Source organism: Collinsella sp. MSK.8.10 (assembly GCF_019041915.1).
Taxonomy (GTDB): Bacteria; Actinomycetota; Coriobacteriia; order Coriobacteriales; family Coriobacteriaceae; genus Collinsella.
Genome location: NZ_JAHPYF010000001.1, coordinates 1 through 115,343, shown reverse-complemented (window position 1 = coordinate 115,343; position 115,343 = coordinate 1). Strand labels below are relative to the sequence as shown.

The 115,343-nt window shown below is 59.6% G+C and carries 95 protein-coding genes, 1 tRNA gene, 1 pseudogene and 1 riboswitch (1 of these 98 running past the window's edge); of the genes and pseudogenes, 59 read left to right on the top strand and 38 right to left on the bottom strand.

Annotated elements, in window-relative coordinates; translation table 11 throughout:
* On the top strand, positions 1-2,075 hold the 3' portion of the coding sequence (locus KTF55_RS00485; protein ID WP_217107651.1) for an excinuclease ABC subunit UvrA. 418 nt of this gene lie to the left of the window's left edge; the window shows 2,075 of its 2,493 coding nt (coding positions 419-2,493); the start codon falls outside the window, past its left edge; its stop codon occupies positions 2,073-2,075.
* A 40-nt stretch (positions 2,076-2,115) separates the two neighbouring features.
* On the opposite strand, the gene KTF55_RS00480 is transcribed toward KTF55_RS00485, so the two are convergent.
* Positions 2,116-3,216 carry an AAA family ATPase gene (locus KTF55_RS00480; RefSeq protein WP_217107652.1) on the bottom strand — a complete coding sequence of 367 codons (1,101 nt, stop codon included), beginning with the start codon at positions 3,214-3,216 and terminating at the stop codon, positions 2,116-2,118.
* Positions 3,217-3,453: 237 nt separating this feature from the next.
* Between KTF55_RS00480 and KTF55_RS00475 the strand changes: the two genes are divergently transcribed.
* The 5 genes and pseudogenes from KTF55_RS00475 to KTF55_RS00455 all read left to right on the top strand — a co-directional run.
* Positions 3,454-4,056 (top strand): recombinase family protein, encoded by a 603-nt coding sequence (locus KTF55_RS00475; RefSeq protein ID WP_117848231.1) that lies wholly within the window; start codon positions 3,454-3,456, stop codon positions 4,054-4,056.
* Between the two features lie 195 nt (positions 4,057-4,251).
* Positions 4,252-5,064: an FxLYD domain-containing protein gene (locus tag KTF55_RS00470; RefSeq protein ID WP_217107653.1), complete on the top strand. Its 813-nt coding sequence runs from the start codon at positions 4,252-4,254 to the stop codon at positions 5,062-5,064.
* A gap of 87 nt (positions 5,065-5,151) precedes the next feature.
* Positions 5,152-5,853, top strand: coding sequence for a DUF4230 domain-containing protein (locus tag KTF55_RS00465; protein WP_217108516.1), 702 nt, complete (start codon positions 5,152-5,154; stop codon positions 5,851-5,853).
* 11 nt (positions 5,854-5,864) lie between these two features.
* Entirely contained in the window at positions 5,865-7,277 is a 1,413-nt protein-coding gene (locus KTF55_RS00460; protein WP_217107655.1) for an EcsC family protein, read from the top strand.
* Between the two features lie 122 nt (positions 7,278-7,399).
* A pseudogene (locus KTF55_RS00455) lies at positions 7,400-7,579 on the top strand (hypothetical protein); the annotation flags it as partial.
* A gap of 29 nt (positions 7,580-7,608) precedes the next feature.
* Here KTF55_RS00455 and KTF55_RS00450 read toward each other — a convergent pair.
* The 6 genes from KTF55_RS00450 to KTF55_RS00425 form a co-directional block, all read right to left on the bottom strand.
* Entirely contained in the window at positions 7,609-8,208 is a 600-nt protein-coding gene (locus tag KTF55_RS00450) for a tRNA (cytidine(34)-2'-O)-methyltransferase (RefSeq protein ID WP_217107657.1), read from the bottom strand.
* 95 nt (positions 8,209-8,303) lie between these two features.
* Positions 8,304-9,434, bottom strand: coding sequence for a GTP-binding protein (locus KTF55_RS00445; protein ID WP_217107658.1), 1,131 nt, complete (start codon positions 9,432-9,434; stop codon positions 8,304-8,306).
* Positions 9,435-9,520: 86 nt separating this feature from the next.
* A complete protein-coding gene (locus KTF55_RS00440; RefSeq protein WP_217107659.1) occupies positions 9,521-9,859 on the bottom strand; it encodes an arsenate reductase family protein in 339 nt (112 codons plus the stop codon).
* 14 nt (positions 9,860-9,873) lie between these two features.
* A complete protein-coding gene (locus KTF55_RS00435) occupies positions 9,874-10,497 on the bottom strand; it encodes a flavodoxin family protein (protein ID WP_217107660.1) in 624 nt (207 codons plus the stop codon).
* A gap of 76 nt (positions 10,498-10,573) precedes the next feature.
* Positions 10,574-12,103 (bottom strand): diguanylate cyclase domain-containing protein, encoded by a 1,530-nt coding sequence (locus KTF55_RS00430; protein WP_217107661.1) that lies wholly within the window; start codon positions 12,101-12,103, stop codon positions 10,574-10,576.
* A 127-nt stretch (positions 12,104-12,230) separates the two neighbouring features.
* Positions 12,231-14,948: an EAL domain-containing protein gene (locus tag KTF55_RS00425; protein WP_217107662.1), complete on the bottom strand. Its 2,718-nt coding sequence runs from the start codon at positions 14,946-14,948 to the stop codon at positions 12,231-12,233.
* Between the two features lie 324 nt (positions 14,949-15,272).
* Here KTF55_RS00425 and KTF55_RS00420 point away from each other — a divergent pair, with 324 nt between their 5' ends.
* Positions 15,273-16,142 (top strand): patatin family protein, encoded by an 870-nt coding sequence (locus tag KTF55_RS00420; protein WP_217107663.1) that lies wholly within the window; start codon positions 15,273-15,275, stop codon positions 16,140-16,142.
* Between the two features lie 236 nt (positions 16,143-16,378).
* On the opposite strand, the gene KTF55_RS00415 is transcribed toward KTF55_RS00420, so the two are convergent.
* Genes KTF55_RS00415 through thiM form a run of 3 tightly spaced genes read right to left on the bottom strand, consistent with a single transcriptional unit; the run spans position 16,379 to position 18,256 of the window.
* Entirely contained in the window at positions 16,379-17,074 is a 696-nt protein-coding gene (locus tag KTF55_RS00415; RefSeq protein ID WP_217107664.1) for a thiamine phosphate synthase, read from the bottom strand.
* Complete coding sequence (locus tag KTF55_RS00410) at positions 17,071-17,412, bottom strand: thiamine-binding protein (protein WP_226790410.1); 342 nt, start codon at positions 17,410-17,412, stop codon at positions 17,071-17,073. The genes KTF55_RS00415 and KTF55_RS00410 overlap by 4 nt, the downstream gene beginning before the upstream one ends.
* A 4-nt stretch (positions 17,413-17,416) precedes the next feature.
* A complete protein-coding gene (thiM, locus tag KTF55_RS00405; RefSeq protein WP_156063350.1) occupies positions 17,417-18,256 on the bottom strand; it encodes a hydroxyethylthiazole kinase in 840 nt (279 codons plus the stop codon).
* 51 nt (positions 18,257-18,307) lie between these two features.
* Positions 18,308-18,418: riboswitch (TPP riboswitch) on the bottom strand.
* A 160-nt stretch (positions 18,419-18,578) separates the two neighbouring features.
* Between thiM and KTF55_RS00400 the strand changes: the two genes are divergently transcribed.
* The 4 genes from KTF55_RS00400 to KTF55_RS00385 all read left to right on the top strand — a co-directional run bounded on the left by KTF55_RS00400 (position 18,579) and on the right by KTF55_RS00385 (position 23,140).
* A complete protein-coding gene (locus KTF55_RS00400) occupies positions 18,579-19,487 on the top strand; it encodes an HAD-IIB family hydrolase (protein WP_217107665.1) in 909 nt (302 codons plus the stop codon).
* A gap of 10 nt (positions 19,488-19,497) precedes the next feature.
* Positions 19,498-20,394, top strand: coding sequence for a LysR family transcriptional regulator (locus tag KTF55_RS00395; RefSeq protein WP_152079012.1), 897 nt, complete (start codon positions 19,498-19,500; stop codon positions 20,392-20,394).
* A 155-nt stretch (positions 20,395-20,549) separates the two neighbouring features.
* Positions 20,550-21,683, top strand: coding sequence for a 5-methyltetrahydropteroyltriglutamate--homocysteine S-methyltransferase (locus tag KTF55_RS00390; RefSeq protein ID WP_226790408.1), 1,134 nt, complete (start codon positions 20,550-20,552; stop codon positions 21,681-21,683).
* A 122-nt stretch (positions 21,684-21,805) separates the two neighbouring features.
* Positions 21,806-23,140 carry a uracil-xanthine permease family protein gene (locus KTF55_RS00385; protein ID WP_217107667.1) on the top strand — a complete coding sequence of 445 codons (1,335 nt, stop codon included), beginning with the start codon at positions 21,806-21,808 and terminating at the stop codon, positions 23,138-23,140.
* Positions 23,141-23,201: 61 nt separating this feature from the next.
* Here KTF55_RS00385 and KTF55_RS00380 read toward each other — a convergent pair whose 3' ends face one another.
* From KTF55_RS00380 to KTF55_RS00370, 3 genes are all read right to left on the bottom strand, one after another.
* Positions 23,202-23,867, bottom strand: coding sequence for an alpha/beta hydrolase (locus KTF55_RS00380; RefSeq protein ID WP_217107668.1), 666 nt, complete (start codon positions 23,865-23,867; stop codon positions 23,202-23,204).
* A 207-nt stretch (positions 23,868-24,074) separates the two neighbouring features.
* Positions 24,075-25,856: a hypothetical protein gene (locus tag KTF55_RS00375; RefSeq protein WP_217107669.1), complete on the bottom strand. Its 1,782-nt coding sequence runs from the start codon at positions 25,854-25,856 to the stop codon at positions 24,075-24,077.
* A 207-nt stretch (positions 25,857-26,063) separates the two neighbouring features.
* Positions 26,064-27,377, bottom strand: a complete 1,314-nt coding sequence (locus KTF55_RS00370) for an NCS2 family permease (protein WP_217107670.1) — start codon at positions 27,375-27,377, stop codon at positions 26,064-26,066.
* 193 nt (positions 27,378-27,570) lie between these two features.
* Here KTF55_RS00370 and KTF55_RS00365 point away from each other — a divergent pair, with 193 nt between their 5' ends.
* Together KTF55_RS00365 and bsh are read left to right on the top strand one after the other, a co-directional pair.
* Positions 27,571-27,990, top strand: coding sequence for a peptide deformylase (locus KTF55_RS00365; RefSeq protein WP_217107671.1), 420 nt, complete (start codon positions 27,571-27,573; stop codon positions 27,988-27,990).
* Between the two features lie 135 nt (positions 27,991-28,125).
* On the top strand, positions 28,126-29,091 hold the full coding sequence (gene bsh, locus KTF55_RS00360; RefSeq protein ID WP_055310022.1) for a choloylglycine hydrolase: 966 nt from the start codon (positions 28,126-28,128) through the stop codon (positions 29,089-29,091).
* A 79-nt stretch (positions 29,092-29,170) separates the two neighbouring features.
* Here bsh and KTF55_RS00355 read toward each other — a convergent pair whose 3' ends face one another.
* Positions 29,171-31,420: a KUP/HAK/KT family potassium transporter gene (locus KTF55_RS00355; RefSeq protein ID WP_217107672.1), complete on the bottom strand. Its 2,250-nt coding sequence runs from the start codon at positions 31,418-31,420 to the stop codon at positions 29,171-29,173.
* A 138-nt stretch (positions 31,421-31,558) separates the two neighbouring features.
* Positions 31,559-32,470, bottom strand: a complete 912-nt coding sequence (locus tag KTF55_RS00350; RefSeq protein WP_217107673.1) for a DMT family transporter — start codon at positions 32,468-32,470, stop codon at positions 31,559-31,561.
* A gap of 118 nt (positions 32,471-32,588) precedes the next feature.
* On the opposite strand from KTF55_RS00350, the gene KTF55_RS00345 reads away from it, so the two are divergent.
* The 6 genes from KTF55_RS00345 (at position 32,589) to KTF55_RS00320 (ending at position 40,437) form a co-directional block, all read left to right on the top strand.
* Positions 32,589-33,446 carry a LysR family transcriptional regulator gene (locus tag KTF55_RS00345; protein ID WP_226790406.1) on the top strand — a complete coding sequence of 286 codons (858 nt, stop codon included), beginning with the start codon at positions 32,589-32,591 and terminating at the stop codon, positions 33,444-33,446.
* Positions 33,447-33,647: 201 nt separating this feature from the next.
* Entirely contained in the window at positions 33,648-35,129 is a 1,482-nt protein-coding gene (locus KTF55_RS00340; protein ID WP_117637011.1) for an aminotransferase class I/II-fold pyridoxal phosphate-dependent enzyme, read from the top strand.
* A gap of 226 nt (positions 35,130-35,355) precedes the next feature.
* Positions 35,356-36,390 carry an amidohydrolase family protein gene (locus KTF55_RS00335; protein WP_217107675.1) on the top strand — a complete coding sequence of 345 codons (1,035 nt, stop codon included), beginning with the start codon at positions 35,356-35,358 and terminating at the stop codon, positions 36,388-36,390.
* Positions 36,391-36,416: 26 nt separating this feature from the next.
* Positions 36,417-37,664 carry a hypothetical protein gene (locus tag KTF55_RS00330; protein ID WP_217107676.1) on the top strand — a complete coding sequence of 416 codons (1,248 nt, stop codon included), beginning with the start codon at positions 36,417-36,419 and terminating at the stop codon, positions 37,662-37,664.
* Between the two features lie 18 nt (positions 37,665-37,682).
* Positions 37,683-38,801: a neutral/alkaline non-lysosomal ceramidase N-terminal domain-containing protein gene (locus tag KTF55_RS00325; RefSeq protein WP_217107677.1), complete on the top strand. Its 1,119-nt coding sequence runs from the start codon at positions 37,683-37,685 to the stop codon at positions 38,799-38,801.
* A 193-nt stretch (positions 38,802-38,994) separates the two neighbouring features.
* Complete coding sequence (locus tag KTF55_RS00320) at positions 38,995-40,437, top strand: PTS transporter subunit EIIC (RefSeq protein ID WP_217107678.1); 1,443 nt, start codon at positions 38,995-38,997, stop codon at positions 40,435-40,437.
* Positions 40,438-40,560: 123 nt separating this feature from the next.
* Here the strand turns inward: KTF55_RS00320 and KTF55_RS00315 are convergent, their stop codons facing one another.
* Together KTF55_RS00315 and KTF55_RS00310 are read right to left on the bottom strand one after the other, a co-directional pair.
* The gene (locus KTF55_RS00315; protein WP_161144997.1) at positions 40,561-41,484 is read right to left on the bottom strand and encodes a LysR family transcriptional regulator; all 924 of its coding nucleotides are present in this window, start codon (positions 41,482-41,484) and stop codon (positions 40,561-40,563) included.
* A 36-nt stretch (positions 41,485-41,520) separates the two neighbouring features.
* Entirely contained in the window at positions 41,521-41,931 is a 411-nt protein-coding gene (locus KTF55_RS00310; protein WP_217107679.1) for a peptide deformylase, read from the bottom strand.
* A gap of 205 nt (positions 41,932-42,136) precedes the next feature.
* Here KTF55_RS00310 and KTF55_RS00305 point away from each other — a divergent pair, with 205 nt between their 5' ends.
* Both KTF55_RS00305 and KTF55_RS00300 read left to right on the top strand, forming a co-directional pair.
* On the top strand, positions 42,137-43,549 hold the full coding sequence (locus KTF55_RS00305) for an MFS transporter (RefSeq protein WP_217107680.1): 1,413 nt from the start codon (positions 42,137-42,139) through the stop codon (positions 43,547-43,549).
* A 152-nt stretch (positions 43,550-43,701) separates the two neighbouring features.
* Positions 43,702-44,622 (top strand): hypothetical protein, encoded by a 921-nt coding sequence (locus KTF55_RS00300; RefSeq protein WP_217107681.1) that lies wholly within the window; start codon positions 43,702-43,704, stop codon positions 44,620-44,622.
* Positions 44,623-45,044: 422 nt separating this feature from the next.
* On the opposite strand, the gene KTF55_RS00295 is transcribed toward KTF55_RS00300, so the two are convergent.
* The 3 genes from KTF55_RS00295 to pdxS all read right to left on the bottom strand — a co-directional run bounded on the left by KTF55_RS00295 (position 45,045) and on the right by pdxS (position 47,968).
* Entirely contained in the window at positions 45,045-46,139 is a 1,095-nt protein-coding gene (locus KTF55_RS00295) for an IS110 family transposase (protein WP_217107682.1), read from the bottom strand.
* A 330-nt stretch (positions 46,140-46,469) separates the two neighbouring features.
* Positions 46,470-47,057, bottom strand: coding sequence for a pyridoxal 5'-phosphate synthase glutaminase subunit PdxT (gene pdxT, locus KTF55_RS00290; protein ID WP_217107683.1), 588 nt, complete (start codon positions 47,055-47,057; stop codon positions 46,470-46,472).
* Between the two features lie 20 nt (positions 47,058-47,077).
* Positions 47,078-47,968: a pyridoxal 5'-phosphate synthase lyase subunit PdxS gene (gene pdxS / locus KTF55_RS00285; protein WP_035137036.1), complete on the bottom strand. Its 891-nt coding sequence runs from the start codon at positions 47,966-47,968 to the stop codon at positions 47,078-47,080.
* 145 nt (positions 47,969-48,113) lie between these two features.
* Here pdxS and KTF55_RS00280 point away from each other — a divergent pair, with 145 nt between their 5' ends.
* A complete protein-coding gene (locus KTF55_RS00280; RefSeq protein ID WP_217107684.1) occupies positions 48,114-49,550 on the top strand; it encodes a PLP-dependent aminotransferase family protein in 1,437 nt (478 codons plus the stop codon).
* Between the two features lie 566 nt (positions 49,551-50,116).
* Positions 50,117-50,974, top strand: a complete 858-nt coding sequence (locus tag KTF55_RS00275) for a hypothetical protein (RefSeq protein WP_217107685.1) — start codon at positions 50,117-50,119, stop codon at positions 50,972-50,974.
* A 241-nt stretch (positions 50,975-51,215) separates the two neighbouring features.
* On the opposite strand, the gene KTF55_RS00270 is transcribed toward KTF55_RS00275, so the two are convergent.
* The gene (locus KTF55_RS00270) at positions 51,216-51,779 is read right to left on the bottom strand and encodes a ferritin family protein (RefSeq protein WP_070097113.1); all 564 of its coding nucleotides are present in this window, start codon (positions 51,777-51,779) and stop codon (positions 51,216-51,218) included.
* A gap of 253 nt (positions 51,780-52,032) precedes the next feature.
* Between KTF55_RS00270 and KTF55_RS00265 the strand changes: the two genes are divergently transcribed.
* The 6 genes from KTF55_RS00265 (at position 52,033) to KTF55_RS00240 (ending at position 58,099) form a co-directional block, all read left to right on the top strand.
* Positions 52,033-53,253 carry an iron-containing alcohol dehydrogenase gene (locus tag KTF55_RS00265; RefSeq protein WP_217107686.1) on the top strand — a complete coding sequence of 407 codons (1,221 nt, stop codon included), beginning with the start codon at positions 52,033-52,035 and terminating at the stop codon, positions 53,251-53,253.
* An 8-nt stretch (positions 53,254-53,261) separates the two neighbouring features.
* Positions 53,262-54,641 carry an aldehyde dehydrogenase gene (locus tag KTF55_RS00260; protein WP_217107687.1) on the top strand — a complete coding sequence of 460 codons (1,380 nt, stop codon included), beginning with the start codon at positions 53,262-53,264 and terminating at the stop codon, positions 54,639-54,641.
* A gap of 425 nt (positions 54,642-55,066) precedes the next feature.
* Positions 55,067-55,393 (top strand): HIRAN domain-containing protein, encoded by a 327-nt coding sequence (locus KTF55_RS00255; protein ID WP_035137041.1) that lies wholly within the window; start codon positions 55,067-55,069, stop codon positions 55,391-55,393.
* Between the two features lie 18 nt (positions 55,394-55,411).
* Positions 55,412-55,591: a hypothetical protein gene (locus tag KTF55_RS00250; RefSeq protein WP_035137042.1), complete on the top strand. Its 180-nt coding sequence runs from the start codon at positions 55,412-55,414 to the stop codon at positions 55,589-55,591.
* 66 nt (positions 55,592-55,657) lie between these two features.
* Positions 55,658-56,203 (top strand): metallophosphoesterase, encoded by a 546-nt coding sequence (locus tag KTF55_RS00245; protein WP_138340675.1) that lies wholly within the window; start codon positions 55,658-55,660, stop codon positions 56,201-56,203.
* Between the two features lie 138 nt (positions 56,204-56,341).
* Positions 56,342-58,099, top strand: coding sequence for a DUF2130 domain-containing protein (locus tag KTF55_RS00240; protein WP_217107688.1), 1,758 nt, complete (start codon positions 56,342-56,344; stop codon positions 58,097-58,099).
* 74 nt (positions 58,100-58,173) lie between these two features.
* Here the strand turns inward: KTF55_RS00240 and KTF55_RS00235 are convergent, their stop codons facing one another.
* The 3 genes from KTF55_RS00235 to KTF55_RS00225 form a co-directional block, all read right to left on the bottom strand.
* Positions 58,174-60,855 (bottom strand): RNA helicase, encoded by a 2,682-nt coding sequence (locus KTF55_RS00235; RefSeq protein WP_217107689.1) that lies wholly within the window; start codon positions 60,853-60,855, stop codon positions 58,174-58,176.
* Positions 60,856-61,164: 309 nt separating this feature from the next.
* A complete protein-coding gene (locus KTF55_RS00230; RefSeq protein WP_217107690.1) occupies positions 61,165-62,004 on the bottom strand; it encodes a tRNA (guanosine(46)-N(7))-methyltransferase TrmB in 840 nt (279 codons plus the stop codon).
* A gap of 118 nt (positions 62,005-62,122) precedes the next feature.
* On the bottom strand, positions 62,123-62,995 hold the full coding sequence (locus tag KTF55_RS00225; protein ID WP_217107691.1) for a class I SAM-dependent methyltransferase: 873 nt from the start codon (positions 62,993-62,995) through the stop codon (positions 62,123-62,125).
* A 267-nt stretch (positions 62,996-63,262) separates the two neighbouring features.
* Between KTF55_RS00225 and KTF55_RS00220 the strand changes: the two genes are divergently transcribed.
* From KTF55_RS00220 to KTF55_RS00205, 4 genes are all read left to right on the top strand, one after another.
* Positions 63,263-63,985 (top strand): helix-turn-helix domain-containing protein, encoded by a 723-nt coding sequence (locus KTF55_RS00220; protein WP_217107692.1) that lies wholly within the window; start codon positions 63,263-63,265, stop codon positions 63,983-63,985.
* Positions 63,982-64,881 carry a DUF4097 family beta strand repeat-containing protein gene (locus tag KTF55_RS00215; RefSeq protein WP_217108515.1) on the top strand — a complete coding sequence of 300 codons (900 nt, stop codon included), beginning with the start codon at positions 63,982-63,984 and terminating at the stop codon, positions 64,879-64,881. Before KTF55_RS00220 ends, KTF55_RS00215 begins: the two co-directional genes overlap by 4 nt.
* A 99-nt stretch (positions 64,882-64,980) precedes the next feature.
* Entirely contained in the window at positions 64,981-66,885 is a 1,905-nt protein-coding gene (locus tag KTF55_RS00210) for an elongator complex protein 3 (protein WP_217107694.1), read from the top strand.
* Positions 66,886-67,764, top strand: coding sequence for a spermidine synthase (locus KTF55_RS00205; RefSeq protein WP_217107695.1), 879 nt, complete (start codon positions 66,886-66,888; stop codon positions 67,762-67,764).
* A 26-nt stretch (positions 67,765-67,790) separates the two neighbouring features.
* Here KTF55_RS00205 and KTF55_RS00200 read toward each other — a convergent pair whose 3' ends face one another.
* The 5 genes from KTF55_RS00200 to KTF55_RS00180 form a co-directional block, all read right to left on the bottom strand.
* The gene (locus KTF55_RS00200; RefSeq protein WP_217107696.1) at positions 67,791-70,235 is read right to left on the bottom strand and encodes a DEAD/DEAH box helicase; all 2,445 of its coding nucleotides are present in this window, start codon (positions 70,233-70,235) and stop codon (positions 67,791-67,793) included.
* 116 nt (positions 70,236-70,351) lie between these two features.
* Complete coding sequence (locus tag KTF55_RS00195) at positions 70,352-71,656, bottom strand: ATP-binding protein (RefSeq protein WP_161115338.1); 1,305 nt, start codon at positions 71,654-71,656, stop codon at positions 70,352-70,354.
* Entirely contained in the window at positions 71,649-73,409 is a 1,761-nt protein-coding gene (locus tag KTF55_RS00190) for a TerB N-terminal domain-containing protein (RefSeq protein WP_226790404.1), read from the bottom strand. The genes KTF55_RS00195 and KTF55_RS00190 overlap by 8 nt, the downstream gene beginning before the upstream one ends.
* Positions 73,410-73,496: 87 nt before the next feature.
* Complete coding sequence (locus KTF55_RS00185; RefSeq protein WP_226802960.1) at positions 73,497-74,282, bottom strand: DUF554 domain-containing protein; 786 nt, start codon at positions 74,280-74,282, stop codon at positions 73,497-73,499.
* Positions 74,283-74,331: 49 nt separating this feature from the next.
* The gene (locus KTF55_RS00180; protein ID WP_217107697.1) at positions 74,332-75,762 is read right to left on the bottom strand and encodes a hypothetical protein; all 1,431 of its coding nucleotides are present in this window, start codon (positions 75,760-75,762) and stop codon (positions 74,332-74,334) included.
* Positions 75,763-75,801: 39 nt separating this feature from the next.
* Here KTF55_RS00180 and KTF55_RS00175 point away from each other — a divergent pair, with 39 nt between their 5' ends.
* A complete protein-coding gene (locus KTF55_RS00175; protein WP_217107698.1) occupies positions 75,802-76,014 on the top strand; it encodes a hypothetical protein in 213 nt (70 codons plus the stop codon).
* A 31-nt stretch (positions 76,015-76,045) separates the two neighbouring features.
* Here the strand turns inward: KTF55_RS00175 and KTF55_RS00170 are convergent, their stop codons facing one another.
* The 3 genes from KTF55_RS00170 to KTF55_RS00160 form a co-directional block, all read right to left on the bottom strand.
* A complete protein-coding gene (locus tag KTF55_RS00170) occupies positions 76,046-76,645 on the bottom strand; it encodes a hypothetical protein (RefSeq protein ID WP_195568625.1) in 600 nt (199 codons plus the stop codon).
* An 89-nt stretch (positions 76,646-76,734) separates the two neighbouring features.
* Positions 76,735-77,244, bottom strand: coding sequence for a hypothetical protein (locus KTF55_RS00165; RefSeq protein WP_055310535.1), 510 nt, complete (start codon positions 77,242-77,244; stop codon positions 76,735-76,737).
* Positions 77,241-77,537 (bottom strand): hypothetical protein, encoded by a 297-nt coding sequence (locus tag KTF55_RS00160; RefSeq protein ID WP_035137058.1) that lies wholly within the window; start codon positions 77,535-77,537, stop codon positions 77,241-77,243. The genes KTF55_RS00165 and KTF55_RS00160 overlap by 4 nt, the downstream gene beginning before the upstream one ends.
* A 345-nt stretch (positions 77,538-77,882) precedes the next feature.
* Between KTF55_RS00160 and KTF55_RS10100 the strand changes: the two genes are divergently transcribed.
* The 3 genes from KTF55_RS10100 to KTF55_RS00145 are packed head-to-tail and all read left to right on the top strand — an operon-like array spanning position 77,883 to position 81,508.
* Positions 77,883-79,484, top strand: coding sequence for an FAD-binding oxidoreductase (locus tag KTF55_RS10100; protein ID WP_226790400.1), 1,602 nt, complete (start codon positions 77,883-77,885; stop codon positions 79,482-79,484).
* A gap of 2 nt (positions 79,485-79,486) precedes the next feature.
* The gene (locus tag KTF55_RS00150; RefSeq protein ID WP_196032209.1) at positions 79,487-80,302 is read left to right on the top strand and encodes an electron transfer flavoprotein subunit beta/FixA family protein; all 816 of its coding nucleotides are present in this window, start codon (positions 79,487-79,489) and stop codon (positions 80,300-80,302) included.
* A complete protein-coding gene (locus tag KTF55_RS00145) occupies positions 80,303-81,508 on the top strand; it encodes an electron transfer flavoprotein subunit alpha (protein WP_217107699.1) in 1,206 nt (401 codons plus the stop codon).
* On the opposite strand, the gene KTF55_RS00140 is transcribed toward KTF55_RS00145, so the two are convergent.
* Entirely contained in the window at positions 81,505-82,317 is an 813-nt protein-coding gene (locus tag KTF55_RS00140; protein WP_217107700.1) for an HD domain-containing protein, read from the bottom strand. The two genes, KTF55_RS00145 and KTF55_RS00140, sit on opposite strands and share 4 nt — an antisense overlap.
* A gap of 126 nt (positions 82,318-82,443) precedes the next feature.
* Between KTF55_RS00140 and KTF55_RS00135 the strand changes: the two genes are divergently transcribed.
* The 4 genes from KTF55_RS00135 to KTF55_RS10095 all read left to right on the top strand — a co-directional run bounded on the left by KTF55_RS00135 (position 82,444) and on the right by KTF55_RS10095 (position 85,954).
* Positions 82,444-83,136 carry an AzlC family ABC transporter permease gene (locus KTF55_RS00135; RefSeq protein ID WP_217107701.1) on the top strand — a complete coding sequence of 231 codons (693 nt, stop codon included), beginning with the start codon at positions 82,444-82,446 and terminating at the stop codon, positions 83,134-83,136.
* Positions 83,126-83,449, top strand: a complete 324-nt coding sequence (locus KTF55_RS00130) for an AzlD domain-containing protein (protein WP_035137063.1) — start codon at positions 83,126-83,128, stop codon at positions 83,447-83,449. The genes KTF55_RS00135 and KTF55_RS00130 overlap by 11 nt, the downstream gene beginning before the upstream one ends.
* A gap of 150 nt (positions 83,450-83,599) precedes the next feature.
* On the top strand, positions 83,600-84,622 hold the full coding sequence (locus tag KTF55_RS00125; protein WP_195544283.1) for a 2-keto-3-deoxygluconate permease: 1,023 nt from the start codon (positions 83,600-83,602) through the stop codon (positions 84,620-84,622).
* 189 nt (positions 84,623-84,811) lie between these two features.
* Entirely contained in the window at positions 84,812-85,954 is a 1,143-nt protein-coding gene (locus KTF55_RS10095) for a GGDEF domain-containing protein (protein ID WP_217107702.1), read from the top strand.
* Between the two features lie 190 nt (positions 85,955-86,144).
* Here KTF55_RS10095 and KTF55_RS00115 read toward each other — a convergent pair whose 3' ends face one another.
* Positions 86,145-87,080 carry a DMT family transporter gene (locus KTF55_RS00115; RefSeq protein WP_217107703.1) on the bottom strand — a complete coding sequence of 312 codons (936 nt, stop codon included), beginning with the start codon at positions 87,078-87,080 and terminating at the stop codon, positions 86,145-86,147.
* A 99-nt stretch (positions 87,081-87,179) separates the two neighbouring features.
* Positions 87,180-90,926, bottom strand: coding sequence for a phosphoribosylformylglycinamidine synthase (locus KTF55_RS00110; RefSeq protein WP_217107704.1), 3,747 nt, complete (start codon positions 90,924-90,926; stop codon positions 87,180-87,182).
* Between the two features lie 184 nt (positions 90,927-91,110).
* Here KTF55_RS00110 and KTF55_RS00105 point away from each other — a divergent pair, with 184 nt between their 5' ends.
* The gene (locus tag KTF55_RS00105) at positions 91,111-92,673 is read left to right on the top strand and encodes a cation:proton antiporter (RefSeq protein WP_006234446.1); all 1,563 of its coding nucleotides are present in this window, start codon (positions 91,111-91,113) and stop codon (positions 92,671-92,673) included.
* A gap of 345 nt (positions 92,674-93,018) precedes the next feature.
* Here the strand turns inward: KTF55_RS00105 and KTF55_RS00100 are convergent, their stop codons facing one another.
* Both KTF55_RS00100 and KTF55_RS00095 read right to left on the bottom strand, forming a co-directional pair.
* On the bottom strand, positions 93,019-93,768 hold the full coding sequence (locus KTF55_RS00100; RefSeq protein ID WP_138340724.1) for an SDR family NAD(P)-dependent oxidoreductase: 750 nt from the start codon (positions 93,766-93,768) through the stop codon (positions 93,019-93,021).
* A gap of 214 nt (positions 93,769-93,982) precedes the next feature.
* Complete coding sequence (locus KTF55_RS00095) at positions 93,983-95,326, bottom strand: homoserine dehydrogenase (RefSeq protein ID WP_161155124.1); 1,344 nt, start codon at positions 95,324-95,326, stop codon at positions 93,983-93,985.
* Positions 95,327-95,510: 184 nt separating this feature from the next.
* Here KTF55_RS00095 and KTF55_RS00090 point away from each other — a divergent pair, with 184 nt between their 5' ends.
* From KTF55_RS00090 to KTF55_RS00055, 8 genes are all read left to right on the top strand, one after another.
* Positions 95,511-95,864: a hypothetical protein gene (locus KTF55_RS00090; protein WP_226790394.1), complete on the top strand. Its 354-nt coding sequence runs from the start codon at positions 95,511-95,513 to the stop codon at positions 95,862-95,864.
* Positions 95,865-96,133: 269 nt separating this feature from the next.
* The gene (locus tag KTF55_RS00085) at positions 96,134-97,321 is read left to right on the top strand and encodes an ABC transporter substrate-binding protein (RefSeq protein ID WP_161155122.1); all 1,188 of its coding nucleotides are present in this window, start codon (positions 96,134-96,136) and stop codon (positions 97,319-97,321) included.
* Positions 97,322-97,460: 139 nt separating this feature from the next.
* Positions 97,461-98,342, top strand: coding sequence for a branched-chain amino acid ABC transporter permease (locus KTF55_RS00080; RefSeq protein ID WP_022095035.1), 882 nt, complete (start codon positions 97,461-97,463; stop codon positions 98,340-98,342).
* 9 nt (positions 98,343-98,351) lie between these two features.
* A complete protein-coding gene (locus KTF55_RS00075; RefSeq protein WP_217107705.1) occupies positions 98,352-99,431 on the top strand; it encodes a branched-chain amino acid ABC transporter permease in 1,080 nt (359 codons plus the stop codon).
* Positions 99,421-100,281 (top strand): ABC transporter ATP-binding protein, encoded by an 861-nt coding sequence (locus KTF55_RS00070; RefSeq protein WP_055287178.1) that lies wholly within the window; start codon positions 99,421-99,423, stop codon positions 100,279-100,281. Before KTF55_RS00075 ends, KTF55_RS00070 begins: the two co-directional genes overlap by 11 nt.
* 12 nt (positions 100,282-100,293) lie before the next feature.
* Complete coding sequence (locus KTF55_RS00065; protein ID WP_035137222.1) at positions 100,294-100,995, top strand: ABC transporter ATP-binding protein; 702 nt, start codon at positions 100,294-100,296, stop codon at positions 100,993-100,995.
* A gap of 175 nt (positions 100,996-101,170) precedes the next feature.
* Positions 101,171-101,848 (top strand): copper homeostasis protein CutC, encoded by a 678-nt coding sequence (locus KTF55_RS00060; protein ID WP_217107706.1) that lies wholly within the window; start codon positions 101,171-101,173, stop codon positions 101,846-101,848.
* 3 nt (positions 101,849-101,851) lie between these two features.
* On the top strand, positions 101,852-102,652 hold the full coding sequence (locus KTF55_RS00055; protein WP_217107707.1) for a DUF4931 domain-containing protein: 801 nt from the start codon (positions 101,852-101,854) through the stop codon (positions 102,650-102,652).
* Positions 102,653-102,679: 27 nt separating this feature from the next.
* Here KTF55_RS00055 and KTF55_RS00050 read toward each other — a convergent pair whose 3' ends face one another.
* Complete coding sequence (locus KTF55_RS00050) at positions 102,680-103,678, bottom strand: bile acid:sodium symporter family protein (RefSeq protein WP_217107708.1); 999 nt, start codon at positions 103,676-103,678, stop codon at positions 102,680-102,682.
* 276 nt (positions 103,679-103,954) lie between these two features.
* Here KTF55_RS00050 and recJ point away from each other — a divergent pair, with 276 nt between their 5' ends.
* The 9 genes from recJ (at position 103,955) to rplT (ending at position 114,994) form a co-directional block, all read left to right on the top strand.
* Complete coding sequence (gene recJ, locus KTF55_RS00045) at positions 103,955-107,242, top strand: single-stranded-DNA-specific exonuclease RecJ (protein ID WP_217107709.1); 3,288 nt, start codon at positions 103,955-103,957, stop codon at positions 107,240-107,242.
* Positions 107,243-107,257: 15 nt separating this feature from the next.
* On the top strand, positions 107,258-109,618 hold the full coding sequence (locus KTF55_RS00040) for a bifunctional (p)ppGpp synthetase/guanosine-3',5'-bis(diphosphate) 3'-pyrophosphohydrolase (protein WP_217107710.1): 2,361 nt from the start codon (positions 107,258-107,260) through the stop codon (positions 109,616-109,618).
* A gap of 88 nt (positions 109,619-109,706) precedes the next feature.
* Entirely contained in the window at positions 109,707-110,390 is a 684-nt protein-coding gene (locus tag KTF55_RS00035; protein ID WP_306794045.1) for an MBL fold metallo-hydrolase, read from the top strand.
* Positions 110,391-110,584: 194 nt separating this feature from the next.
* The gene (gene fba, locus KTF55_RS00030; RefSeq protein ID WP_217107712.1) at positions 110,585-111,451 is read left to right on the top strand and encodes a class II fructose-1,6-bisphosphate aldolase; all 867 of its coding nucleotides are present in this window, start codon (positions 110,585-110,587) and stop codon (positions 111,449-111,451) included.
* 352 nt (positions 111,452-111,803) lie between these two features.
* Positions 111,804-113,237, top strand: a complete 1,434-nt coding sequence (locus KTF55_RS00025; protein WP_117769792.1) for a transglutaminase-like domain-containing protein — start codon at positions 111,804-111,806, stop codon at positions 113,235-113,237.
* 39 nt (positions 113,238-113,276) lie between these two features.
* Positions 113,277-113,363, top strand: a tRNA-Leu gene (locus KTF55_RS00020).
* Positions 113,364-113,794: 431 nt separating this feature from the next.
* Complete coding sequence (gene infC / locus KTF55_RS00015; RefSeq protein ID WP_006234423.1) at positions 113,795-114,364, top strand: translation initiation factor IF-3; 570 nt, start codon at positions 113,795-113,797, stop codon at positions 114,362-114,364.
* A 32-nt stretch (positions 114,365-114,396) separates the two neighbouring features.
* Positions 114,397-114,588 carry a 50S ribosomal protein L35 gene (gene rpmI / locus KTF55_RS00010; protein WP_006234422.1) on the top strand — a complete coding sequence of 64 codons (192 nt, stop codon included), beginning with the start codon at positions 114,397-114,399 and terminating at the stop codon, positions 114,586-114,588.
* 46 nt (positions 114,589-114,634) lie between these two features.
* A complete protein-coding gene (rplT, locus tag KTF55_RS00005) occupies positions 114,635-114,994 on the top strand; it encodes a 50S ribosomal protein L20 (RefSeq protein WP_006234421.1) in 360 nt (119 codons plus the stop codon).
* Positions 114,995-115,343 lie beyond the last annotated feature (349 nt).

Genomic DNA, 115,343 nt, shown 5'->3' with positions numbered 1-115,343 from the left:
CTGCGGGCCTGTCGCTCACGTGTCCGACATGCGGCCGCGAGTTCTACGCGCCGAGTGCCGAGGATTTGGCTTTCAATAGCGGCGGTGCGTGCCCTACCTGCGGCGGCACCGGTGTCATGCGCGAGGTAGACGAGGCGAGCCTGGTGCCCGACGAGTCAAAGACCATCAACGAGGGTGCGGTGCTTCCCTGGGGCACGCTCATGTGGGACCTGATGAAGCAGGTGGCCGGCGAGATGGGCGTGCGCACCGACGTGCCGTTTAACCAGCTCACGCCTCAAGAGCGCGACATCGTGTTTCACGGCCCGGCGGTTAAGAAGCACATTCTCTACGTTCCCAAAAACGGCGAGGGCGCCACGCCGCTCGACTTCACCTATTACAACGCCGTCTATACCGTTGAGAATGCGCTCGCCAAGGTTAAGGACGATAAGGGGCTTAAGCGTGTGGCTCGCTTTTTGCGCGAGGGACCATGCCGTGACTGCGCCGGCACGCGTCTCTCCGAGGCTGCGCGCCAGCCCCAGGTGCGCGGTATCAATCTGGCTCAGGCCGCGGCCATGACGCTTGGTGATGCGATCGAGTGGGTGCGCGGGGTGCCCGCATCCTTGCCGGCCGAGATGCGGCCTATGGCGACGGATATCTGCGATTCGTTTTTGAGCACGGCTCGTCGTCTGGTCGACCTGGGTCTCGATTACCTTTCGCTCGATCGCGCCGGTGCCACGCTCTCCACGGGTGAGCGCCAGCGCGTGCAACTCGCCCGCGTGGTGCGCAACCGATCGACAGGCGTGCTCTATGTGCTGGACGAGCCCTCAATTGGCTTGCATCCTGCCAATGTCGACGGCTTGGTGGGCGTAATGCGCGACCTGGTGGATGACGGCAATACCGTGGTTGTTGTCGACCACGATACACGTGTGCTGGTGGAGGCTGATTATCTGGTCGAGATGGGCCCCGTTGCCGGAGCAGGCGGCGGCAGTGTAATCGCCGCGGGCACGGTGGACGAGGTCGAGCAATCGCAGGACAGCCGTATCGCGCCGTTTTTGCGCGCCGAGCCCAAGCGCTTGCGTCCGCAGGTGACTGACGACGAAATGTTCGACCAGGGCCATATCCGCATGGCGACCGATACCATCCATACCGTCAAGCCGCTCGAAGTCGATATTCCGCGCGGTCGCTTGGTCGCGGTTACGGGTGTTTCGGGTTCGGGCAAGACGACGTTGGTGCTCGAGACGCTCATCCCGGCGCTTAAGGCGCAGGCAGCTGGCGAGCGCTTGCCGGGGCACGTGTGTTGGGTCGATGCCGAGGGCATTGGCCGCGCAAACCTGATTGACGCCACGCCCATCGGCGCCAATGTTCGCTCGACGGTAGCGACCTATGCCGACATCCATGACGAGCTGCGTCGCGCCTTCGCCCGTACGCTCGAGGCCAAGGCGGCCGGCTACAAGGCGGGTGCCTTTAGCTACAATACCGGCGCCTTGCGCTGCCCTACGTGTGATGGCACGGGATCGATATCGCTCGACGTGCAGTTTTTGCCCGATGTCGAGATCGTCTGCCCGGCATGTCGCGGCTCACGTTATGCAGACGCAGCTTCGCATATCCATCGCGAGGGCAAGGACGGGAGCTTGCTTACGTTGCCGCAGCTCATGGACATGAGCGTGGACGAGGCCCTCGACGCCACGGTGGGACTCAAGAAAGTCCAGGCGCGCTTGCAGACCTTGCACGACCTGGGCCTGGGTTATCTTACGCTTGGCGAGCCCACACCGGCGCTTTCGGGCGGTGAGGCACAGCGCCTTAAGCTCGCGAGCGAGATGGGCCGCGTGCAGGATGATGCCGTATTCGTATTTGACGAGCCCACGATCGGCCTGCATCCGCTCGATGTTCAGGTGCTGTTGAACGTGTTTGACGGCCTCGTTGCCAAGGGCGCCACGGTTATCGTGATCGAGCACGACCTCGACCTTATCCGTAACGCCGATTACGTGATCGACATGGGCCCGGGCGGTGGCGATGCGGGCGGGCAAATCGTCTGCGCCGGCACGCCGGGCGACATCGCTGCCTGCTCCAAGAGCATTACCGGTCGCTACCTATAGACAATGTGACAAAGGGGCTGCCCCTTTGTCACATTGATTTCTATTTCACGCATTGAGCGGCGAGATAGTCGCGGAAGAATGGCAATTCAAAAGCGACGAGCCCTCGTCCTCGCTCCCCGATGATGCCGGCGTCTATCATGCGGCGTCGGTAGCGGGAGACCTGCTGCGGCGAACGCTTAAGGCGCTCGACAAGGTCTGCGGTGGTGGACTCTTCCTCGTCATCGAGCATGGCGATGAGGAATCGCTTGTCCTCTGCCGTGAGTTCCCGATAGGTTGCCGCGAGGATTCGGTCGTCCATCTCGTCGCGCGCGATTTTGATTCCCAGGCCAAAGTCGCGTGACGAGATTTCCTTCGAATCGCTTGTGAGGTCCCAAGCACGGTAGCCTACGAGTTGCAATAGGAAGGGAAAACCAGAGATCGAGCGAACGGCTCGATCGATTCCCTCAGCATCTGCCAGGCGATCGTTTTCCTGGATTGTGCGAATCAAGGCCTCGCGCACGTCATAGTCGGCAATGCGACCCAGATGATATTGTTGGGCGCGGCGAAGGAACGAGACCGTCTTGTGGTTCAGCAACGTCGAGACGTTGTTGGGAAGTCCCGCCATGAGCAGGGCGACGCGTTTCCCATCGGTCACAAAGTGCTGATACGTCGCTGCAAGCTGAATCATCTCGTCGAGTGTCGGGTCCACCTCGTCAACCGTGACGAGCAGACCGGTGCCCGCCTCGTTGAGCTGGTCGATGATGTCGCTCATGCGATAACGCCAGGTTGAGGCATCGTGAACGCGATTGACCTCGATGCTGCCGAGCGGTGCAATTCCGAGGCCGGTGACTTCGAAGTGGGTGGACGAGTCGAAGAGATGGGCTGCGGCACGTTTCGTCCCGAGCTCGATTTCCTCAAGCATTCCCGGGAGCGCGGTCGTCTTTACGGCTATCCAGCCGTGGGTTTCCGCCCTTGTCGCGAGCGACGACATGAGAGCGGTTTTACCGGTTCCACGCGCGCCTGAGAAAATCGAGGTCAATTCTGGGCGCCTGCGCTGGCTCAAGAAGGCACGGTCCAAATCCCGAATAATCTGTTGTCTGCCAGCGAGATGGGCAGGAACCTCGCCAAAGCTAGGGGTAAACGGGTTTTCGAGGTATTCCACAATGCCCTCCTTTAGCGTCTCGGGTTAATTTCATTTTATTCTAATTAATCTCAATTAAAAACGATTAATTTCATTTCAAAGCATAAGGTTGGCGTCGTGCGTTATCGAAGCGGTGCTTGAATAGCTTACGTTGGAGCCCGAAAATGGGTTCAACCCATTCGCGAAATTTGCACGCCCTATTGTGAGTGGGCTCTCAGATGAGCTGAAGCTGCCATCGTGCGGCTGATAGGGGCAATCATGAAAAACAGAATCTATGGGTATGCTCGAGTTTCGTCAGCAGATCAGAACCTGGATCGCCAACTGGATGCGCTGGAGCGGTTTCCGGTCCAAACGAATTTGATCTATGCTGACAAAGCGAGTGGAAAGGACTTCAGGCGTCCTCAGTACCGGCGTCTTCTTCGTCGTCTGCGCGAAGGGGACGTTTTGGTGATTAAGAGTATCGATCGATTGGGTCGCGACTACCGTGAAGTTCTCGATGAATGGCGTCGCCTAACGACGGACAAACGCGTTGCCATCGTGGTGCTCGATATGCCATTGCTTGATACACGCGAACAACCCAATGGAATTACGGGGACTTTTATTGCCGATCTGGTGCTTCAGGTTTTGAGCTACGTGGCTCAGGTGGAGCGCGAAAACATAAAGCAGCGCCAGGCGGAGGGTATCGCGTCGGCGCGTCTGCGGGGTGTGAGATTTGGGAGACCGACGCTCGAACGTCCGGATAGCTACCGCGATGTCATCAAATCATTCGAAGGAGGTGAAGTTACGAGGCGAGAGGCCGCAATGCTCCTGAACGTCAGCGCATCGACGTTCGATCGTTGGAGACGGGCGGATACGAACTGATATGACCGTTCGCCGTCTGTCCGTCCTCTTTAACTAGACATTTTGACGAGGGGAGTTTATTGCACGGAGTCCACTCCTTCCCTCGATGTTTATCCAGTTCACGCCCCGGAACCAAATAGTGCCACCGCGTTGCCAATTCGTCTGCTTTTTGACGAGGGGGCTAGATATCGTGTTTTGTATTTAAAGGAGGACAAGATGAAAAGGCATTATGGGATGGCTGCGGCGATCTCGCTATTTGCGACGGTGCTCTGTGGGGCACTTCTGCTGAGCGGCTGTTCACAGGTTGAGAAGAAAAACGATGGGCCTGATTATGCCGATGAACGTGCAATGGCCGTGATTGCTCAAGGCTATCAAAAGCGGTCGGATTACCTTGAATCACTGGGAGAGGATGCTGATCTGGGCTCTAATAAAGTTCGAAAAGAGGCAATTAAAACCGAGATCGATAACGACAAAGAACTCAAAAAGGCGTCATTTAAAGACACTAAGATGCAAGAAGACGTCATTGCCTATCTCAATCTGCTTGATAATCAGCTTGATGTTGTCAAGAAGTATGCGGAATCGGATCCCAAGTATTACGACGAATGGGAAAAGGCCTATGACGCACGATCTGCACAGCTTAAGAAACTGGTTGATCGGTATGACTTGACGGTCGATGATGAGTATCAAGATGCGTTTGACGAGCTGATCAAGAACGGTAGGACCGTGGAGGAGAAGACGCATAATGATGAGGTTATCAACGGCCTGCTCTCATCGGCGACCTTTGAGAAAAGTGACGACGGCTACGGCCTCTATACGTACACCGCAATCGTCGAAAACACCTCTGACATATCGTTCGAAAACGTTTTTCTAAATGTTGCTCTTTACGATGCCGATGGTGTAAGGGCGGAAGAATGCTACGCAGATACATCCGCCTGGGCGCCTGGCGAGAAGGTGAAGTTTGAGGTAATGAGTGAGGTAGACGCTTCGAGGGTCGCGCCGACAGTATCGAATTACAGCATCAAGGAATAATTCGCGGGAATTGGAAAGAATGCGCGACCGTTTTCTCCGAACGGTCGCGTTTTGCATTAAGCCGTTGACAGAATGATTCGTGCCGTCATGTACACGATGAAAGATGATGGAGAAGTCGGGCCCATAAAAGAAAGGCGAAGCAGGATGACAAGAACAAATTTGTTTACAACAATAACGCAAAAGCTAATCTTTGGCGGTTTGCTGGCTGTTACGGCCGTGGCGACTGCTGGGTGTATCTGGTTGTATTTGACACGTAATCCTACAACGATCACCGATGATTCGATTCGCGAGGAGATCGCGCCGGTCGTAAAGCTTGTGACGTACGAATATAACTTTACGCAGCTGCTCTCAATCGATGAAGCGGGGAATCCGCTTGGGTGGGAAAACCCCTTTACGTCTAAGCGATATGTCGCAACGATTGACGGCAAGGCTGATATCGGGATCGATGCCGATAAAATGAAGATTGAAATCAAGCGGGTTGATATGAACGACGAGAACTCAGAGGTCAAGAGCGTAAAGGTTACATTGCCTCACTCGGAAATTACCTCTTTCTCAACAGACCCCAATACACTGAAGAAATATGTTGAGGACAATGGTTTTCTGAACTGGAATCAAGTAAGTACGGACGATCTGAACGGTTTGTTGAAACAGGCGAAGAAAGAGCAGACCAAGAAGGTCGAAGAGAGCGATATGCTCAAAGAATCTGATGATAGAGCCGGCGGATTGATCGAAAAACAGGTCAAAGCCCTATGCGGCGACGATGTCGATATTAACGTTACGTTTAAGTAAGGGTGAATGGTGTGTCCGATAAACGACAACAGTTTGGTGAGGCGGAGCCCGAAAAGCAGCGGAAGCCCGGTGTCGGTTCTTCTTCGCTGGAGAACATAATGTTTGGAGCATTAAATGGCGCGCAAAACGCCATTATGGGTGTGGTCAAGGAGACCCAAAAGAAATCGAGTGAATTGGCGGACGCCGCTAGCCCGTTGGCGGATAATGCGCTTAAAGGTATTACTGACTTTGCAAATGGGATTGCTTCTGCAACTGCAGCCGCGGCGAATGAACGCTACAGCGCAAAGCGACAAGAGCAACTCGGCCTGCCATCGACGCTCGTTGACGATAACGGTGATTGGGTGTTGCCCGATCCGTTGCTGACCAATCAAGAGCTTGCCGAGCTTGAGGTATTGACCGAGCAATACGAAAAGATGGTAGCGCCTTCAAAGCTCAAGCAGCTGACCGATATGGCTGGGCTAAAGATACCGGAGAATCTTCGCACTGCCGTTGGAGATGCGGTCGATGAGCTTACAAGTGAGATTCAGCAACAAGAGCTATATGCACAGGTTATGAAGCAGGTCGTCGATGGTTTCAAAGCTATCGAGGAGCAAGCTGCCAAGTACAGCGTTACTGAGGCGCAGATTGTTGAGGCCGCAAATACTACGCTTGAAGGCGTTACTATCCGTTCGATTGACGAGTTATTCATGCTTCGCAGTTTTGACGTCGCGAGGATTGCGGCAGGTGAGAACGGTAGACACTTGCTGCTTGCGGCGACCGAGGGTGCGGTGACGGGTGCTCCTGGGTTTGCCGGTTTGCCCTTCAATATCGTATTCAGCATGTTTCTCTATTATCGCGCGGTGCAGTCGGTTGCCATGATGTACGGATTTAACGTTAAAGAGGATCCGGCTGAAATGGTCATTGCGGGCGATGTGTTTTCAAACGCGATGGCTCCGTCGGCAGGCTCTGCTGATGGCATGGCTGTCACAATCGGTAAAGTGATGCTTGTAGCCGAGATGGAGGGTGTGAAGCAGACGGTCAAGAAAGGCTGGACGGCAATGGCGGCACGGGGTGGCGCGGCTATGCTTGTCACGCAGATTCGCGCCCTTGCTAATGCCGCTGCACGTAAGGCACTCGAGAATGCTGGCAAGAAGTCGCTCGAGAATAGTGTTTTCAAAAACGTACTCGAACAAATTGGCAGGAATATCACTCAAAAATCCCTCGGCAAGGCCATTCCCGTGTTTGGCGGCGTTGTCGGCGCCTTGTTTGATGTCTCGCAGATGAATCGTGTTTTGCAATATGCCAACATCTTCTACCATAAGCGGTTCATCATTGAAAAACAGGAGCGTATTGCAATACTTGTCGGTATGGAGACTGTCTCTGTGGGCGGTGAGGTTGAGATTTGCTCCGCAGAAGGATGGTCGGCCGCATTCTTTGGTGACTGAGAGCCTAGGCGGCGTTTGGTGTAAATCGGTGTAGGTCGGGGCGCGGATGTCATTGAACGTTGCGACCACACTCGGGGTTGGGCGAGTGCCTTCGCGATCGCGTGCTGTGGCACGAATGTGGCCTTGTTGCCAAGGGCGCCACGGTTATCGTGATCGAACACGATCTCGACCTTATCCGCAATGCCGATTACGTGATCGACATGGGCCCGGGCGGTGGCGACGCGGGCGGGCAAATCGTCTGCGCCGGTACGCCGGGCGACATCGCAGCCTGCTCCGCAAGCATTACCGGTCGCTACCTATAACCGAATGTGACAAAGGGACAGTTCCTTTGTCACATTCCCGGAAAGCCTGTTTGGCGCAGGGCTTCGTAGAGGACGATGGCGGCGCTGTTGGAGAGGTTGAGGGCGCTGATGCGGTAGTCGTCCGGGTTGATGAAGTTGCCGCAGATGTCCTGTTGAAGGATGGCCTCGTGGCTGTCCTCGGTATGTCCGAGCGATTCCTCGTGGGCTTCCCAAGCCTCGGCGTTATCGAGCGAGTCGCAATCGCGCAGCATAGGGATGCGCTCGCAGCGCTCGGGCGCCGCGGCGAGCAGTGGCTCGGGAATGCCCGAGCTCTCGCTGCCAAAGACCAAGTAGTCGCCGTCGTGGTAGGTACTCTGCGCATAGGTGCGGCGTGCCTTTTTGGTCAGCAGATGTAGGCGCTCGTCGGCAGGGGAGAGACCGTTGCGTGCAAGGAAATCCTCCCAGCCGGCATAGGTCGTCACGTCCAAGTTTTGCCAGTAGCCCAGGCCGGCGCGACGTACCGTTTTGTCGTCGAGCGAGAAGCCCAGCGGCTCCACCAGATGCAGGCGGGCGCCGGTGACCACGCAGGTACGGCCGATATTGCCCGTATTGGCCGGAATCTCGGGCGCATACAGCACAATGTTGAACATGAATCTCCTTGGCTCAGAACGAAAAACCACCACGAAGAGCACCTTCGTGGTGGTTTGGCGGTTACATAGGCGGAAAAATGCCCGCTTGGATAAACCTAGGCGCGGTGCCAGTCGGTCAGGCAGGCATCGAGGGAGGCGATGAGCGCATCCTTGTCCATGTGACGGCCGATGATGCATAGGCTCGTCATGCGGTCGCCCGTCTCGTCGTCCCAAATCTGCATGATTTCGGGGTTCTCGTCGATGATCTTCTGCTTCTCGCCCTCGGGCGCCGAATCGACAAACAGGCCGTTCTCCATCAGGCGCATCTGGTGGCCGGCCTGCTCAAACATGTAGCACATGTCCGGATCGCCGGTCTGCCACAGCGGACCCTTGACGCGGATGACCTCGTCGGGCCACTCCTGCTCAACAAAATTGGTGAACTTCTGCAGGTCAAACGGCTTGCGGCGCGAGTACACAAAGGTCTCGATGTCGTACTCGAGCACCTCGGGGTCGTCGTGCTCCTCGGGATGCTCCATGGCCTCGATCCAGGCGGCGGAGTTGTAGGCGCGCATAAAGTCGAAGCGGTCGGTGTCGAGCAGCTCCTCCATGGGGACCTCGCCGTTTTGGGCCTCGACAATCACGGCGTCCTTCTGCAGGCTGCGCACGATGGCCTTGAGCTCGGCGATCTGCTCAGGGCTCACGGTATCGGTCTTGTTGAGGATCAGCGTGGAGCAGAACTCGATTTGCTGGATGAGCAGGCTTTCGATGTCGTCCTCGTCGATATCCTCGGCCAGCAGGTCGCGACCGCCGTTGAACTCGTCGTACATGCGGGCGCAGTCGACCACGGCCACGATGTTGTCGAGCGCGAGCTTGGGCTCGCCGCCTGCCTTGGCCTCGTCGCAGAAGCTCGAGATGGTGTAGGCGATGGGGATAGGCTCGCAAATGCCCGATGCCTCGATGATGATGTAGTCGAAGTTGCCCGAATCGGCGATGCCCTGCAGCTGGTTGGCCAGGTCATCCGAAAGCGTGCAGCAGATGCAGCCGTTGGTGAGCGGGATGAGGTCATCGGTCTCGGAAAGGCCGCCGTCGGCGATAAGGCTGGCGTCGACGTTGATCTCGCCGATATCGTTGACGATCACGGCGGCGCGGATGCCGCCGTCGTTAGCGAGGATGTGGTTGAGCAGCGTGGTCTTGCCGGCACCGAGGTATCCGGTAAGCATGATGATCTTCACGGGTTTGTTGGGCATGTGCCCTCCTTTGTTAGACATGGCTTACAGTTGAATCTTATGCCAAACGCCTGCTCTTATACCCACGCGCCGGCAAATAACACAAGCTACTCCCAGGCTCCCCATACATCGGGGCAATAACCGACGGTGGCCTTTTTGCCGTTGCGCACGATGGGCTCAGCTAGAACCTGCTGGTTCTCGAGCAGCTTGTCGAAGCGCTGACTAGGGGTGAGGTGCTGGATGAGCGCGAGCGTCTCCTCGTCCCTGGCCTTGGGGTTGAGCAGCTTGTCGATGCCGCCGACCGCCTGCATCACGCTCGTGAGCTCGCCCTTGCTCATCTCCTTTTCCTTAAGGTCGATAAACTGCACCTTAATGCGGCGCTCCTTAAAATAGCGCTGCGCCTTCTTGGTATCGAAGGATTTTTTGGTGCCGAAGATTTGAATCATTTTGTTCCGCCGTTCTAACGAATGAAGTTGGTGCGTTCGCGATCGGCCTCGGGTGCGTCGATGCCGGCGGCCTGTCCTGCCTCGATACAATGCAGGAGCCAGGCCATGTTCTTGCCGATGTTGCGCATGGTGGCCAGGCCCTCAGCGTCCTGGGTAGCTTCACCCGGCATGGCGCCAAACACGTTGTTCCAGTACGTGGAGGCGACCACGGGCATCTGGTTGATGGTGAAGTACTTGTTGAGCACGTCGAAAGTCGTCGACGTACCGCCGCGACGGGCGACGGCGATGGCAGCGCCCGGCTTGTGTGCAAAGGCTTTGCCTCCGGCATAGAAGGCGCGATCGAGGGCCGAAAGGATGCGTCCGCTGGGGTGCGCATAGTAGACGGGTGAGCCAAAGACAAAGCCATCTGCCTGCTCGGCGGCAGCGATGAGCTCGTTCACCACGTCGTCGTCAAAGGTACAGCGATCGCCAAGCTTGCCGCACTGGCCGCAACCGATGCAATCGCGAATGGGCTTGGCGCCCAGCTGAAACACCTCGGTATCAATGCCTTCTGCATTAAGTTGCTCGGCGACCTCGGCGAGTGCGCGGGCGGTGTTGCCGTTTGCCTTGGGGCTGCCATTGACTAAAAGAACCTTCATCACAAACTCCCTCTGCTTTTGGTGACTCCTGCAGAGGATTATCGCACGATGAGGGGGGGGCGGTGCGGGTGCGGTGCTAGTCCAGTTTGGTACCTGGCACCTGCACGGCTTTCCCGAGCAACGCTTTGAGCTCGTTCAAAATGGAAACGGGCTGACGGTCGACGCCGTCCAGATGGAGCGTGGCCACGCGAATGGGTGGCTGATATTCAAGCGAGCCGATGAGCACGGGAGAACCCAGGAACCGTTCGATTTCGTCTGCGATCGCGTCGGTCTCTTCGGGATCAAAGTCGTCGAAAAGCGCCACGAATGTCGGCCCCGTTGAGCGGAACAGGCGGCCCTTGCCGCGTGAGCATTCCATAAGGCAGGCGGCGCTTTCGGCGAGCACGCGGTCGCCTGCATCGAATCCAAAGCGGGCATTGACCTCGGCGATATCGTCGACCTTAATGGCAATAAAGCCTGCCTCGCGCGCCACGCGACGCATTTCGCCAATGGCGTTGACCAGGGCATGGACATCGCCCAGGCCCGTTACCGAGTCGGTCGTATCAGCTAGGCTTCGGTTGACGATAATGCCCACATACATGCTGGGCTCGGTATCGGTGCCGTCCAAGCGGTAGCCCGTGCAGTCGCAAAGCACGTATTTTCCGGTGGCATCCATCACGCGGTACTGCATGTAGTGGAAGTGCCATGTGCCGTTTATCACCATATCGAGCTCGGCGCGTACGTTGTCGCGGTCCTCGGGATGAACGCGGGCAAGCCACATATCGACCGAGTTAAAAGGGTGCTGGGAAGGCAGGTCAAAATCGCGCACGGCGTTGACCGACCATTGCGATTCGCCCGTATCGAGATTGAGGATAAACGGATAGCGCGTCTCGGAGCTCATAGAGATTGCTTGGAACACCCGGTCGTTGCAGGGGAGCTGATCGACGATTGGGCGTTGCGGCGCGTCATTGTCTTTCGGTTGCTGCACGCGATGCATAAGCTTATAGCGATACATCTTGCGATCGGCATCCATCGTCATCTGGCGACGCGTGTCGCCGGCAAGTGGATCGACGCGCGAGCAGCCAAAGCTAAAGCTGGCGATCATGGGCGCCTTGCCACCTGAGCTCGCCTCGATCAGCCCGGCACGTACCTGCTCCAAGTGCTGCTCGAGTTCAGTCTCGTTTGCGGAGAGCGAGATAAGCACAAACTCGTCTCCACCGATACGGAACAGCATCTCATCGTGCTCCATGGTTTCGGAGAGCGTGCGGCAGATGCTCAGAATATAGCGATTGCCTTCGGCATGGCCAAACCTATCATTGCAATGCTTGAGATGGTCGATGTCAATATAGGCGCAGGTGAAGGGGTCGCCTTTGCGCCAGAGCTGCTCGACGTGACGGTCGAGTCCGCTGCGGTTACCCAAGTTGGTGAGCGGGTCGATATAGGCGTTGCGCTCAAGCAGCTGGCGCTCTTGTTGCAGGATGGCATGCGTCTTTTGCAGTTGCTCACCAACGGCGCGTAGCTCAGCAGGCAGCGCGGCAACATCGAGTTCGGCGGTCGAGATGCCATTCGCAAGTCGCTGAAGATAGGCAATAATCGATTGCTCGCCCAGGCGGTACGACTCGTTCATGATGGATAACCTCCTTGGGCAGAACAACGGTTTGTATCATATCCCCAATTCGGCTTGGATTGGGGATATAAGTTAGCTAATGGAGACAAATGCTCCCTTCGGCGGTGGCGTTTTGCGCGTGAGCGTATCAGTTGTCATTGTCACCATCGAGCAATGCCTCAAAATCCTTCGCCGGCATGGGGCGGTAGTAGAGGAAGCCCTGAGCGTAGCGGGCGCCCATTTGTCGTAGCATGTTCGCCTGCTCATTTGTCTCGACGCCTTCGACCACGACGGGCAGATGAAGCGACTGCGCCATTTCGAGCATCGATGAAATGATTTGCGTGCTGCGGCCTTGATCACGGTCGGTGGGTACAAAGGTGCGGTCGAGCTTGATGACGTCGACGTTGACGTTCTTGAGCATCGCGAGCGTGGACTGGCCGGTGCCAAAATCGTCCATATAGGTCGAGAAGCCGCGGGTGTGCAGATCTGCGGTCAGCTTATCCACGGCCTCGGATTCTCCCGTATAAGCCGTCTCGGTGATCTCGATACGCATGAGCTCGGGCGGTAGGTTGTATTGGGCGGCGAGCGCCCCCATATGTTCGGCAACGTCGCAGGCAAGGATATCCACGCGCGACACATTAAGCGAGACCGGAACCACGCGAAGACCGCGATCGAGACGCTCGCGAAGCCATATGGCGACACCCTGCCAAATGTACTTGTCGAGCGTCACTACAAAGCCGCTTTCCTCGAGTGCGGGGATAAACGTTGCGGGCGAAATGAGAGAGCCGTCCTTGTCAATCCAGCGTGTAAGTGCCTCGGCGCCAATGATCTTGCCGGTTTCCATATCGACCTGGGGCTGAAGGTAGTACGTGATGCGGCCGTTTGAGAGCGCGTACTGGAACTCGGTCAGCGTACGGTGGAACGCGACTTCGCGCTCGTACTCCGCGGGGCAGAAAATGGCGATGCGCTCCTTAAAGTCGTTTTTTGCGCGCCGATTGGTAAACATGGCCTTTGCCTGCGCATCGATGGTGATTTCCTCACTGGAGTCGATGGGGTAAACGCCCATGGACGGCCAAAAACCTACGCCGTCGTCATGCCTGGCTACTGCCTCGCGAACGCGGTTGTAGATTTGATGGACGGTGGTGTGCTTAAAGGGGATGAGTACGCAAAAGTCATCTTGGCCCCAGTACCCTGCGACGCCCATATCGGCATTCTCGATGTCCTTGAGGACCGTGCCCACATCGGCGAGTACGCGGTCGCCCTCGGCCTGGCCGTGCCATTCATTAAACAGGCGCATATGGCCCATGTCGACCGTGGCGATGCACCAGGTGCCGTCGCGCCTTGCCTCGAGAAATGCGTTGGCGCGCCGCATAAATTCACTGGGTCGATAGAGGCCCGTGAGCGAGTCGATACGTTCGGCTATGGCGCTTTTGCGCTCCGCCTCGGGTATGGGGAGGCTGTCGTTGGGAACAAGCCCGCCGGCCGTGCGAAGGCGACGGTCGAGTTCGCCTAAAACGGCGGTCGCTTGATGGGTTAAGTGCTCGTAAAAGGTCGGGACGACAAGGCAGACGGGAGTAATGGTGTCGCCTGCGATTCGAACAGGAGCGAAAACAGCCTCTTTAAGGTGGTGGGTCAGTTGCTCGAATGCCTCGTGGTCCAGGTCGTTGCTGAGCACGACGAACTGGACGCTACGTGAACGGTAGACCCTGCTCCTGCCGCGGGTGATCGACAGCATGCGGCCTGCGTATTCGGCGAGCATGTTGTCGACAGCCTCGGCTCCGTAGAGCTCGTTGAGCTTTGTCGTGCCACGAACGCGCACCGCTATAAGGCCCGTCTCGCAACGGTCGCAACGACAGGCGTCGATGGCATTGACCAACATGCGCTGGGTGCCGAGGCCTGTCGCGGCGTCGACGGTTTCGGCAAGTGAGTGGTTGACGAGCTCGCCGACATAGAGCGAGGGGACATTTTCGTCGCCGTCGATGCGAAACCCGCGAGCACGGCAGAGGACGTAGTCGCCGACGGCATTGCGCACACGATACTGCATGACGCGACGGTGCTTGGTGCCGTTATAGACCTGGTCGATGTCGTTGATGTAGGCCTCAAGGTCATCGGGATGCACGCGCGTTTTCCAGTAATCGCGACAGTTGTCTATGTGCTCCGAGGGAAGGCCAAGATCGCGCAAGGCGCCTTGCGACCAAAGGGTGCGATGTTTGTCCAAGTTCTCGATAAAGAAATAGCGGCCCTCGTTGAGCATCGAAAAGGCGTCGAAAATGCGATCGCTTATTTCGAAGTCGTCGGTGTGGACTTGCGAGATATTGCGCCGATCAAGGTGTACGGCATGACGTAGCTTGTAGTCGTACATGCGATGGTCGGCATCGAGTGTCATGCGATTGGGGGCCTCGCCCAGGGCGGGGTCGGCATGTGACACTCCGTAGCTAAACGAGTGAGGCATCTCGGAATCGTTGTTTTTGAGCAGGACCGTTCGGCAGTGTTCCAGACGTTCGGCGAGGTCGTCCTCGGTCGCAACCGTAGACAGGATGGCAAACTCGTCGCCGCCTATGCGAAACGCCGCCTCGTCCACCTTCATATACAGCTTGAGATAGAGGCTTACCTGCAAGATATAGCGGTTGCCCTCGTCATGCCCAAAGATGTCGTTGCAGTGCTTAAGGTTATCGATGTCGATAAACGCCATGGTCACGGGCAGTTCCTGCTCCCAGATTTCCTCTAAGGAGCGAGCAAAGCCGCCGCGGTTGCCAAGTCCGGTAAGCTGGTCGGTAAAGGCGGTCCTAATCAGATCATCCTGACGCTCGAGAAGGTCGCGAACGGTCTTTTCGAGCGTTTCGGTGTAATTGCTGACAGTTTCCATGTTCTAAGCGACTTTCTGAGGTCGGGGCGGATTGCGTCGGGCGAGCTCGTTGTGTACACGCGTCGTTGCTCGGCGTTTTGCGTGTATCCAGGCCCCCGCCTTGCTGCGTTGTTGAGTTAATTTGCCGGCTAATGTTCGCTGTTGATAACAGCTGAGTAGTGTAAACAACGGTGCACAATTATATATGGGTGCACATGCTGTGGGCGGCTATTATTCGACAAGCGGCAGCGCGACGATGCGATGTTCGATAAAAATGCGACTGGGACGATATATGTTGACGGGTATACTTGTCCCGTTTTAAAACGCAGGAACGGAGATGGTCGCATGGCACAGTCAAATACGACGCGCACGGTGGGGCTGGCGCTCGAGGGAGGCGGCTACCGCGGTATGTATACAGCGGGCGTGCTCGATGTATGGATGGAGCACGGTTTGACCTGCGACCATATGGTGGGCGTCTCGGCGGGCGCGGCGTTTGGCTACAACTTTAAATCGCGCCAGATCGGCCGCGCCATTCGCTATAACAAGGCCTATTGCGCCGACAAGCGCTATGCGAGCGTGACCAGCTGGCTGCGAACCGGCGATATGTACAATGCCGACTTTGCCTATCACGAGGTGCCTATCGAGCGCGATCCCATCGACCTGGAAGCATATCGCGCCTGCCCCATGCGATTTACGTGCGTGTGTACCGATATCGAGACGGGCAAGGCCGTCTATCACGACCTGCCCTATGGCGATGAGCGCGATATCGAGTGGATCCGGGCGTCGTCGGCGATTCCCGTGGCGACGCGTCCCGTTGCTATTGACGGGCATAAGTATCTGGATGGTGGCGTGGCCGATTCTATTCCCAGTGCATGGCTGTTTGCGCAGGGGTATGACCGCAATATCGTGGTGCTCACGCAGCCGGCGGGCTTTGTGAAGCAGCCCAACAGCGTGATGCCCATGCTGCGGCGCGTGTTCCGTCACTACCCGGAATTTGTCGCAGCGCTTGAGCACCGGCATGAGGTCTACAATGCCACGCTCGATGACCTGGCACGTCGCGAGGCTGCCGGCGAGATCTTTGTGGTGCGTCCGAGCGAATCGGTGAAGGTGCCGTCGCTCTGCCGCGAGCCCGATGAACTCGAGCGCATCTATCAGATCGGTCGCCGCGATGCGGAGGCGACTTTGCCGGCGCTGGAGACATATCTGGCAGGGTAGAGGCTGCCGCCGCTACCTCGGCGGAAAGCGCATCCCGGAATGAGCGTTTGGAATGGGATGCGGTTTCCGCGAGAGGCCCGTGGCGGAAAGTTCATCCCGGAATATGTGTTCAGACTGGGATGCAGTTTCCCACTGCCCCTCTATACGGAAAGCGCATCCCGGAATGGAGGTCCAAACTGGGATGCGCTTTCCGCTATTGAAGATATGAGGCTGCGAATCAGCTGCTCGGCTTATGTCTATGCCTGCTGCCAGGTATCGACGAGTTCCTTGGCGGCGGCGTTAGGGTCGTCGGCGCTGCAGACGGCGCTCACCACAAAGAAGCCATCGACGCCGGTGGCCTTGAGCTGCGGCAGGTCGGCCGTCTTGACGCCGCCGCCCACCACGATGGGCACGGGGCTTGCCGCATGGAGTGCGGCCAGATCCTCAAAACTTTTGGTGATGATAGAGCCGTCGGCCGCGCGTCCGCAGTCGCGCTTGGTCTCGGTCTCGTGCAGTGGGCCTACGCCTAGGTAGTCGACCAGGCTCATGTCGGCGGTCTTGACGTACTCGAGCATCTCCTCGCAGCGGGCCGAAAGACCCACAATGGCATCGGGGCCCAAAAGTTTGCGGCAGACCTCGACGGGAATATCGCTCTGGCCCACGTGCACGCCGTCGACAGCGATGCCCTGCTCGCGCGCGGCGAGCACGCAGTCAAGGCGGTCGTCGATCAGTAGGGCGACCTGACCGGTCTTGCCGGCCTGCGCGATTGCCTGCGCGGCGTCGCCTGTCAGAGCAATGATCTCGCGGGCGCTTGCAACCTTGGAGCGCACCTGGATGCAGGTAAAGCCGGCGTCGAGCGCCTGCGCCACCACATCGCCCACGGGGCGCCCGAGTGTGTTTTCGGGGCCGAGTACCAGATAGGCCGAGATATCAAGGTTGTCGCGGATGCTCATCGTGCTTCCTCCTGCTTTTTGATCTGTGCTTCCATGCGCTCGAGTTTGCCGGTCATGGTGTCGGTAAATCCGGGTCGAATATCGGCTTTGAGTACGACTTCGGTTCGGATGCCCTTACTCGCCAACACAAAGGTCGCATCGCGTACGACCTGCATGACCTCGTCCCAGTCGCCCTCGATCTCGGTGAACATCGAGGTGGTGCGGTTGGGAAGGCCGCTCTCGCGAATGACGCGCACGACTTCGGCGACCTCGGCGGAGAGCTCGTCGCCCGTACCGCACGGGGCGATGGCCACGGCGACCAAGGTGTTCATGCCGGTATTGGCTGCGGCCTCGGACATGGGCTTATGCCTCCTCGAGCTCGAGTCGGTTGTCGGCAATGTCCTGGGCGGTCGCGCGGTAGAGCTCATCGATAAAGGCGACCTTAAAGCTTGCCGGGGCATCGGCGACAGCGGCGGCACGCGTGCCGGCAACGTTGTAGACCGCGGTGCCGCAGATGGCTGCCGTAAACGGGTCGCCGGCGCAGGCATACACGGCTAGCACGCCGCCCTGCGAGCAGCCGCAGCCGGTGATCTTGGACATGAGCGGGCTGCCGCCATGGGACTTGGCCACAGTCGTGCCGTCGGTGATCAGGTCAACCTCGCCCGAGACAACTACGGCGCCACCAGTGTAGCGAGCGAGCGCCACAGCGGCATCGCGGGCGGCATCAACGGTGTCGGTGGTGTCGACACCGCGGGCGCGGCTGAGGTCGGCTGCCTCACCCTCAAGGTTCCATAGGGCGGCAAGCGCGATGATCTCGGAGGCGTTGCCGCGCACGATGGCAGGCTTGTACTGCTTGAGCTCGTTTACCAGCTGGGTGCGCAGGCTACCGATGCCCAGGCCCACCGGGTCGAGCACCCAGGGCTTGCCGGCGTCATGCGCCGCCTTGGCTGCGCGGGGAATCGTCTGCTCGTAGATGGGGAAGAGCGTGCCCATATTGAGATAGATGGCGCCGCCGCCGGCAACGAGCGCCTCGCCCTCGTCGGGCAGGTAGACCATGGCGGCCGATCCACCCACGGCGAGCTGTGCGTTGGCGACAAAATCAATCGTCACCGTATTGGTGATGGAGCCGGCCATCGGATTGGTGGCGCGAATCTCCTCCGCGGCCTTGACTACGTTTTGCTTGAGCTGTTCCGAATTGATCACTGCACATGCCTCCTTGGCATAGAAGAGGGGCGCTGTGCATAGACAGCGCCCCTGTAAAGGCGGCATGCTCCCTACGCCAGCATTAACTGACAGGTTCAAAGGATTGGGCCCCATGCCCTCTCAGCCTTGTGGTTTGCACCGCCGGCACTCCCGCATCGAATCTGTTGCTCCCTATACTAGCGCACCTGCCAAAAAGGGACAGGTTTATTTTGGCAGGTGGCAACTGGGGTGCGGTATTTTCCCAGATAAAACCTGCCAAAATAAACCTGTCCCTTATTGGTAGGTCGTTACAATGGTTACGGTGAAAATGACGGGGGACCTTATGATTAAACTTGTGCTGACCGATATGGACGATACGCTGATTCCGGCCGGGCATGACGGCGCCAGCGACTACGCCATCGAGGGCATTCATGCCATGCAGGCGGCGGGTCTGCACTTTGGCCCGGTTTCGGGTCGCCAACCGTCCGCGATGGGCTGGATGTTCAAAAATTGTTCCGAGTGCTTTTCGACCGGTGCGTTCTGCAACGGCCAGGTCATGTTTGTGGACGGCGAGGTGGTGGCCTCGCATGCGACCGACAACGCCGCCCTGATGCGCTTGGCTGGCTACTTGGAGCAAGAGACCGACGATACGTATCTGAAAGTCTACAGCCTGGGCGATGACTTTTGGAATAACGATGCCTATTGTGTGACGAGTGATCCCGAGCGTGTGGGTCGCGCCATGGAGTCGGGTGGCAACGCATGGCTCAAAGGCGAGGAGGCCCCGTGCCGTCCTGTTGTCGATGATGCCCCGGTATACAAGGCGAATATCTGGAGTGCCCGTTCGCGTGAGGAGCTCGCTGAGCTACGCGAGCGCGTTGCCGCTGAGGTGCCGGAACTCTCGCTCGTGTTTCCCAACAATCGTGTGCGCCTATTCGACATTCTTCCAGCAGATTGGGACAAGGGTTGCGCTGCGCTGGAGCTGGCGCGCGCTTTGGGCCTGACGCTCGACGAGGTGGCCGTATTCGGCGATTCCGATAACGATCTGCCCATGATCGATGCCGTTCCCAACTCCGTCGCAGTCGCCAATGCCAACGAGGCCGTCACGGCTGCCGCGCGCTGGCATATCGGCGCTGCGGCAGATGATACGGTCGCCGGGGCTCTGCATCAGATTGCCGCCTGCGCCGCGACGGGGGAGATGCCGTCGTTTATGCGTCAGATGGACACAGCGGGTTTTGGCGTTACGAACGTCTAGGGAGAAAGTCATGAAGCTTCAACAACTCAGGTATGTTGTTAAGGTTGCCGAATGCGGCAGTATCACCGAGGCCTCGCGCCGGCTCTTTGTGTCGCAGCCTTCGATTACCGCGTCGATCCGCGATCTCGAAAACGAGATGGGCGTGCACATCTTCGAGCGCACCAACAAGGGCGTCATTGTGTCCGAGGAAGGCGAGACCTTCTTGGGCTACGCGCGCCAGGTGCTCGACCAGGCCGACCTGCTCGAGGGCAAGTACAAAGGCACGTCCGAGCAGGTGCCGCACTTTAGTGTGAGCTGTCAGCATTATTCCTTTGCCGTTAACGCGTTTGTCGACGTGATCCGCGAGTTCGATGCCGCGCGCTACGACTTTACCCTGCGCGAGGAGCAGACTCACGAGATTATCGAGGACGTCGCGCATATGAAAAGCGAACTGGGCATCCTGTACTTATCCGAGCATAACCGCGAGGTTATCGAGCGCATGCTCGCCGCCAACGAACTCGTATTCGAGGGGCTCTTCTGCGCTGCGCCTCATGTCTTTGTATGCGCCGACCATCCATTGGCGGACCACGCCAGCGTGACACTCGAAGATCTCGAGGACTACCCATTCCTGTCCTATGAGCAGGGCAGCTATAACTCGTTTTATTATTCTGAGGAGCTGACCTCGACGTTTGAGCGCCGCAAGAATATCCGTGTGCGTGACCGTGCGACGCTGTTCAACCTAGTTATGGGCCTTAACGGTTACACGGTGTGTTCGGGCGTGATCAGCCATGAACTTAACGGTCCCGGTATTATCTCAATTCCGCTCGATGTGGACGAGTACATGGAGATCGGTATTATCACACGCAAGAACACGACGCTCACGCGCTACGGCCAAGCCTATATCGACGCGATCCGTCAGCACATCTAGACTGCTGCGTCCTGCATGGGTCAAATCTCTTTATGGCAGTCCAGACTGATATAGGAAGCATCTATATCAAACTGTTATAAACGTATATTTTACGATGGCCATATGAACGCTCATACTGTGTCCCAGTAAAGCAACCAATGCAAAGGGAGATATCTATGAGCACTTCGATTCAACCGAACGCGCCGTTTCGCGCCGATATCGTCGGCAGCTTTCTTCGTCCGCAGACCGTAAAGGACGCCCGCGCTGCCTATGCAGCAGGCACGCTTGATGCCGAGGGGCTTAAGGCCGTCGAGGACGAGGCCATTCGCGATTTGGTGGCTAAGCAAAAGGCCGCCGGCCTGCAGGTGATCACCGATGGCGAGTTCCGCCGCAGCTATTGGCATCTCGACTTTATGTGGGGGCTTAACGGCGTCGAGCATCGTGCCTCTCGTACGGGCTATATGTTCCACGATGAGGAGACTACCGCCGACACCGCTGTTGTAACCGGTCCCATCAGCGGCGAGAACCATCCGTTCGTCGAGCACTTCAAGTTTGTCAAGGCGCTTGAGGGGGAGGGCCAGGTCGCGCGTCAGACCATTCCGGCGCCGATTCAGACGTTCTCCGAAGTCACGCTCGACCGCTGCGATGGTCAGCAGGAGAGTCTGCGCGCCGTCTACAAGACCGACGAAGAGCTCGCCGATGCCATCGCCGCGGCATATCGCACCGTGATTGCCGACCTGTATGCCGCAGGCTGCCGCAACATCCAATTTGATGACTGCACCTGGGGCATCTATTGCGATAGCGACTTTGTGTCCAAGACCGGCATGAGCCCGGTTGACCTGCAAAAGGTGAGCGAGCTGGGCGTGGCACTCAACAATGCCGCTATCGCGGGCAAGCCCGACGATCTGGTCATCAACACGCACGTGTGCCGCGGCAACTATCACTCCACGTATGCCTTCGAGGGTGGTTACGATCCCATTGCGCCGTACCTGTTTGCGCGCGAGGATGTCGACGCGTTCTATCTTGAGTTTGATACGCCGCGCGCCGGTGGCTTTGAGCCGCTCAAGTACGTCGCTCCCGGCAAGAAGGTCGTGCTGGGCCTGGTGACCACCAAGGCGCCAGAGCTCGAGGACGAGGATGCCATCGTCGAGCGCATCCACGAAGCGGCAAAGTACGTACCGCTCGAGAACCTGTACCTGTCGCCCCAGTGCGGCTTTGCCAGCTGCGAGATCGGCAACAAACTGACCGAGGATGAACAGTGGGCAAAGATCGCGCTGGTCAAGCGCATTGCCGAGCGCGTTTGGAAATAGCGCTAGTGTTTGCAGGTGGCGGCGCGTGCGAGGCATAGTGTATCGCGTACAATGGTTCGGATCGTATCGTTCGGGCAGGTTATCCGATATGCCTGATCGCCCTTCCATTCGAAAGGACATCCATGTCCCAGTCCTCGACGCCCGCCGTCAGCGATGCCATCTACGACGCATCGTCGCTCGGCCGCCCGCGCATGTTCCTGCTCGGCCTACAGCACCTGTTTGCCATGTTTGGCGCCACCGTGCTGGTGCCCGTGCTCACCGGCCTCTCGGTATCGGCAACGCTTTTGTTTGCCGGCTTGGGCACGCTGCTGTTCCACTTCCTGTCGCGCGGTAAGGTGCCGGCATTTTTGGGCTCATCGTTTGCCTTTATTGCCGGTTATGCCGCAATCGCGCCCAACGGCGAGACCGAGCTTTTGCCCTACGCCTGCCTGGGCGTAGCCTGCGCCGGTCTGCTCTATCCGGTGCTGGCGGCCCTGTTCCGCGCCTTTGGCGCCAAGCGCGTCATGCGCTTCTTTCCGCCGGTGGTGACGGGCCCCATCGTCATTTCCATCGGCTTGATTCTGGCGAGCTCCGCCATTGCCAACTGCCAGACCAATTGGCTTGTGGCTGTTATTGCCGTTGCCGTTATCGTGATCTGCAACATTTGGGGTCGCGGCATGGTCAAGATCGTGCCGATTTTGCTGGGCGTTGTGGTGAGCTATGCCGTTGCGGCTGCGCTCGGCGAGGTTGATTTCTCGGGCGTTGCCGCCGCTCCGTGGGTCGGTCTGCCCATCGTGTGGGACAACACCGTGTTTGCGCTCTTTGGGCCGCAGTTCGATAGCGGTCTTGCCACGACGGCCATCATCACCATCATGCCGCTGGCCTTTGCGACCATGATCGAGCATATCGGTGATATCTCCGCTATCGGCTCCACTTGCGAGCGTAACTACATCGCCGACCCCGGCCTGCACCGCACACTGCTCGGTGATGGTCTTGCCACGATTCTGGCTTCGCTCTTTGGCGCTCCGGCCAACACTACGTATGGTGAGAACACTGGCGTGCTCGCCCTGACGCGCGTGTTCGACCCGCGTGTGATTCGCATCGCCGCGTGCTGCGCCATTGTGCTTTCGTTCTGCCCCAAGTTCGCCGCGGTCATCGCCGCCATACCGGCGTGTGTAATCGGCGGAGTGTCGCTCGTGCTCTACGGCATGATCAGCGCCGTGGGCGTTCGCAACCTCATCGAGAACCAGGTCGATTTCCAAAACAACCGCAACGTGTTGGTTGCGGCTTTGGTGCTCGTGCTTTCGCTCGGCATTGCGTACAGCACCGCCGGTGCCATCGTGCTGGAGTTGGGTGGCGTGACGATTTCGCTTTCCGGCCTTGCCGTGGGCTCGCTGGTGGGCATCGTGCTCAACGCCATCCTGCCGGGTAACGACTTTGAGTTTGATGTCTCCGAGCTTGAGGAGGCTGCTGAGTAGCAGCTGCGTTCAGCTAAAACAAGATATGGTGCCCATGCGTATATGCGTGTGGGCACCATTTTTAATGTGTCAGTATCCAGTGTATGCCGCGGGCCATGCGCAAGTCGGTTTGGGCAAAGTGATTGCCGGGGTTGAGCTCCAGCGTTGTTGGAATGCCGCGCTCGACGAGCAACGCTTCCATCGCGCGTGTGTCGTCGAGTACATGCCGCATCATGCGGTTGGGCGTCTTGGTTTCCTTTTTGCCGAGTGACAGGTAGACGGCTTGCGGGCTGCTGGCAAAAGGGGCCGTGCTGGCACGGTCGACAAAGTCGGGAAACCATAGCGACCCCGATGCGCTCGCGGCGCGGTCAAAGGCGTCGGTTTGCCAGAGGGACCAGAGTGCGAAGAGGCCCGCGAGCGAGTAACCGGCAATGCCGCGCCAGGTGGGCGGCTGAGGAAGCGACGACTCGACCTGGGGGATTATCTGATTCAGCAGCTCATCAAGAAAATCGGCAGCTTGGCCGCCGAAAGGCTCGGCATCGCGTACGGTTCCGTCGCATGCCCAGGGGCTCAGCTCGCGATTCCAATCGAGCCCGCCAATGGTGACGAGGGCGAATGGCGGACAGTCGAGCTCTCGGCAACACTTATAAACCTCGCTGCCGTCGCCCACGACCACAGGAAGGTAGATGACAGGCGCGCTTTCCGTATGATTCGAATAAACGGTTATCTGCTTTTGATGCGCTTCCATGACGGGCTTCTCTCAGTGTTGTGATATCGGCAGCCCCAATTGTCGCACGCCAGCGTATGCCGGTTGGGCTAGACCAAAGACAATCTCGTGCATCCCCTGCGGACGCATATGGAAAACGCCACCGCCGGAGGGGAGCTCGGCGGTGGCGTTGTTAAACGGTGCTGGGGCTCGGGGCCTTCGCGGGAGCTGCCGTGTGCGCAGAGGCGTCTAAGAACGCTTGCGGCTCACCACGGCGCCTGCGGCGATGGCGGCTGTTCCCGCAAGGGCGGCTGCCACGATGGCTGCGCTCGAGGCGTCGCCGGTTGCCGCGAGCTTGCCGGTAGTCTTGGCTTTCGTGGTTGAAGCCGCAACGGCCTTGGTCGGCTTTGAGCCCTCAGGCTTGGGGTTCTGCTTGGACTCCGCGGGCTGGCTTTCTGCGGGCTTGGTCTCGTCGGGCTTGGGGTCTTCCGGCTTGGCTACCTCGGGAGGTGCGATGGTCGTACTTTTGGCGACTGCTTTGATATAGAGGGAGTCGACCGTGACGTCGCCCGTGCCGATGGCTTGGCCTGCCTCGTAGATGCCGTCACGGAGCTTGCGATAGTCAATGACCTTGCCGCCTTCGGGCGTCTGGATGGCGGCGTTCTCAATCTTGATGGTGCCGATTGTCTTGCCGTCAGCGCTCATGGCACGGGCAAAGATTGCCGCTGTATCTCCTTCGGCCGTTACCTTGCTGCGGATGATCGAGATGACTGCGGGTGTGACGCCCTCGCTGGTCTGGGCGATGATGCCGATGTTCTCGCCTTGGGGTTCGCGCCTCGTCTCGCCATCTTGGTTTTCGCTGTAGGGGATGGGGCCGTCGCCGTTCTCGACATAGCGGGCTATGGCCTTGACAACGGAGTCGCTGATGTAGATGTGGCCGCCCTTCTCGTTGGGTCGATTGTTTCTGGTGGAGAATGCAGCCGAAACCTCGCCTTCCGCAAACGCGTCCACGGTGGAGCCGTTCTTGATGTCGATGTCGCCCCCGTCAGTGATGAGGGCGATGGCCTGGCCGCCGTTCGCGCTGGTACGGACCGTCACGGTCGCGTGATCGAGCGTAATGCCCTTGTGGGCATAGACGCCATATTCAACACCGCTTGCGTCAAGGGAGGCGTTCGTGACCGCGAGACTGCCCTCAGTGTCGACGGCATGATATCCCTCGGAGCTTGCCTTGACCTGGCTGCCGTCCGAGATGTTGATATTGCCGCCGCTCCAAAGGGCCTCACCATCGGCTGAGCTTGCCTCGACCGTCCCGCCACCCTTGATGGTGAGGTTCTTGTCGGCTCCAATACCCTTGTCCTTGGTAGCCCTGGCGGTGACGGCTCCGCTGTCGTCAATCGTGATATTGCCGTTTGCCCTGATGCCATCCGATGTACCCGTGGCGTTGACGTTGCCCGAACCTTTGATAGCGAGATCACCTCCGGCATTGATGGCATCAAACCCAGTGCTCGTGGCGTTGACGGATCCGGCTCCGTCGATGTTGATATTACCCGTGGAGAGGATAGCGTCCTCAGTAGATGTCACGCTGAGCGTGCCGCCCTCGTCGCCTTGGATATTGAGCTCGGCATTCTCGTTAGTGCCATGAGAAACGTTGATGCTTTCGATCCATTCGGCAGTGACGATGTTGGTTCCCGAGTAATTCACGTTGAGCTTGCCTGCGGCCTGGATCTCGCCGCCGTTATAGTTGTTGAGCTTCAAGTCGTCGGCGCCGTCCCACGACCACGTACCGGCCTCGTCGCTCGCCGCGGTGTTGTACTTGTTGCCGCCGACCTTGACCCATTCCGCTGCGAGCGAGACGCTCGGCATGAGCAGCGAGCTTGCCGTGAGCGCGCACACGGCGCCCACGACGATGCGGCGTGTCACGCGGCGCCAGCTGCCGTGTGCGAGCAGCGTGCGACGGCGCACGTCGGGCTCGACAAAATGGGCTCCAGAGGTTTTGTCATTGCGCTTGGGGGTCGTGAACAAGGCGGCCATGGTTACTCCCATCCTCATAGGGCCTATGCGACTACGCCCAGCATATCTGCAGGATGTAGCCGGCGGTAGTGCCGTTTGGAGGGCAAAATGTCCAAAACTCGGGAAGCAATACATCGCGCGTCCGTGCGTTGCCTGGCTTTAAAAGAAAAGCGCGGAGCCGCTCGATGCGATTCCGCGCTTTGGTGTTCTGCTTTGGCAGCTTTGCCGCTACGCTACAAAGAAGTAGACGAGGAAGGCGAGGGCTGCGATCCACATGAGCGGCTTGATCTTGGAGGCCTCGCCCTTAAAGAGCGCGACGATCACGTAGGCGATAAAGCCTAGGCCAATGCCGGCAGAGATGGAGTAGGTAAAGGGCACGCCGGCGACAATCATGAACGCCGGGAAACCCTGCGACACATCGGACCAGTCGATCTCGGAGGCCTCGCTCATCATGAGGTAGCCGACGTAGACCAGAGCACCGCAGGTGGCGGCACTGGAGACGATGGTGACGATGGGGGAGAAGAACGCGGCGAGAATGAACAGCACGCCGGTGGTGACGGAGGTGAGGCCCGTGCGGCCACCGTCGGCAGCGCCAGAGGTAGACTCGACGAAGGTGGTAATGGAGGAGACGCCCATAAAGCCACCGGCAGCAGCAGCCACGGAGTCGACGACCAGGATGGGACGGATGTCCTCGACATTGCCGTCCTCGGTCAGGAACTCGCCCTGCTTGGCGACGGCCATCGCGGTGCCCATGGTGTCGAAGAAGTCACTCATGAGCAGCGAGAAGGCGACGACGAGCAGCATCGGGTCGGTCAGAACCTTCACGATGGCCATGTTGCCATCGGCGGTGCTGGCAAACGGGGCGCCAAAGGTCGAGAAGTTGAGCGGGGCGATAAGGCCCTCGGGCGCATGGGTGACGCCCAGCGGGATACCGGCGATAACGGCGACGATGATGCCGATGAGCAGCGAGCCCGGCACGTTGCGGGAAGCCAGGGCAACCGTCACGACGATGGAGATGATGCCGACGATAAAGGTGGGGGAGGCGATGTCGCCCAGGCCGACGAGCGTACCGGCGCCAGCGGTGATGATGCCGGCGTCGCACAGGCCGATCATGGCGATGAACAGACCCAAGCCAACCGAGATGGCGTGGCGCAGGACCACAGGGATGGCATCCATGATGGCCTCGCGCAGGCCGCAAAGGACGAGCAGCAAGATGACGATACCCTCGAGGAAGATAACGCTCATGGCTACGTGCCAGTCACCGCCGCACATGGTGGTGGCGATGCCCGCGATCATGGCGTTGATGCCCAGGCCCGACGCGCAGGCGAGCGGGCGGTTGGCGAAGACGCCCATGCAGATGGTCATGATGCCGGCGCCCAGGCAAGTGGCGCAGGCGAGCGCTCCCGCATCGATGCCGGCGCCCGAGAGCACCGCGGGGTTGACGGCAATGATGTAGGCCATCGCCAGGAACGTTGTCAGTCCAGCGCGAAGTTCAGTCCCGATTGTGGACTTGCGCTCGCTGACGTGAAATAGTTCGTCCATGTATACCCTTTCCTTGTTCGGCCCCGAGTTTAGGCCGATTGACACGAACTCACTCACTATATCGCCTTTACAACCTTGCTGTTCCTCACATGTTGATGTTCGGCGCTTTGTAGCGGACGGGCGGTATTTTCCGTATGAAAATGTGTAGGTACCGTATACTTAAGCAGTTACAACGACCCCTATGGAGGAACGTATGATTAAAGAGCTCTGCCACGACGAGGCTATTCTGTCTCAGCGTTGCGAGGTCGCGACCGTCGAGGACGAGTCGGTGGCACAGGACCTGATCGATACCATCAAGTCGCTCGACGATGCCGGCTGCCTTGCCGCTAACCAGATTGGCGTTACCAAGAAGGTCTGCGTCTATCTGGACGACGCCGGCGAGCCCCACGTGCTCTACAACCCCCGTCTGGTGTTTGGCCTGGGCGCCAGCAAGATGGAGGAGAGCTGCCTGACGCACGAGGAGATCACCAAGTCCACGCGCTACATCAAGTGCAAGGTTGCCTTTGACGTGATCGTCGACGGCAAGATGCGCGAGCGCAAGCAGGACTTTGTGGGCTTCGAGGCTCAAATGATTCAACACATGATTGATCACTGCTTAGGCAAACTCGTCTAGAGCGGTTCAATTGGGGACCGAATTTGCGGTCTTTGAGCCCGGGTATGACGTTGTTGTCATGTCCGGGCTTTTGTGTTTAGCGCCTTTTTGTTTGGAGACAATAACCTTAGCAGGAACGTAAAGCTGGGAGGCGCTATGTGTACGAGCATTCGATTTACCGATAATTCTGGTCACATGTATCTGGGCCGCAACCTCGACTGGAGCTTTGACTACGGCCAACAGGTTCGCGTGATGCCGCGCGGGTTCCACATTCCGTATTCGTTTATCGACGACGCGACAGCGGCACACGCGGTGATCGGTATGTGCATCGATTACAAGAACTACCCTATGTTCTTCGATTGCGGCAACGATGCGGGCCTCGCCGTGGCGGGCCTCAATTTCCCGGGTTATGCCGAGTATGCCGAGGGACCGGTTGATGGAAAGACCAATATCGCGGCCTATGAGTTTCCCCTGTGGGTGGCAGCGACGTTCTCGACGGTCGACGAGGTCGAGGCTGCGCTGCGCGATACGGTGATTGTCGCCAAATCTGCCGGAGAGGGGCTGGGCGTGTCGCTGCTCCATTGGATTATCGGCGACAGCCAGCGTAGCATCGTGGTCGAGATGATGGCTGACGGCCTGCATGTATACGACGATCCGGTCGACACCCTTGCCAATCAGCCCACCTTCCCGTGGCACATGGAAAACCTGCGCACCTATATCACGGCCACAAGCGATTTTCCGCAGACGGCGACATGGCGTGGCGCCGAGCTCAAGCCCTATGGCGCGGGTGCCGGCATGCGCGGTATTCCGGGTGACTGCTATTCGCCGAGCCGTTTTGTAAAGGCGGCGTACCTCAATGCCAATTACCCGCAAAAGGAGAGCGAGACCGAAAACGTCGTCCGCATGTTCCGTTCACTCGAGGGCGTGGTGATGATTGAGGGGGCGTCCAGGATGGGCGATGGCAAGTTCGAGAAGACTATCTATACCGGATGCTTTAGCGCGCGCACGGGGAATTATTACTACGCGATGTATGGGGATCCGTCGATTCGCTACGTGAGCCTGATGGATGCCGAGGGCGCGAGCCCCGATAGGCTCGTGGTTCCCGAGCCGCGTCGTTCGTAGCCGTTAGCTTTACTGCAATGCAAAGCGGCCCTGCGTCTCCCGTGAGATGCAGGGCCGCTGTCGTCGATTTGTGACGTCGCTAGAAGTTGGCGTCGTTGAGTTGTTCGCTCTCGAGGCCGTCGAGCTGTTGCTGTTCGGGCGTATCGGCGACGCTCTCGAGCAGCTCGGTGGGATCGACGTTCATACTCTTACCGGCTTCGTTGCCGTTGACCAGGTCGTCCGAGAAGATGTCGACTTCCATTTCCTCGGCCTCTTCGATCAGGATCTCGAGCGGCACCTGGGTGCGAATGAGTTTGACTGCCGGACGCATGCGGGCAAAAAGCGGTACGTACTCAATGATGATGGCCGAGTTCTCGAGACCATACCAACGTGCCGGGCTTCCGCAGGCGCGGCGGACGGCGTACTTGATGGCCATCACACGGTGGTCGTTGCGGTTGATGTCCGTTTCGGGGGCAAGCATCTTGCGCAGCATACAAAAACGGAAGTCGCCCACGTTGCCGCGTGTCTCGTAGATAGAGTAGGTGTGATGCTGCGGCGGCAACTCACCCGATGCCATCAGGTCGCCAACGATCTGGCGCAGGTAGGCGTTGATGCGCTGATTGACCTTAAAGCCCAGGTCCAAGCGCACCCGGAACAGGAAGTCTGTGCCAAAGGTCTCAACGGAATATTCGTGCGTATAGGGCTCGTCGGTAACGTGCACGTTGATGAACCAATATGCCTTGGCGCGCTTGGGGTGCTTGTCCAGGATGGAATAGAGCACGTCGCGGTCGAGCGTGAGCGGGTCGGGGCTGTTGGTGAGAAATACCAGATTGTCAGCGAGCACGGGATAGGTCTCGTCGTTGCGCAGGCGGTTGAGCTGATCGATGTACTTGGAGACGGGCAGCAGGATCGTTTGCGTGCGCTCGATGGCGGTGCCGCGGCGCCACACATACATAAGGCCAAACAGCAGCGCGGCCAGGAAGATCATGACGTAGCCGCCGTCAAAGAACATGGTGAGGCACGAAGCGAAGAAGCACAGCTCAATGGCACCAAAGAGCAGGGCGAAGACGCAAGCACCCAGCTTGTGCTTGAGGATGCCGGCGATATAGCTCGTCAGCAGTGTGGTGGTCATGAGCATGGTCACGGTGATGGCGAGGCCATAGGCGCTTTCCATGCGCTCAGAGTTCTGGAATAGCAGCACGATGAAGATGCAGCCGACCCACATGATGTTGTTGACGAGCGGAATATAGAGCTGGCCCTTGGTGTCGCTGGGGTAGTGAATGCGCAGATGCGGCATAAGGTTGAGACGCGTTGCCTCGGATACCAGCGAGAACGAGCCGGTGATGAGCGCCTGCGAGGCGATGATGGCCGCCACGGCTGAAAGCACGATGGCAAAGGGGCGCAGGGGCTCGGGAAGCATCATGTAGAACGGGTTGACGATGTCCATCGCGAGCATCTGGGGATTGGAGTTGCTGGCGAGCAGCCAAGCGCCCTGACCCAGATAGTTAAGGATGAGCGCTGCCTTTACGAACGGCCAGGATGCGTAAATGTTAGCCTTGCCCACGTGACCCATGTCCGAATAGAGCGCCTCGGCGCCGGTCGTCGACAGAAAGACAAAGCCGAGCACCATGATGCCCGAGTGGTTGATGGGCGAGAACAGGAACATGATGCCGCGGATGGGGTTGAGTGCGCGCAAGATGGACAGGTTGCCGAGCATGTTGAACAGACCGGCGCCCGCCAGGAACAGGAACCATAGCGTCATAAGCGGGCCGAACAGTTTGCCGATTGACGAGGTGCCGGCGCGCTGCATGGCAAACAGACCGCAGATAATGATGATGGTAATGATGATGACGTTGGTTTGGCCGTCGCCCAGCAGCGCATGGCCCCATTCTATGGTGCGCAGACCCTCGATGGCTGTGGTGACCGTGACGGCGGGGGTGAGGATGCCGTCGGCAAGCAGTGCCGCGCCGCCGATCATGGCGGGGAGAATCAGCCATGGCGCCACCTTGCGCACGAGACTGAACAGGGCGAAGATGCCGCCTTCGTTGTGGTTGTCGGCCTTCATGGCGATTACCACGTACTTGACCGTGGTCACGAGCGTCATGGTCCAGATGACGAGCGAAAGCGCGCCCAGGATCATGTCCTCGCTGACGGTACCGATGCCGCCGTTGTTGGCGACGATTGATTTCATGGTGTACATGGGGCTCGTGCCGATGTCGCCATAGACGACGCCGAGCGTTACGAGCAGCATGCCAGCGGAGAGGGGGATGGCTCCGTGCCCGCCTTGCCCGCGCTGGTCTTGGAGGTTTGCCTCCAGTTTGTTGTGTGCCACGAGGACTCCCTTAGGCATCCGGTTATCTGTCTAGGACAAAAAACTTTATGCCGTCTTTATACATACAAGAGCAGTTTGGCACATCGGGTTATTTTAGACAATAATCCTCCGCTGGGGATTATTTATCTATGCAGGTAGCATTTCAAAGCAGGGCTTTTAAGCACGTGCTGTCTGGGCGATGCCAGCCTTGGCGTTTGCGCGTTTGCCGGCGAGTTCGCAAAAAATCGCGCCGCCGATGATAAGCGCGGCGCCCATCAGGCGGACCGGTGTTATGGCTTCACCCAAAAGGGCGGCCGAGAACACGACCGCCGAAAGCGGCTCGAGGTAGCCGACGACAGCGACGGTCTGGACGGGCAGCTTGGCGACGGCGCTAAAGTAGAGCAGGCAACCGATGCCGGTGTTGACGACGCCGAGCATAGCGACGGCGCGCCAATCAATACTGGCGGCGATACCGGCGGACAGGAATGAGGGAGCGCCCTGCGTGATGAGCGTGAGGACCAGTGCGGTCACAAAGGCGGCGCACACCTGGAGCGTGGAGTTCTCGAGGCCCTCGATGTGCGGCGCACCCTTGCTAGCGATGACCATCAATGCATAGCAGAAGGCCGAGGCGATTCCACAGACGATGCCCGCAATGGGCATATTGCCGCCTAGACCTTGCGCTGCAATAAGAAAAGCACCGCAGGCGACGGCGACAAAGCCGGCGATTTTGCCGCCGGTCAGCTTTTCGCCAAAGATGAGCGGGGAGAGCGCCATGACAATGATGGGGCCGCAGTAGTACAGCAGCGAGGATACGCCGACGCCGATCGTCTGGTAGGCGCGGAACAGAAAAATCCAGCTGGCGCCCAGCGCAGCTCCCGAGAGGAGGAGGGCCGCGGCTTCGCGGGGACGAGATGGCGCCTGCAACTTATGGTGTTGGGTAGTGGCGAGGATGGTTAAAAGCGAGAGGGCTCCCAGAAAAGTGCGCAGCAGCACGATATCGGAGCTCGGCAGTGCGATAGCTGCGGCGATGATGCCGTTAGAGCCAAACAACAGTAATGCTGCTAAGTATGTAAACAGTCCGTTGTTCATGCGCTGACATCCCCTCTATATCCGAACATGTTCACTATGGGTGAACTGGCTTTAGAAGAAAAGCGAATATAATGCATGGAAAACATGACAAAAACTCATGCAAGGGTGGGGACGTGCCGTGGAGACCAATATCCAAAAGATGCAGGTGCTGCTGGAGACGGTGCGCGCCGGAAGCTTTACGCGTGCTGCCGAGCGCCTGAGCTATTCGCAGTCGGGCGTGAGCCGTATGGTGGCCGATCTTGAGGCCGACTGGGGTTTTAAGGTGCTCGACCGCAGTCGCGAGGGCGTGGCTCTTTCTGCCGACGGGCGGCAGGTCATGCCGGCTGTCGAGGCGCTCTGCGAGGAATTCACTCGCTTGCAGCGACGGGTGGATGAGATGCGTGGACTCATGCGCGGCAAAATCTGCATCGGTACGTTTTCGAGTGTGGCGACCCACGTGCTGCCGCCGGTGATTGCGCGCTTTCGCGCCGATCATCCGGACGTCGATTATGAGTTGCTGATGGGCGATTACTCAGAGATTGAACAATGGGTGGCGGAAGGTCGCTGCGACCTGGGCTTTATTCCGCGCGAGCCACGCGGCGCCGGCATGGCGTCGCGACCGTTGGTGCAAGACGAGCTGATGGCCGTGGTGCCAGCGGACTCCTCGCTTGCCACCGCGGAGGTCGTTTCCCTTGCCGATTTGGCCAACGAGCAGTTTATCCTGCTGGAACGCGGTAGCGACGACGAGATTACGCCGCTGTTTCGCCGCGCGGGCCTGGCGGTGCGCTCTAAGCTGTCGACCTGGGATGACTATGCGATTATGGCTATGGTCGAGGACGGCCTGGGCGTTAGCATTCTTCCCGCGCTCATCTTGCGTCGCTGTCAGTTCGATGTTGCCGTGCGTCCGCTCGAGGGACATCCTCATCGGCAGATCAATGCGATATATCGAACGGCCGATGTTTCGCTTGCCGCCGCCCGTTTCCTCGAATACCTCTAAACGTGTGCGCGTCATTGCCCACTTTGGGCAAATCTCAGAGTCTGGTGCATTTTCTTATGAAATTGAACTTTCGAATGAGGTGCCGCGTTATACTGCTGCCTAAATTGAACCTTGGTTCAATTCGTATTCTATAAATTGAACTTTGCCAGCAAGGAGGTTCTAGTGGCCCAAGAGACGTTTAGCGATCGCCTGCGACAGACTATGTCCGATCGCGACGTTCGCCAGTCGGACGTAATCCGCGCATCGGAGATGCTCGGCAAAAAACTCGGCAAGAGTCAGATGAGCCAATATGTGAGCGGCAAGACGATCCCGCGGCGCGATGTGGCTGAGCTGCTCGCCCGTATTTTGGAGGTCGATGTTACCTGGCTGCTTGCCGGCGACGCCGATCAAGGCGAGGCATCATCACCCCGCAACGATTCCAAGCCCGAACCCCATCCCTCAGCTCAAATTGCAAGGAGCACCACCATGCGTACTTTTTCTAAATCCACCAAGCTCGATAACGTCCTGTATGACGTGCGCGGTCCCGTCGTCGACGAGGCTGCCCGTATGGAGGACGAGGGCGAGCGCATCCTCAAGCTCAATATCGGCAACCCGGCGCCCTTCGGTTTCCGCACGCCCGACGAGGTCATCAAGGACATGCGCCAGCAGCTGCCCGACTGCGAAGGCTATTCCAACTCGCGCGGCTTGTTCTCCGCGCGCAAGGCGATCATGCAGTATTCGCAGATCAAGGGCCTGCCCAACGTTCAGATGGAGCATATCTACACGGGCAACGGCGTGTCCGAGCTCATTCAGCTTTCGATGAACGCGCTGCTCGACAATGGCGACGAGATTCTGATCCCCAGCCCTGACTATCCGCTCTGGACGGCGTGCGCAACCCTTGCCGGCGGTCATCCCGTACATTATTTGTGTGATGAGCAGGCGGATTGGTATCCCGACCTGGAGGATATGGAGTCCAAGATCACGAGCGCGACCAAAGCCCTCGTCATCATCAACCCTAACAACCCCACGGGTTCCGTCTATCCGCGTGAGGTGCTCGAGGGCATCGTTGAGGTTGCGCGCAGGCACCAGCTCATGATTTTTGCAGACGAGATTTACGACCGCCTGTGCATGGACGGCTATGAGCACGTCTCGATTGCCTCGCTCGCTCCCGATCTGCCCTGTGTCACCTTTAGCGGCCTTTCCAAGTCGCACATGATTGCGGGCTATCGTATTGGCTGGATGGTGCTTTCGGGCAACCAGCGCTGCATGAGCGACTTCATCATGGGTATCAACATGCTCTCCAACATGCGCCTGTGCTCCAACGTGCCGGCTCAGTCGATCGTTCAGACGGCACTCGGTGGTCATCAGTCCGTTAACGACTACATCCGTCCTGGCGGCCGTGTCTACGAGCAGCGCAACTTTGTGTATGAGGCGCTTAACAAGATTGACGGCATCTCGGTGGTTAAGCCGCGCGCGGCGTTCTACATCTTCCCCAAGATGGATGTGAAGAAGTTCAACATCACCGATGACGAGCAGTTCGCCCTTGACCTGCTGCACGAGAAGAAGATCCTGATCACGCGCGGCGGCGGCTTCAACTGGGCTGAGCCCGACCACTTCCGTATCGTGTACCTGCCGCGCATGGAAGTACTCAAAGAGTCCCTCGAAGACCTCGCCGACTTCTTTGACCATTACCGCCAGGCGTAACGGCAAAGGTAGCCTGTAATGAAACGGTCGGCCCGCAACGGATGCGGGCCGACCGTTTTCTGTCTAAGCCCGTGCTGTTAGCGCTTGTCTCGTTGAGCGGGCGAGGTTCGCGCGTGAGCGGCTAGTTCTATTCCAAAATGGAATACAATGGGCTTAAGCTGGAATTGATGTCCGGGTATCTGCTTTTCTAGAATGTTTTCAACAAGATGAAAGGCGGTTCCAACCAATGATTATCGATGCAAATTCCTACTGGTTCGACGAGCGCATCTTTCATGACGAGACGCTCTGCGAACAGTTTTTGGCCGAGGTACCCCGCGCCTATGACACCGAAGGCTATCTGACCATGAATTCCGCCGGCAAACGACAGATCGTGATCGAGATGCCCGCCGGTTCTCCGGGTCTTAACTACATTGAGGGCGACTACACCCTCGAGAAGCGCTTGGCCGATATGGATGAGGCGGGGGTCGACAAGGCGATCCTCAAGCTCCCCGGCTGTCACGAGTGGATGTCGCTCGAGATGTGCCGGCGTTTCAACGACGGTATGGCTGCTGACGCGAAGGCGTCAAGTGGCCGTCTGATTCCGCTTGTCGCTGTGCCGCCCTTTGGCACCAAAGCGAATTTGGAGGAGCTCGACCGCAGGCTCGACGATGGTTTTGCGGGTGTGCAGCTCTGCGCTCACTACGGCAAGCGCTATCTCGACGACCAGGTCTTCTCGAGCTTTTTCGAGCACCTGAACGAACGCCATGTCACCGTTTACGTGCACCATGTTCCCGTGCCGGTCGAGAACGAGTCGCTTCTCGCGTACGACAACCTTCGCCGCTCTTATGGCCGCTGCGTCGACCAAACTACGGCGATCGGCCGAGAGATCTTTGGTGATTTCTTTGAGCGCTACCCCAATATCAAGATGGTCCACTCCATGCTCGGCGGCGCATACTTTGCGTTCAAGGAGATGCTGCTGCCTCATGGCCCCAAGCGCCCTGATGCTTCTGGCCGTTTTCAGGTCGATACCGAGACCGTTTCCAGGCACCTCGAGAACAACATCTATTTCGACATGTCCCATGCTCAGCCTTGGGGCAAGACACTCCTCGCCTGTGCGGTTGACGTGCTGGGTGCAGACCATATTGTTTTTGGCACGAGCTATCCCGTTAAACGCGAGTGGCTCACCGAGGGTGTCGCCTGCGTTCGCGCTGCAAATCTGAGCGATACAGACAGCGACCTTGTGCTTGGCGGTACAGCGCAGCAACTGTACGGTGTCGAGTGAGCGGCAATCAGAGGGGAGTATCTGCCATGGACGAAGGAGAGATGAGGGCTGGGGCCGCTCGTGTGGCCATCGATCTTGGGGACGTGTTGCCGTTCGACGGTTTCGACGAACTCCGTCATGAGGTCTTCGCCCGTGCCCTTATCATCGAGGGAACGGGGCGACGCGCCTGCGTCCTTTCGCTTGAGGTCACCTCGATCGCTCCGGCTCTACTCGCCGATCTGCGTGAGATTGTTGAGGATGCCGCCAATTGCAGCGGTGCTTATTCTTGGGTGGTTCCTACCCACACGTTTTCCATGCCTCACGTCCGCACTCCCGGGCATCTTGCCGACGATGCTACCCGCAATCGCAACGAGCGCTATCGCGCAGCACTCGTCGCTGCCGCCCGCACGGCTGTCGAGCGCGCTGTTGCGGGCATTCGCTCCGTCACTCTCGCCACTGTGGAGGGCGAATGCCCCGTGAACGTTAATCGCGACATCGAGACGCCTGCCGGCTGGTGGTTGGGCTCGAATCCCAGGGGGTTTGCCGACCACACGATGCCCGTACTCGCCATAAGGGATGCCGGGGGCGAGTATGTTGCCGTGCTCGCGACGGCGGACGTTCAGTCCTCCGTGCTCGACGGGTCGCGCGACTCCGAGGGGAGGCGCATGGCGAGCGGAGACCTCTTTGGTTTTGCCGCCATGTCACTCGAGCGCGAGCTGGGCGGCGTTGCCCTGTTGCTGCCAGGCGCCGCGGGCGACCAAAGTCCGGCGGAGCGCGCCATGAACGTCATGTTCGATGCGGCCGGCGTTAAGCAGACGGTCGATGCCCATGAGGACGGATACCGCATGCTGCACCAGCAGGGGCAGGCCTTGGGCGATGCTTTAATCGAGACCGCTCGCATGGCGCGTGAGGATGACGCTACCGGCATCGATGCCCGCACGGTCGACGTTCTCCTGCCCGCTCAGACACGCGCCGATTTTCACTCTTTGGCTCCGCACCGAACGTATGAGTTTCATGCCGCTGGCGAGCAGCGCACGAGGGTCTATCTGCTCCGACTGGGAAACGTCGAGCTTGTCGGCGTACAACCCGAGGTCTCGAGTGCATTCGGCGCCACTGTGCGCGCCGCTCGGTCCGGCTCTGTGTTCTTTGCCACGCTCGTCAACGGCGGACAGAAGTACCTACCGGCTCCCGACGCGTACGAAAAGATCACCTATGAGGCCATGAACTCCGGTTTTGCCGCCGGATCCCATGAGCGCCTCGTCGAAATCATCATTGCCGCCTTGAATGCGGCGTGACACAGAAGGAGAACGTGCATGAACATTGGACACGCGCGCCGCAAAATCACCCCACAGGGCGACATCTACCTGATTGGCTACCGCAATCTTCCCAACCGTCTTGAACCTGCGACGGGCGTCCATGACGACGTCTTCGCCAACGCCATTCTCTTCCAGCAAGGCGAACGTGAAGTGTTTCTCTTTAATGCCGATGTCCTCGAGTTCGAGGAAAGCATGGCCGAGGAAGTCAAGACAATGCTCGCCGAGCGCTACGGCATTGACCGTGATTGCGTCCTGCTCTCGGCGACGCACGACCATACTTCAATCGTCGCTTACCACCGCAGCTGGTGGACGGGAAAGTTCGACGAGAACTACTACCGCTGGTTCCTCGATACCATTTGCCAATGCTTTGAGGAGTGCCGCGCCAACGCACAGCCCGCGATTTGTCGCTTGGGCAAGCGGGTCATCACCGGTTTCTACGACAACCGCATCATCCCAGGTGAACTCGCCGACAATGAGGTCATTGTCGTATCGTTCTTCGATACCGAAGGCAAGCCATTTGCGGGCTTTGTGAACTGGGCGGTGCATTCCGCTTGCGTCGGACCCGACTGCACGGAGCTCACGAGCGAACTCGCCGGTCTCACCGGCAAAAAGCTCGCTCAGAGTCTTGGTTACTATCCGGCCATGGTCGTCGGTGCTGCTGGCGACTGTAGCGACCGCAATTTTCGCCAGGGACGCGGCATTCCCGAGGTCGAGCGCGTTTCGACCGGTCTTGCCGAGGCGATTTCCCAGATCAAGCTCGATCGCGAGGTCGTTCTCGACCGCATCGAGCCTCAGACGTTCTATCACACCGTTGCCCATGACGACTTTTCGCTCACGCTTAAGTGTGCCGTCATCAGTTTGGGCGGCCTGCATCTCTTTGTGTTCCCGAGTGAGCTCGGCAGCGACTTGGGTATTCGCATGAAGCGCGAATGCCCGGTCGAGGGAATAGTTTGCGGTTACACCAACGGCTATTTCGAGTATTTCCTTCCGGCACGCGAGTACGGCCTCTCCTTTGAGACCGAGCGTACTCAGATTCCCCAGGGCGAACCGGAACGTCTGTGTGACAAGTTCTGCCAGACGACGAGACTTCTCGGCGCAGCAGATTCGCGTTTGTAGACCTGATTGCGTGACATGGGCCAATGAGGCTCGCCGCCATGTGATCGGCATCTTCCATCTTCTCTGCCGTTTCGCATCCCGGGCGTACGTGCGTCCGCGGATTTCAAAGGGGGAAGTGGGTTCCTTGCCCTCCCACGTCGACTACGGAGGCATGAAATCGATGCTATACCCCGCTCAGAAAAAGGAGAATTCCATGAAATACCAGAAGCTTTGCGATGAAATCATCACAAAGGTCGGTGGTCGAGACAATGTGTTAGACGTGAGCCACTGCATTACGCGTCTCCGCTTCCACCTCAAGGATGAATCGCTCGCCCAGACCAATGAGCTTAAGGCGACGAAGGGCGTCGTTGACGTCATCCAGGCCGGCGGACAGTATCAGGTCGTGATTGGTGCCACTGTCGAGGCCGTCTACAACGACCTTGTTCAGATTGGCGGGTTCGACTCCAAACCCGCACTCGATATCGATGAAGGCGACGACGTCAAAAAGGGCGATCCATTCTCGCGTCTGCTGGCCATCATCTCCGAGATTCTGCAACCGGTTCTTGGCGTGCTTATGGCCGGTGGCTTTATCAAGTCGATGCTCGCGCTCTGCACGGTTGCCGGTTGGCTTGCCAAGGACAGCGATACGTATGTGACGCTCTCGGCAATCGGAGATTCGGTCTTCTATTACTTTCCGCTAATCATTGGCTGGACGTCGGCCAAGAAGTTCGGACTTAAGCCCGTTATGGGAATGGCGCTCGGCGGTATCCTCGTCTATCCGACGCTCGTTGCCCTTATGGGCGGAGATCCGCTCTACACGCTCGGCGCCGGTACGGTCTTCGAGTCCAATGTCTACGGTGATATTTTTGGCATCCCGCTGATCATGCAGAATTACTCATCGACGATTCTGCCTGCGATCTTTATCGTCTGGATTGCCTCCAAGGTGCACAAGGCCCTTTCTAACGCGCTGCCCGCGCTTGTGAGCTCGTTCTTCTCCAACATCCTGACGCTCCTCATTTGCGGCATCCTTGGCCTGCTTGTGGTCGGTCCGGTCATGACGGTCCTCTCCAACATCGTTGCCCAGATCATTCTGATGCTCATCAACTTCCAACTCGCCATCGCCGGCTTCGTCATCGGCACGTTCTGGAGCCTGCTCGTCATGTTCGGCCTGCACTGGGGCATCATCCCGCTGTGGTTCCTCGATGTCGCAACCTACGGCTATGACCTCATTAACCCGCTCGTGTATGCAGGCGGTTGTGCCATCGCCGGCGCTGTGCTTGGCATGATCATCCGAACCAAGGACTCCGAGGAAAATGCTGCCGTCAACATTCCCGCCCTTGTCTCTTCGATTTTCGGTGTCAACGAGCCTGCGCTTTACGCCATCTTGCTGCCGCGTAAGCGCCTTATGTGGGCAACCTTTATTTCCGCTGGTGTAGGCGGCGCCATTGCCGGCCTCATGGGTGCCAAGCTCTATGCCTTCGGCGCCTCCGGCCCGCTCGGTTTCCCGAGCTTTATTAACCCTGCCGGCATCGACACGGGCTTTATCGGCCTTGTCATCTCCGGTGTGGTCGCTTTCGTTCTGGCTCTTGTCGCCGCTATGGCGATCGGTACCAAGAAGGACGAGGGCGGTAAGGCACTCAACATCTCGGTGGACTAGTCTTTCTGCGCACTTTAACTAAATATGCCTCGGACGGCGACGTGCCGCCCGAGGCATATTTGTATTATGTGCCGTTGTCAGCGTGTTTGCGGACACAGGGCTGCGGTTGTGGAGCAGCGGGGATTATGACGGTCGTGCCGCGGTGGAAGATGTACGGTCGCCCTGCAGGAGCTGACGGTAGGGGAGGAAGCCGATGAACGAGACGACCGCCTGCGAGTGCGCGGCGTTCCGCTTGAGGTAGAGCCTGACCTCGGAGGTCGTCGCGGGCTCAAGCGGCACCAGGGCTACCTTTCCGCTGGCAAGCGATTCCGCCGGCTTGCGCATGAGGAATGAGACGCCGGCGCCGCGCGCGACAAGGGAGATGATGTTCTCGGCTCGTTTGCCGGTGAACGTAACACGTGGGCCAAATTCAGCTTCGCGACAAAGGGAAAGGACGAGCTCGCTTACGAACGAGCCTTGGGGAAGCATGAGGAAATTCTCGTCGATAAGGTCGTCTATCTCAACGGCGTCACGTTCGGCGAGCGGATGGTCGAGCGGAAGGACGGCCACGAGCCGGTCGGTCGTAAAGGGAATCTTTTTGAACTCCGGCTCGATGGCGCCGCCGTCACGGATGAAGGCCAGGTCAATGTCCTCGTGCAGGAGCATGCGCTTGAGTGTGTCGCCCTCGCCCTCGATGAGCTCGACAGAATATGAGGGGTTCGCCTGCTGAAAATCGATGACGGCGTCCGTGATCCCATAAGGGGCCATAATGGGGATAGAACCGACGGTGAGGTGCTCGAGCGGCTCACCTGCGCCTATTTGAATGGCGGCAAGATAGCGGTGCTGAAGCGTCGCAATTTTTTGCGCATAGGGGAGGAGCGCTTCACCTTGCGCGGTGAGTGTTACGTGGCGCTGGCTTCGATCGATGAGCTTGCAGCCGAGTTCGTGCTCCATTGCCATGATGTGCTTGGAGAGGGTTGATTGCGACATGAAAAGCAGTTCCGCCGCATCAAGAAACGTGCGTGACTGCGCTAAGATGGCGAATTCGCCAAAGCGGCTGATATCCATAGGGAGGCCTCCGGTACCCTCATTTTGGCAGGTGGCCTAAACCACGACGCCATTGCAGTGGTCGATTTCGTGCTGGATGATCTCGGCGGTGTAGCCCGAGAAGTTTTTGATGCGGTGGACGAAGTTCTCGTCCAAATACTCCACCTTAATGCGGCGATAGCGGGTACAGGGACGCTCGCCGATCAGCGAGAGGCATCCTTCGCTCGTCTGATAGGCATTGACCTGCTCAAGAATTTGCGGGTTGTACATCAGGAGTGTCCTGTTGCCGTCCTTTACGCAGATGATGCGTTTGCGCACGCCGATCATGTTGGCGGCGAGGCCCACGCACTCGTGCTCATGCTCGTGGAGCGTATCCAGGAGGTCCTGCCCGGTCGCGGCATCGTCGGGTCCCGCGTCTTCGGAAGGCAGGCGCAAAAAGAACTCGGATTTCATGATGGGCTTAATCATGGCGGGCTCCTCATGTCTTATGCTTTCGTGGACTTTTAATAATAGCGCGGAAGGAAAGCTGCGCGTCCGCGTTACAATTTTTCGATGTTGGACCATGTTGCCAGACTCGTCGTGTACGGCGTCTGGCGTAAGTCTAGGGCTCATTTTTCGCCCTGGACTGTTCCTCTGGGGCGATGCGACTGTCGTTTCAAGAGGAAGGAAATGCATGGGGACCAAATCCCAAAAGCAAACTCAATCACCGTCGACAACCTCGGCAATTCTCGTCGTAATGTATGTTGCAGCTTTTGTTGCTGCGTTTAACGAGAACATCATTAACGTGGCGTTGCACGACATTATGGCGGCCTTTTCGGTGAGTGCCACCACGGCGCAGTGGCTCGTTTCGGGCTACATGATCGTGACGTCGATCTTTACGGCCATCATGGCCTTTCTGTCCGGCCATTTCTCGACGCGCAAGCTGCTGTTTTTCGCATGCGGATGCATGGTCGCCGGCGAAGTCCTGTGCCTGGTCGCTCCGTCGTTTAGCGTTTTGCTGCCAAGCCGTATCCTGCAGGCTGCGGGATCGGGCATCTTGTTTCCGCTCATGATGAACGTGGTACTGTCTTGCGCCCCGCGCGAGAAGCTCGGTTTGTATCTGAGCCTGGGCGGTGCCTGCATTACGCTGGGGCCGGCGTTTGGGCCCGTGATCAGCGGTCTTATGTGCACGTTGTTTGGCTGGAGGACGGTATTCGTAGTGCCGCTGGTGGGCGGCATTGTGGTCGCTGCGGCGGGCGTAAAGCTTGTTCAGAATGTCGGAGAGCGTTCGAACGCCACGCTTGATATTCTGTCGGTTGTTTTGCTCGCTGCCGGTATTACGGCATTTGTGTATTCCGTAGGCGAGTTCTCGACCAATCTGATTGCCGGCATCGCGACGCTCTTCGCCGCCATTGTGCTGCTCGGCCTGTTTGCGGCCCGCCAGCTCAAGCTCGAGCATCCGGTGCTTAACGTGCGTCCCATGGCGAGCGTTCGTTTTTGGCCTGCGTGCCTGCTTGTGGTGGTGTCGATGATGACGACGTTCTCGATGAGCGTTTTGTTGCCGCTCTATTTTGAGGGCGCATACGGCATGACCGCCCTTGTTGCGGGCTTGCTCATTTTGCCGGCGATTGCCTGCAATGCCGTGACCTCGATTGTGGGCGGACGCGTGATGGACGCCCGTGGCGCATGGCCGCTGCTGCCGGTCGGCTTTGCCCTGATCGCCGTGGGGCAGACTGTCATCTCGATGACGGCCGCAAGCATGAACATCGGCGTCGTCGTGGCGCTGACCGTTGTGGTGTATGCCGGAGTCGGTTTGGTGCTGAGCCCCTCGCAAACGGCCGGCTTGGAGACGCTGCCTGTCGCCGAGCATCCTCACGGAACGGCATTGCTCAACACGTGGAACATGATTGCCGCATCGTTTGGCCCGTCGCTGTTTATCGGCCTGCTCTCGAGTTCTGCGGCGACTGCCGGCGCCGCTGGCGTTGCGACCGACGTTGCCCAGGCGATTGGATTTGCGGCAGCCGTGCGTGTGGCGGCTGTAATTGCCGTGGTCGGATTTGTGGTATCGGTTGTGTACGCTCGCCGCGAGTCGCACATGTCGCATTAATGTGTGCACATAGATTCTGCAGCTAGATTAGCGGGCGACACCATAAACTAATGGACGTTTTGCCGAGAGGCATGAATGTTTAAAGCGCAAAGAGTGCGCGACGGGCCCCGCGAATGGGGCGATGATGCCCGAGAGGGCCAAGAAGGAGTCTCATGTCTGAGAACGAAGAGATCATGAACGAGACCGAGAACGAGACCATGGCTGCCGAGGTTGAGGCAGTCGAGACCGTGGAGACCGAAGCCGCCGAGGTTGAGGCTGCTGACGAGGTTTCCGCCGAGGAGGAGGCCGAGGTTGTCGAGGCCGCCGTTGATTACGATGACGAAGAGCTGATGGACAAGATGCAGAAGGCCGCCCGCCTGCTGCGTAGCCGTCGCTTTGCTATTTCCAAGGAGGAGGAGGCCAAGGCCGAGCGCATGGCGAACATCGAGCGCGCCATCAAGCTTCTTGACCTCAAGCCCAAGATGGAGCAGAAGGAAATGTCCGACCTGCTGGGCATGCGCCTTCGTGAGCTCGATGGCCTGATGGCCGAGGCCGAGGCTGCCGATCTGGTCGGCCGCATCGACGACGCCGAGGGCGATATGCGCAAGATCGTTGTCTTCGCTGCCGAGGATGCCGCTGAGGGCCTGGTTGAGCTTGCCAACAAGAAGGAGAAGCTCCTGCCCGAGCTTTCTTATGAGGAGGCCACCGAGCTGATGGCCGCTCTCGATAAGGTTATCGCCCCGCTCGTCGCCATGGGCCTGGACGAGGACCGCGGTCCTCGCGGCGGCCGTGACGACCGTGGCGGCCGTGGCGGCGACCGTGGCGGCCGTGGCGGCGACCGTGGCGGTCGCGGCGGCTTTGGCGATCGCGGTGGCCGTGGCGGTGACCGTGGCGGTCGCGGTGGCCGTGGCGGCTTTGGTGACCGTGGCGGCGACCGTGGCGGTCGCGGCGGCTTTGGCGGCAACCGTGGTGGCTATGGCGATCGCGGTGGCAACCGTGGCGGCTTCGGCGGCAACCGTGGTAACGACCGTGGCGGTCGCGGTGGCGACCGTGGCGGCCGCAACGGTGGCGGCTTCCGCGGCAATCGCTTCTAGGGGTTACGCGGTTCTACGAACCGCGTAACTAGTTGACGCTGCAAACCCGTCAGAGCGGCAATCTGCCTTTCAGCTTCGGCGGCATGACCAGAAGGTCAATGCCGCCTCGCTTCAAGGCACCTTGCTCGCTCTGGCGGGTTTTCGCTCATATGACCCAATCCGCTGTCAAGAGCCACAATGGCCCCGCCGACCGCTTGCAATCGGTCGGCGGGGCCTGCCGTTAACCCGTCCCGGTCCGCCCCGGCATGTCGTCGACGCCTTCGGCTCAGTCTCATATCCGCGGATACCGTTCTGTCGGCCCGCACTCCATTCCTTCGGTGGGGTCCCCAAGTCTGTCGAGGCGCATGCGGAGGGCTCCGCGCGCACAGCGAAATAGGGGGTATCCCCGAAGGCCGCCCGGCTCGCCGGGACGGGGGCTATGTCTATTCCGCGCCCTCCCGGCACATCATGCCGAGGGCCCAGAGCCACCTCACGAGCTCGGCCGCGGTGGCCGCGTTGGCCTTCGCCGCGGGCATGCCGCGGGCGAGCATCTCCTCGCGCCGCCGCAGGAGCCGCTCGGACCCCTTCCTCCCGTGCATCCTTATCTCGAGGGGCACGCCCGTGTCCCTCGGCATGAGCTTCGGCTGGTGCCGTGCCGCGGCGTAGCACCATGAGCCCTCAACGGCCAGCTTCCTCACGAGCGCGTTGCCCGCACCGCTGATGCCTCCGAGCCGCACGGAGTCGCCACTCGACCTCTGACTCGGCGCGAGGCCGAAATAGGCCGTGACCTGCCTTCCGGAGCGGAACCTCGTGAAGTCGCCGACCTCGGCCGAGAAGGCTGCGGCCAGCGCGAAGGCGCATCCCTTGATCGACTGGAGGGAGGCCACCTCCGCGGCGATCGGGCTGGCATCCACGGCTGCCCTGTACTCGGAGAGCAGGTCCGCCCGGGCCTCCGCCGCGGCCTCGACCTCGTTCCTCAGGGCGGCGAGCGTCCGAACCCCGCCATCGTCCTCAGGCCTGACCTTGTCGAGCCACCTCAGGAAGTCGTAGGTCCAGTACTTCCTCGGGTTGCCGGCGGGCGTGGTGCCGCCGTAGGCGAACCCTCGCTTTGCGAGGAAGGCGAGCAGCCGCTGCTTGGCGGTCGCCAGGCGCGCGGTCGCCCCGTCGTAGGCGCCGGCGAGGTCCCTGATGCCTTCGACCTCGGGGGAGGGGACCCATACGGGGGAGATGTCGTGGGCGAGTATCGCCTTGGCCATCCTGGCGGCGTCGTTCCTGTCGTTCTTGGAGGCCGAGTCGGCGGCCGACCTGGGGATCTTCGAGACCGCGGCGACGGCGCACTCGACGCCGAGCCCGGCGAGCTCCCTTTGCGGGGCGAAGCCGAGGTAGCCGCTCTCGTAGGCCGCGAGCGACGGCCCGGGGAACCCGTCCATCCACCCGGCGATCTCGCCCCAGGGGTTGCCGGGGAACCTCCTCGTCACGGCCTCGCCGGTGTCCGCGTCGAGGGCGCAGACGGTGGTCGACCTCAGGTGGACGTCCATCCCGAACGCGGTAGAATACTATGGCATGGGAGCCTCCCAACCTCGTTGCGGCGCGGCTGCGCCTATGGCACTTCAACATCATTGTCGCAGCCCCGACCCGCGGTCACGAGCGGGGGCTCCTGTCTTTTTAGTGCCCTCGGATTGGGTCATAGTGTCTGTCGGAACCAAAACATCGGTGTTGTCGAAGTAGTCATTGGGGACGTTCTTAAATGACTACATAGCATGAGAGTGGATAATCTCCCGGTTTGAGCCTGCATTCAAGCTCAAAGTGGGAGATTATCCACTCTCATTTGCTATGCGTCCGAAAATCCACGCTCGTTTGTTTTCTGCCTACATTTGTAGGAACAGTTCGTGGAGGCGGGTGTCTTCGTCGAGTTCGGGGTGGAAGGTTACGCCGAGCTGGTTGCCCTGGCGCGCGGCGACGATGCGCCCGTCGACTTTCGCTAAGGCCTTGGCGTCGCCGTGGACCTCGACGATGCGGGGCGCGCGGATAAACGTCAGCGGCACTTCACCGTCGATGCCGGCTACCTGTCCCTTGGTTCGAAAGCTGCCGAGCTGCCTGCCGTAGGCATTGCGCTCGACAAGTACATCCATGGTTGCCAAACGCGGCGTGCCCTTATCGTCATGGGCGGCAAGATCGTGAGCCAGCAGAATCAGGCCGGCGCAGGTGCCCAGGACAGGCATGCCTTCAACGATACGGGCACGAAGCTCCTCGAGCATGCCCAACTCATCAAGCAGCTTCCCTTGAACGGTGGACTCGCCGCCGGGAAGTACCAGACGGTCAAAGTCCTGCTTCAAATCGGCCGCCTGCCTCAGCTCAATACAACGTGCGCCCAGCTCGGATAGCCTTGCCTCGTGCTCGGCAAAAGCACCTTGGACCGCCAACACGGCGACCGTTTGGTCTGCATAATCGCTCATGTGCGATCCTTTCTGCTGGACTAGCGCCCGCGCTCCTCCATGATAATCTCGATCTCGTCGGCGTTGATGCCCACCATGGCCTCGCCCAGGTCCTCCGAAAGCTCGGCAATGAGCTTGGCATCGGTGAAGTTTGCCACGGCCTTGACGATGGCGGCTGCGCGCTTGGCGGGGTCGCCGCTCTTAAAGATGCCCGAGCCGACAAACACGCCTTCGGCGCCCAGCTGCATCATCAGCGCGGCGTCGGCGGGGGTCGCTACGCCGCCGGCGGCAAAGTTCACGACGGGAAGCTTACCCGTGGCATGGACCTCGCGCACCAGCTCGACCGGAACCTGCAGTTGCTTGGCTGCCTCAAAGAGCTCGTCGTTGCGCAGGGCAACAACGTCACGGATCTGCTTTTGGATCTTGCGCATGTGACGCACGGCCTGAACGACGTCGCCCGTACCCGGCTCACCCTTGGTGCGAATCATCGTGGCGCCTTCGGCAACACGGCGCAGCGCCTCGCCCAGATCACGGGCGCCGCAGACAAACGGCACGTCAAACTGGGTCTTGTCGATGTGATAGACGTCATCGGCAGGGGAGAGAACCTCGGACTCATCGATGTAGTCGATCTCGATGGCCTGCAGGACCTGCGCCTCGACGATGTGACCGATGCGGCACTTGGCCATGACGGGGATGGAGACGGCCTCCTGGATGCCCTTGATCATCTTGGGGTCGCTCATGCGCGAGACGCCGCCTGCGGCACGGATGTCGGCCGGGATGCGCTCGAGGGCCATGACGGCGCAGGCGCCTGCCTCCTCGGCGATGCGTGCCTGCTCGGGCGTGGTAACGTCCATGATGACGCCGCCCTTGAGCATCTGCGCGAGCTCGCGATTGAGTTTGACGCGGTCGGCCTTGCTGTTCTGTTCTGCCATGGTTGCTCCCTTGGTTGGCATGTGCATTGCTTGACGGAACATCCTATCGGGGAGCTGGGTATGACAAAATACTCAGTTTTCGAGATAATTACAAGGTCAGACTAATACCAGATTGAATGACTTAATAAGGTCAGGTGATAGGCTCATGCTTGACTACAATTTGGAAAAACGCGGCGAAGCATCGCTCTATGAGTATGTTTACCAGCAAATTCGAGATGATATCGTAGCTGGACGCATTGTGGCGGGGGAGCATTTGCCGTCTAAGCGCGCCTTTGCCAGTCATCTGGGAATCAGTGTTATTACCATCGAGAATGCATATAGCCAGTTACTCGCTGAGGGCTATATTTGCTCAATACCACGTCGTGGCTACTACGCTTGCGAGCTTCCGGATGCACCGGTTTTGGCTTCGGCTGCGGAGGGCATCGACCGAGATGCCGTCTCTGTGGGCCCCAGCGTGCATGATGTCAACGGACAGGTCGAGCGATTCGATGCGCTTTCTCCTTCTGCTTTGGAGGCGGCGCGGCTTTGGCAAAGCGCGCTACGGGCGACGCTGGCATCCGAAGACGAGCGCGAAATCTTTTCGCCCGCACCGGCGCAGGGCACTGCTCGGCTGCGACGCGCAATTGCTCACCATCTGCACGGGACAAGGGGTATGAATGTCGACCCCAACAACATCGTTATCGGTGCGGGCGCCCAGCTGCTCGATACCATGTTGGTTCAGTTGCTTGGCGCGGACAAGGTGTATGCGGTTGAGGATCCGGGCTATTTGCGTCTGACGCGTATCTATCAGGCTATGGGCTGCAAAGTTCGACATATCCCGTTGGATGATGAGGGCGTGGACTTGAGCACTCTGCAGAAAAGCGGGACCGATGTCCTTCACCTGATGCCGTCCCATCAGTATCCGACCGGCCTTGTGACGAGCATTGCGCGTCGCTATGCGCTTCTGAGCTGGGCCGCCGAGCGACCAGGTCGGTATCTCATCGAAGATGACTTTGATTGTGAGTTTCGCCTTGCCGGGAAGCCGATTCCCGCGCTCGCGTCGATCGATGCCGCCCAGTCGGTTATATACACCAACACGTTTTCGAAGAGCCTGTCTTCGGCGTTGCGCCTAGCGTACATGGTGTTGCCCGACGAGCTGATGGAGCGGTTTAGGCGCGACCTTGGTTTTTACGCCTCGTCGGTTAGCTCCATAGATCAAGTTGCATTGGCTCGCTTGCTGGAATCGGGTGATTACGAGCGTCATGTGAACCGCGTGCGCGTTCGTGCCCGCGAGGCGCGTGATGGCCTAGTGGCGCTTGTACGGAAGGCATTTCCGGCAGGGGAAGTCTCGATCGAGCATGCAGACGCGGGCCTTTACTGTATCGTGGTTGCGGAGCGTAGAACGGGCGGAAGCACTTTTGCACGGGCCCTCACGCGCTCGAGCATCCCTTTTATCGATATCGGTGACTGTTTTTGGTGTGCCGATGGCGCATCTGTCCCTGAAAACACAACTCAAATTCTTGTTCAGTATGACGATCTGAGTCCAAAAGTACTAACAACCTTGGAATTGCAGCTAATGGGGGGCACTCTGCAACCTAAGTGAGTAGACTTTTAGCACTTTGGCGACCAGGCAGTTTTGTAGCAAGCTATTTACCTGCGGTTTTGAAAAGCAGGATGACCGGCCTGCTCGGGATGTTCAAAAAAGTCTACTCACTTGCCGCGCAAAGCTCCTGCATGAGAAAAAAATGGGGTTTTCAACAGGGCTTCGTCCAGCTCTCGGCAAGCTTTTGGCCAGTTGGGGAGTGCTGTTGAAAACTTGGCAGTCCGTTCGGCGCCATTTTTGGTGCGTTCGCGCCAATGCGTGACTGACTGGGTTGAAATTCGTGTTTTCCTGTGCCTATGAAGGATTTACTTTGTGACATATCGGCTTTTAGGTACTGGCGTTTGCCTCCTCAAGTCCGCGCTTTGTGTCCGCCGCTTCCACGACCGGAAGAAGACCGGCAGCGATATGATCTCGCCCGCAACCCGACGGCTGCGGTCGCGCTCGGTTTTCCGTTGTATACATTGGTTCGGACGAGAAACAAACGGACTTGTCCAGCCAGCATTAGGCAGCGGCTGTTTCTTGGTGAGCTTCCCAGGGAATCCGTGCTGGAAACGGAGCATGGGTTTTTGATTACGTCTCCTCTACTGACGGCATTCATCATGTCGCGGCACCTGACGGATCTCCAGCTTCTTTTGGTATTGGCGGAGATGTGTGGCTTGTTTGCGGTGTGCGCTCTGCCGGCGGCACTTGAGGCGGAGCTTTCGCGTGCAATTGATTCGGGCGCGATTTCGACAACGTTCGGTTGGGTGCGCTGCCCGTCCGAGGACGGCACCGCCTCAAATTTATGGCGTCGAGACGCTTTGGTTTTGGGCGGAGACCTTGACCGTTTTTGTTCAGATGTTTGCGGGATGCGTTACGGCAATAGATTTATGGCGGTATCGCAACTCGTTCCATTGGGTGCCGCGTCGCCTTTTGAGGTCGAGGCGTATTTGCTACTTGCACTGCCGCGATCCCTGGGAGGCGAAGGTTTTTGCGACATAGAGCTTAATGTTGAAGTGATGCTAGGCACAAGTGCTCGAGCGATTGTGGGAAAGTCCCGTATATATATCGACCTACTTCTTTCTTCACCGGACGGTAGGCGACAGGTGGCCATTGAATGTCAGGGAAAGGCCTCGCACGGACGCGCAGGGGATGGCTTGCGTGACGCTGACCGCATGACGGCCCTTCAGGCCATGGGCTACGATGTGCTTCTCCTGACACACAGACAGATATCGGATGAGGATAGATTCCGCGCGATCGTTAAGGCCATATGCAGGATGCTCGATGCTGAATATCGTGATAAAAGCTCGGATGAGCAAAGGGCTGAGATATTACTCCGGTCTGAACTATTCATTGACTGGACAAAATTGGGAGTAATCGACGGAAAGATGCCCGTTAGACACAAAATGGCTCGATCGTGGACGGCTGCGAATCTAAGTGAGTAGACTTTTGTCACTTTGGCGACTAGGTCGTTTTGCAACAAGGCATTTACCTGCGGCTTTATAAAGTGATATGGATGGTCTGCTCGGCAAGTTCCAAAAAGTCTACTCACTTAGTTTTGACGAGAAGCCGATGCCGAAGACGGTCCTATTTCAGGGCGTTAACAAGTTCGTGAGGCACGAAAAAGGCCCGAACCAATACGGTCCGGGCCTCATCGAGCTTGAGGTTATGTCTCAGGCGGTTGGCTTAGCCAAAGTAGCGCTTGAGCAGGCCGGCGAAAGCCTTGCCGTGGCGGGCCTCGTCGCGAGCCATCTCGTGCACGGTGTCGTGGATGGCATCGAGGCCGGCGGCCTTGGCACGCTTGGCAAGATCGGTCTTGCCGGCGGTGGCGCCGTTCTCGGCCTCAACGCGCATCTCGAGGTTCTTCTTGGTGGAGTCGGTCACGACCTCGCCCAGGAGCTCGGCGAACTTGGCGGCATGCTCGGCCTCCTCGTGGGCAGCCTTCTCCCAGTACAGGCCGATCTCGGGATAGCCCTCGCGATGAGCGACGCGAGCCATGGCCAGGTACATACCGACCTCGGAGCACTCGCCCTCAAAGTTGGCGCGCAGGTCGGCAACGATGTCCTCGGAGACGCCCTCCATCTTGGCGACGCCCACGACGTGCTCGGCAGCCCACTCGAGCTGACCCTCCTCCTGCTTCAGGAAGCGAGAACCGGGAACGCCGCACTGGGGGCACTTGAAGTCCTCGGGCAGCTGGTCGCCGTCGAACTCTTCCACATAACCGCAAACGGGGCAAACAAACTTCATGATTCGATCCTTTCGATCGATGGCGATTGTGCGCTCGTCCGGTCCCGTAAGGGCCCTCTCCGGACGTGCGTCTTGACGAGTCCTATTATCCATAAATGCAACCAAATGTGAAGCCTATTAGGAATGATTTTTAATAAAACAATTTTGAGATATGAAGATGTTGATTGATTAACGATTGGCAGGCCGTCTTTGACCGCCGCTGAGTACAATCGGTCGAGCAAATGTTGACCTATCAACAAATGAAGGAGTTTCCTTTATGCATCTAGCCCGTCGTGCCTGGTGCCGAACATATCAGACGGTTTTTCGCATTGCATTGCCGATCCTGCCCTATACCGAGCCGCGCATTTTAGAGCATGCCGAGGATGTGCCCGCGGTGCTTCAAAAGCGCTCGATCCAGAAGGTCCTTATCGTGACGGATCCCGGCATTGCCCGTCTGGGGCTCACGGCACCGCTCGAGACGGCGCTCGCATGCAGGGGGATTGGCGTTACGGTCTATGCCGAAACGCGTGCAAACCCCACGGTTTCAAACGTGGAAGAAGCGGCGTCCCTGTATCGAGAGAGCGCCTGCCAGGCCATTATCGGCTTTGGCGGTGGCTCGGCCATGGACTGTGCCAAGGGCGTGGGCGCACGCATTGCGCAGCCAAACAAGCCCATCAACAAGATGCGCGGCCTGCTGCGGATTCATCGTCGCCTGCCGCTGCTCATCGCCGTTCCCACTACCGCCGGTACGGGAAGCGAAGTCACGCTTGCGGCGGTAATTACCGATGACGGGACGCACTACAAATACCCCATTAACGACTTTGTGCTCATCCCGCGTTTTGCAGTCCACGACCCCGAGTTTACGTGCGGCTTGCCCGCTTCCATTACGGGGCAGACGGGCATGGACGCCCTGACGCATGCCGTTGAGGCCTTTATCGGGCGAAGCACCACGCCCTATACGCGCAAGATGGCGCGACAGGCGGTGCAGCTTATCCACGACAATTTGCTCGAGGCCTATGAGCATGGTGACGACATGTGCGCTCGTCGCAATATGCTTTTGGCGGCGTATAAGGCGGGCGTTGCGTTTACCCGCTCCTATGTCGGATATGTGCATGCCATCGCGCACAGTTTGGGCGGCCGATACGGAATTCCGCACGGTTTGGCCAACGCGATCATCCTGCCGCACATGCTTCGCGCTTATGGTGACGCCGCCGCCCCCAAGCTTGCCGATCTTGCTCACATGGCGGGCATTGCGCCGGCTACCGCGCAGGATAGTCTTGCGGCCGAGGCCTTTATCGATTGGGTCGACCGCATGAACGAGGCCCTGGGAATCCCCAAATATGTCTCGGGCATTCGCCGCTCTGACATTCCCGAGATGGCGGCGCATGCCGATGCCGAGGCCAATCCGCTATACCCCGTTCCGCTTCTAATGGACCGCTTGGAGCTCGAGCATATGTACGAAGTCGTTGCAGGTGGTATGTTTGAGGACGAGAATTAGGAGGGTCCATGAACACCGAGGAAATTGCGCGCATCGTCGGCGATCAGCGCGCCTACTTTAAGACGCACGCCACGTTTGATGTCGATGTTCGACGTCGCGCGCTCGTGAGTTTACGCGATGCGGTGCGGGCCCACGAGGCCGATATCGCCCATGCGCTCAAGACCGATTTGGGGAAGTCGCATGACGAGGCCTATATGTGCGAGATTGGTACGTCGCTTTCCGAGATTCGACATCAGATCGCTCACGTGGCTCGGTGGAGTCGTCCGCGCCTGCGTCCGTGCGATCTCGCTAACGCCGTGAGCGTGTGCAAAACGCAAGCCGTGCCCTATGGCGTCACACTCATCATGGCTCCGTGGAACTACCCGTTTTTGCTAACACTCGAGCCGCTCGCCGGCGCCCTTGCCGCGGGCAATACCGTGGTCATCAAGCCGAGTGCCTATGCTCCGGCATCGAGCGCGGTGCTCAAGCAAATCTGTGAAGAGGCATTTGATCCGTGCCTGGTGACGGTCGTCGAGGGCGGGCGCGCCGAAAACGAAGCGCTGCTCGATGAGTGCTGGGACAAGATCTTCTTTACCGGTAGCGTTCCAGTCGGCAAACTCGTCATGGAGCACGCAAGTAAAAACCTTACGCCCGTGACGCTCGAGCTGGGCGGAAAGAGCCCCTGCATCGTGGATGCAACGGCAAACTTGAAGGTTGCGGCACGGCGTATCGCCTTTGGTAAATGGCTCAACGTGGGGCAGACCTGCGTGGCGCCCGACTACCTGCTGGTCGATACGCGCGTGCACGACGAGCTGCTGGGCCTCATCAAGGAGGAGGTCAGTCGTATGTTTGGCGAGCATCCGCTCGATAACGAGGACTACGGGCATATCGTCAATGCTAAGCATTTTGCGCGCGTGCGCGGGCTGATCGATCCCGATAAGGTCGTGCTTGGAGGTGCCGCGCGCGAGGCTTCGCTCAAGATTGAGCCGACAATTTTGGACGGCGTGGCCCCCGATGACGCCGTGATGCAGGAGGAGATCTTCGGTCCCATCTTGCCGGTGCTGACGTTTGAGAGCCTAGACGAGGCCGAAGCGTTTATTACGGATCGTCCGACGCCGCTGGCCCTGTATATCTTTAGCCAGGATCGTGCGGTTCAGCAACGCTTTGTGCGTTACGTGCCCTTTGGCGGCGGCTGCGTCAACGACACGATTATGCACTTGGCTACGAGCCATATGGGCTTTGGTGGCATGGGTGCGAGCGGTATGGGGCGGTACCATGGACGCGAGAGCTTCGATACGTTTAGCCACAAGAAGAGCATCGTGAACAAGGCAACGTGGCTGGACGTGCCATTCCGCTATGCTCCTTACGCAAGCTGGAAGCACAAGTTCGTGCGCATGTTTGTGCATTAGAAAAGGGCGCAGGTAATACGAACAAGTGTTCCTATTACCTGCATTTTGCGTTAGACTACTGTTATGGAGCACGGATGGGCCAACTCCCTTTAGAAGGGATTTGGTATGAACGTAAGCGATGTTATTTCGTTATTGGCGTTGTTGATTGCGGCTATCGAACTCGGTCTGTTTATCGGCCGAATGAAATAGCCGCCCCCGCGTAAGCGAAGACGGCCACTTCTCACGATGAAAACGTGTATCGGAGTTGGCAAGACCCGCGGCAACGGGTGCCATCCGTGTTCCTATCTTATCTGCAAGCGTTCTGTCGCGCAAGCGTTGAGGCAAACGATTGAAGGACGCAGACAGGATGTATTTGTGTCCGCACGGGACCGTAGACTTCTCAATAAGGTTACACACCGGTTTATCCGGCCGTTAGAGGAGCTGCTATGTACGAGCCTTCGCGTGTTCTTCTGTCATTTCACATTGCAGGATTTCAGTATGCCGATGGCGCTTTGGTCCTAGGCGATCTTAAAGCGGGCGATAAACTGACGCTGTGTGCCGAGCGCGATAATCCCCATGACCCCGAGGCAGTTGCGATCTACTATGGCAAGACCAAACTTGGCTACGTTCCGGGAAACGAGGTCGGCCCACTGTCCTTGATGATGTATTACGGCCACGAGGACGTATTTGAGGCCCGTGTGCAACAGGTTGCCCCCGAGCGCAGCCCGTGGCATCAGGTGCGCGTTGGGCTCTACGTGGTGGATGCTCGCTAGTCGGCAATGGAGGCTGCCATGTTTGATGACGATGACCTGTTTGATCTGGCAGATGATCCGTTTGAGTGGGATGTGCTACTCGATGACGATGAGCTGGAACAGGACCGTAAGATGCGGCAGGACAAGAAAACTCAGGGTGACGCTTCGAAAAAGCAAGACAAGCGCCGCCGCGGACTGTTCGGCGGGCTCTTTGGATAACCGCCGCATCGCTACGTCTGTATACTTAGCACGAGTTGGATGCATTGCGAAATGAGGGCATAGACGATGATGTGGTTTACCGCCGACCTGCACCTGGGCGATACGAATATCTTGCACGACATGGATCGACCGTTTGATTCGGTCGAGGAGATGAACCGCAAGGTCATCGATGCCATCAATGAGTGCGTGGCTGCGGACGACCGCCTCTATATCCTGGGAGACTTTACGTATCGCTTGCCCATGGCGGAGGCGGTGCGCCTGCGCGAGCGTATCGAATGCAAGAATGCGACGCTCATCCGCGGTAACCATGACGGCGACTGGGAAGATTCCGACGCCCCGCAAATTTGGGAAGACGTGCGCGATTACCTGGAGATTGCTCCCGGCTATGCCAAGGGCCATCGTCTGGTTATGAGCCACTACCCCATGCTCAGCTGGAACGGCAAGGCACGTGGCGCCATTATGCTGCATGGGCATATCCACAGCAGGGGTGACCGCACCAACGCACGCAACCGCGATCGCGAGCGCCCGATCCTGCGCTATGACGTTGGCCTTGATGCCAACGACTACAGACCCGTAAGCCGCGATCAAATCCTGGGCTTCTTTGGACTGTAATGCTCGAACCACCACAAAGGGGACAGGCACCTTTGTGGTGGTTCTGGCGCCGTTGCCATTATGGCGGCGGCGCCTTTTTTGTCCGCGTGGCGCGGTAGAGTGTAGGCGGTTGAAATTTGCGTCCATCGAGGAGCTGCTATGAACGAGATCAAGTGCCCGCATTGCGGCGAAGTTTTTAAGGTCGATGCGTCCGGCTATGCGGATATCGTCAAGCAAGTGCGCGATGCCGTGTTCTCGCGCGATCTTGATGAGCGCGTAGCGGCGGCTCGACGCGAGGGCGAGCAGGCGCTGGAGCTTGAGCGTTCGCGTTCGGCGTCTGCCCTGCAGGAGGCGGAGTCTCAACGCGACGCTCAGCTTGTCGAGCAGAAGAACACTGCGGATCAGAAACTGGCGCAAGAGGTTGCCAAGCGCGATGCTGAGCTTGCCGAGCTGCGCGCTAAGCTCGAGGGCGCTGCCGCAGAGCGCGAGAGTGCAAGCCAGCGCGCGGCGGTTGAGGCACGAGCCAATGCTCAAAAAGAGAATGCCGAACTCCAGCGTGAGATTGATAGCCTGCGTGCGCAGCTTGGGCGCAAAGATGACGAAGCAAAGCTTGCCGAGTCGGCGGCGCGCAACGCTGCTCAAAACGATTTAGCTGCACGCGACGCTCAGATTGCCGAGCTGCAGGCCAGGCTTGCCGCGGCGGACAAGGCCCAGGAGATGGCGCTTGCCGCTGCCGCGGCAGAGTCGCAGCGTGAGCTCGATGCCGCTCGCAGCGAGGCCGAGCGCGCGCTTGCTGACTATCGCGCGAAGGTGCAAGAGAAGTTTTCCGCCGCAAAGGCTCAGTCCGAGCAAGAGGCCGAGGGCCTGCGTGCCCAGCTGCGCGAGCAGGAACTGATGGCAAAAATGAACCTGTCAGAGGCGGTCGCCGCGGCGGAGCGAGAGCGCGATGAGGCGCGTGCCAAACTGACGAGCGAGCTGGCGGTGCGCGATTCTCACGAGGAACAGGTCAAGGCGGCACACGAGCTCGAGCTTGCGCAGGCCAAGCGCGCGAGCGATGACCTGATTCGCTACAAGGACGAAGAGATTGAGCGCCTTAAGGACATGAAGGTCCGCCTGTCCACCAAGATGGTGGGCGAGTCGCTCGAGCAGCACTGCGAGACCGAGTTTAACCGTCTGCGCATGACGGCGTTTCCTAACGCGTACTTCGAGAAGGATAACGATGCGTCCGAGGGCACCAAGGGCGACTTTATCTTCCGCGAGTGCGACGCAAGCGGTAACGAGGTCATTTCGATTATGTTCGAGATGAAAAACGAGAACGACGAGACCGCGACCAAGCACAAAAACGAGGACTTCTTTAAGAAACTCGATCACGATCGTCGCCAGAAAGGCTGTGAGTACGCGGTGCTCTGCACACTGCTCGAGCCCGAAAGCGAGCTCTATAACGCAGGGATAGTCGACGTGAGTTACCGCTATGAGAAGATGTACGTGATCCGCCCGCAGTTCTTCATTCCCATGATCACGCTGCTGCGCAACGCCGCCATGGGTTCGCTGCGCTATAAGCAGGAGCTGGCGGAGTACAAGCAACAGAACATCGACGTCACGAACTTCGAGGCCAAGATGGAGAAGTTCAAGAACGACTTCGGCCGCAACTATGAGCTTGCGAGCCGTAAGTTCCAGACGGCGATCGAGGAGATTGACAAGACGATTAGCCATCTGCAGAAAACCAAGGAGGCATTGCTGTCCTCCGAGAACAATTTACGTCTAGCCAACAAGAAGGCCGACGATCTTACCATTCGCAAGCTCACCTGGGGCAACAAGACCATGAAGGCGGCGTTTGACGAGGCGCGCGGGGCTGCGACAGGGGCAAACGATGAGCCCGCCGAGGCGGATTCGTATGAGGTCGAGGATGCCGAGTAGGGGATAGCGTATAGTGCAAAAGCGGGGCCGCTGGCGATATTGCCAACGGCCCCGCTTCGTTCCAGTATGTACGGCTAGTCCTCGAGCAGGTCCTCGATAAAGCCGACGCGGTAGTTTTTGAAGATGACCTCGCCGCCGTCTTGCGTGGCATCCAGGTCGACATCGCCCATGATGCCAAAGTCGTGGTCGCCATCCTCGTCGGCAAAAATCTGGTGCACGTGCCACACGTGATCGGTCTTCTCGTCGCTCCCGTCGATGGTAAACATCGCGGCGCTGCGGGCATCTCCGTCGGTGAGGATTTCCTCGTGCTGCTCATGGTAGGCATCAAGCGCCTTTTGCCAGCGGACCTCGCTCATGCCCCAGTCCTCGTCGAGTTCGCCCAGGTCGCGAACGTGCTCGCGGGCGGCAAGGGTCACGCGGCGGAAGAGTGCGTTGCGCACCAGCAGCGTGCAGCCGCGACGGTCCGCAACGACCTCGTCGATGCCCTGCGGCGGCGCGGCGTCGAGGGCCGCCGGGTTGCCGGCGTTCTCCCACTCGTCCACCAGGCTCGAGTCGACCGAGCGCACCACAAAGCCGAGCCACGAAATGATGTCGCGCAAGCGCTCATCGCGCTTCTCAATGGGCACGGTGCGATCGAGGGAGCGGTAGGCCTCGGCTAGGTAGCGCAGCAGAATGCCCTCGGAGCGGGCGATGCCGAGCTTTTGGATATAGCCCTTAAAGTCGCTCGCGCTCTCCAACATGTCGCGCAGGACGCTCTTGGGCGAGAGCTGGTAGTCGTTGGCCCAAGGTACTTCCTGGCAGTACTTGTCGAAGGCGGCATCGAGCAAATCCTCGAGCGGCTTTTCGTAGGTGACATCCTGGATGCGCTCCAAGCGTTCCTCATATTCGACGCCGTCGGCTTTCATCTCGGCCATAGCGCGGTCGCGCGCGGCGCGCTCCTGCGCGCGCAGCACCTGCTTGGGATCCTCGAGCGTAGCCTCGACCATTGAGATCAGATCCATGGTATAGGTCTCACTCTCGGGGTCGAGCAGCTCCAGCGCGGCAAGCAAAAACGGCGAGAGCGGCTGGTCGAGCGCAAAGTCCTCGGGCAGATCGACCGTCAGTGCATAGTCGATGTCTGGCGCGGCGTCAGTCGGGGCGTCGGGCGCGGGCGGCACCTCGGTGCGAACGACGACGCCGGAATCGATGAGCGTGGCGAAGATTTCGTCGGCGCGAACCTCGAGCTTGGCCTTTTCCTCGGGGGTCTGCAAGCTCGTCTCGATGAGGTCGTGTACGCGGACTCGGGCATCGCCGCCCTGCTCGACCACGCTAATCACCACGGAGTGCGTGATGCGAAGGCGCGGCTTGAGCGTCTCGGGCTGCGTCTCGATCAGGCGCTCAAAGGTCTGCTTGTTCCAGGTGACAAAGCCCTCGGGGGCCTTCTTCTTTTTAATCTTGCGGAGCTTCTTGGGGTCGTCGCCCGCCTTGGCCATGAGTTTGGCGTTCTCGATCTCGTGCTCCGGGGCCTCGGCGATGACCATGCCCTCGGTATCGAAGCCCGAGCGGCCGGCGCGACCGGCAATCTGATGGAACTCGCGGGCGCGCAGGCGACGCATCTTGTAGCCGTCGAACTTGGTGAGCGCGGTGAGTACCACGGTGTGGATGGGTACGTTGATGCCGACGCCGAGCGTATCGGTGCCGCAGATGACGGGCAGCAGGCCCTGCTGCGCCAGGCGCTCCACCAGCAGGCGATAGCGCGGCAACATGCCGGCATGGTGCACGCCGACGCCGCATCCAAGCAGGCGTTTGAGAATCTTACCAAAGGCCGTGGAGAAGCTCGTCCCCTTTGCCGCTTCTTTGATGGCCTCGCGCTGCTCCTTGCTGGCGATGCCAAAATTGGCGAGCGACTGTGCCGTTGCAAGGGCGGCATCCTGGCTAAAGTGCACGATATAGAGCGGGGCCTCGCCGCGGCGCATGGCGAGCTCGACCGTGCCCTCGAGGGAGGTCGTCACATAGTCGTAGCTCAACGGAACAGGACGCGGGGCGTCGACAACCAAGTCGCAGGTAGCGCCGGTGTGTTCCTCGAGCGAGGCGGCAATCGCGGTGACATCGCCGAGCGTGGCGCTCATGAGCATGAATTGCGTGTGGGGCAGGGTGAGCAGCGGCACCTGCCAGGCCCAACCACGATCGGGGTCGGCAAAGTAGTGGAACTCGTCCATGGCGACACAGCCCACGTCGGCATCTTCGCCCTCGCGCAGTGCGTCGTTAGCAAGGATCTCTGCCGTGCAGCAGATGACGGGCGCCTTGGTGTTGATATGCGTGTCGCCGGTAATCATACCGACGTTATCGCGGCCGAGTACCTGTACTAAGTCGAAGAACTTTTCGCTGACCAGAGCCTTGATGGGGGCCGTGTAATAGCAGCGTTTGCCCTGTGCCATGCCCATAAAGAGCATGCCCAGCGCGACGAGCGATTTACCCGATCCGGTCGGTGTGCCTAAAATGACGTGATCGCCGGCAGCCAGGTCCATGAGGGCCTCTTCCTGGTGGTCCCACAGCTCAATACCGCGATTGCTCGTCCATTCAAAGAAGCGCTCGAAGGCCTGGTCGGGCGTGAGCCACGGTTCGGGCTCGCTGCCGTCCTCGGGCTCCCACCAGGTGGGGGAGAGCGCACCGAGTGAGCCGAATTCGGCTTCGGTTCCCGTGCCGCCCGAGAATGAACTGGCGGCTCCGGCGCCGGAGACGGTGCTGGCGGCGATATCTGTCGTGGTCTGTGCCATGTGTTTGCTTTCTCTCGCGATTGTCCGCCAACTATTATGGCGTAGCGGCGGCGCGGGGTGCCAGCGCGAAAGAAAATGCAGGAAATGGGCGTCCTGCTCAGCCGTTTGGTGCGGCCGCGAGCTAAGTGAGTAGACTTTTTGCGATTTCGCCAGCACATGGCTTTTGCGTAAGGGATTTACCTGCGGTTTTACTTGTTCCTATGCGGGTTGTGCTTGGCTATTGCTAAAAAGTCTACTCACTTAGGCTTGAGGGTCGTTCGTCGGTGCCTATTTGCGCTTGCTCGCTGGCGACGTGACTGTCAAAAGCCCCTATGACTCCTGCGGCAGACGCTTCTTGCCCTTGCGGGCGCGGTTTCTAAAGTTCTCGACGGCCTCTTCCATGCCCAGAGGTACATAGGTGAGCTCATCGAGGTTATCGGGCAGGTAGCAGGCAAGGCTTTGCTCCTGCGCTCGGCCTGCTACGAGTTGCTCTTCGGTAGGCTTCTCGCCGGGTGTGGCGCAAATGCCGTAGACGACGGCACCCATCTCGCGCGTGCGGCATTCATATTCGGTCTCGGGATGCTCGGGATGGTCGCGGCGGACGTCGTCGCTTGCCCAAAGTGTGTCGTAGCCGGCCGCGGCAATCTGCCCCAGGGCGTAGTCACGCAGCGGTTTGCTGTCGGTGCGCAGCGTGATGGTGGCGCCGGCTGCAAAGAGCGGGCGGTAGAGCATTAGATGGTCGACATGGACGAGTCGTTTTTTGGCGTACTTGGCCTTGGGCTGCGGCGTGGGAAAGTTGATGGTTATGGCGTCGAGCTCGCCTGCGGCAAACAGCTGCGGCAACGTTGCGGCGCCTCGGGGCAGGACGAGTGCGTTGGATAGCTCCTGCTCGCAGATTTTCTGTGCGGCATAGGCGATGCAGATGGGCTCCTGGTCCATACCGATAAAGAGGGTGTTTGGCTCGTGCGCCGCACGCTCTACAAGGTACGTTCCCTTGCCACAGCCAAGATCCAGGTGAAGGTGTTCGAAGGGCTTGCTGCCAACTGGCGCGCAAGCCTCGCGCCAATCTCCGGCATAGGCCTCGGGGTTCGTCTCGATTGCATCGGCGTAGCGCTCCAGGCGCTCCTCGAGCACAAAGTTCTTAGGCGTGCGAACGTGGACGGCTCCCATGAGGCTCCTTGGTCATAAGTAGGGAACGCATAGCTGCGCGTTCCGTCAATGGGTTGAAAAAGGGCGGGCATAGCTTGCCCGGAAGATGCGATGCGGCTCGGTGGCGAGTCGTCGATGTCTACAGGCGCTTGAGAATCACGTAGCGGTTGAGATCGCCGCTGCGACCGTCGGCATGGAAACGCTCAAGCTCGCGCACGGGGACCTCGCCGCTCTTGTAGAACGTACGGACGCCGCGCACCAGGTCGGTGATCTGCTGATCGTCAAAGTGATGACAATAGCGGTAGGCGTGGCGGTCGTTTTGCCAGCCAATGAGGTGGTCACCGGCTTCAAACTGCGCGGAATCGTAACCCTCAAACGGCGGGGTGAGCTCGGCGCGGGCCTCGGCGCGAACGGCTTTGCGCGCCATGCGCTCGTCGTTCATAAACTCCCAAAAGCTGATGGCGATGATGCCGCCTGGGCGCGTCTGGCGCACCAGAGCGTCGAGCACGCGTACGCGGTACTCGCACGACGGAACGTGGTGCATAAATCCAAAGCAGACCGAGATGTCGGCGAGCGGGGCGTCGAAAAGCGCGTCGGGTGTCTCGGCGGGGTTGAGTTTCATGAGGGCATCGAGCACGTCGAGTTCCTGGAAGTGCAGGTTGGGAATGCGCAGGGCGTGACCATGTGCATCGATGGCCAGGTCTTGGCACGAGTCGACGCCATAGAACTCAAACGGGCAGCTGGCATCTGCCGAGGGATTTGCACCGTCGACGCCCTTGGCGGCAAGTGCGCCGCCGGCGGCAAAGTTCTCGAATCGCATATTGCCGCAGGCGAGATCGAAGACGCGGACGGGATGCTCGATTGTGGCGACGTCGAGCTGCTCGAGCGCGATATCCATGGTGCGTACCCAGCCGGGCCACGGGGCCTGGCGCGTATCGGAGAAGGAGGCGGAGTGCTCGCGATAGAAAGTGTTGTTGAGCTGGATGAGCGATGAGGCGAAATCGCGGTTCACGGCGCGGGACTCCCTCCGTTGGCGGTACGGAATAAACAGTACGACCATACTACCGTTATCGCCGCAACGGGGACAACCGAGCTACGGGTCATTGCTTTGTTTGGACACATTTCCGCAGCTCATATGTGCCCGCAACCGCCGGTTGTCAAAAATCTCACTAGAATAGGTGGCATGCTTTTGGCGGTGGCGGATAGATTTTTAACTGTGCAAGGCGCCTTAAGAACAAAAACGGTCCGGCGGCACGGCTGGCATCACATAGGAGGAACCATGAATGTAGAAACTGCGCAGCGGCTCGCCGACCTTCGTCGCAGCAAGGGTTTTAGCCAAGAAGGGCTGGCGCGAAAGCTGGGGCTGTCGCGCCAGGCGGTCAGCAAATGGGAGCGCGCGGAGAGCTCGCCCGATACCGAGAACCTGATCTCGCTCGCCAAGCTTTATGGCGTGAGTCTGGACGAGCTGCTCAATCCGAGCGACGAGATCGAGGACGATATCGAGTTTGAGAACGAGGACCGCGCCCGCCAGCGCGAGGCCGAGGCGGCAGAGCGCGCTCGCACCCATGAGGCGGCGGTGCGCGCCACCGAAGCAGCAACGCAGGCGAGTGATGCCGCGGCTAAGGCGGCACAGGCGGCAAGCTGGAGTGCACAGGCCGCCAACGCTGCTACGGCGCAGGCGACGAGTGGCCACGCAGTTGGCTCGACTCCGGTGAAGGGCCCCTTCCAGTCGTTCCCGTATTGGGCCGTGTGCTGGCTGCTGTTCTTTTTGCTGATGTTCCCGTTTGGTGCCGGCCCCTTTGCCGCGCTGATCTTCTTTACGATTCCCATCTATCACTGGGTGGCGCGTGCTCTCGATGGCGATTGGGCGCGCGGTGATATTCATGTTGGTCCGGCATCGGTGACGGCTAGGACTCAGGTGCAGGATGCTTCCGCTGCGGTTGATACTGACGTGGCTACCGCGACTACCGCTGAGCCGATTGTCAAAGAGGGTGGTGAATGATGAAGCTTTCGCATGAATCCAAGGTGCGCTTGGGCGTTGGCATCGGAGCGTTTGTGCTCATCATTGGGCTTGTCTTTGGCATTTCGCGGCTATTGGCTCATTCCGATATGGTGCGTACGACCGGTATTCTATCTGGCAATTTGTCTGATTTTGACGATATGTTTGACGACGATGATCTCTTGGATAGCGGTAACTATTCCGCTCGGCCTCAGCAGCTTTCGAGCATGACTTTTGATGCCGATGAGTTTCGCTACCTCGATTTCGATATCAATGCGGCTTCGGTGGACGTCAAGGTTGTTGATGGCAACAAGGCTCGCGTTATCGAGCGGGGGCGCGTTGCCGAGGGTATGGATGCCTCCAAGGCCGCGACGCAAAACATCGCATCCGTCGAGGACTCGACGCTCAAGGTTTCCCAGTTTGGAAGTGACGACGGTAAGGCAATCGATCGCTCAGTTACGGTCGAGCTGCCGCGCCGTGTTGCCGAACATCTGAAGGGAGTCAACGCGCACGTGGGCTCGGGCGATCTGCAGATTGCCGGTGTCATCTGTGATGGTTTCGATCTTTTCCTGGGTGCGGGAGATGTAGAGTTTACGGGCAGCGTGACTGATGCGCTCAGCGCTGAGGTCGGTTCGGGCGATGTGACGTTCGAGCTTTACCAGGCCCCCGCGAAGTCGATGGACGTGAGTGTGGGCTCGGGCGATGTGGAGATGACGGTTCCGAACTCGACGGGCTTTAAGGCGAGCCTCACCTTGGGCAGCGGCGACTTCGAGAGCGATTTCCTTCCGCTTGGCTACGACGGCGAGACCATTTTGAATCTTGAATTCGATAACGGTGACAAGTCTGCCACGTATCGTTTTGAGGTCGGTTCGGGCGACATGTCGTTTGATTCGGAGTAGTGAGGCAGACGAAAGCCTAGGCGAAGATATAGACGCGCTGTTTGATGAAGGCGCCGAAGCCGAGATCGGCTCCGGCGCCTTTGCCTTTACAATGGGGGCATGGAACAGATTATCTTGAACATACTCGAGGCTCTGCGTCGCGGCGAGACCGTGGACGACAAGGAGCTCGTCAAACTGATACATGCCGAGGCGCGCCGTGAGGGTGCCGATAAGCGCGACCTGGCCAAGCGTCGTCTGCTGCCGTTTTACCAGCGGGTAAAGCGTGAGGAGCCGGCTCGTTGGGCTGGGTGGAATGCCGATGCCGAGCTAGAGCGTCAACTGCTGCAGGTGCTGCGTATGAAGCCGCGCCGAACGGCTTCGGGCGTGGCGACCATTACCGTCATCACCAAGCCGTGGCCGTGCTCGGGCGATTGCCTGTTTTGCCCCAACGACCTGCGTATGCCCAAAAGCTATCTGCATGCCGAGCCCGCGTGCGCCCGTGCGGAGCAAAATTGCTTCGATCCATATCTGCAGGTGAGCGCTCGTCTGACCGCGCTTTCGCAGATGGGGCATGCGACCGATAAGATCGAGCTCATTGTGCTCGGTGGTACCTGGAGTGACTATCCGGAAGGGTATCAGACGTGGTTTATGTCGGAGCTCTTCCGTGCGCTCAATGACGATGCCGTCGCCGGCGTGGCGGCAAACCCCATGTTGGCGCGTCCGGGCATCAGTCGTGCCGAGGCGGGGCGCCTGCTCGATGACGCTCCCGCCGATGCCCTGCCGCCGGTGGTAGCGGAGCGCCGCGAGCGCTATCGGGCTGTCGGCATTGCGACAGACGAGGCCGAGCTCGCGAGCGGTGTTGCAGGAGAGCAGGAGCGCGTGGATGTTGCTGTGGGCGGCTACAACCGCGCGGTGCGTCGTCTGTACGGCCCCGGTACGCCGTGGGGCGAGGTTGCCAAGCGGCAAACGGCAACGATGGAGGAACTTGAGCGTCAGCAGCGCATCAACGAGACGGCGAAGCATCGCGTGGTGGGGCTCGTTATCGAGACGCGCCCCGATGCTGTAACACCGCAGGCCCTCACGCTCATCCGCCGCCTGGGTTGCACCAAGATTCAGATGGGCATTCAGAGTCTTGACCAGCACCTGCTCGACATCAACGAGCGTCGCATTTCGGTGGCTCAGATTGAGCGAGCGTTTTCGCTTGCGCGCCTGTTTGGCTTTAAGGTCCACGCGCATTTTATGCTCAACTTGCTGGGAGCCACGCCCGAGGGGGACAAGCGCGATTACGAACGCTTTGTGACCGAAGGGGCCTTTATGCCCGACGAGGTCAAGGTCTACCCGTGTGCGCTCATCGAGGGCTCGCGTCTGGTGGGCTGCTATGAGCGCGGCGAGTGGCGCCCCTATACCGAGGAAGAGCTGCTCGATGTGTTGGCCGATGACATCGTGGCGACGCCGGCGTTCTGCCGCATCAGCCGCATGATCCGCGACTTTAGCTCCGACGACATCATGGTGGGCAACAAGAAGCCCAACCTGCGTCAGCTCGTTGAGAACCGCCTGGCTGCTCGGGGTGACGGTGCGACGGTGCGCGAGATTCGCTATCGCGAGATCAGCACGACGGGTGCCGACTTGGATGAACTGTCTCTTGATGAGGTCGCTTACGAGACGCCGGTGACGCGTGAACGCTTTTTGCAGTGGGTGACGCCCGAAGGCAAGATCGCCGGCTTTTTGCGTCTGTCGCTGCCCGTTCGCGCTTTTGTTGCCGCACATGCGGACGAGTTGCCGACGATGCCGGACGAGGCGATGATTCGCGAGGTACACGTGTATGGCATGGCGGCGCGCGTGGGGGATCAAGGCCAGGCAGCCCAGCACCATGGATTGGGACGGTCGCTGGTGGAGCGTGCGTGCCATATTGCTCGGGACGCGGGCTATGCGCGCATCAACGTGATCAGCGCGATTGGTACGCGCGAGTACTATCGCCATCTTGGATTTTATGACTATGGCCTTTATCTGCAAAAGGAGCTCTAGATGAACAAGCCGAGTGTTTCTGCCGGCGTCGTTGCCGGCGTTGCTCTGGGGGCCGCGGCGCTTGGTGCGGCCGCCGTCGCTGTTCGTGCTGCCTGTCTGCAGGTTGCGCGAACCCGCAATGGGTTGGCGCGTGTGAAGCGCGTGCACGACGAGGGCGGCGACGAAGTCCGCGTATTGGTACAAGGCGGCGTCTACCAAAGTGCAAGCTACGTTGGCGAGCGTTGGGCGGAGCCCGTCTTTACGTACTATCGTTCGTTTGACGACGTGTTTGAGGCCGAGGATGCGATGCGCGACGCTTACGGTCACGGTATCGACCGCATGCTTATGCTGGGCGGCGGCGGGTTTGCCTATCCCAAGTTCGCGCTGATGTCGCACGAGGACTTGTGCATGGACGTTATCGAGTATGACGGAGAGATTACGCGCCTAGCGCGCCGCTGGTTCTACCTGGACGAGCTGGAGCGTGCGGTGGGCGACCGCTTGCGGGTGATTACCGCTGAGGCTCGCTCGTATTTGGGTGTGACGAGCGTGGGCCATCGTCGCTACGACGTGGTCGTGAGCGATTGCTTTGGCGGTGTCGAGCCCGTACGCGAGCTGGCGACGGTTGAGGCGTTGCGTTTGGTGCGAGGCAGCCTGAACCCCGGGGGTATCTACGTTGCCAATATCGTGAGCGCAAACGAGGGGAGCGACGTAACGTTCCTGCGCGATTGCGCCGCCACGGCGCTCGAGGTGTTCGCCCACGCCTGGGTGGTCCCATGTGGCGATGCAGAGTTCGGCGGCGAGGAGAATTATCTGCTCATCGCCAGCGACGGCGACTACGCCTTTGCCGAAGCCGTGCCCTTCGACGCCGACTTCCTCGGCACCGTCCTTCACGACAAGTAAGTCTCCCCGTCCCAAAAAGACTGGTCTTAGGCGTGGTCGCGCCAGCTGCGGACACGCTGCTTCATGCCATCGATGTCGAGCACGCCTTCGGCGAAACCCTTGCGCACGAGCTCTTCGGGAACAAACTCGTCGTACCGATCAAAGTAAGGCACCTCGCCAGGATAGACGAGGTCGATGGGGCCGAAGTCCTTCTCGGCCTCGGCGGCGAGCACCTCAAAGAACGTCTCCTCGTCGGCCTTCATCTTAAACTGCATAAAGTACGGGCGCGACGGATCGAGCCCGCGAAGGCCAAGCTCCGCGGCGCATTTAATCTTGAGCATACGTTCGAGCGCCAGAAAGGCATAGCTGCCCAACCAGGGGAAGAGCACCCAGGTGTCGCCACCCAGGTTAATGAGCGGTTTGGTTCCCGCGCCCGAAATCTCGGCGGTATGACGAGCCTGTGCAAGGCGTGCCCGTGCGTTGCCCATGAGATACGGATATGCCGCGTGCTCGTTGAGCGCCTTGCGCATGCGCTCGAGTACGTGTGTATTGATGTCGCCGGGGCAGTCGCCAAAGTAGGCCGGCACACGACCCTTGACCTGCGTGGCAAAGACGGTGTGGCGCTTCCAGTCCACTTCCTCGACAATCCAGCAGTGTCCGGCGATGGCGATGCGCTCACCGGGCGGTGGCGGGTTGACGATCGTGCCCAATTCGGCCGACTCGCTACGAACGGTGAACTCCTCGTTTTCCTGGAATACGGCGTAGAACTTAAAGTTGTTAATGATGCGCTCGCCCGCGAGACCCACGATGAGTCCGCCGCCCTCGGTGACCTGGATATGGTCGATCTTAATGAGGTGACGCAGCAATACGCGATAGTCATCGGCCGAGATGCGATGGAAATAGCTGAGTGTGAGCACGCGCTGGGCAAGCTCTGCCGGCGTGAGCTCGCCGGTGCTGGCAAGTGTCGACATAGTCTGGTGGTAGAGCAGACTGTAAGGGAGTCGATCGAGCTCGGGCGGCTCGACCCACTTTTCCTCGCGATAGAGTTGTACGAGCGCGATGCCCTGCAGGAGCTTCCACGGAATGGTCTCGGGCATCATCGTGCGCGGCTCGGGCTCTTCCTCGCGCATGACAAACCACATCTCGGGCGGAAGATCGCGGCGTCCCGTGCGGCCCATTCGCTGCAACAAAGAGCTGACGGTAAACGGCGCGTCGATCTGAAACGCACGCTCCAGACGGCCGATATCGATACCGAGCTCCAGCGTAGAGGTGGTGACGGTCGTTTGTGCCTGTTCCTCGTCGCGCATGAGCTCTTCTGCCGTCTCGCGCAGCGATGCCGAAAGATTGCCGTGGTGGATGAGAAAGCGGTCGGGCTCGTGCCGGCTCTCACAGTAGCAACGCAGCATGGAGCATACGGCCTCTGCCTCTTCGCGCGAGTTGGCAAAGACCAGGCACTTGCGGCCGCGGGTGTGTTCGAAGATATAGCCCATGCCGGGGTCGGCGTTGTCTGGTGCTGTGTCGGTGGGGCTGAGAAGCGCCTGCTCGGTCGCTCGCGGGATGTCGACTTCGCCCTCGGGGGCCGAGGAAGTTTGGCGGTCCTTGGGAGTGGCCTTGCCCCGTGCCCGCTCACGACGTTGACGGCGCTCCTCTTGTGTGAGCTGTCCGCTGTGACGCATGTCTTGGGCGCCGGCGGGCAGTGCCGCGGATGCCGCCGCCTCGATGCGCTCGCACGCAAGCACTTCGGCCTCTTGAGGACCTGTGCCCATGAATCCCCGTTGCTGTGCCTGGGGGCCCGAGTTGTAGAAGTGCTCCATGGAGATGCGCCACACGCGGCGCGGCTCTTCAAAGCGTGGGATAACGCAGTCGCGCCCCGTTCCCTGTGAGAGAAAGGCACCCGTGCGCTCGGGGTCGCCGATGGTGGCCGAAAGGCCAATGCGTCGAGGTTGCACGCCGGCCATGCGCGAGAGTCGCTCGATAAGGCAGAGCGTCTGCCCGCCACGGTCGCCGCGCATGAGCGAGTGGACCTCATCGATGACCACATAGCGCAGGTCGCAAAACATGCGCGGGATCGCCATGTGCTTATGGATTAAGAGCGCCTCGAGTGACTCGGGCGTAATCTGCAAGATGCCGTTCGGTTTTTTGATGAGCTTAGCCTTGTGCGACTGCGAGACATCGCCATGCCAGTGCCAGACAGGGATATCGGCCTCTTCGCACAGGTCATTGAGACGGACGAACTGATCATTGATGAGTGCCTTGAGGGGGCCAATGTAGAGGGCACCAACGCTTGCGGGCGGGTTCTCCCAAAACTCGGTCAGGATGGGAAAGAAGGCCGCTTCGGTTTTGCCGGAAGCTGTGGATGCCGTTAGGAGCACATTGTCTTGTGTGTTAAAGATGGCGTCTGCCGCCGCAACCTGGATAGAGCGCAGGCTCTCCCAATCGTGGGAGTAGATGAAGTCTTGGATAAACGGGGCGTAGCGGTCAAAGGCGTTCACGGGGCCTCCTCTCAAAAACGAATCTCTCAACGCGGCTGGCAACGGCTTGCTGCATTACAGTCTCAACGTTCGCCCAGATAAAACCTGCCAAAATAAACCTGTCCCTTTTTTGCAGGTTAGATGGTGAATTCGGCGAAGTTACGGTCGCCGCCTGCGGTGCCGGTGTCGCCTGTTGCTGCTGCCGGCACCAGCGCGTCGCCGCCGACGCTTTGCAGCAGCTCGGCTACGTTGGCGTCGGGGTTCTGGCATAGGATGTCGAGCAGCTCGATAAAGTCGCGAATGACTTCACGCGGCGTCAGATGTGTGTCGGCTCCCACACGACCGAACTCGATCTTGAGGAAGTCCACCAAGTCGTTCTCGGTAAGCGTGGGCGTCCAGCCAAAGTAGCCGGCGTGAATTTGCATGAGTTTTTCGATCAGCACCAGCAGCTCCTCGTAGGTGAGTGGCTGCAGACGGATGATGGGCGCGAGCATGTCCTTAAGGTCCTCGCGTGCAAAGCGGCCTTGAGCGAGTCGGCTGCGCAGGGCCTCGTAGGAGAACACGCCGCGGCGGCGGTCTTCGATGGAGGTTGGCGTGCCGCCCATGATCATGCCCAGGTACTGCGCCTTGCCCTGGAGTGTGTCGTTGTACATGGTCAGGATCTTCTCGTAGTTGTACTGGCGCGTGATCGCGTTGGGAATCTTATACAGATTCACGAGCTCGTCGATGAGCACCAACATACCCTTGTAGCCGCTGCAGACCAAAAAACGCGCGATGAGCTTAACGTAGTCGTACCAGTCGTCATCGCTGATGATGGTCGAGGAGCCCAGCTCGGCGCGAGCCTCGCTCTTGGTACGGTATTCGCCGCGGATCCATTTGGTCACGCGGCTCATGGCTTCTTCGTCGCCCTCGGATACGGCCGTGCGATAGCGGCGGAGCATGCGGGTGAAGTCGAAGCCGTGGACCATTTCCTCGAGCGGGGCCAGTTGGGCATTGACGACCGACTCGTCGACGTCGGCGTACGAGGCGACCCAGCGATCAAGAATAAGGTTGAGCGCACCGCCCTCGGGGCGCGTTTTAGTCGATATGTTGCGGATGAGCTCACGGTAGGTGGCAAGGCCCTGTCCCTGGCCGCCCTGCAGGCGGCGCTCGGGGGATAGGTCGGCATCGGCCACGACGAATCCCTCGCCCATGGCGTGCGTGCGGATGGTCTGGAGCAAAAAGCTCTTGCCGGCTCCGTAGCGACCAACCAGAAAGCGGAAGCTCGCGCCGCCGTCGGCGATGAGACTCAGGTCGGTGAGCAGGGCGCGGATCTCGACCTCGCGCCCTACGGTGATGTAGGGAAGGCCGATGCGCGGGACCACGCCGCCCTTGAGCGAGTTGAGAATGACGGCGGCGACGCGCTTGGGCACGCGGGGTGCTGCGGATGCGGTATCACTCATAGTCTAGGTATCCTCTCACGTCTGCTTCGTAGTCCTCGATAATGTGCGGTCCTGCCGCGCCAAATTCAATTACGGTGTCACCCACCAGGTCAAAGAGCGCCTCATTGATGCTATCGACGAGCATGTCCTCGCTCTGGTCCGAGTGCGCCACTGCCGATGTCGCTTGCGCTGCGTTTTGCTCGAGCAGTGCGCGCAGATACGCGGTTGCGGCAGGCGCGAGTTCGGTTACGGTGCCAGCGGGTGCAGTCGATACGACCGCTGGCGTCGGTGCGAGGAGCGGTGCCACGACGCCAAACTGTTCGGTGGAAATGGTTGGCTCGTCGGCTTTGTTGCGCTCCGTAGGCGCCGCGATCGGCTCGGCCATCGCGTCGGTCGCAGGCTTGGCTTCCGGTTGCTCGGATTCCGCCGTATCGACCTCTGTGGGCACATCGTCCTCGCGCTCTTCGTCGATCAAAAGCGCTTCGCGCGTTTGCGCAGCGGCGCTCCGAATGTGCCCCAGCTGACTCAGATCGATATCGATCTTGACGGGCTGGTGTGCGGCGTCCCACGAAAGCCATGCCACAATCTCGTCATCGATAATTTTGGCCAGATATTTGGGGACCTTTTCTTCCTTAAGGGGATGGGCGGGGTCCAGCGCCAGGCGCAGGCGTTGGTCGCAGGCGCGCATCATTTCACCGAGCTTGCTGCTCTTTTGCCTACTACCGTGGATGCGCATGCATTCCCAAAAGCCGTTTTGGCAACGGTAGATATGGATAGGATCCAGGCGATATTCGCAGTCCTCGTGGCGCTCGGGCGCAAAGAATACGGCCGAGGCAAACATGGTGTAGGGCATGGCCGTCTCCTCCCCAAATAAACTCGCCACGATGCCGGTCTTTCGGTGCGAGTCATAGTAGCGCGCCATGCGGACATACACGGCGCATGCCGCGTGGCGCAGATCGCGGTGGTGGCTGCGGTCGAGCCGCGAGTTACTTAGGTTGTACGTGGAGAGGGCGTTGATGGCGGCCATGAGTCGCTCCTCGCGCGCCTCATCGGGCGGAAGGGGGAGCGTGGGCTCGGAGGTTTTGCGACGTTTGGGGGTCTGGTCGGACGGTGCCGGTGCCGGTACAAGGTCTCGTGCCGCGCGCCGCAGCTCGATAAGGGCGTTATCGAACATGACGGTTTTAGAGTCACGAAGCAGCTTGGGGTCGAGCCCATGGAATACGGCGTAATCCTGCAACCACACGCGTGCAAACCGATCAATGCCGGGCTCGAAGGCGCGATAGACATCCCAAAAGGCCTTGATCTTGTTAAAACCGTCGAGCGGGTCATCTACGCCAATGCCGCAGATCAGCTCATAGAGATACAGAAAGGCAAAGGACGTAGACGTTTCCTCGACGGTTCCGCGGCGCACTTGGGCACGCCAGGTAAAGTAGCCGCGCAACTGCCGGTCGCTCATGGCGTTGTAGGTGGGAAAGTACGACTTAAAGGTGCCGTTGTAGGGACAGTCGTCCTCAAAGTCGGCCATCAGCAGGCCCTGGCGGTAGAAAAGCTCGGCTTCCGAAAGCCAGCGACCTGCGCCGCCTTTGGGGTCATCCTGCCAGCGCGATATCTCGCGCATTTTACGGTATTGGTCGGGGAGGAAATTCTGCATCTGTCGGCCGGTTTTGAGAATCGGCTCGTCTGCGTAGACTTCATGTGAGAAGCGGGCAGACTGATGGGTTCGGGCCTCGGCCATAATGCGCTCGATGAGCATCTTGATGTCCTGGTCGGCCACCGCTCCTCCTCTCGAACGCAGCTACGGTGACCTCATATCATAGCACAGCATCAAACAGATGTTCGAGATACCGCTGCGTTGATAGATTTAGAACAGGAGGGCGTAGATGACGGCGATGACGACGGAGGGAAGCATATTGGCCGTGCGGAAGGTCTGAGGACGGATGAGGTTGACGCCGACGCAGAAGATGAGCATGGAGCCTACGAGCGAAAGGCTGTTGAGGGCTGTTGTGGTCATGATGGGGGAGAGCGCGCCGGCAAACAACGTGATCGTCCCCTGGAACACGGCTACGGGCAGGGCCGAGAAGATGCAGCCGCGTCCGAGCGACGCCGTCATGGTGCAGACGATGATGCAGTCCAGTGCGCCCTTGAGGGCAAGCGTTGACCAGTCGCCGAGCAGGCCGTCCTGGATCGATCCCACAATTGCCATGGCGCCGATACACACGGTGAGTGAAGTCGAGACAAAAGCGTTGGTGAACTCGTTATCGCCCTCACTGCCGGTCTTGCGCTTGAGCCATTCGCCAAGGTTCTCGATGGCGGCTTCCAAGTTGACGGCCTCGCCGATGAGCGAACCGAGCGCAAATGAGACGATGAGCATGGTGGTGCCGGTGGTCGCTAGCGCCTTCCCATCGATAAGGAGCATCTTTTGCATGGTGCCGCCAAGGCCGATAAACAGGACGCACAGCCCCGATGCTTTCATGAGCGTGTCTTGGATGCGCGGTGTGATGAAGCGGCCGCCCGCTAATCCCAAAAGACCGCCCGCAACTAAAAGCACAACGTTGATGATTGTTCCCAAGCCCGGCATGAGCCCTCCTGTATTGATGCCAACGTGGCAATCGTAGCAGAACGAAATGCGAGGCACATCGCGACTCATCTAATACGTTATATAAGTGGTGTTAGGAATGATGTGCAGCATTTAAGCCTCAGGTGGTTGTCGGGACATAGGGATAGTATTCAAAGCGCAGTGTCATAAGCCGCTGCGGGGATTCAATAGCCGCGGCGATGATATTGGCATCGCGGGCACGATCAAACCCTTCGAGTTCGATCTGATACGAGACGTCTTGCATAATGTCCAGACGTCGCCAGGCTAGGAGTGTGTCACCATCGAATTCCAAGGTCTTGCCTCCGTCTGGAGCAACGGCGTATAGACGCAGCTTGGCGGTGGTTGCAGGGTCGACAACCGTGACCTTTTTAATTTCGTTTCGAGTATTCTTGGCGCCCAACAAGGTGAGCAGTGTTGGGGCCACGACCTCGCCCGATGGCAAAAAGACGACTTCGATGGATTCAGGAAATGCGATGATAGCCGACTTGCGGACGGGCTGATTGGCGGCGGCAACTTCGATGTTCGCAGCGTCGATGACCTCCGTGTGGTCGAGCGCGGCAAGCACGCAGCAGTTACCTTCATCGATCTCTTGAGGATCAGCAAGCCCCAGACTGTCCGCGAACTCGGGATCGTTTGGATCGGCAGCGGGCTCATTCGGCGCTTCGAAAGAAGCTGGGACGCTGTTTGTCGGCGACGGCGTGTCGCCCGCACCTGCTTCTTTGTCCGCGCTCTCTTCTTGTATGGTTGCGTTGATGGGTTCGTCGTTTGGGGGGAGCGTCTTGGCGTCAAACGCGGAGGGGAGAATTCCGATGGCTCCGGATCCGTTCCACTCCATTTCGAGAAGCGCCGGGTCGGCAAGAATGCGTTGCCTGCTTTGCGCGCGGGCATCGATTTCAATAGGGCCTGCCTCTATCCCTCGTGTAAGGCTGAGTGATCCGGATGGCTTCTCGAAATGAGCGTCTGTGTCTTTGGTACTGACGGCGTAGAACAGCAGGGACGCTTCTCCCGCCGCGATGGCATCGGTACCGGCTTTGGTCAGCCGCAACGATGCCGTGAATGAGAGGGTGGGCTGCGTGTCGTCTGCATTCGCGGCGGCGCAGCCCAGACATATACCGCCTCCTTTCTCAAAAAACGTACCGTCGAAGGCGACCTTCGCTCCGTTCGCCGAGTCATCGATCGAAGCGATGTCGATGCGCAGCTCTAAATTGCATGGATCGCCATCTGCGTCGAGCACAACCGAGCGCCACGTGCAGACGGCGTACCCCGCCTGGGAGCCGTTTGCCTTGTTCGAACGATTGATATCCACGACTATCGAACCGTCCGTATTACGACGAAGGCATCCCGAGGTTGAGATTGCAGCCTGTGCGATCGAAAAACGCTTGCACGCAATGGCGCTCGACGGATTTGATGCGGAGCTTAGGGCTGCTGGTAAGGAGTCTGCCATGACAGGAGTCGCCCAAGCGGCGACAGGCGTTCCGGTTGCGAGCGCGCCGCAGAGTGCGACGACGGGCAAAAGGTTCTTCGATGCCATGGGGTCTCCTTAGCTAATTTAGTGCGGCCTGTCCGTGTTTTGTTTCTGGCTGCGTTTGATGTGCAGGCCGAGGCCGGCGGTTCCCGCGCCTGCTGCTGTGGCGCCTGCTGCCAAGAGCCATCGTCCATCGCCTGTCTGCGCCAATGGTTCCTCGCGGTCGCCGCGGTCGAGCCCCGAGAGGTCGACCGTCACTTGCGTGGCGGCCTGCGCCTGTTCTTGCTGGGCAAAGGCCATGGCTGGGCCAAACGCTAGGATGCTGACGGCGGCGGCCAGGGCGACGGCCTTATGCCGTGTGCGCACCGGGCTCGACCGTCCAGGTGATCGTTGCAACCTGATCGCCTTCGCCGGTTACGTGGAAGATATCGCGCGTGACGCGGGCGACGTTTCCGCTTGTCTTGAGCTTAATTTTGTCCGTGCCGCCGGCAATGCCCTGGTAGCCCATGTCGAAGGCTGCATTCTTGGAAAGATCGAGGCCTGTCCCCTGCGTTGCGGCACTGGCGTTCTGGAGTGCGCCGTCGGGGCCGACCTTAAAGTCGATGGAGTTCTGCGCGGTTCCGGCCTTGGCGTCGGCGGCAATGGTCCAGGTGTTCATGGCGTCGATTTTCATGTTGGTGACATGGATGCCGTAGGCCGAAAGATTGTCGATGGTGATCGCGTCTTCTGAGGGACCCTGAAGCGTGCCGTCGGCTTGGGCGACGAAGGGAATAACCGTCGGTGCGTTGAACTTGATGTTGTCGATCTCGGTCTTGACCATTACCTTCGTGGTTCCAACACGCCCGGCTGCCATAGCTGGCGTCGGGGCGGCGCCCATTGCGAGCGCGAGCGCGAGCCCTGCACCCACGACGAGCGCTCTGGCTCCGTTCATATTCCTGGTGATGTCCATGGTCGTTCCTTTCTATTCGCCGCGGGCCGTCCCCGCGATGATTGGACGAATGCTGGTGAATCGCGTGCGGTGCCGCGTCGACCGGAAAGCTAGTTCTCGGCTTGCTCAACCCGTACCTTGACGCGTGTCGGGTTGCCGTGGCTGTCATAGGTCTTGGCCTCAAGCGCCTGGATCTCGATGTACGCCTCACCTTCCTCGATGTCGCCGGCGGGGCATGTCTCGACCGTTTTGCCGGTCTCGACCACATCGGATTCGTATATGGTCTCGTCGTTTTGGATGACGCGGAATCGCTGGGGAAATTTATTGTCTTGGACGTTTTGCACGTTGACGCGCAGCTTGCCGTCCTCCTGCAGCTGAGCGACCGGCGCGACCGAAATCGTCATCATGTTGTCGCGGACGATGGCGTCGAGCTCATCTTGGATTTCCTGACGCGTTTTGCCCTCGGCCGTCGTGACCGAAGCGCCCGCCTCGGGTACGGGCTGCGACTGCCAAGCGTATAGTCCTACGGCGACAAGGGCGCAGACGATGGCCAAGCAGGCAACGATGAGCTTCTTGCGACGACCCAGGCCTGCAAAGTGGGGTGGCTTCTTCGCGCTCATGCGGCATCCTTGGCGGTATAGACGCGCGCAAAGGTGGACGGGTCCGCTCCAAAGAGCATGTGAAGCATCAGACGGCGCGAGTAGACGAGCTCGTCGAAGTCGGGAGGGAGCTCGATGTCGTGGATATGCGCGATGTGGTGGGCGAGCGCCGAGAACGACTCGGGGTCGCAGATCACATCGGTGGTAACGTGGTAGACCGTCGTATCGGGGAATGCCTCTTCGTCGAAAGGCAGGAGATGGGGATCGTCGTCGACTTCGATGGCGATGCCGTACTGGGGCCAGTAATATGCCATGGGAACCTCCCTGCTTCTGGGCCAAAACTTCTATCGGTTTTGGCTGTCGACGCCGACCGTATCAGCCGCTACTTGACCAATTTCTGACCAAATGCTTGACGGATTGGCGTCTCCGCAGGTAAAAGGCGGCAAAAAATACTCCAACTTTTTTCGAGCGACAATCGCGCGGTCGGCGACGGCGGGGCCATATGTGTCAAAAGCATCGTCTGCCGAGGAAATCAAGCCGCTCGCCGAATTGCACGAACGTAAAAAACGCCAATTATGGAGACGGTCTCGAACACGTCGACGAAACGATGCGGTAACATCTCCCTGCAAACACTGTAGTTAGCTAAAGGGGGAGTTCGCGTGTCTGCAACCATCAAACCCTTCACCGACGAGTTCGAAGAGTATGGCCGCGATGAATCTCGCGCATCGGGCGAGGCCTCGAGCATTTCGTTTCCGACAACGGAAAACGAGGTCCGTGCCATTTTGGAAAAGCTCCATGTCGAGCGTGTTCCGGTAACGGTTCAGGGCGCCCGAACCGGCCTTGCCGCCGGCGCCGTGCCCCACGGCGGGCATATCCTCAATACTTCCCGTATGAATCGCTATTTGGGCCTTCGCCGCGATGAACAAGGCCAATTTCTGCTGCGCGTGGAGCCGGGCGTTGTGCTCTCGGAGCTGCGTAAGCAGCTGAGCAAGAAGGTGCTGCCGACCGCTGGTTGGGACCAGGCATCGCTTGAGGCCTACGAGGAGTTCCAAGAGGCTCCCGAGCAGTTTTTTCCCACCGATCCCACCGAGGCGTCTGCCTGTCTGGGCGGCATGGCGGCATGTAACGCCTCCGGTGCCCGCAGCTACGCCTACGGCCCCATGCGCCCACATATCACGGGACTCCACGTCGTGCTGGCTGATGGCGATTTGCTTGAGCTTCGGCGCGGCGAGGCTTTTGCCCAGGGCCGCCACCTGTCGCTCGTGACGGCAGCGGGCCGTACACTCGAGCTCGATCTTCCCGGCTATACCATGCCCAAGACAAAAAATGCTTCGGGCTATTTCGTTGCTGACGATATGGATGCCATCGATCTGTTTATCGGTGCGTGTGGCACAATCGGCGTTATCACCGAGCTCGAGATTGCCCTGCAGGTGGCACCCGCGGTCGTTTGGGGCGTGAGCTGCTTCTTCGACAGCGAAGACAAGGCCGTGTCCTTCACCGATTCTGTGCGTCCCGTCCTGTCCCATGCGGCTGCCATCGAGTACTTCGATGCTGGCGCCCTGGATATTCTACGTCGCCAGCGCGAGCAGTCGACGGCGTTTGCCTCGCTGCCTGCGCTCGACAAAGACGCCAAGGTCTGTGTCTACGTGGAGCTCGACTGCGACGACGAAGCCCAGGCGATTGAGGAGCTGTATCACTTGGGGTGGGTACTGGAGCTTGCGGGCGGCAGTGACGATGCGACATGGGTCGCGCGCGCCGAGGTCGATCGCGAGTGTCAGCGATTCTTCCGCCATGCGGTGCCCGAGAGCGTCAACATGCTCATCGACGAGCGCCGCCGCATGGATCCCACCATCACCAAACTGGGTTCGGACATGTCGGTGCCCAACGCGCACTTGGCCGATGTTATCGCCCTCTATCGCCGCACGCTGGCGGAAAGTGGGCTTGAATCTGCCGCTTGGGGGCATATCGGTAACAACCATCTGCATGTGAACATTCTGCCGCGCAATGCACAGGATTATCGCCGCGGCGGAGAACTCTTTGCCCAGTGGGCTTCCGAGGTCACGGCCATGGGCGGTGCCGTCTCCGCAGAACACGGCGTCGGCAAGATCAAGGCGGGCTTCTTGGAGACGATGTACGGTCACGAGGCCATGGTCGAGTCGGCGCGGCTCAAGCTCCAGCTCGATCCTGCCGGGCAGCTGGGTCGCGGTAACCTGTTTTCGGAGAAGCTCTTGGATGAGCTCGTCCAGAAAGGGGGCGCGTGAAGATGAGCGATTTCCATATGGTGGTGTGCGTCAAGGCCGTGCCGGGCAGCACCGAGGTCAAGATGGACCCCAAGACCAATACCATCGTGCGCGATGGCAAGCAGGCGGTCATTAATCCCTTTGATGCGAGCGCTTTGGAATGCGCGCTGGCGCTGAAGGACGACTTTATCGGCTTTGGCATGGACGTGCGCGTGACGGTGGTGTCGATGGGCATCCCCGCGACCGAATCGCTGCTGCGCGACTGCATCGCTCGAGGCGCCGACGACGCGCTGCTGCTGACCGACCGAGCCTTTGCGGGCGCCGATACCCTGGCAACCACCTATGCCCTCAAGTGCGGCATCGAAGCGCTCGACGAGGACTTCGACCTGCTCATCTGCGGCAAGATGGCGGTGGATGGCGATACGGCCCAGATTGGCCCCGAGCTTGCCGGCGCCTTTGAGATTCCCTGCGTGACCGATGTGAGCTGCGTGCAGAGCGCAGGTTTTACGACGTGCGGTGCGCTTTCGCTCGTTCACGGTTGCGATGCCGGCGAGGAGACGGTCTATCTTGAGATGCCGTGCGCGATGACGACTGCCAAGGAGATTGGCCAGTTGCGTATGCCGAGTATTGCCGGTATTCGCGCGGCGGAGGAGGCGGACGTGCGCGTGGTCAGTGCCGCCGACGTGAACGCCGACCCCGCGCGTTGCGGTCTTGCCGGGTCGCCGACACAGGTCGTGCGCTCGTTTGTGCCCGACCGTGACCAAACGTGCGAGGCCGTTGAGGGGACGGCGTCCGAGCAGGCGGCAAAGCTTGCCAAGATTATCGAGGGGATGGCATAGATGAGCGGACTGATTATCGATAGCGAAGCCTGTATCGGCTGCGGTCGCTGCGTTCGCGCCTGTGCCTCGGGCGGCATCGTAGTGGAAGGCGAGCGACCCAGCCGATGCGCCCGCGTAACCGACGGCTGCATCCTATGCGGTGGGTGCGTCGACGCCTGCCCTGTCAACGCTATCTCGATCGAGCGTGACGAGGCCGCTGGTGCGGTGGACCTTGATGCATATCGAGACATTTGGGTATTCGCGCAGACCGACGAGCACGATACGGTGACTCCCGTTGCCTATGAGCTTATGGGCAAGGGCCGCGAGCTTGCCGATGCTCGCGACTGCCGTCTGGTGGCACTGATCGGTACGGGTCCCGAGGGTTCTCTCGGCGACCTGGAGCATCTGGTTTGCGCGGGCGCCGACGAAGTCCTGGCCTGTCGCGACGAGCGCCTGCGCCAAAACGATGCGGAGGTCTACGCCCGCTTGATCTGCGATTTGGTAGCCGAACGCAAACCCGAGGCCATCCTATACGGTGCGACCGCTTTTGGCCGCGAACTGGCACCCGGCGTTGCCGTGCGCTTGCAGACGGGCCTTACGGCTGACTGCACCGTACTTTCGATGGATACGGAGACGGGACTGCTGCAACAGACGCGTCCGGCGTTTGGCGGCAACCTGATGGCCACCATCGTCTGCCCCAATCATCGTCCCCAGATGGCAACGGTTCGTCCCGGCATCTTTAAGGCGCCCGACTTTGACTACGACCGCTCCGGCACGATCACCCAGATATCGCTTGCGGATGATGCTAAGGCTCGTGTCGAGATCTCGATTCCCGCCGAGGAGTGGAGGCAGCAGGCCTCGATCGCCGATGCCGAACGCTTGGTCGTGGTGGGCCGCGGCATTGGCTCCAAGAAGAATCTGCCCCTGATGCGAAGGCTCGCCGAGGCTCTGGGAGCCGAGCTTGGTTGCACGCGACCTGTCGTGGAGGCCGGCTGGTTGGAGTATCGCCATCAGATTGGCCAGACCGGCGTATCGGTTTCGCCCAAGCTTCTCGTGAGTATCGGTGTTTCGGGCGCCATCCAGCATCTTGCCGGCATCGGTGGGGCAGAGTGCATTATCGCCATCAACGAGGACCCGGATGCCCCCATCTTTGGTGCTGCCCAGTACAAGGTTGTCGGCGATGCCGTCGAGGTCGTCGAGGAACTGCTGGCCCAGCTTGAGCGCTAGGCGCGCGCCAGCCAGTCGCGCATCTCGTCCTTAAGGCGGCTCCAAGTCGCCTGCGTGGCGGGGTCGGTAAAGGGCCGCGTAATGCCAAAGGGCGCGTCGAGCAGGCGGTGGATATCGCCCTGTTCGCGCGCCAGCGCGCGGCTTGCTGGATAGACGAGCTCAAACATAAAGCAGATGAGTCCCACCAGGTAGTCTGCGGGCTCGTTGCGTTCATCGCGTGCGACGCAGCGGTGCTCGTCAAAGGCGGCAAGTGTCGGCGACGAGAAACGGCTGCCGAGAAACGTCTTCTCGTCCACCTTGAGGATGGTGTCGACGGTGCTGTCGGCGATGGTGCGCATAATGTCGATCTTGTCACCATCGCGCACGATATCGCAGAAGCACCGTGTACGCTCGTCGAGTAGTGCCGGCAGGCGAAAGTCGCTGTGATAGGCGATGCTCGCTCGGATGAGCTCGTCATGCGCACCGGTTTCGATAAAGTCACGGATGTTTGTCGTGGCGGGTGCATCGGCGGGATTCTCGCCAAAGAGGACCTCGATGCCCAGCGCCGCATGGCTCATGCTCTCGGCGTCCTTAAAGGTGTCCCAGCGTCGCAGCTGCTCAAAGCGGCCCATATCGTGTAGCAGGCCGCAAAGCCATGCCAGGTCAATATCTTCTGACGACCAGCCCTGCTCGCGCGCTACGGCATCGCATGCCTCGGCCACGTGGTGCGTATGCTCGATTTTGAGCGCGATGCGTGGGTTGGTGGCGTCGTAGGCATCGGTGTAGCTTTTGAAGGCCGCGCGCGCCCGGTCTCGATCGATAGCTGTCATAATGACTTCCTAAAAAGTTGTGTCTTTCGATCCGGTGGCAATTGTAGGTGAACTCGGTTGCTGTCGGATGATGATTCTGCCGTATTGCTACATGCGGCTCGGAGACCTTGTCAGGGTGAGAAGCGTATGGTGCTCAAAATCGTTAGAACCGTCTGGCCGGTGATGCTTACCTATGTTGCAATAGGCGCGCCGTGCGGAATGATCATGGGGCAGACGGGAATGGAGCCCTGGATGGTCTTTGCTCTGAGCAGCACGTTTGTGACGGGCAGCGGGCAGTTTATGATCTGCAACCTGTGGCTGGCGGGTGTGCCTGCAGCATCGATCGTCGCGAGCGTCGCCGCCGTCTCCTCGCGTTTTGCGCTTTACTCGGCATCGATCGCGCCGCATCTGACGGGTGCCTCGAAGTGTCAGACGCTGGCTGTTGCCGCGACACTTACCGAGGAGGCATACGGCATCTCGCTTGCCAAGTTGGTTGAAGGGGAGGATTGGGGCCCGCGTGAGTCCTTCGTGCTCAACGTGATCCTTATCGCAACATGGGACGTTTCGTGTACGACGGGCGCCATCGTCGGCGCCGTTGTCGATGTTCCCACCGCCATTGCAGCCTTTGTCTGCACCTCACTCTTTATCTGCCTGCTCTTTTCGCAGCGGCTGTCGCGCGGCAATGTCGTGGCTGCTGTTATGGCTGCGGTGTCTGTCGCCATATGCAAGTTCTTGGGCCTCACGAATATTGCCGTGCCGGCAAGCGTCGTGGCCGGCATTGCCATTGCGTTGGCGTGCGATGCTGTATTTGACGGAAGAGGTGCCCGCGATGCCCGTTAACGAGTTCTTGGTTCTGTGGCTGTCGTCGTGGGCTGCTATCGCGTTCTTTCGCATCGCGCCGGCGTTCGCCTTGCGCGGGCGGACCCTGTCGCCCCGTATTACCGAGGCCCTGGGCTATATCCCGCCCGCTGCCTTTGCCGCGCTGGTCGCCAACGACTTGGTGAGCCCCGGCGCGTTCGACGCGGGACTCTGGCCTGCCTTGGTTCCCTGGATTGCGGCCGCCGGCGTCGTGGTCGTGGCGGTCAAGACAAAATCGATGCTGTGGTGCTGCGTCTCGGGCATCGTACTCTATATCGTCTTGAGCCTTATATAGGGGTGGCGTCGCGGGCGCCGAATCTCGTTCCATCCCAACTTGTCGAATTTTTCACCGAGCTGGTCTATTTCTTCTGGTACCATGGTCAAACTTTACTGTAGCAAAGCATGACGTGGGCTTTTGTTCCGCGTCAGCGGAAATGGGGGTTTCATGGCACAGGAAGCGACTGCCAACGAGCAAAAGAAATTCAAGGTTCCGCGCATCCCGGGCGACATCATGATCTATCCGATGATCGTCGGTCTTTTGCTCAACACCTTCTGCCCGCAGGTTTTTGAGATCGGCGGCTTCTTTACGGCTGCCTGCCGCGGTGGCTCCAATACCATCGTCGCCGCGATCCTGCTGTTCGTGGGCGCCGGCATCAGCTTTAAGTCCACGCCGGGCGCCATCAAGACCGGTATCGTCGTGCTGATTCCCAAGCTGGTCGTCGCAGCGGCTCTCGGCCTAGGCGTGGCATATTTCTTTAACGACAACTTCCTGGGTCTGAGCTCCGTGTCTATCATCGGCGGCATTACGTTTTGCAACATGGCGCTCTATACGGGCATTATGGGCGAGTTCGGCGATGAGTCCGAGCAGGGCGCCGTCGGTATCCTGTTCTTTACGGCCGGCCCCGCCGTCACGATGATCATCCTTGGTGTTTCGGGTCTTGCCAACATCCCTGTCGGTACTATCATCGGCTCCATTTTGCCGCTCGTTATCGGCATGGTTCTGGGCAACCTGTTCCCGTTTATCAAGAACCTGCTGGTTCCCGGTTCCAACCCTGCGATTGCCGTCATCGGATTTCAGCTTGGCGCGTCCATGAGCCTGTCGAGCTTTATCACCGGCGGTATTTCCGGCATCTTGCTGGGCCTTGTCACGCTGTTTGTCGTCGGTCCCATCACCTTTGCGTTCGAGCGCCTGTGCGGTGGTAACGGCAAGGCTGCCGTGGCTTGTTCCACCATCGCCGGCACGGCTATGACCACGCCGGTTGCTCTCGCCGAGGTCGCGCCGCGCTACGCCGAGCTTGCGCCCACCGCGTACGCCCAGATCGCCACTGCCGTTATCATCACGGCAATCATGGCTCCGATTCTGACCGGCTGGGTCGACAAGAAGTTCTGCCAGGGCAAGGAGGACCTGTCGCCTGCCGGTGTCGAGGCCATCGAGGAGGCCGTCGCGACCGACATCGATGGCGAGTAACGGCCGTTACCGATAATTGATTCCGGCGTGCAATTCGCGCCGTCCGAGCGCCCGAACAGAAACTGTTTTGCAGTGATGTTCGGGCGCTTTGCTATGATTCCCTTTACCCCTGCGGAGTAAAGGGGTGTTTATTGCCCTGATTCGAATTGGGCGATTCTGACCATTCGGATATTGAAGGGATGGCGTCTAGTGGTTAAGGCACTCAAGATTGAGATATTCCTGCTATGCATGATTGTTCTTATCGGGCTTGCCGCGCGAAGTCGTCGCTCCTTGTTCTCGAGCACCCTGCAGCTATTGTTTAGCATGCTTGGCTACACCTCTGCCGCGTACATATTATTCGATATGATCTGGACGCTTTCGGATGGTGCGGACGGCACGTTGGGTATTGCTGCCAACTGGATTTCCAACGCGGTTTCGTTTTCGCTCTTTGCCATCGCGTGTCTCATTTGGTTTATCTATTCCGAGACGATGCAGGGCTCTCGCCTTGTGACCTCGCGCTATAGGGTGGTGCTTGTAACGTTGCCTACGGCTCTGGTGGTCGTGCTGGCTTTTACCAGTTACTGGACGCACGCCTTGTTCTATATCGATTCGCAGGGCGTGTATCGTCGCGGCTTTGCCTATATGATCCAGCCCATTGTCAGCTACTGTTACGTTATACATACGTCCCTGCATGCGTTTGTGCAATCTCGCAGGGTCGAGAGCCTGCAGACGAAGGCTATCTATCGAACCTTGGCATTTTTCGCCATTCCGGCCCTGGTGGGCGGTACCTTTCAGATCGTATACTCGGTGCCTGGCCTTTGTGTCGGCATAATGATTAGCATGTTGCTGCTCTACATTATCTGCCAGGAGCAGCTCATCTCGACCGACCCGTTGACTGGCCTCAACAATCGCAACCGTTTTGAGACCTATATCCTGTCGCTCTTCTCAAATGTGGATCAGGCCGAAGATGTGTATCTGCTCATGATGGACGCCGACGGCTTTAAGCAGATTAACGATCGCTATGGACATGTGGAGGGCGACCATGCTCTTCAGGTTATATCCGCTGCGCTCAAAGAGGTCTGCTCGGCGTCTGGTGGCTTTATCGCACGCTACGGTGGCGATGAGTTCGTGGTGCTCCAAAAGGCAGTGGCGGAACGGGATATCATGCATCTGTGCGCGACAATCAACGACGAGCTCGCGCATGCCGAGGTGCCGTATGCATTGCGGATGTCCATCGGTTACGCGCGGGTCGGCGATAGTGTTGATACCTGGCAAGACTTACTTCGCGCTGCCGATGCGGAGCTTTACCGCGTCAAGGCCGAGAAAAAGAAAGCTCGCGTTCAGATACGCTAGGAAAAGGGGCACACGACCGTTGCGATGGTCGTGCGCCCCTTTTGCGTTTGTGGGGGCCACCGGCCATAATGCCCAGGCGCGGTGCGGCAAGACGGGCGTCTGCCGCCGCGACTCGGTACGAAATCAACGAGAACCAGTGTGCTCCATTAAGCTAAAGTATGCGAATGCCCTCCCTAAAAAGGTGAGTTCGCTAGGCTTTTTTGGGTTTGTTGACGATGATGATGCCGCCGCAGACCAACAGCAGGGCAACGATGACGGTAACGGGGCTCGTGCCCGCGCCTTCGCCGAGCAGCAGCGCGCTCAGCAGCACACCAAAGACGGGGTTCATAAACCCAAAGACCGAGACGCGGCTGACGGGGTTGACGGCAAGCAGGCGCGACCACAGCGAGTAGGCGACCGCGGAGATAAGCGCCATGTAGATGATGAGCGCGATGGCGGGGGCAATCGCCGTGGGGGAGAGCGCGCCACCCATCAAAAAGCCGATGGCGGTGAGGACAAGGCCGCCGACCAAGAACTGCCACCCGGCAAGCAAGACGCCGTCGTGCTCGCGCGAGAAGATGCCAATCAGGCAGGTCGAAAGGGCACCCGCGACGGTGGAGGCTAGGATAAAGCCCTCGCCATCGAGCCTGAAGCCAAAGGTGCCATCCGCGCCCGAAAGGTTGACGAGAGCGACGCCGGCAAGGCCCAGCGCACAGCCAAGCACCTTGGCCGTATTGAGCTTCTCGGTGCGAAACGCCAGGGCGGCAAAGAGGATTGCGAGGAAGTTGGCGCTGGCCTCGATGATGGAGCTCGACATGGCGCTGGCGCGCGAGAGGCCCAGATAGAAAAAGAAGTACTGCCCGATAGTCTGGAAGAGCGACAAGACAAAGATGGGCTTGATGTCGCGAGCCTGCGGAATGAGGGGGCGGCGTTGGGCCGCACTCATCCCAACGATAACCAGGGCGCCGGCAAGCGTGAAGCGCAAGCCCGCAAAGAGCAGCTGCGAGGCGCTATCGTGCGCTGGGATACCAAAGAGTGCGTAACCGATCTTGATACAGGGAAAGGCCGATCCCCAGAGTGCACAGCAGACGAGGCAGCCCAGGATGAGTCCGGGCAGGGTGGCGAGATACGGCTTGCGGCTTTCCATGATGTCCTTCCTACATGCGCGAAGCAAAAAAGAACCCGCCACCGGATGTGCCGGTGGCGGGTGTTGTTACCCGAAGGGATTGTACCCGATGGGAAAGGTTTAAGCGAAGTAGGCCACGCCGCTCTCAAAGATCGGCATGAACTTATCGCCGGGGACATGCTCGGGCACGTTGCGGTACAGGTTGTCGCCGCGACGCTCGGCATGGCCCATCTTGCCCAGGACGCGGCCGTCGGGGCTCGTGATGCCCTCGATGGCGAGTGCGGAGCCGTTGGGGTTGACGGAAAGGTCCATGCTGGGCTTGCCGTTCTCGCCCACGTACTGCGTGGCGACCTGGCCGTTGGCGATCAGCTGGGCGAGCACTTCGTCATTGGCGACAAAGCGGCCCTCGCCGTGGCTGATGGCGACGGTGTAGGGGTCGTCCAGGCTGCACTGCGACAGCCACGGGGACAAGTTGGACGAGATGCGGGTGCGCACCAGACGGCTCTGGTGGCGACCGATGGTGTTGAACGTCAACGTGGGCGCATCGGGCGTGGCGTCGACGATGTCGCCGTAGGGCACCAGGCCGAGCTTGATCAGGGCCTGGAAGCCGTTGCAGATGCCCAGCATCAGGCCATCGCGGGCCTTGAGCAGGTCGCGGACTGCCTCGGTGACCTCGGGAGCGCGGAAGAACGCCGTGATGAACTTGGCAGAGCCGTCGGGCTCGTCGCCGCCCGAGAAGCCGCCGGGGATCATAACGATCTGGCTTGCACGGATGCGGCGGGCAAGCTCGTGGGTGCTCTCGGCGACGGCCTCGGGCGTGAGGTTGTTGATCACGAAGGTGTCGGCCTCGGCACCGGCGGCACGGAAGGCGCGGGCGCTGTCGTACTCGCAGTTGTTGCCGGGGAACACGGGGATGATCACGCGCGGGCGGGCGATCTTGGCGCCGCCGTACACGTGGATATCCTTGGCGCGGAAGTCGATGGTCTCGACCTCGGGGGTCTCGCCGGCGCTGCGGTAGGCGAAGACGCCCTCGATGCCGCTCTCCCAGGCCTCCTGGAGCTCGGCGAGCTCGATGACCTCGGAGCCGGTGTCGATGACATAGCCCTCGACGGTGGTGCCCAGGGGCTCGACGACAACGCCGTCGGCGACCTCGGGCAGCTCGGCGTCCTCGGCGAGCTCGACGATAAAGCTGCCGTAGAGCGGGGTGAAGAGGCTCTCCACGTCTACATCCTCGGCAAGCTCGATACCGATCTGGTTACCGACGCACATCTTAAAGAGGCTCTCGGCGCCGCAGCCGTAGCCGGGCGTGGATATGGCCAGGGCGTTGCCGGTAGCAGTGAGCGCCTCGACGGCGTCAAACGCGGCGAGCAACTGCTGGGCGTCGGGACGGTAGTCCTCGCCATAGGTGGCGGGGGCGATGCGGACGACGCGGTGCGTGAGGCCCTTGAACTCGGGCGAGACGGCGCGGGCGGCCTTGCCCACGGCGACGGCGAAGCTGATCAGGGTCGGCGGAACGTTGAGCTCGCCGGTCTCGTCCTCAAACGAACCGCTCATGGAGTCCTTGCCGCCGATGGCGCCGGCACCCAGGTCGACTTGGGCCATGAGGGCGCCCAGGACGGCTGCCGTGGGCTTGCCCCAGCGCTCGGCCTCGGTGCGCAGACGCTCGAAGTACTCTTGGAAGGAGAGGTAGGCGCGCTTGTGCTCAAAGCCGGCGGCAACGAGCTTGGCGATGGACTCGACCACGGACAGGTAGGCGCCCGCAAACTGGTCGGCCTCCATCAGATAGGGGTTGAAGCCCCATGCCATGGCGCTCGCCGTGGTGGTCTCGCCGTCCACGGGGAACTTGGCGACCATGGCCGAGCTTGGGGTGAGCTGCGTCTTGCCGCCAAAGGGCATGAGCACGGTCGCGGCGCCGATGGTGGAGTCGAAGCGCTCGGAAAGGCCCTTGTTGGAAGCGACGTTGAGGTCGGTGACGAGCGAGGTCATGCGCTCGGCGAGCGTGGTGCCGGCCCAGCTGGGCTGCCACACGCTGCGGGCACAGACGTGGGCGACCTGGTGCTTGGGCGCACCGTTGGAGTTGAGGAACTCGCGGGACAGATCGACGATGGCGACGCCGTTCCATGCCATGCGCATGCGCGGCTCGGCGGTAACCTCGGCGATAACGGTCGCCTCCAGGTTCTCCTCGGCGGCGTAGCCCATGAACTCCTCGACGTCACCGTCGGCGACGGCGCAAGCCATGCGCTCCTGGGACTCGGAGATAGCGAGCTCGGTGCCGTCCAGGCCGTCGTACTTCTTGGTCACGGTGTCCAGGTCCACGTACAGGCCGTCGGCAAGCTCGCCCACGGCGACTGAGACGCCGCCGGCGCCAAAGTCGTTGCAGCGCTTGATCAGACGGCAGGCGTCGCCGCGGCGGAACAGGCGCTGCAGCTTGCGCTCGACCGGGGCGTTGCCCTTCTGGACCTCGGCACCCGAGGTCTCGATGGACTCGGTGTTCTGGGTCTTGGAGGAGCCGGTGGCGCCACCGATGCCATCGCGGCCGGTGCGGCCGCCCAGCAGGATGATCTTGTCGGTGGGGGCGGGGCACTCGCGGCGCACGTGGTTTGCCGGGGTAGCGCCCACGACGGCGCCGACCTCCATGCGCTTGGCCACGTAGCCGGGGTGATAGAGTTCGTTGACCTGGCCGGTGGCAAGGCCGATCTGGTTGCCGTAGCTGGAGTAGCCGGCGGCAGCGGTGGTCACGAGCTTGCGCTGCGGCAGCTTGCCCTCGAGCGTCTCGGAAACCGGGACGGTGGGGTCGCCGGCGCCGGTGACGCGCATGGCCTGGTACACATAGCTGCGGCCCGAGAGCGGGTCGCGGATAGCGCCGCCCACGCAGGTGGCGGCACCGCCGAAGGGCTCGATCTCGGTCGGGTGGTTGTGGGTCTCGTTCTTAAACAGGAACAGCCAGTCCTGGTCCTCGCCGTCGACATCGACCTTCACCTTGACGGTGCAGGCGTTGATCTCCTCGGACTCATCGACATCGGTCATGACGCCGGTCTTCTTAAGATACTTGGCGCCGATGGTGCCCATGTCCATGAGGCAGACGGGCTTGGCGTCGCGGCCGAGTTCGTGGCGCATCTCCATGTAGCGGTCGAAGGCTTGCTGCACCACGGCGTCGTCGATCGTCACGTCGTCCAGGACGGTGCCGAAGGTGGTGTGGCGGCAGTGATCGGACCAGTAGGTGTCGATCACGCGGATCTCGGTGATGGTGGGGTCGCGGTCCTCATCGCGGAAGTACTGCTGGCAGAAGGCGATGTCCGCCTCGTCCATGGCAAGGCCGCGATCGGCGATAAAGGCGGCAAGGCCGGCCTCGTCGAGCTCGCGGAAGCCGTCGAGCACCTCGACGGGCTGGGGCTCGGGGGTCTCCATGTACAGCGTCTCGGGCAGGTCGAGCGAGGCGATGCGCGCCTCGACGGGGTTCACCACGTAGTGCTTGATGGCCTCGATGGCGGCTTCGTCCAGAGCGCCCGAGATGATATAGACCTTGGCGGAGCGCACGGCGGGGCGCTCGCCCTGGCTGATGAGCTGCACGCACTCGCTGGCGGAGTCGGCGCGCTGGTCAAACTGGCCAGGCAGGAATTCGACGGCAAAGACGGCGCCATCGCTTGCGGGGAGCTCGTCGTAGGTCACATCGACCTGGGGCTCGCTAAAGACGGTCGGCACGCAGGAGCGGAAAAGCTCCTCGTCGATGCCCTCGACGTCGTAGCGGTTGATGATCCTCAGGGCCTCGATGCCCTTGATGCCGAGAATTTCGGTCAGCTCGCCCTTGAGCTGCTGAGCCTCGACGTCGAACCCGGGTTTCTTCTCCACGTAGATACGAGAGACCATTGGTTCCTGCCTTCCTGATCGGTTGGGCGTACGGTACGGTATGCGGCAGCGGTCGGTTTGCGGGGTCTGCCCTGCGGTCGCCTTGAGCCACATGTTTGTAAACCTCACTATGATACGACAGCTCGCGGCGCGTTGAGGACGGCGAGGGTGCTACAGTGAAGCGCAAACAAGAGAAAGGCATCACATGGCATTCGTTTCGCTCGCCATCATCGCACTCGTGGCCTTTGCGAGTCCTTTTATCGCCTCGGCGATTCCCGGAAAACCCGTTCCCGAGACGGTCTTTTTGCTCGTGCTCGGCGCGGTGCTGGGACCCCATATGCTCGGCGTCATCCATGTAGATGCTGAGGTCTCGCTTGTGTCCGAGCTGGGCCTGGCCTTCTTGTTCCTGCTTGCCGGCTTTGAGATCGACCCCAAGAGCATCACGGGCGTCGAGGGGCGCTACGGCTTGGCGACGTGGGTCGTCACGTTTGGTATCGCCTGGCTTGCCGTGCGCTTTACCCCGTGGTTCTCAGTCAGTCATTTCGACGGTATCGCCGTGACGCTTGCCCTCACTTCGACGGCGCTCGGCACGCTCGTGCCCATCATGCGTGAGCGCTCGCTCACTGGCACGCGTGTGGGCGACTCGATTCTCGCGTATGGCACCTGGGGTGAGCTCGGCCCTGTGCTCGCCATGTCGGTGCTGCTGTCTGCCCGCACTGGCATCCAAACGCTCGTAATCCTTGGCTTGTTTGCGGTGGTTTGCGTGTTGCTGGCTGTGGTCCCAAGCCGCTCCAAGCGTGTCGGCAGCCGCTTCTTTGCGTTTGTCGAGGAACGCGCCGATACCACGTCGCAGACCTTCGTGCGCCTGACGGTGCTCATCCTGGTCACACTCGTGGCGTTCTCGGCCGTCTTTGATCTCGACATCGTGTTGGGTTCTTTTGCCGCCGGCTTTGTCTTGCGCTATATCATCCCCGAGGGCAACCATACGCTCGAGACCAAGCTCGATGGCCTGGCCTACGGCTTTTTGATTCCGGTATTCTTTACCGTATCGGGCGCAAAGATCGATCTGACGGCCGTGGCGTCGCGCCCGGGTCTGCTCGTGGGCTTTATCGTGGCGTTGTTGATTATTCGTGCCGTGCCCATTCTTATTTCTATGAGCATTTGTCCTGCGACGCGCGATGTGTCGGCGTATGGTCGCATTACCGTGGCCCTGTACTGCACCACGGCCCTGCCGATCATCGTTGCCGTGACAAGCGTTGCCGTCAACGCGGGCGCGCTGTCGCAAGATATTGCGTCGGTCATGGTCGCTGCCGGTGCCATCACGGTGTTCTTGATGCCGTTGCTCGCGCAGCTCTTCTACCGCGTGGTCGACGCCGCGCCGGTCGCCGCCGTGGCAGAAGTTGCCGAGCATCCATCCGATGCGCTCGACATCCTGCGCGCCCATCACGATTTGGCGAGCCTGCTCGCACGTGAGCACGAGCTGCTGACTTCGCATGGCCATGGTCGCGTATTCGAGGGCTTGCCTACGCTCGATACGATTGCCGAGCGTCTTTCCGCCGAGGCGGCGAGCGGCCACATCGATGCCCGCATCGTGGACGCGGCGCATCTTCTTGCCGATAAGACCTATGGTGATGAGGTCGACCCGTCCGAGCTGACCCCGCGCGAGCGTCGCCGCCTGGAGCGCGCCAAGCTCGCCGTGCGCGAATACCGCCGCCGCATGTTGGAGCTCTATGCAAGAGAAGAAGCCGAGGACGACGACGGCAAGTAGTCGATACTCTCTCGGGGAAGCCGCGTCCCGCTTTGAAGGCTCGGAACGGGATGTGGTTTCCGAAACGGGGGCCGTTGGGAAACTGTGTCCCGGAATGGGCGCTCAGAGTGGGATGCAGTTTCCGCGAGAGATCCGTTGCGGAAACGGTATCCCAGAATCGGCGTTCAAAACGGGGCGCTCTTTCCGAAACATGGCCCTGAGGGAAGCTGCGTCCCGGTCTGAGTCGGAATTCCGGGACACAGCTTCCCTTTCAAACAGAAGAAGGCGCGCTGCCTGCAGTTGATGCAGACGGCGCGCCTTCTTTGTTGGACTATGTTGAGGCTGGGAGCTGAGGCTTGTGGTCCCTTAAGAGCGGGCGGCTCCGTCGACGGGGAGCACGGCGCCCGTGACGTAGGAGGACATGTCGCTCGCCAGGAAAACAAAGGCGTTGGCGACATCCTCGGGCTCGCCCATGCGACCCAGCGGAATGGTGGCGACGATGGGCTTAATAACCTCTTCAGGCAGGTTGGCGACCATGTCGGTTTTGGTTACACCGGGTGCTACGGCATTGACGCGAATGCCCATGGGGGCGAGCTCGCGCGAGAGCGACTGGACCATGCCGTTGACGGCAAACTTGGACGTTGGATAGCCGACGCCAGAGGGCTGGCCGTACTTGGCAACCATCGAGCTCGTGGTGGTGATGGTGCCGCCGTGGCCGGCCTCGGTCATGATCTTGGCGGCAGCTTGGTGGCCATTAAAGACGGCGACGACGTTAAGGTCCATGACCTTTGCGAACTCCTCGGCCGTGTAGTCCAAGAGGGGTGAACGCTGGGAGATACCGGCATTGTTGACGACCGTGTCCAAGCCGCCCATGTCGGCTGCAGCCTGGGTAAAGGCCTCGGTCACGGCTTCGAGTGAGGTGAGGTCGCAGGAGCGGCCCCAGACCTTGGCGTCGGGATAGGCGGCTGTCAGCTTCTCAACGGCCGCATCGGCGGTCTCCTGACGCGAGCCAAAGACGGTGACGGCGGCGCCTTCCTCGATAAAACGGCAGGCGATGGCATAGCCGATACCGCGCGTGCCTCCGGTGATGATTGCTTTCTTGCCCTCGAGCAACATGGTATTTCCTCTCATCGCGGGCGGACATTCGCAGCACAGCGTAGCCGTAACTGGAATCGGCCGTGTTTGCATATCGGTGAACGGTAGCCCGCGTTACCGATGAGCGGCTCGCGCAAATGTGCTCTGCCGTTGTGCTTAGGGCAGGAGACAAAAGGGCTCCCGTCCCGCATCGGACGGGAGCCCTCAAAGCGTGTATTGCTAGGCGAGCGTTGAGCTAGTTCGCCATGACGCCTTCGGTCCAAGCCTCAACGTCCTCGATGCGCAGGACGTTGGCGACCTCGGCTACGCAGTCGACGCTGGCAAGCTCGGCGGTGGCAGCCTGGACGTCCTTCTCGAGCGCGCGGTGCGTCAGGAAGATGACCGAGCAAGTATCGCTGGCGCCCGACTTGCCGTCCTCGACCTGGTTGATGAGCGAGATCGAGATGTTGTGCTTGGCAAAGATGTCGACCGTCTCGGACAGGGCACCCACGCGGTCGGCGACCTTCAGGCGCACATAGTACTTAGTCTGGAGCTCGTCCATGGGCTTAAAGGCGAGGTTGTGACCATAGGGCTCAATCTCGGGCAGCGGAGCCACGCCGCGGCTGATCTGCTCGGAGAGCGACAGGATATCGCCCACGACGGCGCTCGCGGTGGGGAAGGAGCCTGCGCCGGCACCGTAGAACATGGTCTCGCCCACGGCGTCGCCTACCACGTAGACGGCGTTCATGGCGCCGTTGACCTTGGCGAGCATATGGTCTGCCGGGATGAGCGTGGGATGCACGCGAACGTCGACACCGGCGTTGGTGTTGCGGGCGATGCCCAGCAGCTTGATGGTGTAGCCGAGCTCGCGGGCCTGGGCGATATCCTCGGCACCGATGGTGCGGATGCCCTGCTGGTACACATCGTCGGTGGTAACGCGGGTGCCAAAGCCGATGGAGGCGAGGATGGCTGTCTTGCTGGCGGCATCGAAGCCGTCGACGTCGGCGGACGGGTCGGCCTCGGCATAGCCCTTTGCCTGTGCGTCGGCAAGTACGTCGGCGTAATCGGCGCCCTCGGCGTCCATGCGCGACAGGATGTAGTTGGTGGTGCCGTTGAGGATGCCGGCGATGGTCAGGATCTTGTTGCCTACCAGGTCGTGCTCAAGCGTGCTCACGATGGGGATGCCGCCGCCGCAGCTGGCCTCGCACTTAATCTGCACGCCGCACGCGCGCGCCTTCTCGGCAAGCGTCTCGACGTGACGGCCCAGCAGGGCCTTGTTGGCAGAGACGACGTGCTTGCCGTGCTCAAAGGCAGTGGTGAAGATCTCGGTTGCGGGATGCTCGCCGCCGATCAGCTCGACGACGATGTCGACGGCGGGGTCGGTTGCGACATCGTGCCAGTCACTCGTAAAGGCCTCGCGCTCAATGCCTGCTGCCTCGGCCTGCTCCCAAGCAAGCGCGCAGGCGCGGGTCAGCTTAAGGTCGATGCCGTAGGCTGCCAGGTACTCATCGTGGTGGCTCTTGATCAGACGGGCCACGCCGCCGCCGACGGTTCCCAGACCGATCAGACCGACGTTCACGGTGCGCATGGGTTCGCTCATAGATAGCTCCTTCGTGCATCTTATGGATGGATTAACCGCTTAAAGGTTGAGTGCATTCTAGCGTGAAGTGCGGGCGCGTGCTTGCCTGGCAGCGGGAGCAGCACAAAACGCCACCCCCGAAACGCTGCGGAAACATTGGAAACACGCTCGCTACAAACGGAACTCCGTAACAAACTGTCAACGTTTGCACCATAAGGTTTGCTTCACCGACCCCACCATGGGCACCAGCGCCGCGAAGTTCTTGGCCGAGAAGTATACGGACGCCAAGGTCGCCCTGTTCTACAACTCCGGCGATACGTACAGCTCGGGCGTTGCCGACGCCTTTGCCGAGCAGGCCAAGGCGTCCAAGCTTGATATCGTTGATACCGAGACCTTTAAGGACGATTCTTCCACGAGCTTTACCAACCAGCTCACCAAGGCCATGCGCAAGATCAAGATCGAGGGCCTGACGGGCGAGCTGACGTGGAACGATGAGGGCCAAGTCGAAAAGCCCGCTACGGCCTATGTGATTCAGGACGGCAAGTACATCGCCGCCTAAGTGCATATAACGAGACCGGTGGGGCCGTTTTATTCAGGGCGGGGACGCCTGTAACAGAACGGAAACATTACTTTCACACAATAAAGTGGCTAAACTGCATAAACCGACAGAAATACGCATGATTATGGATAAATGAACAAATCAAAAGAAAAGTTGAAATAATCGCCACTTTCCTTAACTAAAGCGTCTAGTATTTTGCGAACGCCGAACACGGCGAAGGATGGCCTGTCGGGTAACCGAAACCCGACGAGATTTGAGAGGAGAGCCGCATGTCGAGCCTCACCGGTAAGTCATTGAACCCTGTTATGAATCGCAGGAGCGTTATCGCGAGCGCAGCAGGTCTGGGGGCGATGTCCATTCTAGCTGGCTGCTCCTCCAACGGCGGCGACAGCGGTTCCGCGTCGGGCGACGCTTCGTTTAAGATCGGCACCATCGGCCCGCTGACCGGCGCCAACGCGTCCTACGGCAAGTCCGTTACACAGGCTGTCGAGCTTGGCTGCAAGGATTTCTCGACCAAGGAGCTGCCGCTTGTCAGCAAGGCCGAGGACGACCAGGCTGACGGCGAGAAGGCCGTCAACGCCTTCAACACCCTGCTCGACTGGGGCATGCAGGCCCTCGTCGGTCCGACCACCACGGGTGCGTCGGTTGCCGTTGCCGCAGAGTGCGGTAACGACCCCAAGACGTTCATGATCACCCCGTCCGCGTCCTCCGAGGACGTTACCAAGGGCAAGGATTGCGTCTTCCAGGTTTGCTTCACCGACCCCAACCAGGGTGTCAACGCTGCCAAGTTCCTGGCGCAGAAGTATGCGGACGAGAAGTTCGTGCTCTTCTATAACTCCGGCGACGCCTATTCTTCGGGCATCGCAGATTCCTTTAAGGCCCAGGCCGCTGAGTCTAAGCTCGAGATTGTTGACGAGGAGACCTTTAAGGACGACTCCGCCACGAGCTTTACCAACCAGCTGACCAAGGCCAAGCAGGCCGGCGCCACCATGATCTTCGCGCCGATCTACTACACGCCGGCGTCCGTCCTGCTCAAGAACGCCAAGGACATGGGCTACGATGTCAAGATGATGGGCTGCGATGGCATGGACGGCATCCTGGGCGTTGAGGGCTTCGACACCTCTCTTGCCGAGGGTCTGCTGCTCATGACCCCGTTCTCAGCCGACGACGAGAAGAACGCCGACTTCGTCAACGCTTACAAAGATAAGTACGGCGATACCCCCGACCAGTTTGCCGCCGACGCCTACGACGGCGTGCATGCGGTGGTCGAGGCTCTCAAGGAGGCCGGCCTGGGTGTCGACGCCGACCCCACCGAGGTTGCCGAGAAACTTCCCGAGGCTATGCGCAACATTACTGTTGACGGTCTGACTGGCAAGCTCTCCTGGAACGACAAGGGCCAGGTCCAGAAGGAGCCCACGGCGTACGTCATCACCGACGGCAAGTACGTACAGGCCTAATTGGCCGCCTTACATAGAGCGGTTTTGATCCCAAGCAGGGGAGGTTTTGGCCTTCCCTGCTTGCTTGGTATCTAGGGACGATGTAACGTCCCTGTTTCATACATCAACTGGAAACCTATTCGAAAGGGGGATGTGGAACATGACGGTCTTTATCCAATACCTGGTCAACGGCCTGTCCATGGGCAGCGTCTACGCCATCATCGCGTTGGGCTACACCATGGTCTACGGTATCGCCAAGATGCTGAACTTCGCTCACGGCGATGTCATCATGGTCGGTGCCTATGTCTCGTTCTGCGCCACGTCGTATCTCGGCCTCCCGGGCTGGGCATCTGTAGTTCTCTCTTGCGTGGCCTGCACGGTTCTCGGTGTTCTCATTGAGGGTCTGGCCTATAAGCCGCTGCGCCAAGCAGGCCCGCTGGCCGTTCTGATCACGGCTATCGGCGTGTCTTACTTCCTGCAGAACGCCGCGCAGCTTCTGTGGGGCGCCACGCCCAAGAACTTCACTTCGCTCGTCACCTTCCAGGTGCCGGAGTTCTTGGCCAAGTTCAACGTAAGCGCCGTCTCGCTCGTCACCATCGTCGCCTGCCTGGTTATCATGGCCGGCCTGATGTTCTTTACAGGAAAGACCAAGATGGGCAAAGCCATGCGCGCCGTGTCCGAGGACAAGGCCGCCGCTCAGCTCATGGGCATCAACGTCAACCGCACCATCTCGATGACGTTTGCCATCGGCTCTGCCCTTGCCGCCATCGCCGGCGTGCTGCTGTGCTCCTACTCGCCGGTGCTGCAACCCACGACGGGTGCCATGCCTGGCATCAAGGCCTTCGACGCCGCAGTCTTCGGTGGCATCGGCTCCATCCCCGGCGCTTTTGTCGGTGGCATTCTCATCGGTATCATCGAGGCGATGGCGCAGGCTTACATTTCCACGAGCCTTGCCAACTCCATCGTCTTTGGTGTTCTGATCATCGTCCTGCTCGTCAAGCCTGCCGGCCTCTTGGGCAAGTACGTCCCCGAGAAGGTGTAGGTGAGCGTTATGAAGTTTCTTAAAGACAAGCAGACGCGTCACGACTTTGTCACGTACGCCATGTGCCTTGTGGCGTTCGCCATCGTGTTCTTTATGCAGTCTAACCACATGATTCCGCGCATGATCGCCGGTCAGCTGGTTCCCATCACGGCCTATATCGTCATGGCCATTTCCCTTAACCTCGTCGTCGGCATCGCGGGCGACCTGTCGCTGGGCCACGCGGGCTTTATGAGCGTCGGCGCCTATACGGGAATCGTCATCGCCGTCGCGCTGGAGAGCGCCGTTCCGTCCGACCCGATGCGCCTGATCATCAGCATTGTGGTCGGCGCTATCGCCGCAGCCATCTTGGGCTTCTTGATTGGTATCCCGGTCTTGCGCCTGAGCGGCGACTATCTGGCCATCGTGACCCTGGCTTTTGGCGAGATCATCAAAGAAATCGTCACCTGCCTTATCGTGGGCGTCGACTCCCGCGGCCTGCACGTGATCTTTAACATCACGGGCAACTCTACGATCGACGACCTGCATCTGCTCGAGGACGGCACCGCCATCATCAAGGGCGCGCAGGGCGCATCGGGTGTGTCGACGTACTCGACCTTCCTCGCCGGTGCCATCCTGGTCATGGTCGCACTCGTGATCGTGCTCAACCTGGTTCGCAGCCGTACCGGTCGTGCCATTATGGCCGTGCGCGACAACAAGATTGCAGCCGAGTCCGTGGGCATCTCCGTCACCCAGTACCGCATGATCGCCTTCGTGGTTTCCGCTGCCCTCGCCGGTGCTGCCGGAGCCCTCTTCGGCGGTAACTTCTCGCAGCTCTCCGCCACTAAGTTCGACTTCAACACGTCGATTCTCATTCTGGTGTTCGTGGTCTTGGGTGGCCTGGGCAACATGCGCGGTTCCGTCATCGCGGCGGCACTGCTCACGGTGCTTCCCGAGCTGCTCCGCCAGTTCTCGGACTACCGTATGCTCATCTACGCCATTGTACTGATTCTGGTCATGGTCTTTACCAACAACCCGCAGCTTAAAGCGTTCTTCGGCCGCATTAAGGACCGCTTTACTTCTAAGAAGGAGGTGGCAGCCGATGCCCAGTAAGTTTGAATTCAACAAGGGCAAGATGGTCCCGTATCCTTCTGGCGCCATCGTTCCCGATCGCGACCTGGGCGAGCGCCCGGCGCTCGAGTGCATCCACCTGGGCATTGAATTCGGCGGCCTTAAGGCAGTCGACGATTTTAGCCTGACCATCGGTAAGACCGAGATCGCCGGTCTCATCGGCCCCAACGGCGCCGGCAAGACTACGGTCTTCAACCTGCTCACCAAGGTGTACCAGCCCACGCACGGCACCATCCTGCTCGACGGTGAGGACACTTCGGGCAAGTCGGTCTACCAGGTCAACCGCATGGGTATTGCCCGTACGTTCCAGAACATCCGCCTGTTCAACACCATGACGGTGGAGGACAACGTTAAGGTCGGCCTGCACAACCAGGAGCGCTACTCCGGCTTTGAGGGCGTGCTGCGCCTGCCGACGTACTGGAAGCACGAGAAGGCCGCCCATGAACGCGCCATGGAGTTGCTGTCCATCTTTGATATGGAGCACCTGGCAAACGAGCAGGCCGGCTCGCTGCCTTACGGCGCTCAGCGTCGTCTGGAGATCGTTCGCGCTCTTGCCACCAACCCCAAGTTGCTGCTGCTCGACGAGCCTGCCGCCGGCATGAACCCGTCCGAGACCGCAGAGCTCATGGAGAACATCGTTAAGATTCGCGACACTTTTGGTATCGCCATCATGCTTATCGAGCACGATATGTCGCTCGTCATGAACATTTGCGAGGGCATCTGCGTGCTTAACTTTGGTAAGGTCATCGCCAAGGGCACGGCCGAGGAAATCCAGAACAACGATGCCGTTATCGAGGCGTATCTGGGCAAGCAGGATAAGGGGGAGAACTAAATGGCAGAGTCGATGCTTTCCGTCTACAACATCAACGTCTGGTACGGCGCTATCCACGCCATCAAGGACATCTCCTTTAACGTCAACGAGGGCGAGATCGTGGCTCTGATCGGTGCCAACGGCGCCGGCAAGTCCACGACGCTTAAAACCGTCTCGGGCCTGCTACGTTCCAAGACCGGCTCCATCAAGTTTATGGGCGAGGACATTACCCATACGCCTGCCGATAAACTGGTGGGCAAGGGCCTGGCTCAGGTTCCCGAGGGTCGTCGTGCCTTTTTGCAGATGACGGTCGAGGAGAACCTGGAAATGGGTGCCTATACGCAGCCCAAGTCAACGGTGGCTCCGGGTCTCGAGCGCGTCTACGAGCAGTTCCCGCGCCTTAAGGAGCGCCGTCGCCAAGTCGCCGGCACCCTTTCGGGCGGCGAGCAGCAGATGCTCGTTATGGGCCGCGCTCTTATGAGCAACCCTAAGCTGCTCATGCTCGATGAGCCCTCCATGGGTCTGGCGCCGATTCTGATTGAGCAGATCTTCCAGATCGTCGAGGACCTGCACAAGGCCGGCACCACGGTGCTTTTGGTCGAGCAGAACGCGCAGATGGCACTTTCCATCGCTACACGCGGCTATGTACTCGAGACCGGCAAGATCACCATGACCGGCACCGGTCAAGAGCTGCTGCACGACGATAACGTCCGCAAGGCCTATCTGGGCGGTTAATCCATTCAACAAAGGGGGCGCTGACCAACCCGGTCAGCGCCCCCTTTTAAGTTGCGGTGAAATAGGGACTAAATGGGGGCGCTAGACGCCAAAACAGTCCCTATTCCACCGCAACTTCATGGGGATGTGTGACAATGCCCGTCGGAAAACATCTGCTGTCTTTGGGGGTCTATCTATGCTGTACGAGTTTTGTGCCGAGAACTTTGAGCGGGTGCCGGCGGCTATCGAGGCCGGTGCGGGGCGCATTGAGCTGTGTGACAACCTCGCCGTCGGTGGCACCACGCCTTCCGCCGGCGTTATTAGCGCTACAGTCAGCTACGCTCACGAGCATGACGCGCGAGTGATGTGCATGATCCGTCCGCGTGGTGGCGACTTTCATTACAACCAGGACGAGCTGCGCATGATGGAGATGGACCTGGGCCTTGCTGTGAGCGCCGGCGTTGACGGCCTGGTCTTTGGCTGCTGCAAGCCCTTTGCCGGCGGATGGGCGCTCGACGAGCTTACGCTTGGCGCCCTCGTGATGGCTGCGGGCTGCGCGACCGAGGAATGTAAGCGTGAGCCCATCGACATCACCTTCCACATGGCATTTGACCAGCTCTCGCCCGAGGCTCAGCTCGATGCGATTGATACACTTGCCGACTGCGGCGTTACGCGCATCCTCACGCATGGCGGCGCTGCCGGTACGTCGATCGAGGATAATTTCGATCACCTGACTCGTTTAATCGAGTATGCGGGCGATCGTTTGACCATCCTTCCCGGCGGCGGCATCACTACGGCAAATCGCGACGCGGTCGCGGCGGCGCTAGGCGTCTCCGAGCTCCATGGCACCAAGATCGTGCCGCTAGAGGTATAACCCGTGGCGCTGGTATTTGACGTTCAGCAGGCGAGCGGTAAGCCCGACGATAATCGTCGCCCTGGCACCGCGTGCCCCTTTTGCGACACGGAGGGGCTTGCCAACATCATCCAGCGCGATGGTGACTGCATCTGGCTCGAGAATAAGTTCAAGACATTGCGGGCCACACGTCAGACCGTATTGATCGAGTCTGCCAATCACGACGCCGACCTGGTGACCTATGAACCGGATGAGCTGCATCATGTGATGCGGTTTGCCCTGGGCTGTTGGCAGCAGATGATCGATTCCCAACAGTACTGCAGTGTGCTCATGTACAAGAACAAAGGCCCGCTTTCGGGCGGCAGCCTCGTCCATCCGCACATGCAGATTGTGGGTTTGGAGCAGGAAGACGGCTATGCTTCGCTGACTTCTGCCAATTTCGAAGGCATCAATGTCTGGCGACAGGGGAGAATCGCGGTCAACATCTCAACCGAACCGATCATGGGGTTCTTTGAGATCAACGTTTCAGCCCCGCAGGGAATCGCCGCCAGCGATGACACGAGAGACCAAGCCGAGGCGGATCTCTTCGCCGACGCAATCCAGTTAGCTCTGCGCTATATCTTGCACGAGCACCATGGCGGTCGTGCAGAGTCGTACAACCTGTTCTTCTATCACATGAGCGGCCGGACCATTGCCAAGGCGCTTCCACGTTGGGTGGTTTCACCCTACTTTGTCGGGTATCGGCTGGCTCAGGTCAATGCTGAGACCACGCTCGATGTCGATGCGGAGCGACTCCGCGCACATCTGGAGGCGCTCACATCGTAAAGTGAGCGCCCGCACACTGCGGACGGTTTAGCGCGCCATTGCATCGCGGCCGGCCTCGACCCGCTTGCGCTGGGCGGCGCGCTCCTCGCCGGTCAGACGTTCAAAGAGATGTCCGATAAGCGAGGCGAGCACCTGCTGAAACAACGTTCCACACATGACGGGAAACACAACTTCGCCCGGAAAGTATTGCGTGGCGATGACGGCGCCCGAAGAGATATTGCGCATGCCGCAGGTAAAGCACATGGTGGTCGTCTCGCTATACGGCAGGTGCAACGCGCGGGCGACCAGAATGCCCACGACAAAACCGCTGATGGCGAACGCCAGAATAAAGAGGGCGACTTCCAGGCGCACCGCGTTCATGTGTAGCACGTACTCGCTCATGGCGGTGGAGTTGGAGGCAATAACGCCCATCATCATGAACTTGCAGGCGGGCGAGAGCGCGGGGGAGAGTTTCTCGTGTCCCCAGCCGTGCGTGAGCTCGTTGATCACGATGCCGAGCACGGCGGGGATGGCAATCATAAAGGCCATGTTCTGCATCATGCTCGGAACATCGATTGCGACGGTGGCGCCCAACAGGAGCTTGAGCGTGAGCGGAATCGTTACGGGCGATATAACCGAGGACGTCAGGATGATGGTGAGCGCGAGCGGGCCGTTGCCGCCGAACATGCTGATCCACATAAAAGCGGTGACTGCCACGGGCACACTGTATTCGAGCACGATGCCGCAGACAAGGTTGGGGTTGGAACCAAAGAACAACGATCCCATGGCATAGGCCGCGATGGGAATAAGCGCCGCCGAGACCAACAATGCCACAATCAGGTGCAGCGGACGGTGGAACACCTCGGCTACCTGGTGAAAGGTGTTGCTGAGCGCACCTTGGAACGTCATAAAGGCAAACAAGGTGGGAACGATGGGCTTGAGAACGCCGATCTGTTGAGGAAAGAGCACGCCGAGCGCCACGCAAATCGGAACGATGATTTGCATGTGCCCCGCGAGAAACTTGCCCAGTCCAACCCATTGTTTCATATGCTCTTGTGACTCCCTTTGCTCGTGAATCCGTTTTGACTGGATATGCTAGACGCTCACATGTGTCCGTGCGTCAGAAACGCTCGATTATTTCGAGGGTATTACCGGCATCGTTTACCGAAACCGCGGCGTGCTGCGGCGATTTGCGTCCGCGCCGCACGGTATAATAAATCCGTTCAACAGATCTGCCTGCCGAAGCGGGCATACACAGAGGACTCATCGCTATGAACCGTGAGAGGTATTGCGGCGACCTGCCCCTATCGGGGGTGGGCGCCTATGTCATCGCTTAAGACGACGCATCGCTGGGCGGTCGCTCAGCAAAATCCCGAGCTCGAAAAGGAGCTTTCGGCTGGTCTGGGCATACCCGGGCTGGTGGCGCGCATTATGGTTGCGCACGGCATTACATCCATCGAGGAAGGCCAGCTATTTTTGACGCCTTCGCTCGACCGTGATTGGGCCGATCCACTCATTATCCCGGGCATGTCGGTCGTTGCCGACCGCGTCGAGCGTGCTATTCGCAACCGCGAACGCATCGCCGTCTTTGGTGATTTCGACGTCGACGGTATTACATCGACCTGTCTGTTGACCGAGGCACTGCGCACGTTTGGCGCCGATGTTACGCCGTTTATTCCACATCGCTTTGACGAGGGCTACGGTCTTTCGCGCGCGGCGCTCGACCGCGTTAACGAGCTCGCTCGTCCCCAGCTGATCGTGACCGTCGATAACGGCATTGCCGCCAAAGAAGAGGTTTCCTATCTGGAGAGCCTGGGGATCGATTTGGTGGTCACGGACCATCACGAGCCCTCCGATCAGGTGCCGCAGGGCGTGCCCCTGACCGACCCTAAACTCGAGGATAAGGGCCCCTCGCGTGAACTTGCCGGTGCCGGTGTGGCGCTCAAGCTGGTGCAGGTTTTGGGCGAGCGTCTGGGCAAGCCGTCGTATTGGCGTTCGCTGATTGAGGTCGCGGCACTGGGCACCGTGTCCGACATGATGCCGCTCACGCCCGAGAATCGCGCACTGGTCGCCGAGGGCATCCAGCAGATGCGCGTGACGGCTCGTCCCGGTTACATCGCGCTTGCAGCGCTCGCCAAGGCCGATCTGGCTACCATTACGGCGGACGGTCTATCGTTCTCGCTCATTCCCCGCTTAAACGCCGCCGGCCGCATGGCCGATCCCAAGCTGGCGCTCGACCTGCTGCTTGCCCGCGATCCTATCGAGGCAAGTGCACTGGCGGCCGAGCTCGAGGAGATCAACCGTCAGCGTCGCGAGATTGAGGCGGAGCTCACGCGTGATGCCATGGCAAAGGTCGAGGAGACCTATGATGGCGGTCGCGCAATCGTCGTGGGTGGCGAGGGCTGGCACGAGGGCGTTAAAGGCATCGTGGCGAGCCGCCTTACCAACCGATATCACGTGCCGGCGTTGCTCTTCTCTATCGAGGACGGTATAGCACGTGGCTCGGGCCGCTCGGTGGGCAAGGTCAACCTGTTCGAAGCCGTCGAGCGCTGTTCCGACCTGCTGATTCGCCGCGGCGGGCATGCCGGTGCGGTGGGCGTGACCATCGAGGCGTCCAAGCTCGACGAGTTCCGTCGTCGCCTTTCCGCTGTGCTGTCCGAGCTTCCCGCCGAGGACTTTGAGGACACCGATGAGGTTGCCGCCACGGTCGACCTTTCCGAATTGAATATCGAGACCATCGAGCAGATTTCCCGCCTTGAGCCGTTTGGCCAGGGTAATAAGGTGCCGCTGCTGGCTGCCGAGGGCGTGACGATGTGTGATCGTGCCGTGGTGGGTAAGACCGGCGAGCATATGCGCTTCGTGGCGACGGATGGAGCCGCGAGTGTGCCTGCCATTATGTTCCGCGTACCGCAGATCGATAGGCTTATCAATTGCGACAGCGCCGTCGACTTGGTATTCGAGGCCGTTGCCGAGCATTGGCAGGGACGTGTGAAGCCCAAGCTCATGATCAAAGATGTCTTGGTCCGCGATACCACGGCACCCAGCGTTGACGACCCGGCATGTGAGCTTCGCCGCGGCGTACAACCGGCGGATTCTGGACTGCGCCTGGAGTCGCGTAAACGCGAGACGCTTGCCCAGCTTTCCTATACCGAGCTCACGCGCTCGCTCATTCACAGCTTTATCGGATCGAACCAGCCGCACCGCGCGCAGGTCGAGGCGCTCGATGCCCTGGCCGATCACCAAAGTGTTCTGGCCGTTATGGGAACGGGGCGCGGCAAGTCTCTTATCTTCCATGTGCATGCCGCGCGCGAGGCGGTTCTTCGCGGGCGTGCGAGTATCTTTGTCTATCCGCTGCGCGCGCTCGTTGCCGACCAGGCCTATCACCTTTCCTCGACGATGGCCGCGCTCGGCATTGGCGTAGGCGTGCTGACCGGCGAGACCGTGGAAGCGGCGCGCGATGACGTGTTTGCCGGCTTGGCTTCGGGCCGCACCGGCATCGTGCTCACGACGCCCGAGTTTCTGTCCATTCACCGCGATCGCTTTGCGCGTTCGGGGCGCATCGGTTTTGTCGTTATCGATGAGGCGCATCATGCCGGTCTTGCCAAGGGCGGCGACCGCAGCGCCTATCTCGACATGCCCGATATCCTCAAGGCCCTGGGCGACCCCGTTGTCATGGCGGCAACGGCTACCGCGACGGCTCCGGTTGTGGCGGAGCTTGCTCGTGTATTACCGATTACCAGGACGGTGGTCGACGAGACCGTTCGCGAGAACCTGCAGCTCGAGGACGACCGTGACCTTGCGAGCCGCGAAAATCGCCTGGTGTCGATCGTGGCGACGGGGGAGAAGACCGTCATTTACGTGAACTCGCGCGACCAGTCCGTGGCGCTTGCCAAGACGTTGCGCAAACGCGTGCCTGACTGTGCGACCCATATCGCGTTCTATAACGCCGGGCTTGCGCGCTCCGATCGCCGCCGTGTTGAAGAAGCCTTTAGAGACGGAAGTCTCAGCTGCATCGTTTCAACCTCGGCTTTTGGTGAGGGCGTCAACCTGCCCGATATCCGCCATGTCGTGCTCTACCACATGCCGTTTGGTGCGATTGAGTTTAACCAGATGAGTGGCCGTGCCGGCCGCGATGGCCAGCCCGCCGTGATTCACCTGCTCTATTCGTCGCGCGACGCCCGAATTAACGAGCGCCTGCTCGATTGTTACGCGCCCGAGCGCGATGAGCTTGTCACGCTCTATCGAGCGCTGCAGACCATGTGGCGCTCCAACCGCGGCAAGACGGGGGACGATTCATTCTGCGCGAGCGATATCGACATCGCTCAGATGTGTCTTGCCATCGATGCTCGCACGCCGGTCGACGAGCGCTCGGTGGAAAGCGGCCTGGGAATCTTCGAAGAGCTTGGTTTCTGTCGCGTTTCGGGGTTTGACGATACGCGTCGCATCGCGATGGCCGAAAATCCCGGTCGCGTGCAATTAAGCAGGTCAATTCGCTATTTGGAGGGCTTGCGCTCGCGCATGGAGTTCTCGGCTTTCCGGAGCTGGGCGCTCGATTCGTGCGCTTCTGATATGCTAGCCAAAGTTAACCGCCCGATCGTACCGCGGGCCTAGGGGAAGGGGACCTCGATGGATGCCGCAGCCCGTACCGCCCATGATTCCACCCTCCAGCCGTTCTCGGAGATGGAGCACTATAAGCATGCTGATGAGCTGCCGCCCGAGATTATGGCGGACAGCTACGACAAGCTGGAGCGCCTGTGCCTCAAATATATGAATGAGGATGACTTCTCCAAGGTGGAGCAGGCCTACTGCTTTGCTGCCGAGAAGCACTGCAACCAAAAGCGGCGCTCGGGCGAGATGTACATTAACCATCCCGTCGAGGTTGCCATCATTTTGGCCGATCTTAAGATGGACTGCGATGTGGTGTGCGCCGCGCTGCTGCACGATACCGTCGAGGATACCGAGACCTCGCTTACCGATGTTTCGGGTCTGTTTGGTGATACGGTGGCCGAGCTCGTCGATGGCGTGACCAAGCTCACCAACATCGAAGTCGACAGCATGGACGAGAAGCAGGCCCTCACGCTGCGCAAGATGTTCCTCGCCATGTCCAAGGACATTCGCGTCATCATCGTCAAGCTCGCCGACCGCCTGCATAACATGCGCACGCTTGCCGCCCTGCGCGAGGACCGCCGTCTGTTTAAGGCGCGCGAGACCATGGACGTATACGCGCCTCTGGCCGACCGCCTGGGCATGAGCTCAATCAAGTGGGAGCTCGAGGACCTGTCCTTCTTCTACTTGGAGCCCGATGCCTACCAGCGCATCGCGCGCATGGTAGCCGAATCGCGCGAGGTTCGCGAGCGCTATCTTGCCGAGACCATCAAGACGCTCACCGATGAGCTCAATCGCATTGGTCTTGAGGGCTTTCAGATCAACGGTCGTTCCAAGCACTATTGGTCCATCTATCAAAAGATGAAGCGCAAGGGCAAGGAGTTCTCCGAGATTTACGACCTGGTGGCGCTGCGCGTCATCACTCATTCGGTGCGCGATTGCTATTCCACGCTTGGTGCCGTGCATACCTTGTGGCATCCCATGCCCGGTCGCTTTAAAGACTATATCGCCATGCCCAAGGTCAATAACTACCAGTCACTCCATACGACGGTTATCGGCCCCACGGCCCGCCCGCTTGAGATTCAGATTCGAACCTATGAGATGCACGAGCAGGCAGAGTACGGCATCGCCGCCCACTGGCTGTACAAGAAGTCGGGCGGATCGTCTGCCTCTAAGACCAACGATGCGCAGCGTCTGGACGACCAGATCAACTGGCTTAAGCACTCACTCGACTGGGCGGCGTCTGACGAGATCACCGATGCCAAGGAATACCTGCACTCACTGAAGGTCGACTTGTTCGACCAGGAAATTTTTGTCTTTACGCCCAAAGGCGAGGTCATGGCGCTTCGTGCCGGCTCTACACCGCTCGACTTTGCCTACGCCGTTCATACCGAGGTCGGTAACCACTGCGTCGGCGCCAAGATCAACGGTGCGGTGGCGCCGCTCACGCACGAAATCAAGACGGGTGACCGTGTCGAGATTCTGACTAACAAGAGCTCTAAGCCGTCGCGCGATTGGCTTAAGATCGTCAAGACACCTTCGGCCAAATCAAAGATTCGCCGTTACTTCGCCGCCGCGACCAAAGACGATGACGCTGCTGCCGGCCGCGATATACTGGCCAAGGACCTGCGCAAGCGCGGGTATGGCATCTCTACGCCGCGATCAACGCGTGCGCTCAACGCCGTAGCGGAGCAGTTTAACTTCAAGCAGCTCGAGGACCTGTTTGCCGCCGTCGGCGCCGGCAAGGTTGCCCCGCGCGCTGTGGGCAATAAGGTCGAGCAAATCTTGGACCCCAAGCCCGAGGAACAGCTCACCAAGGCCGAGGCTATCGCCGAGGTCGTGAAACAGCCTGCTCGCGGCTCCAACCGCAAGCCGCAAAAGCGCGGCAAGAGCGCAAGTAACGGCATTATCGTCAAGGGCGAGAGCAACAGCGGCCTGCTGGTCCGTCTGGCTCATTGCTGCAACCCCGTGACGGGCGACGACATCGTCGGCTTCATCACGCGCGGTCGTGGCGTTTCGGTACATCGCGCCAACTGCCCCAACGTCAAGGGTCTTATGGAACATCCCGAGCGCATGATCGATGTGGAGTGGGACGGCGCTGCCGACACCCTCTTCCAGGTCGAGATCGTGGTCGAGTGCTTGGACCGTATGGGCCTGCTCAAGGATGTCACCATTGCCATTGGCGATGCGGGCGGCAATATCCTTTCTGCCGCCACGTCGACCAACCGCGAGGGTATTGCAACCCTGCGCTTTATGGTCGAGATCTCGGACGCGAGTGGTCTGGATCCGCTGCTGGCTTCCATCAGCAGTGTCGATTCGGTCTACGACGCTCGCCGTCTTATGCCCGGCGAAGGCGGAGCTCAGCTCAAGCGCCGTGTGTAGGTGCGAGAGCCTCTCAGCATCATAGATATTGGTTACGTTCGAGGCATCGTTTGGTGCCTCGAACGTATTTTAGAAGGAGGGTATGCGCATGGGCGATATGACTTTGGACCTGACACCCCGAGGTGCGGCTTCGATTGAGGCGCTCGTCAACGGCCCCATTCAGACCAACAGTTACGCCGTGATTTCGAATGACGAGTGCTTAATCGTCGATCCGGCGTGGGAGGGCGAGTGTCTTGTGGAGCATATCCGCACCGCGCATCCTGAGGTGCGCGTACTCGGCTCTGTCTGCACGCACGGTCATGCCGACCATGTTGGCGGGGTTGCCGGGGTTCGAGCTGTCGTTGGCGACAGCGCGCTATATGAGTTGTGCGCTAAGGACTTGACGGTACCTCGCGCAAATATCGAGGAGCAGCGCGCCATGTGGGGTATCGAGACACCCGATCCGGGTGAGCCGACGCGTTTGCTTGCCGAGGGCGATACAATCGAGGTGGGCGACGTCTGCCTGCAGGTGATCGAGACGCCGGGGCATACGCCGGGCGGCATCGTCCTGTTCGCCGCGACCGAGCGGGGGAACATCGCCTTTGTGGGCGACACGCTTTTCCCGGGCAGCCACGGTCGTACCGATCTTTCCGGCGGTGACGAGGCGGCGATTATGCGCTCGCTCTCCAAACTTGCCAAGATGCTTCCGCCCGATACCGTTTGCTTGACGGGCCATGGCGATTCGACCACGATGGCGCGCGAACTTATGCAGAACCCGTTTATGCAGATGTAGGCTCGAAGCCGTCGTCCGAACCACGAAGACCGCTCAATCGTCAAGCTATTTTCCCCAGTGGGTCGATTCTGTGGGGCAAACGGTCAAAATTTGTCCAATCGGATGGTATTCGTGAACAAACGAACGTTTATGCTCGGGTATGTCGTGGTAAAATCTCAGGCGTTATCGGAGCAACCTTACAGGAGGTTTCTTTTATGCTCGTCAACGCAGCAGACATGCTCAAGAAGGCCGAGGCCGGCAAGTACGGTCTCGGTGCCTTCAACACCAACAACCTCGAGTGGACCCTGGCTATTCTCCAGGCCGCCGAGGAGGCCAAGTCTCCGCTGATCCTTCAGTGCACCGCTGGTGCCGCTAAGTGGATGGGCGGTTTCAAGGTCTGCGCCGACATGGTCAAGGCTGCCGTCGAGGCCACGGGCGTTACCGTTCCCGTCGCCCTTCACCTCGATCACGGTTCTTACGAGGACTGCTTCAAGTGCATCGAGGCCGGCTTCACGTCCATCATGTATGACGGCTCTCACGAGGAGACCTTCCAGCTTAACCTCGACCGCACCAAGGAGCTCGTTGAGCTTGCCCACTCCAAGGGCATGTCCATCGAGGCCGAGGTCGGCGGCATCGGCGGCACCGAGGACGGCGTGACCTCCAGCGGCGAGCTCGCTGATCCTGCTGAGTGCAAGCAGATTGCTGACCTGGGCGTCGACTTCCTCGCCTGCGGTATCGGCAACATCCACGGCGTGTACCCTGCCGACTGGGCTGGCCTTTCCTTCGAGCGCCTGGGCGAGATTAAGGCTCAGACCGGCGACCTGCCCCTCGTCCTGCACGGTGGCACCGGCATCCCCGAGGATCAGATCAAGAAGGCCATCTCCCTGGGTATCTCCAAGATCAACGTCAACACCGATCTGCAGCTCGTCTTCGCCAAGGGCGTTCGCGAGTATATCGAGGCTGGCAAGGATCAGCAGGGCAAGGGCTTTGACCCCCGCAAGCTCCTCAAGCCTGGTCGCGAGAACATCGTTGCCCGCACCAAGGAGCTCATGGAGGAGTTTGGCTCCGTCAACAAGGCGTAAGCGTCGCTAAACTTCCCGCCGGAAGCCCCGTCTCCCTACACTGTTTCCTTTGCGCTCACCTGGCTTCGCCAGAAGTCGCGCCAAGGAAACAGTTCCGGGGGACGGGGCTTCCTTCGTTTAACGCCGCAGGGTTACGAGTCTGAATTAAGGTGGCTACTGGCTTCGCTAGAAGTCGCGCGACGGAATCAACTCCGGGGAAACGGGGCCTCCTTCGTTAACTCGCTACAGGGTTACTGGGCTGAATTCATTTTTTCTAGGTACCGTTTATCGGTGTTGAGGGTTCCTTTATTGGGGCTTTCTTTTTTATCTCGCTACAATGGGCTTCAAGAGTTCTAATGACTTGGAGTTTGGTATGGCTGTTATTAATGTGCTGCCTTCGGATGGGAAGGTCATTGACGAGGGTCCTGTTGGTTGCTCTGTTGATGTTTGCTGTGATGATTTCCGTCATCTCGATATTGGACTGCCGCCCGAGATTCTTCGTCTCAAGGATGCCGGATATTTGACGCAGGCTGTTGCGGCTTGTGATCGTCTTTTGGGGCAGAATCCCGATCCCTCGCTTGCTGCCTGCGTTCGTGCCGAGCGGTATCGCATGCTTGAGACGCCGCTTCATTTTTCGGTGTCGCGCGATCGGGCTATTGCGATGATTCGCGAGGAGTGGCCTGAGTTTACCGAGGAGCAGTTTGACGATCTGATTGACCGTAAGCGTATTGACTGGCGCTTTATCGATGGCGAGCTGTTCGTTCTCGACAACTTCCTCGATTCGCTTCGCGTATATCCCAAAGAGGTCCCCGGCATGCGTCCCGATCCTACGGACGGAATTGCACTGCGCAACGAGATGCTCAAGGAGATGGAGTCACAAAACGGATTGACTCGCGTTATTACGCTTAAGGCGTCCTTGTCTGTCCCCGGCGCTCTAGAGGGGGAGACCGTTCGCGCTTGGCTTCCCGTAGCCGCCACCTGCCGCCAACAGTCTCAGGTCGAGATTCTCGACATGACGCCGGAGGGTGCTGTTGCTCCCGCGAACGCTTCGGCGCGTACCGCCTCGTGGTCTTCTTCGAGTGAGCGCTCATTCTCGGTGACTTATCGTTATCACATCGATGCTGCTTATTGTGATGTCTACGGTGGCGCACTTCCGGTTCATCCGCGTATGGACGCGCCTCTGCCCGAGGATATTTCCGAGGATCGTCCGCACATTGCATTCACGCCGTATCTGCAGCAGCTGACGGCCGGTGTTGTTGACGGACTCGAGGATCCGCTCGATCGCGCCCGTGCTATCTATGATTACCTGACGCAGTATATCGACTATCGCTATCAGCCGCCGTACTTGCTTTTGGGATCTATTGCCGATGACTGCGCGCATTCGCTCCGCGGCGATTGCGGCGTTATGGCGCTCACGTTTATCACCATGTGCCGTATCGCGGGCGTGCCTGCCCGTTGGCAGAGCGGCCTCTACGTTGCGCCCGATTCGGTGGGGTCGCACGACTGGGCAGAGTTCTATACGCCGCAGACCGGTTGGCTCAACGCCGACGTGTCATTTGGATCTTCTGCTCGCAGGATGGGGGAGGAGTGGCGCCGCCGTCACTACTTTGGCAATCTCGACCCATGGCGTATGGTGGCCAACAATCGATTCCAGGCAGAGTTTGAGCCCTCTTTCGACGGCATGCGCGAGGACCCTTACGATAACCAGATGGGTGAGGCTTCGGTCGACGGTCGCGGATGCCGTCAGCGCGAGATGCTACGCACGGTCGAACTCATCGAAATGCTCGAAGTTCCATTTTCGGACTAATCGGTAGAAAGCTGTGATAAACTAACTCACGCATTACGTGCCCGAGTGGCGGAATTGGCAGACGCAGTGGACTCAAAATCCACCGTTGGCAACAACGTGCGAGTTCGAGTCTCGCCTCGGGCACCATACATGCAAGTGAGCGTTCAAGGGGGTTGCGGCCCCCTTTTTCGTGCCGAACTCGCGTGAGCGCGCGAAGCGTTAAGCAAACAGGCCTGCGGCCTGTTTGTAGCGGAGCGTGGCGAGGGCGCCGCGCGTCCGAAGCCCGGGGCTTCGCGAAGCGAAGGCCCTTCGAGTCTCGCCTCGGGCACCATACATGCAAGCGAGCGTTCAAGGGGGTCAAGGCCTCTTTTTCGTGTACGTAATGTGATAACGCGCTGTACGTGTTATTATTCGCAAGGCGTTGTTCCCGCAATGCCCTAAAGAGGAACCCGAGGGTTCCCACCTTTTGGCGCCAATGAGCAGCTGACTGGTCATACAACTTAGATTCCCTTCCTCAAATCGAGGATGTCTATGTGTACGACCTGGTTGCTGAGAAGCGCCGGGTTATTTTTTTATGAATGGAGGTAGGGAAAATAGCTAAGTCTGATGACACCCGCATCAACGACGAGATTACTGCATCTTCGTGCCGTTTGATTGGCGTCGATGGCTCTCAGCTCGGCCTGTTCGCCATCCGCGATGCCCAGCGCGTCGCCGACGATCAGGGTCTCGACCTGGTCGAGATCGCTCCCAACGCGGAGCCGCCGGTCTGCAAGGTCATGGACTACGGTAAGTTCAAGTACCAGCAGGCCATGAAGGCCAAGGCTGCTCGTAAGAACCAGTCCAAGGTCGAGGTCAAGGAAATGAAGTTCCGACCCAAGATCGACGTTGGCGACTACGAGACCAAGAAGGGCCACGTTCTGCGTTTCCTCAAGAAGGGCGCACGCGTTAAGATCACCATCATGTTCCGCGGCCGTGAGATGGCTCACCCGGAGCAGGGCCTTAACGTTCTCGAGCGTCTCGCCGAGGATCTCAAGCCTTACGCTACGGTCGAGTCCAAGCCTAAGATGGAAGGCCGTAACATGCTTATGCTGCTCGCCCCGATTAAGGGCGCCTTCGATGAGGATAAAGCGGCAAGCGATACCAAGTAACTAGTGTTCTGTAACCGATTAAGGAGTATTTCATGCCTAAGATGAAGTCCCACAGCGGCACCAAGAAGCGTTTCCGCAAGACTGGTACCGGCAAGCTTATGCGCGCCAAGGCTTTCAAGAGCCACATCCTGAGCAAGAAGTCCACCAAGCGTAAGCGTGGCTTCCGTCAGGAGACCGAGATCGCCGCTGCCGACCGCAAGGTCATCAAGTCGCGTCTCGCCTAAGTTCGCGTTCCCGTTTTTCGTTTTACCGTCTAGGAGTTGATAGAACATGGCACGTATTAAGCGCGCTGTTGCCGCCAAGAAGAAGCGCCGTACCGTTATGCACCGTGCGAAGGGTTACTACGGTGCCGCTTCGCGTACTTACAAGCATGCTAAAGAGCAGGTCCAGCACTCCCTGCAGTATCAGTATCGTGATCGCCGCAACAAGAAGCGCGAGATCCGTTCTCTTTGGATCACTCGTATCAACGCTGCTGCTCGCCTGAACGACATCTCTTACTCTCAGTTCATGCACGGCCTGAAGGTTGCCGGCATCGAGCTCGACCGCAAGGTCCTGGCTCAGATGGCTTACGAGGACATCGAGTCCTTCAACGAGCTGGCTACCATCGCCAAGAAGGCTCTCGAGGCCTAATAGATTCTCTTGAATCGCTAGGGGAGTGTCGCGTTGTGCGCGGCGCTCCCTCTTTTTATCTGAAGCGCGGTTTACATTGCTAAAAGCGCGGGTAGATATACACTTACAGGTGACCGATCTCTATATATTCCTGAACCAAAGGGTCATCATCTGATACGTGCGGAAGATCCGCACCAGTCTTTCTATTACCTATAGAAAGCAATATGTTGTGTAGGACTTGTGAAGAGTGGAATTGACGTCCCACGGGGCCCCTCCGGTCTGGCAATATATCTCCTTGCCGCGCGGCCCGGTCGAACCGGATGAGCCGCGGGGCGTGCACCTTGAGAACCGGATACTGCGAGGATGGACA

Excerpts from the sequence above, each read along its gene's own strand:
- KTF55_RS00170 (WP_195568625.1), bottom strand. The coding sequence starts at position 76,645 with ATGGACATCACCAGGAATATGAACGGAGCCAGAGCGCTCGTCGTGGGT.
- KTF55_RS00320 (WP_217107678.1), top strand. The coding sequence starts at position 38,995 with ATGAAATACCAGAAGCTTTGCGATGAAATCATCACAAAGGTCGGTGGT.
- KTF55_RS00470 (WP_217107653.1), top strand. The coding sequence starts at position 4,252 with ATGAAAAGGCATTATGGGATGGCTGCGGCGATCTCGCTATTTGCGACG.
- KTF55_RS00295 (WP_217107682.1), bottom strand. The coding sequence starts at position 46,139 with ATGGACGTCCACCTGAGGTCGACCACCGTCTGCGCCCTCGACGCGGAC.
- KTF55_RS00355 (WP_217107672.1), bottom strand. The coding sequence starts at position 31,420 with ATGCCTAAGGGAGTCCTCGTGGCACACAACAAACTGGAGGCAAACCTC.
- KTF55_RS00445 (WP_217107658.1), bottom strand. The coding sequence starts at position 9,434 with ATGCCCAACAAACCCGTGAAGATCATCATGCTTACCGGATACCTCGGT.
- KTF55_RS00215 (WP_217108515.1), top strand. The coding sequence starts at position 63,982 with ATGATGAAGCTTTCGCATGAATCCAAGGTGCGCTTGGGCGTTGGCATC.
- KTF55_RS00325 (WP_217107677.1), top strand. The coding sequence starts at position 37,683 with ATGAACATTGGACACGCGCGCCGCAAAATCACCCCACAGGGCGACATC.
- KTF55_RS00080 (WP_022095035.1), top strand. The coding sequence starts at position 97,461 with ATGACGGTCTTTATCCAATACCTGGTCAACGGCCTGTCCATGGGCAGC.
- KTF55_RS00315 (WP_161144997.1), bottom strand. The coding sequence starts at position 41,484 with ATGGATATCAGCCGCTTTGGCGAATTCGCCATCTTAGCGCAGTCACGC.
- KTF55_RS00230 (WP_217107690.1), bottom strand. The coding sequence starts at position 62,004 with ATGGGAGCCGTCCACGTTCGCACGCCTAAGAACTTTGTGCTCGAGGAG.
- rpmI (WP_006234422.1), top strand. The coding sequence starts at position 114,397 with ATGCCTAAGATGAAGTCCCACAGCGGCACCAAGAAGCGTTTCCGCAAG.
- KTF55_RS00375 (WP_217107669.1), bottom strand. The coding sequence starts at position 25,856 with ATGGCCGCCTTGTTCACGACCCCCAAGCGCAATGACAAAACCTCTGGA.
- KTF55_RS00300 (WP_217107681.1), top strand. The coding sequence starts at position 43,702 with ATGTCTGAGAACGAAGAGATCATGAACGAGACCGAGAACGAGACCATG.
- KTF55_RS00390 (WP_226790408.1), top strand. The coding sequence starts at position 20,550 with ATGAGCACTTCGATTCAACCGAACGCGCCGTTTCGCGCCGATATCGTC.
- KTF55_RS00150 (WP_196032209.1), top strand. The coding sequence starts at position 79,487 with ATGAGCGATTTCCATATGGTGGTGTGCGTCAAGGCCGTGCCGGGCAGC.
- KTF55_RS00205 (WP_217107695.1), top strand. The coding sequence starts at position 66,886 with ATGAACAAGCCGAGTGTTTCTGCCGGCGTCGTTGCCGGCGTTGCTCTG.
- pdxT (WP_217107683.1), bottom strand. The coding sequence starts at position 47,057 with ATGAGCGATTATGCAGACCAAACGGTCGCCGTGTTGGCGGTCCAAGGT.
- KTF55_RS00415 (WP_217107664.1), bottom strand. The coding sequence starts at position 17,074 with ATGAGCATCCGCGACAACCTTGATATCTCGGCCTATCTGGTACTCGGC.
- KTF55_RS00385 (WP_217107667.1), top strand. The coding sequence starts at position 21,806 with ATGTCCCAGTCCTCGACGCCCGCCGTCAGCGATGCCATCTACGACGCA.
- KTF55_RS00220 (WP_217107692.1), top strand. The coding sequence starts at position 63,263 with ATGAATGTAGAAACTGCGCAGCGGCTCGCCGACCTTCGTCGCAGCAAG.
- KTF55_RS00400 (WP_217107665.1), top strand. The coding sequence starts at position 18,579 with ATGATTAAACTTGTGCTGACCGATATGGACGATACGCTGATTCCGGCC.
- pdxS (WP_035137036.1), bottom strand. The coding sequence starts at position 47,968 with ATGGCAGAACAGAACAGCAAGGCCGACCGCGTCAAACTCAATCGCGAG.
- KTF55_RS00425 (WP_217107662.1), bottom strand. The coding sequence starts at position 14,948 with ATGGAAACTGTCAGCAATTACACCGAAACGCTCGAAAAGACCGTTCGC.
- KTF55_RS00195 (WP_161115338.1), bottom strand. The coding sequence starts at position 71,656 with ATGAGTGATACCGCATCCGCAGCACCCCGCGTGCCCAAGCGCGTCGCC.
- KTF55_RS00350 (WP_217107673.1), bottom strand. The coding sequence starts at position 32,470 with ATGAACAACGGACTGTTTACATACTTAGCAGCATTACTGTTGTTTGGC.
- KTF55_RS00060 (WP_217107706.1), top strand. The coding sequence starts at position 101,171 with ATGCTGTACGAGTTTTGTGCCGAGAACTTTGAGCGGGTGCCGGCGGCT.
- KTF55_RS00450 (WP_217107657.1), bottom strand. The coding sequence starts at position 8,208 with ATGTTCAACATTGTGCTGTATGCGCCCGAGATTCCGGCCAATACGGGC.
- KTF55_RS00430 (WP_217107661.1), bottom strand. The coding sequence starts at position 12,103 with ATGAACGAGTCGTACCGCCTGGGCGAGCAATCGATTATTGCCTATCTT.
- KTF55_RS00395 (WP_152079012.1), top strand. The coding sequence starts at position 19,498 with ATGAAGCTTCAACAACTCAGGTATGTTGTTAAGGTTGCCGAATGCGGC.
- KTF55_RS00340 (WP_117637011.1), top strand. The coding sequence starts at position 33,648 with ATGTCCGATCGCGACGTTCGCCAGTCGGACGTAATCCGCGCATCGGAG.
- KTF55_RS00265 (WP_217107686.1), top strand. The coding sequence starts at position 52,033 with ATGCATCTAGCCCGTCGTGCCTGGTGCCGAACATATCAGACGGTTTTT.
- infC (WP_006234423.1), top strand. The coding sequence starts at position 113,795 with ATGGAGGTAGGGAAAATAGCTAAGTCTGATGACACCCGCATCAACGAC.
- KTF55_RS00160 (WP_035137058.1), bottom strand. The coding sequence starts at position 77,537 with ATGGCATATTACTGGCCCCAGTACGGCATCGCCATCGAAGTCGACGAC.
- KTF55_RS00035 (WP_306794045.1), top strand. The coding sequence starts at position 109,707 with ATGGGCGATATGACTTTGGACCTGACACCCCGAGGTGCGGCTTCGATT.
- KTF55_RS00410 (WP_226790410.1), bottom strand. The coding sequence starts at position 17,412 with ATGTCCGAGGCCGCAGCCAATACCGGCATGAACACCTTGGTCGCCGTG.
- KTF55_RS00075 (WP_217107705.1), top strand. The coding sequence starts at position 98,352 with ATGAAGTTTCTTAAAGACAAGCAGACGCGTCACGACTTTGTCACGTAC.
- KTF55_RS00250 (WP_035137042.1), top strand. The coding sequence starts at position 55,412 with ATGTTTGATGACGATGACCTGTTTGATCTGGCAGATGATCCGTTTGAG.
- fba (WP_217107712.1), top strand. The coding sequence starts at position 110,585 with ATGCTCGTCAACGCAGCAGACATGCTCAAGAAGGCCGAGGCCGGCAAG.
- KTF55_RS00140 (WP_217107700.1), bottom strand. The coding sequence starts at position 82,317 with ATGACAGCTATCGATCGAGACCGGGCGCGCGCGGCCTTCAAAAGCTAC.
- KTF55_RS00440 (WP_217107659.1), bottom strand. The coding sequence starts at position 9,859 with ATGATTCAAATCTTCGGCACCAAAAAATCCTTCGATACCAAGAAGGCG.
- KTF55_RS00435 (WP_217107660.1), bottom strand. The coding sequence starts at position 10,497 with ATGAAGGTTCTTTTAGTCAATGGCAGCCCCAAGGCAAACGGCAACACC.
- recJ (WP_217107709.1), top strand. The coding sequence starts at position 103,955 with ATGTCATCGCTTAAGACGACGCATCGCTGGGCGGTCGCTCAGCAAAAT.
- KTF55_RS00025 (WP_117769792.1), top strand. The coding sequence starts at position 111,804 with ATGGCTGTTATTAATGTGCTGCCTTCGGATGGGAAGGTCATTGACGAG.
- KTF55_RS00180 (WP_217107697.1), bottom strand. The coding sequence starts at position 75,762 with ATGGCATCGAAGAACCTTTTGCCCGTCGTCGCACTCTGCGGCGCGCTC.
- KTF55_RS00245 (WP_138340675.1), top strand. The coding sequence starts at position 55,658 with ATGATGTGGTTTACCGCCGACCTGCACCTGGGCGATACGAATATCTTG.
- KTF55_RS00240 (WP_217107688.1), top strand. The coding sequence starts at position 56,342 with ATGAACGAGATCAAGTGCCCGCATTGCGGCGAAGTTTTTAAGGTCGAT.
- KTF55_RS00365 (WP_217107671.1), top strand. The coding sequence starts at position 27,571 with ATGATTAAAGAGCTCTGCCACGACGAGGCTATTCTGTCTCAGCGTTGC.
- KTF55_RS00330 (WP_217107676.1), top strand. The coding sequence starts at position 36,417 with ATGGACGAAGGAGAGATGAGGGCTGGGGCCGCTCGTGTGGCCATCGAT.
- KTF55_RS00465 (WP_217108516.1), top strand. The coding sequence starts at position 5,152 with ATGTACACGATGAAAGATGATGGAGAAGTCGGGCCCATAAAAGAAAGG.
- KTF55_RS00050 (WP_217107708.1), bottom strand. The coding sequence starts at position 103,678 with ATGAAACAATGGGTTGGACTGGGCAAGTTTCTCGCGGGGCACATGCAA.
- KTF55_RS00070 (WP_055287178.1), top strand. The coding sequence starts at position 99,421 with ATGCCCAGTAAGTTTGAATTCAACAAGGGCAAGATGGTCCCGTATCCT.
- KTF55_RS00370 (WP_217107670.1), bottom strand. The coding sequence starts at position 27,377 with ATGGACGAACTATTTCACGTCAGCGAGCGCAAGTCCACAATCGGGACT.
- KTF55_RS00100 (WP_138340724.1), bottom strand. The coding sequence starts at position 93,768 with ATGTTGCTCGAGGGCAAGAAAGCAATCATCACCGGAGGCACGCGCGGT.
- KTF55_RS00130 (WP_035137063.1), top strand. The coding sequence starts at position 83,126 with ATGCCCGTTAACGAGTTCTTGGTTCTGTGGCTGTCGTCGTGGGCTGCT.
- KTF55_RS00305 (WP_217107680.1), top strand. The coding sequence starts at position 42,137 with ATGGGGACCAAATCCCAAAAGCAAACTCAATCACCGTCGACAACCTCG.
- KTF55_RS00145 (WP_217107699.1), top strand. The coding sequence starts at position 80,303 with ATGAGCGGACTGATTATCGATAGCGAAGCCTGTATCGGCTGCGGTCGC.
- KTF55_RS00105 (WP_006234446.1), top strand. The coding sequence starts at position 91,111 with ATGGCATTCGTTTCGCTCGCCATCATCGCACTCGTGGCCTTTGCGAGT.
- rplT (WP_006234421.1), top strand. The coding sequence starts at position 114,635 with ATGGCACGTATTAAGCGCGCTGTTGCCGCCAAGAAGAAGCGCCGTACC.
- KTF55_RS00235 (WP_217107689.1), bottom strand. The coding sequence starts at position 60,855 with ATGGCACAGACCACGACAGATATCGCCGCCAGCACCGTCTCCGGCGCC.
- KTF55_RS00310 (WP_217107679.1), bottom strand. The coding sequence starts at position 41,931 with ATGATTAAGCCCATCATGAAATCCGAGTTCTTTTTGCGCCTGCCTTCC.
- KTF55_RS00110 (WP_217107704.1), bottom strand. The coding sequence starts at position 90,926 with ATGGTCTCTCGTATCTACGTGGAGAAGAAACCCGGGTTCGACGTCGAG.
- KTF55_RS00475 (WP_117848231.1), top strand. The coding sequence starts at position 3,454 with ATGAAAAACAGAATCTATGGGTATGCTCGAGTTTCGTCAGCAGATCAG.
- KTF55_RS00280 (WP_217107684.1), top strand. The coding sequence starts at position 48,114 with ATGCTTGACTACAATTTGGAAAAACGCGGCGAAGCATCGCTCTATGAG.
- KTF55_RS00335 (WP_217107675.1), top strand. The coding sequence starts at position 35,356 with ATGATTATCGATGCAAATTCCTACTGGTTCGACGAGCGCATCTTTCAT.
- KTF55_RS00065 (WP_035137222.1), top strand. The coding sequence starts at position 100,294 with ATGCTTTCCGTCTACAACATCAACGTCTGGTACGGCGCTATCCACGCC.
- KTF55_RS00040 (WP_217107710.1), top strand. The coding sequence starts at position 107,258 with ATGGATGCCGCAGCCCGTACCGCCCATGATTCCACCCTCCAGCCGTTC.
- KTF55_RS00185 (WP_226802960.1), bottom strand. The coding sequence starts at position 74,282 with ATGAGTCGCGATGTGCCTCGCATTTCGTTCTGCTACGATTGCCACGTT.
- bsh (WP_055310022.1), top strand. The coding sequence starts at position 28,126 with ATGTGTACGAGCATTCGATTTACCGATAATTCTGGTCACATGTATCTG.
- KTF55_RS00135 (WP_217107701.1), top strand. The coding sequence starts at position 82,444 with ATGGTGCTCAAAATCGTTAGAACCGTCTGGCCGGTGATGCTTACCTAT.
- KTF55_RS00380 (WP_217107668.1), bottom strand. The coding sequence starts at position 23,867 with ATGGAAGCGCATCAAAAGCAGATAACCGTTTATTCGAATCATACGGAA.
- KTF55_RS00125 (WP_195544283.1), top strand. The coding sequence starts at position 83,600 with ATGGCACAGGAAGCGACTGCCAACGAGCAAAAGAAATTCAAGGTTCCG.
- KTF55_RS00165 (WP_055310535.1), bottom strand. The coding sequence starts at position 77,244 with ATGAGCGCGAAGAAGCCACCCCACTTTGCAGGCCTGGGTCGTCGCAAG.
- KTF55_RS00095 (WP_161155124.1), bottom strand. The coding sequence starts at position 95,326 with ATGAGCGAACCCATGCGCACCGTGAACGTCGGTCTGATCGGTCTGGGA.
- KTF55_RS00255 (WP_035137041.1), top strand. The coding sequence starts at position 55,067 with ATGTACGAGCCTTCGCGTGTTCTTCTGTCATTTCACATTGCAGGATTT.
- KTF55_RS00260 (WP_217107687.1), top strand. The coding sequence starts at position 53,262 with ATGAACACCGAGGAAATTGCGCGCATCGTCGGCGATCAGCGCGCCTAC.
- KTF55_RS00115 (WP_217107703.1), bottom strand. The coding sequence starts at position 87,080 with ATGGAAAGCCGCAAGCCGTATCTCGCCACCCTGCCCGGACTCATCCTG.
- KTF55_RS00420 (WP_217107663.1), top strand. The coding sequence starts at position 15,273 with ATGGCACAGTCAAATACGACGCGCACGGTGGGGCTGGCGCTCGAGGGA.
- KTF55_RS00085 (WP_161155122.1), top strand. The coding sequence starts at position 96,134 with ATGTCGAGCCTCACCGGTAAGTCATTGAACCCTGTTATGAATCGCAGG.
- KTF55_RS00210 (WP_217107694.1), top strand. The coding sequence starts at position 64,981 with ATGGAACAGATTATCTTGAACATACTCGAGGCTCTGCGTCGCGGCGAG.